Annotated in this window: 109 protein-coding genes (2 of these 109 cut by a window edge); 54 read left to right on the top strand and 55 right to left on the bottom strand. The window is 38.3% G+C overall.

Features of this window, described 5'->3' with window-relative positions:
- Positions 1-1,345: the 3' portion of a phytoene desaturase family protein gene (locus AC04QZ_RS13355; protein ID WP_478358145.1), read on the top strand. It extends 137 nt beyond the left edge of the window; 1,345 of the gene's 1,482 nt are visible here — the last part of the coding sequence; the start codon falls outside the window, past its left edge; it ends in the stop codon at positions 1,343-1,345.
- A gap of 471 nt (positions 1,346-1,816) precedes the next feature.
- Here AC04QZ_RS13355 and AC04QZ_RS13350 read toward each other — a convergent pair whose 3' ends face one another.
- The 5 genes from AC04QZ_RS13350 to AC04QZ_RS13330 all read right to left on the bottom strand — a co-directional run bounded on the left by AC04QZ_RS13350 (position 1,817) and on the right by AC04QZ_RS13330 (position 5,222).
- Positions 1,817-2,347 carry an RNA polymerase sigma factor gene (locus AC04QZ_RS13350; RefSeq protein WP_029279781.1) on the bottom strand — a complete coding sequence of 177 codons (531 nt, stop codon included), beginning with the start codon at positions 2,345-2,347 and terminating at the stop codon, positions 1,817-1,819.
- A gap of 129 nt (positions 2,348-2,476) precedes the next feature.
- A complete protein-coding gene (gene murB / locus AC04QZ_RS13345) occupies positions 2,477-3,493 on the bottom strand; it encodes a UDP-N-acetylmuramate dehydrogenase (RefSeq protein WP_478358144.1) in 1,017 nt (338 codons plus the stop codon).
- 41 nt (positions 3,494-3,534) lie between these two features.
- Positions 3,535-3,981 carry a hypothetical protein gene (locus AC04QZ_RS13340; RefSeq protein ID WP_086548992.1) on the bottom strand — a complete coding sequence of 149 codons (447 nt, stop codon included), beginning with the start codon at positions 3,979-3,981 and terminating at the stop codon, positions 3,535-3,537.
- Positions 3,982-4,051: 70 nt separating this feature from the next.
- Entirely contained in the window at positions 4,052-4,723 is a 672-nt protein-coding gene (locus AC04QZ_RS13335; protein ID WP_478358143.1) for a hypothetical protein, read from the bottom strand.
- Between the two features lie 55 nt (positions 4,724-4,778).
- Complete coding sequence (locus AC04QZ_RS13330; RefSeq protein ID WP_478358142.1) at positions 4,779-5,222, bottom strand: sterol desaturase family protein; 444 nt, start codon at positions 5,220-5,222, stop codon at positions 4,779-4,781.
- 167 nt (positions 5,223-5,389) lie between these two features.
- Here AC04QZ_RS13330 and AC04QZ_RS13325 point away from each other — a divergent pair, with 167 nt between their 5' ends.
- The 5 genes from AC04QZ_RS13325 to AC04QZ_RS13305 all read left to right on the top strand — a co-directional run bounded on the left by AC04QZ_RS13325 (position 5,390) and on the right by AC04QZ_RS13305 (position 13,404).
- Complete coding sequence (locus tag AC04QZ_RS13325; protein WP_086548988.1) at positions 5,390-6,001, top strand: TetR/AcrR family transcriptional regulator; 612 nt, start codon at positions 5,390-5,392, stop codon at positions 5,999-6,001.
- A 78-nt stretch (positions 6,002-6,079) separates the two neighbouring features.
- Entirely contained in the window at positions 6,080-7,420 is a 1,341-nt protein-coding gene (locus AC04QZ_RS13320; RefSeq protein WP_478358141.1) for a TolC family protein, read from the top strand.
- A gap of 2 nt (positions 7,421-7,422) precedes the next feature.
- The gene (locus tag AC04QZ_RS13315) at positions 7,423-8,490 is read left to right on the top strand and encodes an efflux RND transporter periplasmic adaptor subunit (protein WP_478358140.1); all 1,068 of its coding nucleotides are present in this window, start codon (positions 7,423-7,425) and stop codon (positions 8,488-8,490) included.
- A gap of 105 nt (positions 8,491-8,595) precedes the next feature.
- Entirely contained in the window at positions 8,596-11,790 is a 3,195-nt protein-coding gene (locus AC04QZ_RS13310) for an efflux RND transporter permease subunit (RefSeq protein WP_478358139.1), read from the top strand.
- An 810-nt stretch (positions 11,791-12,600) separates the two neighbouring features.
- Positions 12,601-13,404, top strand: a complete 804-nt coding sequence (locus AC04QZ_RS13305; RefSeq protein WP_086548984.1) for a hypothetical protein — start codon at positions 12,601-12,603, stop codon at positions 13,402-13,404.
- A gap of 493 nt (positions 13,405-13,897) precedes the next feature.
- Here the strand turns inward: AC04QZ_RS13305 and AC04QZ_RS13300 are convergent, their stop codons facing one another.
- The 6 genes from AC04QZ_RS13300 to AC04QZ_RS13275 all read right to left on the bottom strand — a co-directional run bounded on the left by AC04QZ_RS13300 (position 13,898) and on the right by AC04QZ_RS13275 (position 21,166).
- Positions 13,898-15,103, bottom strand: a complete 1,206-nt coding sequence (locus AC04QZ_RS13300; protein ID WP_086548983.1) for an MFS transporter — start codon at positions 15,101-15,103, stop codon at positions 13,898-13,900.
- Between the two features lie 110 nt (positions 15,104-15,213).
- On the bottom strand, positions 15,214-15,867 hold the full coding sequence (locus AC04QZ_RS13295) for a TenA family protein (protein ID WP_478358138.1): 654 nt from the start codon (positions 15,865-15,867) through the stop codon (positions 15,214-15,216).
- Complete coding sequence (gene thiD / locus AC04QZ_RS13290) at positions 15,864-16,697, bottom strand: bifunctional hydroxymethylpyrimidine kinase/phosphomethylpyrimidine kinase (protein ID WP_478358137.1); 834 nt, start codon at positions 16,695-16,697, stop codon at positions 15,864-15,866. The genes AC04QZ_RS13295 and thiD overlap by 4 nt, the downstream gene beginning before the upstream one ends.
- A gap of 391 nt (positions 16,698-17,088) precedes the next feature.
- A complete protein-coding gene (locus AC04QZ_RS13285) occupies positions 17,089-18,621 on the bottom strand; it encodes a choice-of-anchor I family protein (protein WP_478358136.1) in 1,533 nt (510 codons plus the stop codon).
- A gap of 399 nt (positions 18,622-19,020) precedes the next feature.
- On the bottom strand, positions 19,021-20,427 hold the full coding sequence (lpdA, locus tag AC04QZ_RS13280; protein ID WP_086548980.1) for a dihydrolipoyl dehydrogenase: 1,407 nt from the start codon (positions 20,425-20,427) through the stop codon (positions 19,021-19,023).
- A 340-nt stretch (positions 20,428-20,767) separates the two neighbouring features.
- Positions 20,768-21,166, bottom strand: coding sequence for a hypothetical protein (locus tag AC04QZ_RS13275; RefSeq protein ID WP_478358135.1), 399 nt, complete (start codon positions 21,164-21,166; stop codon positions 20,768-20,770).
- Positions 21,167-21,313: 147 nt separating this feature from the next.
- Here AC04QZ_RS13275 and AC04QZ_RS13270 point away from each other — a divergent pair, with 147 nt between their 5' ends.
- Both AC04QZ_RS13270 and AC04QZ_RS13265 read left to right on the top strand, forming a co-directional pair.
- Positions 21,314-23,329, top strand: coding sequence for an ATP-binding protein (locus AC04QZ_RS13270; protein WP_478358134.1), 2,016 nt, complete (start codon positions 21,314-21,316; stop codon positions 23,327-23,329).
- Positions 23,322-23,954, top strand: coding sequence for a response regulator (locus tag AC04QZ_RS13265; RefSeq protein ID WP_478358133.1), 633 nt, complete (start codon positions 23,322-23,324; stop codon positions 23,952-23,954). Before AC04QZ_RS13270 ends, AC04QZ_RS13265 begins: the two co-directional genes overlap by 8 nt.
- Before the next feature lie 93 nt (positions 23,955-24,047).
- Here the strand turns inward: AC04QZ_RS13265 and AC04QZ_RS13260 are convergent, their stop codons facing one another.
- The 6 genes from AC04QZ_RS13260 to AC04QZ_RS13235 all read right to left on the bottom strand — a co-directional run bounded on the left by AC04QZ_RS13260 (position 24,048) and on the right by AC04QZ_RS13235 (position 29,802).
- Positions 24,048-24,404: a bleomycin resistance protein gene (locus AC04QZ_RS13260; RefSeq protein ID WP_478358132.1), complete on the bottom strand. Its 357-nt coding sequence runs from the start codon at positions 24,402-24,404 to the stop codon at positions 24,048-24,050.
- Between the two features lie 27 nt (positions 24,405-24,431).
- A complete protein-coding gene (locus tag AC04QZ_RS13255) occupies positions 24,432-25,040 on the bottom strand; it encodes a DUF2306 domain-containing protein (protein WP_478358131.1) in 609 nt (202 codons plus the stop codon).
- A 145-nt stretch (positions 25,041-25,185) separates the two neighbouring features.
- A complete protein-coding gene (locus AC04QZ_RS13250; RefSeq protein WP_478358130.1) occupies positions 25,186-25,737 on the bottom strand; it encodes an outer membrane beta-barrel protein in 552 nt (183 codons plus the stop codon).
- 342 nt (positions 25,738-26,079) lie between these two features.
- On the bottom strand, positions 26,080-26,745 hold the full coding sequence (locus tag AC04QZ_RS13245) for an HAD family hydrolase (protein WP_478358129.1): 666 nt from the start codon (positions 26,743-26,745) through the stop codon (positions 26,080-26,082).
- A gap of 25 nt (positions 26,746-26,770) precedes the next feature.
- A complete protein-coding gene (locus tag AC04QZ_RS13240; protein ID WP_478358128.1) occupies positions 26,771-27,931 on the bottom strand; it encodes an esterase-like activity of phytase family protein in 1,161 nt (386 codons plus the stop codon).
- Positions 27,932-28,968: 1,037 nt separating this feature from the next.
- Positions 28,969-29,802 (bottom strand): DUF6515 family protein, encoded by an 834-nt coding sequence (locus AC04QZ_RS13235; protein WP_478358127.1) that lies wholly within the window; start codon positions 29,800-29,802, stop codon positions 28,969-28,971.
- A 241-nt stretch (positions 29,803-30,043) separates the two neighbouring features.
- Here AC04QZ_RS13235 and AC04QZ_RS13230 point away from each other — a divergent pair, with 241 nt between their 5' ends.
- From AC04QZ_RS13230 to AC04QZ_RS13205, 6 genes are all read left to right on the top strand, one after another.
- Positions 30,044-31,915: a CocE/NonD family hydrolase gene (locus tag AC04QZ_RS13230; protein ID WP_478358126.1), complete on the top strand. Its 1,872-nt coding sequence runs from the start codon at positions 30,044-30,046 to the stop codon at positions 31,913-31,915.
- Positions 31,916-32,097: 182 nt separating this feature from the next.
- Complete coding sequence (locus tag AC04QZ_RS13225) at positions 32,098-33,750, top strand: M1 family metallopeptidase (protein ID WP_478358125.1); 1,653 nt, start codon at positions 32,098-32,100, stop codon at positions 33,748-33,750.
- 164 nt (positions 33,751-33,914) lie between these two features.
- Positions 33,915-34,646 carry a head GIN domain-containing protein gene (locus tag AC04QZ_RS13220; protein WP_478358124.1) on the top strand — a complete coding sequence of 244 codons (732 nt, stop codon included), beginning with the start codon at positions 33,915-33,917 and terminating at the stop codon, positions 34,644-34,646.
- 185 nt (positions 34,647-34,831) lie between these two features.
- Positions 34,832-35,275, top strand: a complete 444-nt coding sequence (locus AC04QZ_RS13215) for a DUF1572 family protein (protein WP_478358123.1) — start codon at positions 34,832-34,834, stop codon at positions 35,273-35,275.
- A gap of 116 nt (positions 35,276-35,391) precedes the next feature.
- A complete protein-coding gene (locus AC04QZ_RS13210) occupies positions 35,392-35,661 on the top strand; it encodes a hypothetical protein (RefSeq protein WP_478358122.1) in 270 nt (89 codons plus the stop codon).
- A gap of 7 nt (positions 35,662-35,668) precedes the next feature.
- The gene (locus AC04QZ_RS13205; RefSeq protein WP_478358121.1) at positions 35,669-36,451 is read left to right on the top strand and encodes a hypothetical protein; all 783 of its coding nucleotides are present in this window, start codon (positions 35,669-35,671) and stop codon (positions 36,449-36,451) included.
- 201 nt (positions 36,452-36,652) lie between these two features.
- Here the strand turns inward: AC04QZ_RS13205 and AC04QZ_RS13200 are convergent, their stop codons facing one another.
- A complete protein-coding gene (locus AC04QZ_RS13200) occupies positions 36,653-37,543 on the bottom strand; it encodes a hypothetical protein (RefSeq protein WP_478358120.1) in 891 nt (296 codons plus the stop codon).
- 85 nt (positions 37,544-37,628) lie between these two features.
- Positions 37,629-38,336, bottom strand: coding sequence for a DUF2490 domain-containing protein (locus tag AC04QZ_RS13195; protein WP_478358119.1), 708 nt, complete (start codon positions 38,334-38,336; stop codon positions 37,629-37,631).
- 134 nt (positions 38,337-38,470) lie between these two features.
- On the opposite strand from AC04QZ_RS13195, the gene AC04QZ_RS13190 reads away from it, so the two are divergent.
- The 6 genes from AC04QZ_RS13190 (at position 38,471) to AC04QZ_RS13165 (ending at position 44,267) form a co-directional block, all read left to right on the top strand.
- The gene (locus tag AC04QZ_RS13190; protein ID WP_478358118.1) at positions 38,471-39,796 is read left to right on the top strand and encodes a hypothetical protein; all 1,326 of its coding nucleotides are present in this window, start codon (positions 38,471-38,473) and stop codon (positions 39,794-39,796) included.
- 146 nt (positions 39,797-39,942) lie between these two features.
- Positions 39,943-41,136 carry an enoyl-ACP reductase FabV gene (gene fabV / locus AC04QZ_RS13185; RefSeq protein WP_478358117.1) on the top strand — a complete coding sequence of 398 codons (1,194 nt, stop codon included), beginning with the start codon at positions 39,943-39,945 and terminating at the stop codon, positions 41,134-41,136.
- A gap of 100 nt (positions 41,137-41,236) precedes the next feature.
- Positions 41,237-41,776 carry a GNAT family N-acetyltransferase gene (locus AC04QZ_RS13180; protein ID WP_478358116.1) on the top strand — a complete coding sequence of 180 codons (540 nt, stop codon included), beginning with the start codon at positions 41,237-41,239 and terminating at the stop codon, positions 41,774-41,776.
- Positions 41,777-42,133: 357 nt separating this feature from the next.
- Positions 42,134-42,586, top strand: coding sequence for a cold-shock protein (locus AC04QZ_RS13175; protein ID WP_029277369.1), 453 nt, complete (start codon positions 42,134-42,136; stop codon positions 42,584-42,586).
- A 582-nt stretch (positions 42,587-43,168) separates the two neighbouring features.
- Positions 43,169-43,855: an SIMPL domain-containing protein gene (locus AC04QZ_RS13170; RefSeq protein ID WP_478358115.1), complete on the top strand. Its 687-nt coding sequence runs from the start codon at positions 43,169-43,171 to the stop codon at positions 43,853-43,855.
- A 97-nt stretch (positions 43,856-43,952) separates the two neighbouring features.
- The gene (locus tag AC04QZ_RS13165; protein WP_029277363.1) at positions 43,953-44,267 is read left to right on the top strand and encodes a seryl-tRNA synthetase; all 315 of its coding nucleotides are present in this window, start codon (positions 43,953-43,955) and stop codon (positions 44,265-44,267) included.
- A gap of 199 nt (positions 44,268-44,466) precedes the next feature.
- Here AC04QZ_RS13165 and serS read toward each other — a convergent pair whose 3' ends face one another.
- Positions 44,467-45,738, bottom strand: coding sequence for a serine--tRNA ligase (gene serS / locus AC04QZ_RS13160; protein WP_086548960.1), 1,272 nt, complete (start codon positions 45,736-45,738; stop codon positions 44,467-44,469).
- A 98-nt stretch (positions 45,739-45,836) separates the two neighbouring features.
- On the opposite strand from serS, the gene rsmI reads away from it, so the two are divergent.
- The 8 genes from rsmI (at position 45,837) to AC04QZ_RS13120 (ending at position 52,393) form a co-directional block, all read left to right on the top strand.
- The gene (gene rsmI, locus AC04QZ_RS13155) at positions 45,837-46,550 is read left to right on the top strand and encodes a 16S rRNA (cytidine(1402)-2'-O)-methyltransferase (RefSeq protein ID WP_029277358.1); all 714 of its coding nucleotides are present in this window, start codon (positions 45,837-45,839) and stop codon (positions 46,548-46,550) included.
- 38 nt (positions 46,551-46,588) lie between these two features.
- Complete coding sequence (locus tag AC04QZ_RS13150; RefSeq protein WP_086548959.1) at positions 46,589-47,242, top strand: PH domain-containing protein; 654 nt, start codon at positions 46,589-46,591, stop codon at positions 47,240-47,242.
- 104 nt (positions 47,243-47,346) lie between these two features.
- Positions 47,347-48,960 carry an apolipoprotein N-acyltransferase gene (lnt, locus tag AC04QZ_RS13145; protein WP_478358114.1) on the top strand — a complete coding sequence of 538 codons (1,614 nt, stop codon included), beginning with the start codon at positions 47,347-47,349 and terminating at the stop codon, positions 48,958-48,960.
- Positions 48,957-49,457 (top strand): hypothetical protein, encoded by a 501-nt coding sequence (locus AC04QZ_RS13140; RefSeq protein WP_478358113.1) that lies wholly within the window; start codon positions 48,957-48,959, stop codon positions 49,455-49,457. Before lnt ends, AC04QZ_RS13140 begins: the two co-directional genes overlap by 4 nt.
- Before the next feature lie 18 nt (positions 49,458-49,475).
- The gene (lspA, locus tag AC04QZ_RS13135; protein WP_478358112.1) at positions 49,476-49,982 is read left to right on the top strand and encodes a signal peptidase II; all 507 of its coding nucleotides are present in this window, start codon (positions 49,476-49,478) and stop codon (positions 49,980-49,982) included.
- 138 nt (positions 49,983-50,120) lie between these two features.
- Positions 50,121-50,870 carry a M57 family metalloprotease gene (locus AC04QZ_RS13130; protein WP_086548956.1) on the top strand — a complete coding sequence of 250 codons (750 nt, stop codon included), beginning with the start codon at positions 50,121-50,123 and terminating at the stop codon, positions 50,868-50,870.
- Between the two features lie 203 nt (positions 50,871-51,073).
- Positions 51,074-51,490: an OsmC family protein gene (locus AC04QZ_RS13125; protein ID WP_086548955.1), complete on the top strand. Its 417-nt coding sequence runs from the start codon at positions 51,074-51,076 to the stop codon at positions 51,488-51,490.
- A gap of 129 nt (positions 51,491-51,619) precedes the next feature.
- A complete protein-coding gene (locus AC04QZ_RS13120; protein ID WP_478358111.1) occupies positions 51,620-52,393 on the top strand; it encodes a hypothetical protein in 774 nt (257 codons plus the stop codon).
- Between the two features lie 216 nt (positions 52,394-52,609).
- Here the strand turns inward: AC04QZ_RS13120 and AC04QZ_RS13115 are convergent, their stop codons facing one another.
- Both AC04QZ_RS13115 and AC04QZ_RS13110 read right to left on the bottom strand, forming a co-directional pair.
- Positions 52,610-54,250 (bottom strand): NAD+ synthase, encoded by a 1,641-nt coding sequence (locus AC04QZ_RS13115; protein WP_478358110.1) that lies wholly within the window; start codon positions 54,248-54,250, stop codon positions 52,610-52,612.
- A gap of 48 nt (positions 54,251-54,298) precedes the next feature.
- On the bottom strand, positions 54,299-54,982 hold the full coding sequence (locus AC04QZ_RS13110) for a porin family protein (RefSeq protein WP_478358109.1): 684 nt from the start codon (positions 54,980-54,982) through the stop codon (positions 54,299-54,301).
- 30 nt (positions 54,983-55,012) lie between these two features.
- On the opposite strand from AC04QZ_RS13110, the gene gldB reads away from it, so the two are divergent.
- The 4 genes from gldB (at position 55,013) to AC04QZ_RS13090 (ending at position 58,987) form a co-directional block, all read left to right on the top strand.
- Entirely contained in the window at positions 55,013-56,047 is a 1,035-nt protein-coding gene (gene gldB / locus AC04QZ_RS13105; protein WP_478358108.1) for a gliding motility lipoprotein GldB, read from the top strand.
- Positions 56,048-56,113: 66 nt separating this feature from the next.
- Positions 56,114-56,884 (top strand): patatin-like phospholipase family protein, encoded by a 771-nt coding sequence (locus tag AC04QZ_RS13100; protein ID WP_108197491.1) that lies wholly within the window; start codon positions 56,114-56,116, stop codon positions 56,882-56,884.
- 316 nt (positions 56,885-57,200) lie between these two features.
- On the top strand, positions 57,201-57,995 hold the full coding sequence (locus AC04QZ_RS13095; protein WP_478358107.1) for a M12 family metallopeptidase: 795 nt from the start codon (positions 57,201-57,203) through the stop codon (positions 57,993-57,995).
- A gap of 152 nt (positions 57,996-58,147) precedes the next feature.
- Positions 58,148-58,987, top strand: coding sequence for a hypothetical protein (locus tag AC04QZ_RS13090; protein WP_478358106.1), 840 nt, complete (start codon positions 58,148-58,150; stop codon positions 58,985-58,987).
- 106 nt (positions 58,988-59,093) lie between these two features.
- Here AC04QZ_RS13090 and AC04QZ_RS13085 read toward each other — a convergent pair whose 3' ends face one another.
- The 4 genes from AC04QZ_RS13085 to AC04QZ_RS13070 form a co-directional block, all read right to left on the bottom strand.
- Positions 59,094-59,810 (bottom strand): 2-phosphosulfolactate phosphatase, encoded by a 717-nt coding sequence (locus AC04QZ_RS13085; RefSeq protein WP_478358105.1) that lies wholly within the window; start codon positions 59,808-59,810, stop codon positions 59,094-59,096.
- Between the two features lie 82 nt (positions 59,811-59,892).
- Positions 59,893-60,972 carry a glycine cleavage system aminomethyltransferase GcvT gene (gene gcvT / locus AC04QZ_RS13080; RefSeq protein WP_086548946.1) on the bottom strand — a complete coding sequence of 360 codons (1,080 nt, stop codon included), beginning with the start codon at positions 60,970-60,972 and terminating at the stop codon, positions 59,893-59,895.
- A 255-nt stretch (positions 60,973-61,227) separates the two neighbouring features.
- Entirely contained in the window at positions 61,228-62,430 is a 1,203-nt protein-coding gene (locus tag AC04QZ_RS13075) for a glycosyltransferase family 4 protein (protein ID WP_478358104.1), read from the bottom strand.
- A 22-nt stretch (positions 62,431-62,452) separates the two neighbouring features.
- Positions 62,453-63,061, bottom strand: a complete 609-nt coding sequence (locus AC04QZ_RS13070; protein ID WP_478358103.1) for a ribonuclease HII — start codon at positions 63,059-63,061, stop codon at positions 62,453-62,455.
- An 85-nt stretch (positions 63,062-63,146) separates the two neighbouring features.
- Here AC04QZ_RS13070 and AC04QZ_RS13065 point away from each other — a divergent pair, with 85 nt between their 5' ends.
- The 4 genes from AC04QZ_RS13065 to AC04QZ_RS13050 all read left to right on the top strand — a co-directional run bounded on the left by AC04QZ_RS13065 (position 63,147) and on the right by AC04QZ_RS13050 (position 65,433).
- Positions 63,147-63,746, top strand: a complete 600-nt coding sequence (locus tag AC04QZ_RS13065) for a hypothetical protein (RefSeq protein ID WP_478358101.1) — start codon at positions 63,147-63,149, stop codon at positions 63,744-63,746.
- Positions 63,743-64,084 carry a TfoX/Sxy family protein gene (locus AC04QZ_RS13060; RefSeq protein ID WP_478358100.1) on the top strand — a complete coding sequence of 114 codons (342 nt, stop codon included), beginning with the start codon at positions 63,743-63,745 and terminating at the stop codon, positions 64,082-64,084. Before AC04QZ_RS13065 ends, AC04QZ_RS13060 begins: the two co-directional genes overlap by 4 nt.
- Positions 64,085-64,364: 280 nt before the next feature.
- Positions 64,365-64,805 (top strand): hypothetical protein, encoded by a 441-nt coding sequence (locus tag AC04QZ_RS13055; RefSeq protein WP_478358099.1) that lies wholly within the window; start codon positions 64,365-64,367, stop codon positions 64,803-64,805.
- Positions 64,806-64,902: 97 nt separating this feature from the next.
- Positions 64,903-65,433 carry a DUF4251 domain-containing protein gene (locus AC04QZ_RS13050; RefSeq protein ID WP_086548941.1) on the top strand — a complete coding sequence of 177 codons (531 nt, stop codon included), beginning with the start codon at positions 64,903-64,905 and terminating at the stop codon, positions 65,431-65,433.
- Between the two features lie 146 nt (positions 65,434-65,579).
- Here the strand turns inward: AC04QZ_RS13050 and AC04QZ_RS13045 are convergent, their stop codons facing one another.
- The 13 genes from AC04QZ_RS13045 to AC04QZ_RS12985 all read right to left on the bottom strand — a co-directional run bounded on the left by AC04QZ_RS13045 (position 65,580) and on the right by AC04QZ_RS12985 (position 79,957).
- Positions 65,580-66,662 (bottom strand): glutaminyl-peptide cyclotransferase, encoded by a 1,083-nt coding sequence (locus tag AC04QZ_RS13045; RefSeq protein WP_478358098.1) that lies wholly within the window; start codon positions 66,660-66,662, stop codon positions 65,580-65,582.
- Positions 66,640-67,005, bottom strand: coding sequence for a YraN family protein (locus AC04QZ_RS13040; protein ID WP_478358097.1), 366 nt, complete (start codon positions 67,003-67,005; stop codon positions 66,640-66,642). The genes AC04QZ_RS13045 and AC04QZ_RS13040 overlap by 23 nt, the downstream gene beginning before the upstream one ends.
- Before the next feature lie 289 nt (positions 67,006-67,294).
- The gene (gene dnaG / locus AC04QZ_RS13035) at positions 67,295-69,274 is read right to left on the bottom strand and encodes a DNA primase (RefSeq protein WP_478358096.1); all 1,980 of its coding nucleotides are present in this window, start codon (positions 69,272-69,274) and stop codon (positions 67,295-67,297) included.
- A gap of 302 nt (positions 69,275-69,576) precedes the next feature.
- Positions 69,577-69,876, bottom strand: coding sequence for a GIY-YIG nuclease family protein (locus AC04QZ_RS13030; protein ID WP_478358095.1), 300 nt, complete (start codon positions 69,874-69,876; stop codon positions 69,577-69,579).
- Between the two features lie 83 nt (positions 69,877-69,959).
- Positions 69,960-70,619, bottom strand: a complete 660-nt coding sequence (locus AC04QZ_RS13025; RefSeq protein ID WP_086548937.1) for an SGNH/GDSL hydrolase family protein — start codon at positions 70,617-70,619, stop codon at positions 69,960-69,962.
- 17 nt (positions 70,620-70,636) lie between these two features.
- Positions 70,637-72,205 (bottom strand): serine hydrolase, encoded by a 1,569-nt coding sequence (locus AC04QZ_RS13020; RefSeq protein ID WP_478358094.1) that lies wholly within the window; start codon positions 72,203-72,205, stop codon positions 70,637-70,639.
- A gap of 253 nt (positions 72,206-72,458) precedes the next feature.
- Complete coding sequence (locus AC04QZ_RS13015) at positions 72,459-73,400, bottom strand: hypothetical protein (protein ID WP_478358093.1); 942 nt, start codon at positions 73,398-73,400, stop codon at positions 72,459-72,461.
- Positions 73,401-73,516: 116 nt separating this feature from the next.
- Positions 73,517-74,701, bottom strand: coding sequence for a M20 metallopeptidase family protein (locus AC04QZ_RS13010; RefSeq protein WP_478358092.1), 1,185 nt, complete (start codon positions 74,699-74,701; stop codon positions 73,517-73,519).
- A complete protein-coding gene (locus AC04QZ_RS13005) occupies positions 74,688-75,131 on the bottom strand; it encodes an SPOR domain-containing protein (protein ID WP_086548933.1) in 444 nt (147 codons plus the stop codon). The genes AC04QZ_RS13010 and AC04QZ_RS13005 overlap by 14 nt, the downstream gene beginning before the upstream one ends.
- A gap of 119 nt (positions 75,132-75,250) precedes the next feature.
- Complete coding sequence (locus tag AC04QZ_RS13000; RefSeq protein ID WP_478358091.1) at positions 75,251-75,559, bottom strand: type II toxin-antitoxin system RelE/ParE family toxin; 309 nt, start codon at positions 75,557-75,559, stop codon at positions 75,251-75,253.
- Positions 75,544-75,771, bottom strand: coding sequence for a hypothetical protein (locus AC04QZ_RS12995; protein WP_478358090.1), 228 nt, complete (start codon positions 75,769-75,771; stop codon positions 75,544-75,546). Before AC04QZ_RS12995 ends, AC04QZ_RS13000 begins: the two co-directional genes overlap by 16 nt.
- Positions 75,772-75,973: 202 nt before the next feature.
- Complete coding sequence (locus AC04QZ_RS12990; protein ID WP_086548930.1) at positions 75,974-79,450, bottom strand: preprotein translocase subunit SecA; 3,477 nt, start codon at positions 79,448-79,450, stop codon at positions 75,974-75,976.
- Between the two features lie 138 nt (positions 79,451-79,588).
- Positions 79,589-79,957 carry a hypothetical protein gene (locus AC04QZ_RS12985; protein WP_145954299.1) on the bottom strand — a complete coding sequence of 123 codons (369 nt, stop codon included), beginning with the start codon at positions 79,955-79,957 and terminating at the stop codon, positions 79,589-79,591.
- Positions 79,958-80,118: 161 nt separating this feature from the next.
- Here AC04QZ_RS12985 and AC04QZ_RS12980 point away from each other — a divergent pair, with 161 nt between their 5' ends.
- Positions 80,119-80,817, top strand: coding sequence for a pirin family protein (locus AC04QZ_RS12980; RefSeq protein WP_478358089.1), 699 nt, complete (start codon positions 80,119-80,121; stop codon positions 80,815-80,817).
- 138 nt (positions 80,818-80,955) lie between these two features.
- Here the strand turns inward: AC04QZ_RS12980 and AC04QZ_RS12975 are convergent, their stop codons facing one another.
- Positions 80,956-81,909 carry a Smr/MutS family protein gene (locus AC04QZ_RS12975; RefSeq protein WP_478358088.1) on the bottom strand — a complete coding sequence of 318 codons (954 nt, stop codon included), beginning with the start codon at positions 81,907-81,909 and terminating at the stop codon, positions 80,956-80,958.
- A gap of 101 nt (positions 81,910-82,010) precedes the next feature.
- Positions 82,011-82,931, bottom strand: coding sequence for a ribosome small subunit-dependent GTPase A (gene rsgA, locus AC04QZ_RS12970; RefSeq protein ID WP_478358087.1), 921 nt, complete (start codon positions 82,929-82,931; stop codon positions 82,011-82,013).
- A 198-nt stretch (positions 82,932-83,129) separates the two neighbouring features.
- Here rsgA and fumC point away from each other — a divergent pair, with 198 nt between their 5' ends.
- The 6 genes from fumC (at position 83,130) to AC04QZ_RS12940 (ending at position 87,840) form a co-directional block, all read left to right on the top strand.
- Positions 83,130-84,527 carry a class II fumarate hydratase gene (fumC, locus tag AC04QZ_RS12965; RefSeq protein WP_086548925.1) on the top strand — a complete coding sequence of 466 codons (1,398 nt, stop codon included), beginning with the start codon at positions 83,130-83,132 and terminating at the stop codon, positions 84,525-84,527.
- Between the two features lie 130 nt (positions 84,528-84,657).
- Positions 84,658-85,008, top strand: a complete 351-nt coding sequence (locus AC04QZ_RS12960) for a hypothetical protein (protein ID WP_478358086.1) — start codon at positions 84,658-84,660, stop codon at positions 85,006-85,008.
- 7 nt (positions 85,009-85,015) lie between these two features.
- On the top strand, positions 85,016-85,531 hold the full coding sequence (locus AC04QZ_RS12955) for a fumarate hydratase (protein WP_086548923.1): 516 nt from the start codon (positions 85,016-85,018) through the stop codon (positions 85,529-85,531).
- 1 nt (position 85,532) lies between these two features.
- Complete coding sequence (locus tag AC04QZ_RS12950) at positions 85,533-86,339, top strand: S1/P1 nuclease (RefSeq protein ID WP_478358085.1); 807 nt, start codon at positions 85,533-85,535, stop codon at positions 86,337-86,339.
- A 258-nt stretch (positions 86,340-86,597) separates the two neighbouring features.
- A complete protein-coding gene (locus AC04QZ_RS12945; protein WP_478358084.1) occupies positions 86,598-87,032 on the top strand; it encodes a low molecular weight protein-tyrosine-phosphatase in 435 nt (144 codons plus the stop codon).
- A gap of 40 nt (positions 87,033-87,072) precedes the next feature.
- Positions 87,073-87,840, top strand: coding sequence for a ThuA domain-containing protein (locus tag AC04QZ_RS12940; RefSeq protein ID WP_478358083.1), 768 nt, complete (start codon positions 87,073-87,075; stop codon positions 87,838-87,840).
- Positions 87,841-87,897: 57 nt separating this feature from the next.
- Here AC04QZ_RS12940 and AC04QZ_RS12935 read toward each other — a convergent pair whose 3' ends face one another.
- Both AC04QZ_RS12935 and AC04QZ_RS12930 read right to left on the bottom strand, forming a co-directional pair.
- Positions 87,898-88,305: a hypothetical protein gene (locus AC04QZ_RS12935; RefSeq protein ID WP_478358082.1), complete on the bottom strand. Its 408-nt coding sequence runs from the start codon at positions 88,303-88,305 to the stop codon at positions 87,898-87,900.
- A gap of 58 nt (positions 88,306-88,363) precedes the next feature.
- Positions 88,364-89,041, bottom strand: a complete 678-nt coding sequence (locus tag AC04QZ_RS12930; RefSeq protein ID WP_086548917.1) for a hypothetical protein — start codon at positions 89,039-89,041, stop codon at positions 88,364-88,366.
- Between the two features lie 165 nt (positions 89,042-89,206).
- Between AC04QZ_RS12930 and AC04QZ_RS12925 the strand changes: the two genes are divergently transcribed.
- Positions 89,207-90,658, top strand: coding sequence for an alpha-L-fucosidase (locus tag AC04QZ_RS12925; RefSeq protein ID WP_478358081.1), 1,452 nt, complete (start codon positions 89,207-89,209; stop codon positions 90,656-90,658).
- On the opposite strand, the gene AC04QZ_RS12920 is transcribed toward AC04QZ_RS12925, so the two are convergent.
- The 3 genes from AC04QZ_RS12920 to AC04QZ_RS12910 form a co-directional block, all read right to left on the bottom strand.
- On the bottom strand, positions 90,655-92,211 hold the full coding sequence (locus AC04QZ_RS12920) for a rhomboid family intramembrane serine protease (RefSeq protein ID WP_478358080.1): 1,557 nt from the start codon (positions 92,209-92,211) through the stop codon (positions 90,655-90,657). The two genes, AC04QZ_RS12925 and AC04QZ_RS12920, sit on opposite strands and share 4 nt — an antisense overlap.
- Positions 92,212-92,217: 6 nt before the next feature.
- The gene (locus tag AC04QZ_RS12915) at positions 92,218-92,967 is read right to left on the bottom strand and encodes a class I SAM-dependent methyltransferase (RefSeq protein ID WP_478358079.1); all 750 of its coding nucleotides are present in this window, start codon (positions 92,965-92,967) and stop codon (positions 92,218-92,220) included.
- A 210-nt stretch (positions 92,968-93,177) separates the two neighbouring features.
- Positions 93,178-96,375 (bottom strand): S41 family peptidase, encoded by a 3,198-nt coding sequence (locus AC04QZ_RS12910; protein ID WP_478358078.1) that lies wholly within the window; start codon positions 96,373-96,375, stop codon positions 93,178-93,180.
- A gap of 174 nt (positions 96,376-96,549) precedes the next feature.
- Between AC04QZ_RS12910 and AC04QZ_RS12905 the strand changes: the two genes are divergently transcribed.
- The 4 genes from AC04QZ_RS12905 (at position 96,550) to AC04QZ_RS12890 (ending at position 100,628) form a co-directional block, all read left to right on the top strand.
- The gene (locus tag AC04QZ_RS12905; protein WP_478358077.1) at positions 96,550-97,830 is read left to right on the top strand and encodes a glycosyltransferase family 4 protein; all 1,281 of its coding nucleotides are present in this window, start codon (positions 96,550-96,552) and stop codon (positions 97,828-97,830) included.
- A gap of 8 nt (positions 97,831-97,838) precedes the next feature.
- Positions 97,839-98,984: a PDDEXK nuclease domain-containing protein gene (locus AC04QZ_RS12900; protein ID WP_478358075.1), complete on the top strand. Its 1,146-nt coding sequence runs from the start codon at positions 97,839-97,841 to the stop codon at positions 98,982-98,984.
- A 135-nt stretch (positions 98,985-99,119) separates the two neighbouring features.
- Positions 99,120-99,866: a glycosyltransferase family 2 protein gene (locus AC04QZ_RS12895; protein WP_086548910.1), complete on the top strand. Its 747-nt coding sequence runs from the start codon at positions 99,120-99,122 to the stop codon at positions 99,864-99,866.
- Positions 99,867-100,067: 201 nt separating this feature from the next.
- Positions 100,068-100,628 (top strand): type 1 glutamine amidotransferase domain-containing protein, encoded by a 561-nt coding sequence (locus AC04QZ_RS12890; protein WP_478358074.1) that lies wholly within the window; start codon positions 100,068-100,070, stop codon positions 100,626-100,628.
- 104 nt (positions 100,629-100,732) lie between these two features.
- On the opposite strand, the gene AC04QZ_RS12885 is transcribed toward AC04QZ_RS12890, so the two are convergent.
- The 7 genes from AC04QZ_RS12885 to AC04QZ_RS12855 form a co-directional block, all read right to left on the bottom strand.
- Positions 100,733-101,776 carry a hypothetical protein gene (locus AC04QZ_RS12885; protein ID WP_086548908.1) on the bottom strand — a complete coding sequence of 348 codons (1,044 nt, stop codon included), beginning with the start codon at positions 101,774-101,776 and terminating at the stop codon, positions 100,733-100,735.
- A 115-nt stretch (positions 101,777-101,891) separates the two neighbouring features.
- A complete protein-coding gene (locus AC04QZ_RS12880; RefSeq protein ID WP_478358073.1) occupies positions 101,892-103,082 on the bottom strand; it encodes a serine hydrolase domain-containing protein in 1,191 nt (396 codons plus the stop codon).
- 40 nt (positions 103,083-103,122) lie between these two features.
- Positions 103,123-104,037 carry a lysophospholipid acyltransferase family protein gene (locus tag AC04QZ_RS12875; RefSeq protein ID WP_478358072.1) on the bottom strand — a complete coding sequence of 305 codons (915 nt, stop codon included), beginning with the start codon at positions 104,035-104,037 and terminating at the stop codon, positions 103,123-103,125.
- 91 nt (positions 104,038-104,128) lie between these two features.
- Positions 104,129-105,055 carry a lysophospholipid acyltransferase family protein gene (locus AC04QZ_RS12870; protein WP_478358071.1) on the bottom strand — a complete coding sequence of 309 codons (927 nt, stop codon included), beginning with the start codon at positions 105,053-105,055 and terminating at the stop codon, positions 104,129-104,131.
- Between the two features lie 561 nt (positions 105,056-105,616).
- Positions 105,617-107,422, bottom strand: a complete 1,806-nt coding sequence (gene typA / locus AC04QZ_RS12865) for a translational GTPase TypA (protein ID WP_086548904.1) — start codon at positions 107,420-107,422, stop codon at positions 105,617-105,619.
- A gap of 197 nt (positions 107,423-107,619) precedes the next feature.
- Positions 107,620-108,393 carry an alpha/beta hydrolase gene (locus AC04QZ_RS12860; protein WP_478358070.1) on the bottom strand — a complete coding sequence of 258 codons (774 nt, stop codon included), beginning with the start codon at positions 108,391-108,393 and terminating at the stop codon, positions 107,620-107,622.
- A gap of 76 nt (positions 108,394-108,469) precedes the next feature.
- Positions 108,470-109,057 carry a Crp/Fnr family transcriptional regulator gene (locus tag AC04QZ_RS12855; RefSeq protein WP_478358068.1) on the bottom strand — a complete coding sequence of 196 codons (588 nt, stop codon included), beginning with the start codon at positions 109,055-109,057 and terminating at the stop codon, positions 108,470-108,472.
- Between the two features lie 158 nt (positions 109,058-109,215).
- On the opposite strand from AC04QZ_RS12855, the gene AC04QZ_RS12850 reads away from it, so the two are divergent.
- Positions 109,216-109,575, top strand: a complete 360-nt coding sequence (locus AC04QZ_RS12850; RefSeq protein ID WP_086548901.1) for a DUF4180 domain-containing protein — start codon at positions 109,216-109,218, stop codon at positions 109,573-109,575.
- A 105-nt stretch (positions 109,576-109,680) separates the two neighbouring features.
- On the opposite strand, the gene AC04QZ_RS12845 is transcribed toward AC04QZ_RS12850, so the two are convergent.
- Entirely contained in the window at positions 109,681-110,133 is a 453-nt protein-coding gene (locus AC04QZ_RS12845; protein ID WP_478358067.1) for a VOC family protein, read from the bottom strand.
- Between the two features lie 136 nt (positions 110,134-110,269).
- Here AC04QZ_RS12845 and AC04QZ_RS12840 point away from each other — a divergent pair, with 136 nt between their 5' ends.
- From AC04QZ_RS12840 to AC04QZ_RS12830, 3 genes are all read left to right on the top strand, one after another.
- Positions 110,270-110,965 carry a TIGR02117 family protein gene (locus AC04QZ_RS12840; protein WP_478358066.1) on the top strand — a complete coding sequence of 232 codons (696 nt, stop codon included), beginning with the start codon at positions 110,270-110,272 and terminating at the stop codon, positions 110,963-110,965.
- Between the two features lie 114 nt (positions 110,966-111,079).
- Complete coding sequence (locus AC04QZ_RS12835) at positions 111,080-112,516, top strand: MBOAT family O-acyltransferase (RefSeq protein WP_478358065.1); 1,437 nt, start codon at positions 111,080-111,082, stop codon at positions 112,514-112,516.
- 2 nt (positions 112,517-112,518) lie between these two features.
- Entirely contained in the window at positions 112,519-113,427 is a 909-nt protein-coding gene (locus AC04QZ_RS12830) for a hypothetical protein (RefSeq protein WP_478358064.1), read from the top strand.
- Between the two features lie 3 nt (positions 113,428-113,430).
- Here the strand turns inward: AC04QZ_RS12830 and AC04QZ_RS12825 are convergent, their stop codons facing one another.
- Complete coding sequence (locus AC04QZ_RS12825) at positions 113,431-114,243, bottom strand: alpha/beta hydrolase (RefSeq protein ID WP_478358063.1); 813 nt, start codon at positions 114,241-114,243, stop codon at positions 113,431-113,433.
- A 182-nt stretch (positions 114,244-114,425) separates the two neighbouring features.
- On the opposite strand from AC04QZ_RS12825, the gene AC04QZ_RS12820 reads away from it, so the two are divergent.
- Both AC04QZ_RS12820 and AC04QZ_RS12815 read left to right on the top strand, forming a co-directional pair.
- Positions 114,426-115,133 (top strand): esterase family protein, encoded by a 708-nt coding sequence (locus tag AC04QZ_RS12820; protein ID WP_478358062.1) that lies wholly within the window; start codon positions 114,426-114,428, stop codon positions 115,131-115,133.
- 189 nt (positions 115,134-115,322) lie between these two features.
- Positions 115,323-115,343, top strand: partial view of an ATP-grasp domain-containing protein gene (locus AC04QZ_RS12815; protein ID WP_478358061.1) — the 5' portion only. 1,074 nt of this gene lie beyond the right edge of the window; 21 of the gene's 1,095 nt are visible here — the first part of the coding sequence; it begins with the start codon at positions 115,323-115,325; its stop codon lies beyond the right edge, outside the window.

Below are 115,343 nucleotides of genomic sequence, written 5' to 3'. Positions count from 1 at the left end.
GCAAAAAGATGGTTTTCTTTTCGATATGGGCCCAAGTTGGTACTGGATGCCCGATGTGTTTGAAAACTATTACAAGCTTTTCGGCAAAACAGCTTCTGATTTTTATACGCTAAAAAGGTTAAGTCCTTCTTACCGGATTTATTTTGGCAAAAAAGATACTATTGATGTTCCGGCAACATTAGCTGATTTATACGCTTTATTTGAAAAGCTGGAGCCAGGAAGCAGCAAAAACCTGACATATTTTCTCGATCAGGCCAAATATAAATACGATGTGGGCATGAACGAGTACGTTTTTAAACCCTCGCACAGCGTAATGGAATATTTCGACCCGAGATTAGCCATAAGCGGTATTAAACTCCAACTTTTGGGCAATATGCGGAAACATGTGCACCAATTGTTCAAAAATGATCGCTTGAGAAAATTGTTAGAATTCCCGGTTCTGTTTTTAGGTGCCACGCCACAAAATACACCGGCTTTATACAGTTTGATGAACTATGCCGATCTTGTATTAGGCACCTGGTACCCTATGGGTGGTATGCACAAAATTGTAGCCGCTATGCAACAAATAGCTGAAAGCGAAGGCGTAAAATTTATTTTCAATACCGAAGTAACCAAAATTGAAGTAACAAATAACCTGGCAGAGTACGTAATCACGAATAAGGGAAATTTTAAAAGCGACTTTGTGGTCGGCAATGCCGATTACCACCATATCGATCAGCATCTTTTTGATAAACCTTACCGCAATTACAGCGAAAAATATTGGGACGAGAGAACCATGGCGCCATCCTGCCTTTTGTTCTATGTGGGATTAAATAAAAAGCTAAACAACATATTACACCATAACTTATTTTTTGATGAAGATTTTGATCAGCATGCTGAAGAAATCTACACCCATCCGCAATGGCCATCAAAACCGCTATTTTATGTATGCTGTCCTTCGGTAACAGATAAAAGCGTAGCACCGGAAGGCTGCGAGAATCTTTTCTTTTTAATTCCGGTAGCACCTGATTTAAAAGATAGCGAAAGTAAAAGGGAAGCATACTTCAATTTGTTAACCGATCGCTTTAAAAATTTAACCGGGAATGACATTCGTGACCACATTTTGTTTAAGCGCAGTTATGCCATGAACGATTTTGTCGCCGATTACCATGCTTTTAAAGGAAATGCGTATGGATTAGCAAACACTTTGAAACAAACTGCTTTTTTAAAACCTAAAATGAAAAGTAAGGTAACGAATTTTTTATACACCGGACAATTAACCGTTCCGGGGCCTGGTGTGCCACCTGCAATCATCTCCGGACAAGTGGTAGCAAAAGAAATAAAAAAAAAGTTAAAAAAAGCTTGACAAATTTAAAATTTCCCTTATCTTTATAACCACAAAACAAAAACACTGCAAAAAAGCTTCAAAACACATAATCGTTCGGGGTTTGCATTTGTTTCGAAATAAGAGAGAAGGCGAATTGTTGAAAGAAAAAATAAGAATCAACTAACCAAATATATGATAAGCAAATAAGGCCTGAATTTTTCAGGCCTTTTGCTTTTAACAACATTTTGGTAATGTCCTTTTTAGAGTCCAAACGTCACACTTAGTTTCGGTTTATCATATACCATCAATACAAATAGCAGAAAGATTTAAAAGTATAAATATTTCCTATACCGTCATTTCGAGCGGAGTGCAACACAGTCGAAACTCACGTAGTGCTCAGCGAAGCTAAATTTATCAAGACGGATCTCTCGGGATGACGTGTCTCTTGTGGGAATGAAAACAAAAAAGGCCCAGATAAATCTGAGCCTCTAGTTTTTCGATGGATGTATCTTAAGCCACTTCTGATGTGGCAATTTCTTTAGAATATGTTTTTAGATATTTCTTAAGGATTCCTCGTGCTACGTGGATACGCGTTTTTACGGTTCCAATCGGAATAGCTAACATATCTGCAATTTCGTGATATTTGTACCCTTCAAAATAACGGATAAAAGGCACATAATACTCTTCTGGTAATTGTGAAAGTGCTTTATCAATATCGCCAAGCACAAATTTACTTTCAGCCTGATTTTTAGTTGCACTATATGAAAGGTTTGCAGAAGAAATATCCTCGCTCTGCGTAATTAAAGTATTGGTTTTCACCAGTCGGCGATAGTTGTTAATGAAAGTATTTTTCATGATGGTAAACAACCAACCTTTTAAATTCGTACCCTCTTTAAACTTATTGTAATAAGTGATCGCTTTCAGCATGGTATCCTGAACCAAATCATTTGCGTCTTCTGCGTCTTTAGTAAAATTTAAAGCATAAGATCTAAGCGATACCGAGTGATGATTAACCAGATGATTGAATTCAAATTTTGTCATGATATTTAGCTTTAGGTAGTTAAAAAAACAAATGAGTTATTGTCCATTCGCTTAAACCTAAACAAACTTAGTACCAAAATTTTCTGGCATGGGGCCAAAAGCGCGCAACTACCTGAGGACGAGCTTTCGTCACAGAATATTTACTTCTCTTTCTAAAGTGACTCCAAAAGTAGACTTTACACTGTCTATAATCTGTTCAGAAAAATTATACACTTCTGTGCCAGTTGCCTGTCCGTGGTTAACTAAAACCAAAGCCTGGTTTTTCCAGGTACCGGTTTGGCCCACTACTTTACCTTTCCAGCCACATTGTTCAATTAACCAGCCTGCTGCCAGTTTAATTTTATCATCAGCTGTAGCATAGTGTACCACATCGGGGTGTTTGGCCACAATATCGGCAAATTCGTATTTTTCGATTACCGGATTTTTAAAAAAACTGCCGGCATTACCAATAGTAGATGGATCGGGCAATTTGCTTACGCGGATGTGCGATACGGCGGCAGAAACATCGGCAATATTTGGCTTTTCGATCCCCCTGTTTAGCAGCTCGGTTTCAATTGCACCATAGGAAGTATTAATTTTTGCTTCTGCCGACAAACGGAAAGTAACTGCCGTAATAATATACTGACCTTTCAGCTCACCCTTAAAAATACTTTCGCGGTAACCGAAATGACAATCAGCATAACTAAAGGTTTTGATTTTTCCGGTTTTGATTTCAAATGCAGTACAGCTTTCGAAAACATCTTTAAGCTCTACCCCATAAGCACCAATATTCTGTATGGGTGATGCACCAACCGTACCAGGGATGAGGCTTAAGTTTTCTACACCTGCAAAATGATGGGCAACACAATAGTTCACAAAATCGTTCCATACTTCGCCGGCGCCGGCTGTTACCAAAACCTTATCGTCAATAACGTTAGACTGAATACCCTTAATGCTGATTTTAACAACTAACCCGTCATAATCCTGAGTAAACAATACATTACTTCCCCCGCCAATAATCAGAAGTTTTTGAGATTTTACGATCTCTTGCTTAAACAATTTAATTAAATCTGCTTCAACGCTTATTTCGGCGAAATAACTGGCCTTAACATCGATACCAAACGAATTATAGGGTTTTAACGAAATATTTTCCTGGATTTGAAGCATGTTGATTTTGTGTTATGCTGCAAAAGTAAAATAAAAAATAGTTAAGGAACGATTTTGGTAATCCCCTTATCAAAATTAAAACTTAAAACTTCTGGTTTCTCTCCTTCAACACCTACATTAGAAAGTGTCCAGCCGATAAAAGTGGGTTTGATTTTGGCCAGATCTAAAAGGCGGTATCTTTCTTTTGTGAGTTTCGCACTAATCAATCCTACACTATCCGATTCAACCTGACTCAAATGTTCGATTTGACTCTCCAAAGCAGCTAAGGTAATATCCAGTTCATTTCCTTTTTTTAGGCTATCGGCATAAGCCTGAGGAGAAATATTATAAAGGCTATCCAATTTAGAGCCATCAAAATTCAATTCCTGAGGACTATTTTCATATTTAGATTCGACAAGTGCAACCGCACGGTCTCTATCAGTCTTTTTTCCGCATGATGTGATGGCAAGCAGCGATAAAAGGGCAAAGGCATAGTAAATTTTTCTCATGGCATAGGTTTAACGAAAAAGAGCAAGCATCCTGCCAAAAAACGAAGAGCATATAACCTGATAGAAAGCTTTATTTTTTTTTCTTATCTATTTTCTCTTTAATCTCTAATCCCTCCTTACTTTGCTTCAAACGGGTAGAAAGCGCCCCATATAACTCTTCGGGGGTACCAAAATCAGGCCCTTTCAAAGAACTTGGAACATTGATATAACTCACAGCCCAGGCCACTTTGGTAAGTGCTACTGGCGAATCAGCATGTTGTTTAATGAAAGCTAACAATGTCCTATCTCTAAGTGCCTGCTGGGCATCCTTGGTTTGCTGAAGATAAACCCCTCCACTAATTATCTTCGCAGGTTCCAAATTGTAAGGGTTTTCAATATCCAACTTAACATTTTCCAGAAAAATACTTTTCAGATTAGCACTGCCCCCCACATACCAAACCTTTTGTTTTATTTTGGCCTTTACTTCAGCTAAAGTAATATCGCCACGTTCATCGATAAAGATAAACCCGTTTCTTAAAAGTTGTCCTTCTAAATCAGATGTAGCCGATAATTGAAAATGATTCCCCTCCATTGGCCTGACCAAAAATAAATCAGTTTTTCCGGCTACTGGTGCCATACTGACGAGGTAAGCGAATTTTGCGCTTTTAGGATTTTGGACCACCCCCTCTACTGTGAATTTGATGGTTTGTGCATGCAGCGAGCCCGCGAAAAGTAGTACCAGGCAAAAAATAAGGTTTTTCATCAGCTTTATAGTTATAACATAAATATAAAACTAATTATTTAGTTAAAAAAATATTTTAATCATTTTTTATTAATCCACTCCTTACAAACAGCAGCCCAAAAGCTTTTCCTTTTTCCTTACCTCTGTTTTTATGATGGATTTTATGTGCTTTCCGTACCGCCTGCAAATAGGTATTATTACTTTTAAAAGTTTTAAACCTTCGGTGTACAAACCAATCGTGTACGACGAAATAAATCAGGCCATATAAAGTAATGCCTAAACCAATAAAAAATCTATTACCGAAATGATCACGATCTATATACATTAAGAATAAGGACAGCGCTGCAAACAGAACAGCAAACAAATCGTTCCATTCGAAAAATGACTTTGCCTTCTGGTGATGGCTTTTATGCATAAACCACAGCGGCCCATGGAATAAATACTTGTGTATAAACCATGATAAACACTCCATGGAAACAATGGTTAGCAGCACAATAAAGATGTTGATTATTACAGACAAGATTTCTAAATGATTGGTTTGTAAAGATATATAAACAGACGAAGAAGCAAAATTATGTCATAAAATTGTAAGCTTAATGCGCTTTTCAACAAACCTTTCCTAACAAATCATTTTTTAGCACTATTTTTGACTAAAATATTAAAAAAGTCAGAAAGTAGAAAAGTAAAATGATTGTAGCCGATAAAAAGAGAGAGCAAATTATTGATGGTGCTATAAAACGCTTTATCCATTTTGGTATTGGTAAAACCACAATGAACGATATAGCAGAAGACCTTTCTGTTTCCAAACCATCGCTTTATTATTATTTCCCAGATAAGAAGCATTTAATTATTGGAGTGATAGAAAGGGTATTTAACGACTTCTTTGAGTTGATCAAAAAGAAATATAATCCAGATCAGCCTTTAGAAGATATCCTTTTCAGTACGATAGAAGTGAGAAACACTTTCTTTCAAAAGTATTACATGTTAAGGATTACGGAGGGCATACCTGATTTATTGAACGACGATGTGATTAAAGGCAAGTTACAAGCCCTAAAAAGCTCAGAAAAAGATTTCTTTGCTGAAATTTTTAGCCAGGCAAAAGGAAAGGGAGAAATTGAGCACGATGATACTGCACATGTTGCAGAACTTTATCTGGAAAGTTTGATGGGCCTATGCACCATGTGTATTATGGAAACCGGAAAAGACCTTTTCCCCGATAAAAAAGCACTAAATAAAATGACACTGAAGCAAAAAAACCTCACCACCATATTTGTGAGGGGTTTAAGATGTTCAGACTGAAATACGGCGACCGAAACAATGGTAAACGGGCCGCAAATTTTAAATAGATAAGAACCCAAAAACAAAAAACAATACATTATGCTTAGAGTAAAAATGGTAAAATTAATGCTCATACTCATTATCGGCTCGGCTTTACCGCAGCTGGTAGTTGCTCAGCAGCAAGTTACCTTAAAAGATGCGCTAACCTATGCGCTCCAAAACAATAACAAGGTTCGTAAGGCGAAACTGGATATTGAAGGCGGAAGATACAAGGTGGAGGAAGTAAGGGCACAAGCCTTGCCTCAAATTACAGGTACTGCCGGGTTAACCTATAATCCTATTATTGGGCAATTGGTTGCCAACTTTGGTGGTCAAACACAGGCAATTAAATTAGGCCAGAACTGGAATTCATCTGCTGGTGTTCAGCTATCGCAACAATTGTTTAACCAACAGGTTTTTACAGGCTTGCAGGCAGCCAGATCAAGTGAGGAATATTATAACCTTACTTCGCAATTAACAGAAGAACAGATTATCGAACTGGTTGCCAATAATTATTATCAGGTTTTGGTAAACAGACAGCAACTTAACGTAATCGATACCAACATCAAAAATGTTAAGATTGTAGAGAAAATTGTTTCGAACCAATATAAAAATGGTTTAGCAAGAAAAATCGATGTCGACAGGATTACGGTAAACCTAACCAACCTGAACACCCAGCGCGAGCAGGTGATCAATGCCATTACCCAATTGGAAAATCAATTGAAATTTTCGATGGGGATGTCGGTTGCTACTCAAATTAACCTGCCTGCTACTGAGTTAACTGAAGTAACTACTTTACCTGTATTTACCGATTCTATCGATCTGGCAAACCGAACAGAGGTTAAACTTTTAAACAATCAGGATAAACTGTTATCACTCCAAAGAAAAGCTTATGTAGCCGAGTATTATCCCTCACTGGCTTTAACCGGAAACTACACCTATTCGAGTCAGAGTGATAGCTTCGATTTCTTAAAATCGAATGCTGCTGCAATTGGCTATGGTGCATCAGCGGTTGGTTTAACTTTAAAGGTGCCTATTTTTAATGGCTTTTTAACCCGCTCAAAAATCCGCCAGGCAGATGTTGATATTAAAAAGGCAAAAGAAGATAGAAGAGAGTCTGTAAACGCTTTAAACCTGGCTTACGAAAATGCGAAGATCCAGCTAAGGAACAATTTAAACACCATTAAATCGCAGCGTAAAAATGCCGATTTAGCGCAGGAAATTTACAAAAGCACACAGAACAATTATAACAATGGCTTAGCTTCTTTAACCGATTTGCTGGATACAGAAAATGCACTTACATCGGCACAGAACAGCTATACACAGGCTTTATTGAATTACAAGATAGCCGAAATACAATTAATAAAATCAAACGGAAATATTAAATCGCTAGTACAATAGAAATGAAAAGAGTAATTACCATCATTATCGTAGTTGTTGTTGCCCTTGGTGCAATAGCTTATGTTTTAAGCAACAATAAAAAGAAGAACGAAGAAAAAACTGCTTTCATTGCTAAAGGTGGTGGCGCTGTTGCCGTTCGTGTTGCTCAAGTAGAGAGAAAAGCTGTGAATTTAGATTTCAGTGCAAATGGAAACTTTATTCCTAAACAAGAACTTAACTTCTTATCAGAAAATGCAGGTCGTGTTACGGCTATTTATGTTGATGAGGGTGACCGCGTAAGCAAAGGGCAGGTTTTAGCCCGTGTTGACGCCGAAATTATCAATACTGACAGAGAAACTGCTGAGGCTAACTACCAGAATGCAGTAAGAGATGAGGCCAGATACCAAAGCTCATTCTCCACTGGTGGTGTTACCCAACAACAGTTGGATCAGGCTAAACTGGCTACAAGAAATGCAAAACTTCGCTTACAGGCTTCGCAAAGAAGATTAAGTGATGCCAACATTAAATCACCTATTAACGGCATCGTAAACAAAAGATATATCGAAGTGGGTGCCTTTGTAAATACCCAGGGTACACAGTTATTCGAATTGGTTGATGTTTCTAAATTAAAACTGAAAGTAAACGTGAACGAATCGCAGGTGGCCAATCTTAAAATCGGCGATCAGATCGACATCAAATCTTCGGTTTTCCCAACGGATAATTTCTCCGGAAAAGTAACTTTCATCGCTGCCAAAGCCGATGCAACTTTAAACTTCCCGATCGAAATTGAAGTAGAGAACAGTCACAAAAACACTTTAAAAGCCGGTATGTACGGAACTGCCATATTTAAATTCCCTAAACAGGCGCCAAGCATCCTTATTCCGCGTACATCATTTGTAGGTAGTGTAAGCAGCAACCAGGTTTTTGTATTGGATAAAGCTAACAATACGTCTAAAACCCGCAATGTGGTAGCTGGCCGTATTTTAGGAGACAATGTTGAAATTCTTGATGGCTTAAAAGAAGGTGAAACTGTAATCACCAGCGGACAGATTAACTTAACTGAAGGTACTGCCGTTAGTATCGTAAAATAGTCCGGTTGGCTGTTTTCAGTTTACAGTTTGTCACCCTGAGCTTGTTTGCACTGAGCGAGTCGAAGTGAAGGGCCAATATTTACGCAAAACGCAATACTAATTAAAATGAAGATAACAGATATATCTATAAAAAGGCCTTCGCTGGTTATTGTGGTGTTTACCGCACTGACCCTGCTTGGGCTATTAAGTTACTTTTCGTTGGGTTATGAATTACTTCCAAAATTCTCTAACAACGTAGTATCTATTTCGACCATCTACCCTGGTGCTTCACCAAATGAGGTTGAAAATACCGTAACCAAAAAGATTGAAGATGCGGTATCATCGATGGAAAACATCAAGAAAATAAACTCTGTATCGTTTGAGAGTTTATCTACAGTTACCATCACCTTAACTGATGCAGCAAACATCGATATTTCCTTAAATGATGCACAAAGAAAGGTAAATGCCATTCTTTCTGATCTGCCTGAGGATGTAAAAACGCCATCACTGAGTAAATTCTCTCTGGATGATTTACCTGTAATTACCATGTCGGCATCGGCCAATATGGATGATATTACCTTTTACGATTTAATTGATAAACGTATTGCGCCGGTAATTTCGAGGGTAAGTGGTATTGCACAAGTGAATCTGGTTGGTGGTTCGGAACGCGAAATTCAGGTTTCGTTAAATGCTGATAAATTACAAGGTTATAACCTTTCTGTTCCACAGGTACAGCAATTAATTTTAAGCTCTAACTTAGATTTCCCTACAGGAAGTGTTAAAACCCAAAACCAGGATGTATTGATCCGTTTATCGGGTAAATACAGAAGTATGGAAGAGTTGAGAAATCTGGTTTTAACGACCACTAAAGATGGGGCACAGATCCGTTTAGGTGATGTGGCCGACGTTCAGGATTCGCAAAAAGAAACCGAAAAACTGGCACGTATCGATCGTAAAGCATCTATTGCCATCCAGATCATTAAACAAAGTGATGCGAATGCGGTAGAAGTAAGTAAAGGTGTACATGCCATTATTGCCAAATTAAAAACTGAATACGCAGCAAATAAATTAGACATCAGAATTGTTAACGATAGTTCAATCTTTACCTTAGAATCAGCTGATGCGGTAATCCACGATTTAATCCTGGCAGTTATCCTGGTGGCTTTCGTAATGCTTTTCTTCCTGCACAGTTTACGTAACGCGTTAATTGTAATGGTATCGATTCCGGTTTCATTAATCGCTACCTTTATCGGAATCAGCTTATTCGGTTTTACCTTAAACTTAATGTCGTTATTGGGACTATCACTCGTGGTAGGTATCCTGGTGGATGATGCGATTGTGGTACTGGAAAATATCCAGCGACACATGGAAATGGGTAAAAACAAGGTAAGGGCAGCATCTGATGCAACAAGAGAGATCGGTTTTACGGTGGTATCCATTACCTTCGTAATTGTGGTGGTGTTCTTCCCTATTGCGGTAAGTACAGGTTTGGTTTCGAACATTCTACGTCAGTTCTGTATTGTGGTAATTATAGCTACCCTACTTTCATTAGTGGCTTCATTTACCATTGTACCATTGATCTTCTCTCGTTTTGGTAAGTTAGAACGCATTGAAGGTAAAAACCTGTTCGGCCGTTTCATACTCTGGTTTGAAAAACAGTTAAAGAAATTTACCCTTTGGATTACCAGTATTTTAACATGGTCGTTAAACCACAAAGCCTTAACATTAATTATTGTTGTGGTGATGTTCTTTAGCTCATGCGGTTTATTGGTAGGCGGTTTTATCGGATCGGAGTTCTTCCCTAAATCAGATAAAGGGGAGTTCCTGGTGCAGTTAGAGTTACCAAAAGATGCTTCTTTAGAGCAAACCAACTTCTTAACGCAAAAAGCAGAAGCTTTCTTAGATAAACAACCAGAAATTACACAGTTAATTACTACTGTTGGACAATCGACCGGTGATTTCGGTGGTACACAGGCTACCGCTTATAAATCGGAGATCAACGTGAAGCTTGTTGAACGCGATCAGCGTGAAGGTGTTTCTTCTGATATTTTCGCTACAAAAATGAGCCGTGCTTTGGCTAAAGAATTAATTGGGGCAAAAGTAAAAACCGTTCCGATCAGTATTTTGGGCATTGCAGAAAACGCACCAATCCAGTTGGTGGTAATGGGTTCTGATTTAGATAGTGCCTTAAAATATGCTGAAGGTGCGCAAAAAGTACTTGCCGCTATCCCGGGTGCTACAGAGATTAAATTATCGGTAGAAAAAGGAACTCCTGAGATTAACGTTCAGGTAGACCGCGATAAGATGTCGGCTGTTGGCCTAACTTTACAAACCGTAGGTTCTACCATGCAAACGGCCTTTGCGGGTAATACCGATGGTAAATACCGTAAAGGTGAGTACGAGTACGATATCAATATTCAGTATCAAAACTTCAACCGCCAGAACATTGATGACGTTCGAAACCTGATTTTTGTAAACAGTGATGGTAAACAGATTAAGTTATCACAGTTTGCAACCATTACTGAAGGTTCAGGCCCGAGTCAGTTAGAGCGTTTAAATAAATCTACTTCGGTATCCGTTAAGGCCCAGTCAATTGGTAGACCAACAGGAACCGTGGTTGCTGAGTTCCAGGCGAAACTAGAAGAGCTGCAAAAAAATGGCAAACTTAAAGCCCCAATTGGCGTAAGTTATAGCTGGGCGGGTGACCAGGAGAACCAGAGCGAAGGTTTTGGTACTTTAGGTATCGCTTTACTGGCTTCGATCATTTTGGTTTATTTGATTATGGTTGCACTCTACGATAGTTTTATCTATCCGTTAGTGGTAATGTTCTCGCTGCCTTTAGCGGTAATCGGCGCATTGTTAGCCTTAGCTTTAACCAATAACTCAATCGGTATCTTCACCATTTTAGGTTTAATCATGTTAATGGGTCTGGTAGCGAAAAACGCGATTATCCTGGTCGATTTTACCAACCACTTAAAGGCTGAAGGTAAAGAAACCAAAGAAGCGCTTGTTTTGGCTAACCACGCACGTTTACGACCAATCTTAATGACCACCATCGCCATGGTATTCGGTATGCTTCCAATTGCATTGGCAAGCGGTGCAGGCGCCGAATGGAAAAATGGTTTGGCCTGGGTTATTGTAGGTGGATTAACCAGTTCATTATTCTTAACCTTAATTGTGGTACCGGTAGTGTACTTAATGTTCGATAGAATGTTCGAGCGCCTTGGTTTCAACAAAAAAGGAAAAACCATCGATGAGTTAATGGTGGAACCATATGATCACAAAGATGTTAACGAATACGATTTAGATCACGGACATTAATAAACATCCAGATTAACAATCAATTTAGCCCCGACCCCAAATCGGGGCTTTTTTATGGAGTTTCAACGAGTAGATTGTATTTTAAACTTTGATTCCATTAAAATTTGTCACGTTGAGCTTGTCGAAACGCTTTGTGTATCATTAAAAGTTCCTTCGACTACCTGTACCGATTTATCCTGTTATATGAACACATTATTCTTTGACTGGATTTTTTAGTTCCTTATCTAAGGCGATCGTCCTGCTGAACTTGTTTCAGCATCTTTTTTGCTATTAAAAACATTCTGGCCCAAAAAGAACTACCGTTTACGCACAAGTATTAATTTTTTCCGCTCTCTGCCGCGGGGCATGATACTTTGGAGCGCCAAAGTACCCAAAGCGCTTTGTCAATCCGGCAAGGTGGCTTCTCACTGTCCCAGGCTCATCAAAAAAACAGCGGCACTTCGTTTTGTGTTCAATTCTCCTAAATTCTTAGAATCAGCACTAGGAACACAAAACCACTGCGTTTAAGGTTTGGTTGTGCTATTTGTTCTATTCTGCAACTGTTTTTTTGATTTTTCTGCCACTTGGGATTGACGACGTTCTTCGGCAAAGCCTGAACTTTATTAATGTTGGTTAGCAAAATTTATAAAAACCTTAAATCAAAAGATGTGTCCACACGATAGGATTTATCGGGAGGCTCAAATGACAATTATATATTTATTGTATAAATCCTCCTTTCACATATTACTATGCCAATACCCTTTCATGCCCAGATAATTATACAATGTTGTCTTCAAACAAATTATGCAGCAACATTGTATATTAGGCATTATGTTTAAATTCATTTTTAGCCTGTTCCTCATCTGTTCCACCCTTCTGGTTAAAGCACAACACCCGCCAGTTTTCCCTGCAATGACTTCCGATTCGGTATTCGTTAAGGTGGCAAATCTGAATATTACACTGGTAAAGTACAGTTACAAACCCAATGGCATTAAGTTTTTAGTTGTTCACGACAATGAAGATACTGGTGTGAAAGCAGGTTTTGATTACATCCGCTGGAGCGGTGGCGAGCTCATCGACAGTCAGTATGGTAGCGTTAGAGACTATTATTTCACCTATATGGATGATCAATATCGTATAGACCCCAACGCCATTTACACTGAAGTAGGCGTAAAAACAAGGTTAAAAAAAGATCTTTTCAGCTCAAACGAAGTTGAAAAAGCAATCCTTAATGCGGGCAAACAGATCGTTGATTTTTACAATCCAAAAGCGACTGGTTATTTTTTAACACTACATAACAATGCCGATGGTGGTTTTGGTATTTCCTCTTATTTGCCCGGTTACGATTTAGCCAGCACGGCCGACTCTGTTTATATCAACTTCCAGATGGATGGTGATGATCTTGTGTACGTCACCGAGCCAAGGTTATTCAGCAGTTTAAAAAAGGCGAATGTAAATGTAATTCTTCAATCTAAATTTGTTTCCAATGATGGTTCACTTTCGGTTTATGCCATGCAAAATAACATTCCTTATATTAATGTAGAGGTACAGCATGGGCATCAGGACGAAAACTTAAGGTTAATCGAGCTGGCTATTGCAGCCCTGAAAGAACATGGATTGGTGAAGAAAGAGTAGAACACAAGTAATAAGCGAACTCCATAGCAATGAGTGCGTTTCAAATGACAGCAGTGTTTTAAAATTAGGAAATGATTGGCCAGTGGTTCTTGGAGGCTGGAAGTCCCGCTTTATGCTTTACTCCGTTGCACTTCGTGTCCGCTCCAATCGGGTTTACGAACAAAGGTTTGTGCTCCATTTTACCCTACAAATGAAATGCTGCCCTGGCCACCTAGCCCCGGTTGAAACGTTACCCTGCAGCAACGAGGAACGAGGCAGCGAAGCGTAAAAGTGTAAAACGGGAAGAAACTTTTTATGATGTACAGGTATTGCGCTCCAAACGAAAAGTAGGTTTTGAAATTAGGAAATGATTAGCCTGTGGTTCTTGAAGGCTGAAAGTTCCGCTTTATGCTTTACTCCGTTGCACTTCGTGTTCGCGCCAATTGAATTTACGAACAAGGGTTTGTGCACCAAATGAAAGAATATTTCACTTATTGCTTATCCTCATTAACACCTAATTTATCGCTTTTATTTTCGTGATCAGGAAAGTAATCAGCAAACCAAAAACAGAAATAATCCCAAAAGAATAACGCAGGCTTGATAGTTGCGATACATAGCCTATTAATGGCGGGCCAAATAAAAATGCAAAATAACCGATGCTCGAAACCATGGTGATGGCTTTACCAGCGGGCACTTTTTTATTATTACCCGCTATGCTGTATACCATTGGCACGATACTCGAAACACCCAGACCAATAAGCATAAAGCCAAAAATGGCGACGATGATATTTGGAAATATGACGGCAAGCGCCATCCCTATTGATATAATGGCACCACTAATTTGCAGGAGATTTTTCCGCCCGAATTTACCGATTAAAAACACCCCTAAAAACCTGCCGCTGGCCATCATAAACATAAAAGATGCATAACCAATAATGGCCTTATTATGCGGTAATTTCACCACATCTTCGAAATAAATAGCGCTCCAATCGAACATGGTGCCTTCGGTGGCCATGCTACAAAAGGCAATAACACCCAGCAACACTAAAATACCCTGCGGCATGGTAAAAAACTTGGTCTTCTCTACCACGGCATCTGGTTTTTTATAGTTCAGTAACTTTTTCCGGTTAAAGGCAACATTGCTTAAGGATAACAGTGCAATAATCCAAAAATGGCTATACATACCTAATTTTAGATTAACCAGTCCGAGCGCAATTAAAGCCCCGGTTAAGTTACCAATACTCCAGGCCCCATGGAAAGAACTCATAATCGGTTTGCCATAATAATTCTCACCTGCAACACCCTGCGTATTTAAAGCGATGTTACAAAGGTTACCAGTTATACCAAACAGCACTAAAAAAGCAGCTAACTGCCAACCGGTTGTGGCAAGTGCTAAAAAAGTTAATGCAATTGCATAAAGCGGTGCAGTTGCCACGAGCATTTTCTTACTACCAAAATGAGTGGTTAGTTTTGCCGAAAAAAACATTGTAATAATCTGTCCTGCGGGCAATGCAAAAAGAATAGAACCTAATTCTGCATCGTTCAGGCCCATCGAAGCCTTAAAAGTTGGTATCCTGCTGGCCCAGCTGGCAAAACAGACCCCTTGCATAAAATAAAAGGCAGATATGGCGAAACGTACTTGTTTTGGAGAGCTTTGCGCTAATACAGGTTTATCTTCTTGTTTACTTAAAATGCCCTGTTCTTGCCTGCTTTCTTCCAAAGTGATGTTTTAAATTATAAAATGAACTACAAAGTTCTTTAAATCTATTGGAAATACCGACAGGTTTTTAACATTTTATCAAAATATTTACAGCTCGCCTGGTTAAAATCTTAGATTTTCCATTTTTCCAGTCCATAAGCGCTATCCCAAAACATCCATTCTAAACGGGTTGCCATATCGAAAGCCTCCAGCATTTTCTGCTGAGTGGCTGCATTAGCCTGCGCTGCCAGTTGATCGGCAATATCAATCGCTTTTTCTACTGCAGCAGCAAATTCGACACCTGCATACATATCGATCCACCTTTTGTAAGGATTCTGATCGCCATTTTGCTGTGCAAAAATATGGTCGCCCACTGCTTTATAAATCCAGAAACAAGGCAAAACAGCCGCTACTGCAATTTCTACATTGGCATAGGCAGCCTGACTAAGGATATAACTGGTGTACAACAGTGTAGATGGAGTGGGTTGCACTTGGTTAGCTAAACCAAATTCTACAAAATAACTTTCGTGCAAACTACGCTCGGCAAAAATTGCACCTGTAGAAAATCCGGCAAAGGCCATCACCAAATCTGCATCCTGCATACGGCTACTAATGGTGCTTAAGGTTCGGCCAAACTCCAAAAGGTAGTAGGCATCCTGCGCCAGATAAAAGATAAACTTTTCTGTAGGCAAGCTGCCATTGCTTAATTCGGTATTAAAAGGCATTGCTAAAATCCTGGCATAAACGGGGTTTACGCGTTCCCATGCCTGTTCGCTCCATTTCATTGGATAATTAGTTTTAAAGGTTCGAAAAAGTGATTTAATGGCCCGTTGCCCCTACCCGTTTTTACTTCGCTACCTGTTTGTAAGGCTTGGCTGATATAACCTTTTGCATTTTTAATCGCGGCTAATAAACTGCTGCCCTTAGCCATTTCTGCAGCGATGGCCGAAGAAAGTGTACAACCTGTTCCATGTAGATTTTTAGAAGCAATAAAGGCACTTTCTAATATCACAGGCGCCTCGTTTCCGGCAATAAAAACATCATAAATGATTGGCCCGATTAAATGTCCTCCTTTTATTAAAACGGCTTTTGCCCCGTTTTCAATAATTTTTCTGCCCGCAGCAATCATGTCCTCGAGGTTATGGATTTCTTGCCCGGAAAGGATAATGGCCTCATCGATATTTGGGGTAACCAGCGTGACCAGCGGGAATAATTTTTTAACCAATTGGGTAACCGTATCAGCTTCGATCAACCGATCGCCACTGGTGGCTACCATAACCGGATCTAAAATAACGGGAGCAGATTGATTATAGGTTTTTAATTCCTTTTCGATAACCTGAACCACTTCGGCACGATTAATCATTCCGATTTTAATGGCCACAGGCACTATATCCTCTAAAACGGCCTGTAACTGATCTTTAATGATTCCTGCCGGAATGCCATGCACCGACCGCACGCCCATTGTGTTTTGTGCGGTTACGGCCGTAATTACTGAGGTACCGAAGCAACCCAAGGCAGAAAAGGTTTTTAAATCGGCCTGAATACCTGCACCACCTCCACTATCGGAGCCTGCTATGGTTAATACGTTGATATAATTCATTGCGAAAGACTTCATTTTGTTGTATAACTTCAGGAGTCTTCAAATGCAGTATGCATTTTTACGCAATTTTTTGCAGACAAACTAATTTCCTACGCCGGCATTATCCGGATCAGGTTCATTTGAGGTTGATGGCTGGAGGGCTTAAAGGCTGAAGGGATTACCCTCTACCTTTTTACCTTCTACCTTTAACCTCAAAATGGGTATATTCTCAGCCGACTTATTTGAAGGCACCCCTAAAGTTTTATTTTGTACCGCAATATAGGGCTTAATTTTTATTCTTCGTTCATTATATAAGAAGAGTTGTTAACTTAATAGCAAGAAGTCCATTAAAGTTTACAACTCAAAAAACAAAAAACCCCGGTATAAAACCGGGGCTAAACATAATAATTAATAAAGGATAGTGCGACTATATTTTATCGGGCTGATAGAAACGAACGGTACCATCTGCCTCATTTGACACAATTAACAAACTTCTTCCATTCGGACTATCTTTTGGTTTAACAAACAGTAAACCTTCAGGCGCATCACCTGTTGAGAAAAGCTGAACAAATTTTGGTGCCGCTGGGGTAGATACATCATAAACCGCAATCATATCTACACGTTCCATCCCAATAAAGGCTAAGGTTTGTCCGTTAACCTGCGCAACAGTAACGCCCTCTACTTCTACACCTTTATTGTCAGAACGATCGTCGTCGTATTTACCTGCATCAATTACCCTTTGCTCTAAATCTTTACCAATATTGGCCACCAGCGCACCTGTGTTGGCATTGATGATGCTTAAACTTCTTCCGCCGGTTGCATATAAGTCATCGTAATCGCCGTCGCCGTCTATATCGCCAAAGGCTTTGCTTACGGTTAACCTTCCCAGGTTTTCGTCTAATTTAAGGGTAGCTGCATTTGGAAATTTAGCAGCATCAAGCGTTAAGCTTTTTACACGAACTTCCTCATCATAACCTTTCCAGGCTCGGGTATCTCCCTCATTAGCCAGGGCTAAATAAGCATTACCACCTGTGCTGAAATATGAAATGGCATCTGGCAGATAGAAAGCCTTGATGGGCCAGGTACCTAAAACTTTTTTATTGTCTTTATCGCTTACATCAAAAGCATTGTCGGCCAAACTGATGTCTCTCGTACCCAAGGGATTGATTTTGGTAATGCTTCCTGCAACGATGTCAACTTCCGCAACACCATTATTTTCCTGCAGGGTTACATATGCTTTTTTAGAATCAGCACTTACCGCAATGTATTCGGGTTCGATATCCTGTGTAAAACTTGCATTTAAGCCATAAATTCTGAAACCACCTGCAAGCAGTGTTGCTTTTTGTGATTCGAAAGCCGAAAAATCCAATGTTTTAACCGAATAGTTGTCTTTGATATTAATGATTGAAATGGTTCCTTTTGGATCAACAGTATAAGCATCATTCGGTTCGCCCTCATTAGCCGATAAAATATAGTTTCCATCAGGGCTAAAAGTGACCATATCGGGCATCGCACCTACGGTGATTTTTTTTACTTCTGCTAAAGTAGATGTATTTAATACCACTACATCGCCATTTCCCTGTGGATCTGCACCATTTAAGGCAATTGCCAGTAAACCATTACTAACTGCAACGCTGTTAATGCCTGCATTACCGGCAAAGGTTAAAGTTTGCAATTTCGTAAGGGTTGGGTACTTGCTCATATCAACTACATCAACTTTAGTACCCCCATCATTGCTTACTACAAATAGTCTTTTTGTTAAGGGATCGTAAGCAGAAATTTCTGAAGCAAATTCTCCACCTAAATCAATTGAAGCGGTTTCTTTAAAGCTGTCGATTTTTTCAGGAACGATGGCTTCCACAGGAGGATCTACAATCGGATCATCAGTTGGATCTTTTTTGCAGGCAGTAAATGCCAATGAAGCAATCAGGATTGCGCCAAATAGTTTTTTACAGTTCATGGTTTTTTAATATCTGAACCGCAAAAATAGCCGCATACAACGCTATTTTTTAGGCGCTAATTGTTATCATTTTATTAAGAAAATATAAAGAGATAAAATAAAGTCTTGTGGGCAAACAATGCAGATCTTCACTCAATTGGAGGGTTCAAGAAAAGAAATGTAGTTGTTAAAGAGTTGTCAACTTTAATAACCAGTTTGCTGGAAAGTTGACAACTCTAAAATTAAAAAAGCCGACAATTTCTTATCGGCTTTAGATTTTTGCATGAGGGATAGCAGTGTAAATCCTTTTGTGGTTAGCTGAAAGCACAACAAAAGATTGAAACGTATAGCCCGACCCTTGCGCAGCTTGGGGCATGCCCAAATATTTAACTTTAATTAATCGACAGTAACATCGATCAATTAAATATGTATCGCTCTGTTATCAGTTGCAGCAAGTGCCGCTTCTTTTAAGGCTTCAGTATAAGTTGGGTGTGCATGGCAGGTACGTGCAATATCTTCTGCAGATGCACGGAATTCCATAGCAATAACGGCTTCGGCAATCATATCTGCAGCGCGTGGGCCAATCATATGTACACCTAAAACTTCATCAGTAGCGGCATCGGCCAAAACTTTAATGAAACCATCTGTATCCATACTTGCTTTTGCACGTCCGCTGGCTTTGAAAGGGAATGAACCTGCCTTATATTTAACTCCTTTTTCTTTTAACTGCTCTTCGGTTAAACCAACAGAAGCAACCTCTGGCCAGGTGTAAACCACACCAGGGATTAAATTATAATTGATATGTGGTTTCTGACCAGCAATTGTTTCGGCAACATAAGTACCTTCATCTTCTGCTTTGTGTGCCAGCATCGCACCGGTAATTACATCACCAATGGCGTAAACACCTTTAACCGAAGTTTCTAAATGTTCGTTAACCGGGATTTTTTTGCCTCTTTCTTCAACAGTAATACCGATTTTATCTAAACCTAAACCTTCGCTATAAGCCGTACGACCAACAGCAACGATACAATAATCAGCTTCTAAAGAAATGGATTCGCCTTTAGGGGTATCAGCTGTAACGGTTACGGTTTTACCTTTAGTAGTAGCACCGGTAACTTTGTGGCCCATGTAAAACTCCATGCCTAAAGTTTTCTTTAACACACGTTGAAGTTCTTTACCTAAACCAGCATCCATCGTACCGATAATAGATGGCAAAAATTCTACAACAGATACTTTTGTACCTAAACGGGCGTATACCGAACCTAACTCTAAACCAATTACACCACCACCAATAACGACCATTGTTTTTGGCACTTCTTTAATATTTAAAGCCTCAGTTGAGGTAATAATGCGTTTTTTATCGATTGGTAAAAATGGTAAAGCTGTTGGTTTAGAACCTGTAGCAATGATTACATTTTTAGCAGATAAGGTTTCTGTAGAACCATCGGCTTTAGTAACCAGGATGGTATTTTTATCTACAAAAGAGCCAACACCTTCGAAAGAATCGATTTTGTTTTTCTTGAATAAATAAGTGATACCGGCTGTATTTTGAGCAACAACATCGTCTTTACGGGCGATCATTTGTTTCATATCAACCTTTAAATCTTTTAAGTTGATACCGTGGGTAGTGAATGTGTGAGCAGCGTTGTGAAAATGCTCTGAAGAATCTAATAAAGCCTTAGATGGGATACAACCTACATTTAAGCAAGTACCTCCAAAAGTTTTATATTTTTCGACAACTGCAGTTTTTAAACCTAACTGAGCACAACGGATTGCGCCTACATAACCGCCCGGCCCTGAACCGATAACAACGACATCGTATTGCATAATTTTTTGAGAATTTTGATTAGCCAAATGTAGGGAAAAAAGGCGGAAAGCTGAAAGTCGATTAGGGAATAGAAATCAGTTTCTTAGTCATTGGTTTATCAGTTGTTGCGCTCGCCAATAGCTGATCGTTCAATAGATCAAATATTGAAGGTGAATAGGCTAATGCTGTAAAAGTTCAAAAGTCCATAGGTTGAGGAGCGTATGAAAACATTTTACTTTAATGATAAAATGTTTTTACCTAACCCAAACAAACCCAATGGACTAATGAACGAGACTCAGAGAAGAGTTTTCAGTTAGCAGTTGGCAATTTTCAACTAGGAATGACCAACTAATGAACCAACTACAAACCTAACGATGCTGATGCGCTTAAGATTGCTCCGCTAGAAGTACCTTCTCTTTTTAATTCGCCATCTACATAAATCTGTGCTTTTAAAGTAGAATTTGCATTGGCACCCATGGCATTTGCAGCAATGTTTATAGAAATGGTTCCGGCTGGTACGGTAATTTCCTGGCTTGTCCAGGTAGTTCCGCTAAGGCTCGTTGCTGTAGTAATCTGGCTATCGTAGCCGTAAACTACAGTACTAATGTTGCTACCTGCCGAAGCTTCGAGTTTAAAAACAACCTTGTGGGAAGATTTTGAAGGCAACTCTCCCTCATCTTTTTTACACGACATTAAACCCGTAATTAATACTAAGGCAAAAAAAGAAAGTACAAATGTTTTAATTTTGATGTTTTTCATAATTAGATTTAAAAAAATAGAACTACAAATAAACAAATGAGCATTTTGCTTTACAATAACCATATAATACCATTTTTTTCTACCTGATTTCAGGTATATTCTGTGTTTAATTTCTGGTTGAGAAATAAAGCGTGCATTTTTAGTTTAATGAGAAATTATATCATCTTTCTGGCATTGCTGATTTTCTATTCACTGAATAGCCGGGCCCAGCTGCAACCAGCCGACAAACAATATAGCGATAGTCTGAGTCGCATTTTAAATGGAAGCTTCCGCGACAGCCTTAAAGCCGAAGCTGGTTTTAAATTAACCGATTTCTGGGTAGATCATGATAGTACCAAAGCAGTATTATATTTGAACAAGGCAAGAACCTGGAGTAAAAAGTATCCATTACTCTTTGCCAGATCTTATTGGTACGAATCTTTAATTTACCAGGACCGGAATTACGCAAAAGCAGAAAAGTTACTCTCCCATGCAGATTCGTTATTAAGCAAGTTTAATACAAAAGGTATTTATCGGTTGCGATCGATGATTTGGCACAACTATGGTTTAATACAACAGCACAAAGACGACCTTAAAACAACACTCGATATCCTGATTAACCGCGTTTTACCACTTTCTAAAAAGGCTGGCGACAAAGACTTTTTAGGCACAGAATACATTTCTATCGGAACGATATTTACAAACCTTGGCCAATACGAAAAAGCAACACCTTACCTGCAAGAGGGTTTAAATGCCTTAAAAGCGACTTCTCCGGATAAATATTACCTGCTGATTAATGCTTACCTAACCACCGCCGGAAACTATTATCACCTCAAAAACTATCATCTCACCAAAAAATACCTCGATCTGGCTAAAACCATACTGGATAAATCAGACCATGTGGCTACAGGCTACCCGATGGCAATATTCTGGCTCGACTACTACAAAAGCACCACTCGTTATTTAATTAACACCAAACAATACAGCCTTGCTTTATCAGATGCAGATAAAGCCATTAAACTGGCCGAAAAGCTAAGCGACAATTATTCTTTACAGGAAGTGATATTTGAGAAATACAGAATCCTTTTTAAGCAGAAAAACTTTGTGCTGGCAAAAAAAACCTTGCTGCAAATTGTCGATCAGCCTGAAATAAATACACTTTCGTCGAATAAACTCAAATTAGCAGAGGCGCTTGCGGAAGTAAACTATGCGAATGGTGATATTAAAGAGGCTTATAACTGGATAAAAAAGAGTAAAGTATTAAACGACAGCCTGAATGACAGTAAACTAAAAGCGGATATTAATGCATTAGAAATTAAATATAAAAATGCGGAGAACCAGAAAAAAATAGCGAGTTTAAATGCAGAAAAGAAACAAAATGCATTAATTATTAAGAACAATAAAACAACAACATTCCTGTTAATCGCAGCATCTTTCTTTCTGCTGATCATCGCTATCCTTTTGTACTTTTACTTTAGGGGCTATAAAAAGCTTGCAGCGCAAAGAGCCATAAATTATAAACAAAGAGTGGCCGAATTACAACAAAAACAACAATTAGAAATTAGCAAGGCCATGCTCAATGCCGAAGAAAAAGAAAGAAACCGGGTAGCACAGGATTTACATGACGGATTAGGCGGAATGTTATCGGGTTTAAAAATTAACTTATCCAATTGGGCAAAACACAGGGAAATGCAGTTGCATGATGTAGAGTTACAAAGAATTGTTAATCAGCTGGATAGTTCTGTTACCGAATTAAGGCACATTGCCCGGAATATGATGCCCCAAACCTTACTAAAATTCGGATTAGAAACGGCCTTAAAAGACCTGGCAGAATCGGCGATGAGCAACCATATGCACATCGATTTTCAAGCACTCAATATCTCTAAACAGATTGCACTGGAAGAACAGATCATCATTTACAGGATTGTACAGGAAATGCTCACCAACACCCTAAAACATGCGCAGGCATCTGAAGTAGTTTTACAGGTCAGCGAAAATAAAAACCGCTTTTATATCACGCTGGAAGATAATGGAATTGGCTTTGATACCTCAACCCATAAAAAGGGATTAGGAATTGAAAACATTAAAAACAGGATCGCCTATCTTAAGGGTACTTTCGAAATCGATTCGCACCCTGGCAATGGCACAACCATAAATATCGAAATCCCCATCAGTTATGAGTAATATAATTAAACTGGCTGTTGTTGACGACCATCCGATTGTTATACAAGGAATCGTTTCTTTAATCAACAACCTCGAAAACATGCATGTAGCAGGCAGTTTTCAGTCGGGCAGCGCATTAATTTCCTTTTTAAATAACCACGAAACAGATATTGTATTACTCGATATTATGTTACCCGATGTTAATGGCATTGAACTGTGTGCGCAGGTTAAAAAGTTGTCGCCGAAAACAGTGGTTATTGCCATTAGCAACCATACCGAAAGAAGCATCATCATGCAGATGCTGCAAAACGGTGCAAGTGGGTACATTTTAAAAAATGCTTCGGTAGAAGAGCTAAAAAACGGCATTGAAACTGCACTTAGCGGAGACCTGGCCTTTAGCAAAGAAGTTATAGAAATTATTGCCAAACCTTCAATAAATGACTTAAAAGGACGACCAAAATTCACCAAGCGCGAAAAACAGATCCTCCAGTTAATTGCACAGGGAAAAACAACCGCCAGCATAGCAGAAGAGCTTTTTCTAAGTCCACTCACCGTCGAAACCCACCGACGTAATATGATGCAGAAATTAGCTGTTAAAAATTCTATCGAATTGATCAATGTCGCTACTGAACAGTTGCTAATTTAGTTTGGAGCCAGGGGTTTGGCGTAGCTACTCTATTAAACGATCAACGCTTAGCAATGAGCCATAAACGATGAACCATTGACCAATGAACACCTCTTAAATCTCTTGCCCAAAAGTGAGTAAATTACTGTCTGGATCGAGCATTGAAAATTCTTTTTGCCCCCATGGCTTTGTTTGCAAACTTCCATTCGGATGAATGCTTTGTTTAGTTTCAAGCATCGATTTGTACAGTCCATCAATATCGTTGGTACGGATATACACCTGCCCGTAGTTTTCTTTCGGATCAAGCGTTTCGAATAAAAAAAAGTGAATCTCAACATGGTCTTTTTTTACCATCAGATATTCCTTAAAATCGGCGCTCCCCAAATCTTTAAAGCCTAATTTATTGACATAAAAATCTCTCGTAATTGCTTTATCACGCATGGGCAGTTTGGGGTTAATGGCTGTTAGCATATTTTTTTATTTCAAAAATCGGTTTTTTTATTGAACAATGGTTCTTCGGTTTAATATATAGGCAACAATCAGATTTGGAATCCAGCATAACCAGGCCACCAGCAGGTAAGCCTTTACAAAATCGCCATAAATCATGGTCAATAGCGGAAGCCATAACCGCAAAGTAACCGCAGCAAAACAAGCGGCATAACTATAAACCATCATTTTTTGATGTGGTTCAATTTCACCGTTTTTAATGTATAAATAAGCTTTTAAGGTAGTGTAAAACCAAATTATCCCTAAACATATAAACCCTGCTGAAGAAATTAACCCACCTGTTGCAAAAAAGCCTATGTAAATACCTGCTAATGCGCTAAGCAGAACGGCAATCACGTAAACTTTACCTAGCTGTCGGTGTAATTTGATGCTCCATTTTCTCATTTTGGGACCAAATTGCGTCCAGCCAATAAATAAAGCGACTCCTCCAAGGATGATATGGGTATAAAAACCGATGTTCCAAAAAGTATCTGTTAACAACTCAACTGACTTTGAATTTAGCAATCCAAATTTTCTATCGAACAAAAAGTAAATTACCGGATACAGTCCAATCAGCATTGCTAAGGTGGCCAATAAAATCCATAATCCTTTTTTTACCATAGCAGATTCGATTGCTTTCCACTAATTTAGTTAATTTTCAAGAAGTATTTGGCTAAAAAAATGGCTGGTATTGCTACCAGCCACCATATTAACTCAACTAACAAACTCAATTTCTAATTCCAGCTTTATTTCTGCCGCGCCTAGCTTAAAATTTAAAAGCGATCCCGATGTTTAAAAGCGAAAGGCTTTGGTATCCTAATTCGGCATATATAGCTGTACTTGGTTTTAGGTAATACTTACTACCCGCATAAAGGCCAAAGCCAAGCCCGCTCGCAGCACCTTCGAAAGATCCCTGGTTATCACTTATACTCACCGTAACATAACCCAAACTTGCTCCACCATAAAGGTCGAATTTAGGGTTCAGGTCAAGTAGCTGATTAAAATGATATGAGCCCCTTGCACCAACATAAATGGCACTTTCCTTAAAGCTATAAGTATTATTAAAACCTTCGTATTTTGAACTCGCATACGATAGCTGGCCACCTACACTAATTGCATCTGTTACCCCTCTTTCATAACTGATTGATGGATTAACAGGTAGCGATGAGGTATAACCCGAACCAAAAAACGGACTACCGATACCCACTCCAATGTTAAAAAGGTTATCGCCTTTATTAAACGAGCCAGATTTAGATTGGGCCATTCCGGTTAGCGCTATAAGAATAAATAATGCGGTAAGGTGTAAGTGTTTTTTCATTTTTTTTTAAATTGTTATATATAGATTGATGATAAAAATTAGCAAATAGCCCTCCCATGACGGCAAAAAATGCACATCTCAAATAATTTACACGCAAAGCGACCATGGTTTTGGCTTGCCGGAGCGTAAATAAATTTAAAATCTAATTTACAGTCAATAAAAATGTTAATATATAGCTGGAAATAGCCTTTTTGCACATAGCTGGAAACAGCTATATCATAATAATTAACCTTTACAAGATGACTTACTTATAAGATCTAAGCTTTATATACAAACTGATAACGCTTTGGGTAGCGTTTATTAGAAAGAGGTTAACCAGGTTTATTTTAAGACAAGAAGCGACTAAATTAATCCTTTTTGGATCATAAATTCTTTGGCATTTGCAAAGCTGAGGAATATTTCATCGGCTATTTTAAGTTTTTGATGCGCCCGTACATTGCTTTGAATGGCATAACAGGTAATACCCGCAGCCAGAGCAGATTTAACACCATTTATTGTATCTTCAAAAACAAGGCACTCCTCTTTTTCAAGACCTAACCGCGCGACACAAAGATTGTAGCTTTCAGGGTCGGGTTTAGATTTACTTACATCTGTTCTGGTAATAAATAAACTGAAATACTTTGCCAATCCGTTGCGCTCAAAAACGGCTTCAACATCCATTTTAGGACTAGCCGTAACCACGGCTAGCATGAGCCCTTTTTCAAAAGCAAACTGGATAAATTCTAATGCGAAGGGCATCAACTGTATATCCGTTGTTCTAAAACCATCAAAAGTTATCTTTTCTCTTCTATCGATAAAACCTTCCAGCTCTTCTTCTATTTTATATCGGTCTACGATAGTCTTGGCATTCTTAGGCAGAGGGATTCCGGCGTAATTGCTTAACCAATCCTTAAAATCCAGCGTCACGCCGTAAGCGCACAAAAACTTATTCCAGCAATCGAAATGAAATTTTTCCGAATCAATTAATGTACCATCTAAATCAAACAGTATTGCTTTTATTTTATTCATTATAAATTTTTAACAGGAATGATCCTTATGGAAGGATCTCAAATAAGAAAAATTGTTGCACCTGAGCTTTCCCGAAATTGTTATCTACACAAAAAATTAATGAAAGGTGCCCATTCGGCAACTGTGGCCCAAAGGTTACGCCTTCAAAATTATCGATATGCCGGTTTAAGGAATCAAAGTCGAAAAGCAATTTTTTGGTTAACGGCTTTGGCGGATGCTGCACAAAAGAGCTGTTATCGATTTCATTTTCGGCACCACGCAAATCAACCAGGTAAAGTTTTAAAAAGGTATGATCATCGTGTCCTTTTGCCCAGGCCCTTTCCATTACCAAAAGGTTATGATTATTAATGGCTAATATTTCAGAAATTCCATTTACATTCCAATCGTTTTCAACCGTAGGTTTAACAGGCATTGCGTCAAGCTGGTACGCATATTGGGCAGTATTCTTTTTAGTCCTTACATCGAATTTTAAAATCCGCGTTAAGGCTTTATCATATTCAAAAGCAGCTTGAGGGCCATCCTGGTAAAGCGGCTCTTCCAAACTTGCATACAATGTTTTGTACTGATCGGCATAAGTTAAACCTTCAAATAAAGCATTTTTACGTGAACCACTTTCCGTTTTAGTAAAATGAAAACCTTTAGGCATTGGGATGGTATCCAGAAACTTTCCTGCTGTAGAAATAAAGGTTAAACCAGGCTGAACTATCGTAGTATCGCCATTCTTAAATAACCTTTCTCCCTCACTACTCCAAAGTAATTGCTGGGTTAAGGGATTAAAACGAACCGATTCGCCATCAGGTTTTACACTTTTATCAGTACCATATTGAGGATATGGTTTCCCGTTTTCTTGCAGCATATAAGTCACACCGGTTATCCGGACAGTATCGATCTTATTTTCTTTGAGATCAATCTGTGCAGTATAAATTCTTGCAGGACTCCGCTGCGATGGATCATCACTGATCATGTAATATTGGTTCTGCTTTACATCGTAATCAATCCCAGATAAACCACCAACAACCGTATTCTGAAAAATTGGATTTAAGGGCATAACATATTCATCCAGAAACTTTACAGCGGAAATACTAGTCTCATTTTGTTTAACTGCTGCATACTTTGTTGCTGCACAGGAGGAGAGGACAATAGCAAGAACCGAATAAACAAAGAAGAGCTGCGATACAGGTTTCAAATCGAAATGTTTAGGCCGTAAAAATATGGAATTTTTGCTGCAAAAAGTCTATCATCAAGAGATGGAGAACATTAATAAAGCTACTTTTTCCGGTGGTGTCGGATGGTAACACCCAACTGCACAGCTAATACTTAATGATCTTAACTCCTTAATGATAAAAAAACCAGTAGCCATACCATTAAGAAATTGAGCACATTAAGAAGATAGGCTCTTTCTTATAGATATTAAACAATACAGTAGGATGGTAATATCCAACTGCACTGCTAAAACTTAATGATCTTAACTCCTTAATGATAAAAAAACCAGGAGTCATACCATTAAGAAATTGAGCACATTAAGAAGATAGGCTCTTTCTTATAGATATTAAAAAACACAGTCGGATGGTAACATCCAACTGCACAGCTAAACTTAATGATCTTAACTCCTTAATGATAAAAAACCAGTAGTCATACCATTAAGAAATTGAGAACATTAAGAAGATAGCCTCTTTCTTGTAGATATTAAACAATACAGTCGGAAGGTAATACCCAACGGCACCGCTAATACTTAATGATCTTAACTCCTTAATGATAAAAAAACCAGTAGTCATGCCATTACGAAATTGAGCACATTAAGAAGATAGGCTCTTTCTTATAGGTATTAAACAATACAGTCGGATGGTAATACCCAACTGCACAGTAAAACTTAATGATCTTAACTCCTTAATGATAAAAAAACCAGTAGTCATACCATTAAGAAAATGTAGGCTTTTCTGTATTATCAGATAAATAACAACCAGATGCTAATGTCCGACTCTAAATTATTGGAAAATAGATCCTGAAACAAGTTCAGGATGACGAATCTATTAAAATGATAAGTGGAGGTATTATAAATATTGAATTGTCACGTTGAGCCTCCCGATAAATCGGGACAGGTAGACGAAGGACCTGTTTAAATACCCACAACGCGTTTCGACAAGCTCAATGTTACAATTCAAATGGAATCAAAAATATATAAGTGGTGTCAGATGTTACCATCTGACACTGATAAAATTAAGATTAAAACAACTTACCAATTACGCGATAAGTGATATTGGTTCCATCTACTATTTCCTCATAATAAACATCATCAGGCGAAACAAAATATTTTTCGTTTTTAATGGTTACTTCCCTGCATCCTTCTGGCAGCTGATTAATAATATCGCCTATATTATGCGTATCAACCGGTCCATCCGTTGTATTTAAAATACCATCTTTTCCGGCAACCACATATACGGTTTTACCATCAGCATTTTCTTTTTGGGTGTAATAAACGCCTTTGTATTCGTAATAATCAACTCCGTTAATGGTAACCAGATTAGCATCTGATGGTAAATTCGGAACCTCAGCACCAACTGGCGGTGTGACCACTTCGTATTGACTGTTGTTTTGCTGATAGAACAATCCACCAGAATAATAAAACTGGTTAGCACCATAATAAAACGGATAATATCCATAAGGCAATACACCAATCCTGAAGCCTAAAAACGGTCTGTAAAAATTATAATAGCTGTAATATGGCCTGTAATAAGGTCTTCCGTATCCGGGGCGATAACCATAACCCGGCCTTACATAACCAGGGCGATAACCTGGTCTGTTATAGCTGTAATTCGGTCTGGGTGGGCGGCCACCATTGCCTGGCGAATAACTACCTCTGCTTGGTGCGTGCATAGATGGTTGTCTGGAAATACCACCACCACCTCTGGATGGGCTGCCTATCGAACCAGATCTGCCACCGCTCGAAGAACCTCCACTCCTACTTGGCCGCTGTGCCGAAACAGTCTCAATACTCAAAGTTGCTATCATCGCTGCTGCAGCGAAAACAACCAATCCTTTATTTAATAACCTATTCATTATTTTGTGTTTATTTCGATTATCTATATGACGATGAAAATTCCTAAAAGATTATGCCTTAACATTATTTAACTAAATTTTGATAAAGTAATGACGAACGAAAGGTTATAGTGGCATAGTACATCACACCTCTTCCATTTTGCATCATTACAGCTTAAACTAACAAACCTTTTACGGGCTATTTTTTCTAATCAATCCTTAATCACCTATATTTAAATTTTATTCCTAAAAACTAGCTTAAATGAACCTTACAAGAATTTTCAGTCTGTTATTATGTCTGTTTATTTCTAATGAATTAATGGCCCGGCAAACCGATTCGGCATATGTTAGAGAAAACTACACCAAAATAGAACGCCAGATTCCCATGCGCGATGGGGTTAAACTCTTCACTTCCATTTATATACCCAAAAATCAAACCAAAAAATATCCTTTTTTAATTAACCGCACCCCCTATACCGTTGCACCATATGGTGAAGATAAATATAAGCTGAGCCTGGGTAATTTTCCGGCGATGATGCGTGAGGGATTTATTTTTGTATATCAGGATGTTCGGGGCCGTTGGATGAGCGAGGGCACTTTTGCCGATATCCGTCCGCAGGTTGTTGGCAAAAAAAGTAAAACCGCTATCGATGAAAGTACTGATACTTACGATACCATCGATTGGCTGCTTAAAAACGTAAAAGGTAATAATGGCAATGCCGGTATTTATGGCATTTCGTACCCTGGTTTTTATTCTACCACTTCATTACCAAATGCACATCCCGCTTTAAAAGCCGTTTCGCCTCAGGCGCCAGTTACCGATTGGTTTATGGGTGATGATTTTCACCACCGTGGTACTTTGTTCCTCATGGATGCTTTTAGTTTTATGGGCAGCTTTGGTGTGCCAAGACCAAAACCGATTACGCCAGATAAAGGGCCTAAAGGTTTTCAGTTCCCTATTCAGGACAATTATCGTTTTTATTTAGAAGCCGGATCGGTTAAGAACTTAAAAGACCGGTATTTTGCCGACAGTATTAAATTCTGGAATGATTTATTTAAACATCCAAATTTAGATACCTTCTGGAAAGCACGTTTAATTACGCCACATTTAACCAATGTAAAACCTGCTGTGATGGTGGTGGGGGGATTTTTCGATGCGGAAGATGCCTATGGAACTTTTGATACTTACAAAGCGATTGAGAAACAGAATCCTGGTGCCAATAATATCTTGGTTGCAGGTCCCTGGTTTCATGGGGGCTGGGTACGTAGTGATGGTTCTTATTTCGGCGACATCCCTTTCGGCAAAACCACCAGTATCGATTACCAGCAACAATACGAACTGCCTTTCTTTAAACATTATTTAAAAGGCGACGGAGATTTTAATGCTGCAGAAGCCAATATTTTTGTAACGGGAAGCAACGAATGGAAAAAATTTAATACCTGGCCACCAAAAGATACCGAAACCAGAAACCTTTACTTACAACCCAATGGAAAACTCAGTTTCGAAAAAGTGGGCAGAACCGATAGCTGGGATGAATATGTAAGCGATCCGAATAATCCGGTACCTTACCAGGATGGTATCCAGGCCAAACGTACCCGCGAGTACATGATCGACGATCAGCGTTTTGCGGCCCGCCGTCCGGATGTAAAAACTTACCAAACCGATGCTTTAACTGAAGATATTACTTTAACCGGCCCTGTTCTGGCCAACTTAGTGGTTTCGACGACGGGAACAGATGCCGATTATGTAGTTAAACTGATTGATGTTTACCCTGAAGATGCACCAAATCCAGAACCTAATCCTAAAAACCTGATTATGGGTGGTTACGAAATGCTGGTACGTGGAGAAATTATGCGTGGAAAATACCGCAACAGTTTTGAAAAACCAGAGCCTTTTGTTCCTGGCGCCATTACCAAAGTCAATTATCCGCTGCCCGATGTAGCGCATACCTTCAAAAAAGGGCATAAAATTATGATTCAGATTCAAAACTCATGGTTCCCGTTAGCCGATCGTAATCCGCAGAAATTTATGGACATCTATCAGGCAGAAGCGCAGGATTTCCAGAAAGCTACACACAAAATTTATCATGATGTACACAACAGCTCATTTATTACAGTTTCAGTGTTGAAGTAAATGCAAAATCCATCATGTTGAGTGACCGAGCAATCTTGTAACTTTCGGTGTGTAGCGATTGTATTAGGATTGCCTGCCTGCAACAGGGAGGCTTCGTGCGCCGCAATGACAAAAAAGTTACGCTCGTTTCTAAGTGCATATAAATAAGCGATCGTTTTTAACGATTAACAAAAATATAATAAATGAAAAAGTTACTATTCATCCTTGTCATCATCTTCAGTATTTCAGCGGTACAGGCACAGATGCTCGGGAAAAACCAGGTAAACTCCAGGGCCGACAGCCTCCGTGGCACACTGACTCCTTTGCGCACCTGTTACGATATTAATTATTACCACCTGGATGTTAAAATAGATATCGACCAAAAATCTGTTAGCGGCAGCAATGAATTTGCTTTTACCGCTACGCAGGATTTTACCAAACTCCAGTTCGATCTTTTTGATAACTTAAAAGTAGACAAGGTGGTTTACAAAGGTGCCGATTTACCTTTTACCCGGGAATATAATGCGGTGTTTGTAACCTTCCCTAAAGCGGTTAAAAAAGGCAGTAAAGATAAATTCACCGTTTTCTATTCAGGCAATCCTACGGTAGCAAAAACACCACCCTGGGACGGTGGTTTTATCTTCAAAAAAGATGAAGCAGGCAATCCATTTGTTTCGGTGGCCTGCCAGGGTTTAGGTGCAAGTGTATGGTGGCCAAATAAAGATCACCAAAGCGATGAAGTAGATAGTATGTTAATCAGCATTACTGTTCCTAAAACTTTGCAGGAAATCTCTAACGGAAGACTGAGAAATACCGTTGACAAACCTGATGGCTATAAACAATACAATTGGTTTGTAGGTAATCCCATTAACAATTACGACGTAACCTTTTACATTGGGAAATATGCGCACTGGCAAGACAGTTATGATGGTGAAAACGGAAAGCTCAGTATCGACTACTGGGCGCTACAAACCGATAGCGCCAAAGCCCGCCCACATTGGGATGCCGATGTTAAACCCATGCTAAAATGTTTCGAATATTGGTTTGGCCCTTACCCCTGGTACAAAGACGGCTACAAACTGGTTCAGGCGCCACATTTAGGTATGGAACACCAGAGTGCAGTAGCTTATGGCAATCAGTTTAAACCAGGTTATTTAGGTAAAGATTTAAGCGGTACCGGTCATGGCTTAAAATGGGATTTTATTACCATCCACGAGAGCGGCCATGAATGGTTCGGAAATAACATCACCTCAAAAGATATCGCCGATATGTGGGTTCACGAAGGTTTCACCAATTATTCAGAGGTATTGTTTACCGAATGTACTGAGAGCAAAGCAGCTGCCGAGGAATATGTAATCGGATTACAGAAAATCATCCGTAATGATGTGCCGGTAATTGGCCCTTATGGCGTAAACAAGGAAGGCTCGGGCGATATGTATCCCAAAGGTGCAAATTTGGTGAGTATCATTCGCCAATTGATCAATAACGATGAAAAATTCAGACAGGTTTTGCGCGGATTGGGTAAAACATTCTACCACAAAACCGTAACCACTGCAGAGATTGAAAATTACATAGCCAAACAAAGCGGACTTAAATTAGATAAAGTTTTCGATCAGTACCTGCGTTATACGAAGATTCCTGTTTTAAGCTATAAAATCAATAAAGGCATACTTTCTTACCGATGGGTAACAGATGTAAAAGGTTTTGATATGCCTGTGCGCGTAACACTAAAAGCAGGTGTTTATACTTTGATCAAACCTACAAACGATTGGAAAACCATTAAAATTGATGGCAGTATTAATGCCGATAACTTTAAACACGATCCGTTGTTTTACATCAACATCAAAAAAGGATAATTTAATCCCAGAGAAGTCAAGTTTTAAAAACTTGACTTCTCTTTTGAGCATTGCCAAGACCATTAATAAAAGAGAATTAAATTCCGTCTTGTGCAACTTTTCGGCAAAACCATCGTCTTATAAGAAAAGCTCATTATTCATCTAAAAAAATAAAATCTATCATCATGAAAAAAGTATTTGCAATATTATTGGCAACACTAACATTAACCTCGGGTATTAATGTAATTGCAAAAGACCAAACCCACATTAAATCATCAAAATACAATAGCGATGAAAGAGATGTGGCTAACTTTACTTCAGTTGCGGGTGCAGGCCCAATCAATATCGTAATCACGATAGGTTCAAAAGCAAGCTGCCGTTTAGAAGGCGATGCCGATGCCATTGCGACCATTGTAACAGAAGTAAAAGGAAATGCACTCATTATCCGTCCGGAAACCAGCATTACTAGCTGGTCTAGAAAATACGAAAACAAAAAAATAACTGCTTACGTTACTGCACCTTCGCTAAAAAGTTTAACCATGAACGGATCTGGAGCAATGACCGTGAATGGCAAAGTTAGTGCTGGAGATTTTGCAACTGTTTTAAGCGGATCAGGCAGTATAAAAGTAAATGCCGATGTTGACAATTTTAGCGGCGTAATTAGCGGTTCAGGATCAATCAACATTAATGGCAATGCCGATCATGCTAAAGTAGTTATCAGCAGCTCGGGTACCTTTGGTGGCAAATCTTTTGCAGTAAAAACATTATCAACAACGATCAGCGGATCAGGAACAGTTAATATTGCCGTAGATGAAAGCATCAAAGCACTAATCAGCGGATCAGGAAGCGTAAATTATTCAGGCAATCCAAGTGTCGACAAAACTGTTGTTGGCTCAGGTGGGGTAAGAAAAGTATAAATTAAAGCCTTTTGATAGCGAAACACCTGCAATTTCTTGCAGGTGTTTTTTTATGGGCAAAGGACCAATGATTAGCGCTGTTTCCCAACACGATCATCATGCCGAACTTGTTCAAGCATCTTTCTCACAAAATGAATACTTATATTCGCTTAGCAACTTTTCAAATCATTCCTTAAAATCTGTATATGCTTGCCGAAACCTTAAAAACACTTTTCAACCGGGATCTTAACAAATTAAAATCGGAAATTGAATTATATAAAAACGAAGCTACGCTTTGGGTTGTAGATAAAAGCATTGCAAACTCAGCCGGGAACCTTTGCCTGCATTTAATCGGAAACCTCAATACCTATATTGGTGCAACTCTAGGCGGCAGCAATTACATCCGCAACCGCGAACTGGAGTTTTCATTAAAAGATATCCCAAGGCTGGAATTGGTTAAAATGATCGAAGCAACCTTAGTTGTGGTTAGTGAAACACTTGATAAAATAACCCCTGAACAAATCAATACTGAATACCCGATGCTGGTATTTCAGGAGAAAACATCAACCGAATTTTTCCTGGTTCACCTGTCCACACATTTATCTTACCATTTGGGGCAAATTAACTACCATAGAAGGTTGTTAGATTAGGGACAGTAGTCAGGCGTTAGACGTAAAGCGATCTATACTAGATCGTCATTGCGAACAGAAGAATAGGGCTGTGCGCAAGAGTGAAGCAATCTATTTTGAAAAATAGATAAATATAGATGAAAACCATAAAAGCAATCTTATACCTAACCATCTTATTATTGATCATTTCTACTTTAGCAACACTAAAGCTGGAGGCTGCATCTGATGGTTTTGATCAGTACGGCTTCCCTTTTACTTTCTACGATAGCTTTTCTGGAAAGTGCGACAATTGTTACCAGGATTTTGGATTTAAGCCGTTTTATCTACTTTTAGATCTTTTATTCGCCTTTATTTCTGCTTTTGTAATTATTATACTTAAAGGTAAATTTGGTAAAAAAAGGACTTAAATTAACCATGATTCAACAACGTTTTGCCCAACACGCCACCGAAATATTAAAAATCGATGAATCGGTTATCGGCTTAGCCGTTGGCGGCTCCTGGCTCAGCAATGAGATCGACGAATTTTCAGATCTCGACCTTATTCTAGTTACCAAAGAAAAAGTATCAGCTAACAAATCAAAAATGCTTCAATATGCAAATCGCCTTGGCGAAATGATTTCTGCTTTTACGGGCGAACATATTGGAGAATCCCGTGTACTGATCTGCCTTTATAACAACCCACTATTACATGTTGACATTAAGTTTTTAACCTTGGATGAATTTGCATCAAGAGTAGAAAACCCAACGCTATTAATAGACCATAATCACCAACTACAGCGTATCCTCAACCAAACTGAAGCCAAATTCCCTCATCCAGACTACCAATGGATTGAGGATCGCTTTTGGACCTGGATGCATTATGCCCTGCTAAAAATCGGCAGAGGTGAATATCTGGAAGCCCTAGATTTCTTTGGCTTTTTAAGAATGGTAGTGTTCGGCCCACTGCTTCACATTAAGAATAACAACCTGCCACGTGGTGTGCGTAAAGTAGAATCGCAGCTCCCTACCAAAGATTTTAACTCACTTAAGGGCACCATTGCCGAATACAATAAAGCATCGCTAATTATTTCATTAGAAAATGCCATTGAGCTTTATAAAAACCTGAGAATTGATTTGTTTGATAAAACCATTCAGAACAACCAGAAAGCAGAAGGTGTTGTAATGCAGTATTTAATCGTGATAAAAGATAAATTGTAATTTCTAGCAACTGAAATTAAAGGATTAAAGCTCCCAAAAGAAAGTCCAGAATATTTAGGGTCTTCTTTGCTTTCATGGCTATTTATAATCACCAAAAATAATCAGCGTTTATCTCTTTAATCAGCGGGCAAACTGTAGTGCACCGATTCCCACCACCTGCACCTAAAACAAAAAAGAGGCTTGAGCCTCCTTTTATATCTTTTAAAACTGAACCCCGATCAGCGATATATTTTCAATGTAGTTGATTTTCTGACTGGCTTTATCCAGCTCATCCCAACCGGTTGTATGCACATTGGTTAAATTGGTGGCGCCAAACTTAGTGGTATTCTGTAAATAAACGTTTTTCCAAACATAAAACTTAAGACCAATTTTCGCTGAAACACCATAACCCGAAATGCTGAAATGGTTATTCCTACCCTGGCCAAAAAGACGTACATCAGAACGTGGCACCATTAAACCGCCACCCAAACCGGTTTCTAAAGTTAAAGAAGTATTGCCACCCGGCGCAACCCAGATATCATCATAACGCTCAATCTCGATATTGGCATAGTTAAATCCATCCGTATGCTCATAAGTAAGCATACTTTCCTTCACGTTAATGCTTTGGCCATTATAATCGCCAGCTAAAGCGCCTGTAGGTGCATTATCATGTGAAATATTTGTACCGATATGTCCGTTGATAGCAACAGTTTGCGGAATATCCATCACATATTTCATGTGGTCCCAACCGATAGAGATACTGTAATTATCTTTGATAAAGTATCCGGCACGGATGTTATACTGTGGTACAGTGATTAAACCCGGATTTAAATAAGCCCAGCTTAATTTCGATTGTCTATCATGAGCCACCACATCCTTTAAAGTAAAATCGTAATTCGGTCCTTGAAACCTGATATCACTTTTACCATACCAGGAGCTATTATACCCCCAGTGAAAATAAAAATCACCTTTACGGGAAAATTTCCTTTTATGCTCAGGGTTAAATAAACTTTTTGAAGTTGGCGTATTACTGGTTGAAGAGGTTTTAATCTCTTGTGCCTGCATTCGCTTGCCAAACAAGAGTGCTAAAAATAGAATGGTAAATCTTTTCACGCGGCAAATTGAGCAAAAAGACCAATCAATTACAACAGCTTTAACATTTTGTAAGAGTTGTTGTACAAAAAATGACTTTAAAACATTAAAACCTCGTGTAAACAGCCAGCTGAATAATGTGATTAACCGTATTGTTCGAAACGCCATTTGTAATTTGGTTCATATACCCAGCTTCCAGATCAAATTGTTTCGAAAAACGATAACCCGCAGCAAGGTATAACCTGTTTTGATCGAAAACACTATTGTTAATTTTCTCCTTATTCTGCAAATTTAAAAACACCTCGTTCTGCATAGCTACAAATGGCCCTTTTGTAAATGTTGGCTGAGTTTTTTGCAATGGCTGAATGAGCCTGAAGAAATAACGTAAACGTTGTGAAAACACATCTTCGTCCGGGCGGCCGATAAAACGTTGTTCAAGCCTTAGCCTGTGGCTGGCAAAAACCGATTTTAGCCTGTGGCTGTAAATATATTGCTCAAAAATACGATGCTCGTGTGAAAATGAATTACCGGCTACTACCGATTGCGATTGTGTGGTTTGCCATAAATAGCCCAGGGCTACATTGTGTTTATTATTGATGAAATATTGTAAGGCTGGCCGCACTAAGGTATTTCTCAAATAACCCCAATCATCAGCTGAGCGCATTTGAACATCGAACTGTAGCCCCCATTTTTCATTAAACTTGGTGTTATTTAAAAACATAAACCAACCCGAATTTTGATGCTGGGTTTGTGCATAAAGCTTTCCAGAAACCATGATGAGCAACACCATAGCAGAGAATACTATTTTTTTCATAAGATGATAAACCGGTTTTATCTGTGTGCCGCTAAATTAATAGAAAATGAACAAAGCAAATCATTTAACTTTAAATTAATCCTTAAAAAAGAGCTTAGACGCTTATCTTTAAGATTTAATTCATTGAAAATCACATGCGTTTTCTTTTAGGAGTTTTGTTAATCATGATTTTAACCGGAGCAAAGGCTCAGGATTTTACGGGTACCTGGAATTTTAAGTATCGTCCTTATCCCACCGCTTTACCGATTAATGTGCAAATGAATATTGGCAAAGCGACTGAAAAGATGCTTTATCCTGCGAACTTAAAAATTACAAATGGCGATTTTATATTTAGTTATGAGCTCTTACTTGTTCAGAAAAACAGTACCCAACTGGGCATTGGTCGAAATAAATACCCGATAATAGAAACCCCTTTCAAAATTAAACAGTGGATGCCCTACCTAAATGGTGTACTTACACTGAGCAAATCCAAAACCGGACAAGCACAATTGAGTTTGCAACGGATGTGGATCGATAACTTCGGGCTTTTTATGCGCGGTTTAGATGAGGGCGATGAAATTTACGAAAGCTCAAAAGTAAATATGAGGGATCTGTTATACCGCGAAAAGATTACCTTAACCAAAGCAAATTCAACGCCCTGGACAGATCCTCGTATTCCCAGGATAGTGGCCCCTACCGGGAAGGATAATATTTATTATGGCATTTACGATCCAATTACCACAAAAGATAGCGTTGTTACCCTGGCCATACAGGATGAAGAGCTGATCGATGCAGACACCATAACATTGGTTCAAAATGGCAGGATGATTTTAAACAAACATGCCATTGATGAGAAAAAATTTAGCCATGCGCTACATTTAGATACAGGAATGAATACCATTGCACTTTTTGCAGACAATTATGGTCGCAAGCCGCCAAATACCGGGAATTTGATTGTTAAAACCAGCGAAAACATGTACAGTTTTGATTTTTCAAACCGCTCAAACGCTTTTGCCACTTTTTTGGTGGCTAAGTTTTATCGCGCATATTCAAAACCTAAGTTAGCGGATAACCAATCCATAAGCAATAAGCCCATAGAAATATCAAAGCAAAAAAATACTCCAGAAAAACCCATAAACAGAAACTCAGATGTTATTGCAAATATGCAAGTTGAAAACAAGCAAATAGAACTTGAAATTTGGGACGGCCAGGTAGAGGATGGAGACAGTGTATCGTTAAAACTTAATGACGTATGGGTTCATCAAAAAATTGCAGTTAAAAAGACCTCTAAGCGGTTTTACCTAACATTGCAACCGGGCAAAAATACTTTATTGTTTAGGGCAGATAATTTAGGAAGTACCCCACCAAATACAGCTGTGCTTTGCGTTTATTATGGCGATAAAACACGGATAGTTTATCTGGATACCGATATGAAAAGAGATAATATTCTAAATATAGAATTTAGATCTAAAACGAATTAAACAAGTGTAAAAGCTTATTATTTAAAATTCATTTAACGTTAAACAATTAAAAATTTATCTTCGTTAAAGATTTGGGCATTATGGCATTTTCAATTTGCTTAAAACTGCACTTATTTTAACATTACAAAACGTAAAATAGAACAAAAATGATTATCGAACCTAGAATGAGGGGCTTTATCTGTTTAACTGCACACCCTGATGGTTGCGCGCAAAACGTAAAGAATCAAATTGAATATGTAAAATCTAAAGGAGCTATAGATGGTCCTAAAAAAGTATTGGTAATAGGCGCTTCAACCGGATTTGGTTTGGCTTCGCGCATTACTGCTGCTTATGGATCTGGCGCTTCTACAATTGGCGTATTTTTCGAAAAAGCACCTTCTGAAGGCAAAACTGCATCACCAGGCTGGTACAATACTGCAGCCTTCGAAAAAGAAGCCCATGCCGCTGGTTTATATGCAAAAAGTATTAACGGCGACGCATTCTCTAAAGAAATTAAAGAAAAAACAATTGAATTGATCAAAGCTGATTTAGGTCAGGTTGATTTAGTCATTTATAGCCTGGCATCTCCGGTTAGGAAACACCCTGATACCGAAGTGCTTCACCGCTCTACCTTAAAACCTATCGGTGGAACTTACACCAATAAAACAGTCGATTTCCACACCGGTAATGTGACCGAAATTTCTATCGAACCTGCTACCGAAGAGGATATTGCCAATACCGTTGCAGTAATGGGCGGCGAAGACTGGGCAATGTGGATTGACGCCTTAAAAGCAGAAAATCTGCTTGCCGAAGGTGCCACAACAGTAGCTTATTCGTACATCGGCCCTGCTTTAACTGAACCGGTATACCGTAAAGGAACCATTGGAAGAGCTAAAGATGATTTGGAAGCAACTGCTTTTAAAATCAGCGATAAATTAAAAGATATAGATGGCAAAGCTTATGTATCAGTGAACAAAGCACTGGTAACACAGGCAAGTTCTGCTATTCCGGTAATTCCGTTATACATTTCATTGTTGTACAAGGTAATGAAAGCAGAAGGCATCCACGAAGGTACAATTGAGCAGATCCAGCGTTTATATGCCGATCGTTTATATACCGGCAGCCCTGTTCCTGTTGATGAAAAAGGAAGAATCAGAATCGACGATTGGGAAATGCGTGAAGATGTCCAGGCTAAAGTGGCTGAACTTTGGAAAGAAGCCACAACCGAAACTTTACCGGCAATAGGTGATTTACCAGGTTACAGATCTGATTTCTTAAGCTTATTTGGTTTCGAAATTGATCAAGTTGATTATCAGAAAGAGGCCCAGGAAGTGGTAGAAATTGAAGGTTTGGTCGATTAATAAGCGCGTCATTTCGACTGGAGCAAAGCGGAATGGAGAAATCTAATAATTAATAACAAACGGCTGGCCGCAAAGCCGGCTGTTTTTATATTCAAGCCATATGAATTTCGATTTACAGCCTACATTGGCAAACGATTTAATTACGATAGTCCCTTTAAAGGAAGAAGATTTTGAAGCTCTTTTCGCCGTAGCTTCCGATCCGCTAATCTGGGAGCAGCATCCCAACAAAGACCGCTATAAAAGAGGGGTTTTCGAAAATTTCTTTAAGGGTGCAATAGAATCGAAGGGTGCTTTTATTGTTTATGAAAAAGAAACCAATAAAGTTGTGGGCAGTTCCAGATACTACGAATTAGATGAAACAGACCACTCCGTTGCCGTTGGTTATACTTTTATTGCACGTGAGTTTTGGGGAAAGGGGCACAACAAGGCTTTAAAAGCTTTAATGCTCGATTATGCTTTTCAATTTGTGGATAAAGTAATCTTACATATTGGTGCGACTAATTTCCGTTCACAAAAAGCAACAGAAAAATTAGGAGCCTTTAAAATTGCTGAATTGGAAGTAGCCTATTATGGTGAGCCACTAAAATGGAATTTCGTTTATCAGATCGATAAAGATAAATGGATAAATAAAGCCTCTTAAATTTTTAAGCACTCATTTTTACAATGAAATTTTGCCACGGAAACACTGAAATCACGGAAAAGGTATAAACCATAACTCACCAATCGTCCTCGTTTGTAACGAGGATGACTGAGATCCGCATTTGTAATGCATTAAACTATCCATTAGCGGTAAAATGGCCGTATCCTTCCATCTTAGTTGCAAATCAGGACTATGAAAGGGAAAAGACTTAATTCCGTGTAAATCTGTGCCTTTATACTATACAAACCCAAATGACAAGAGCATAACCGAATAAAATCGTGTTTATGCTTTAGTATTGTTATCTTTGTATAATTCTCCTTTCCACTCACCTTTCAAAACAAAACAATTAAATAAAATATGGCTAAATCTCAGGCAACATACAGTAAAAAAGAGAACGAAAAAAAACGATTAAAAAAACAAAAAGACAAACAAGAGAAAAAAGAAGAGCGTCAGGCTAATGCAAAAAAAGGTTTAGCGCTTGAAGATATGATGGCTTATGTTGATGAAAACGGAAACATCTCTTCAACTCCACCAGATCCGAAGAAAAAGAAAGTAATCAACACCGAAGATATTCAGATCGGTATTTCAAGACAAGAAGACATCATCGATGAAAATCCTGTTAAAAAAGGAACAGTTACATTCTTTAATGACAGTAAAGGTTACGGTTTTATTAAAAACACTGAAACACAAGACAGTATTTTCGTTCACGCAAATGGTTTAATCACTCAGATTAAAGAGGGTGATAAAGTTACGTTCGAAGTAGAAATGGGTCAAAAAGGACCAACTGCTGTTAAAGTATCAAAGGTTTAACAACCACAATTCAATTCTTTTTGCAATTCCTAATTGCAAAACATGATTAAAATTCTGCAGAAAACTCTGCTGCGCTAGGTTTTATAACCATATATAATTCCGTCTATTTAAGCATAAAACCTTGCGCAAAATTTTATTCTTTCTATTTATTTTAGAAAATCAGGTTTTAGTGTGCATAGGCCAATCCGGTCCCGCCATCGCTATTTTCCTCATTTCGCTGCGCTTCCATTCCGGGCTATCCGCTCTGTCGGGTTTAGGTAGCTAAAACAATGGTTCTTTCAAAGAAGGAAATACATGAAAAATATTTACACTATAAAAAGAATAATATTTTTCAGGTTAAAACTTATTGTTGCAGCAATTGTTTTATTCTGATTGTCTTTTTGCCAGTTGCATAAACCTTTGTTAATAAACCCGATAGCAACGGAAGCCCCCGATTTTTCTTCGGGGCTAAAGTGTATAGCGGGACAGGTTTTGCCATCAACTACTGCTGTCCATTTTCAAAAAAAATAAAAATTTTTCTAATCTCGGTGTGGAATTTGTGCACGGTTTACATCATTAACGTACACACAAAGAAAATACATTATGAAAAAGTTAATAGCACTTGCACTGGTTGCATTTTTAGGATTATCAACAGCGATGGCTCAACAAGTAGATTTACGCAGAAAAATTAATGTTAGCGGAACTGCAGAAACAGAAGTAACTCCCGATATTATTTACATCGGCATTTCACTTAAAGAATACTTAAACGGCAAGAAAAAAGTAGACATTACAGAACTGGAAAAACAATTGTATGCCGCTGTACAAAAAGCGGGCATTGCAAAAGAAAATTTAACCATTAGCAATTTAAGCAGCTGGAACTACGCTACAGAAAAAAAGAAAAATCCCGATTTCTTAGCGAGCAAACAATATCGTTTAAAAGTTAGCGATCTGAATAAATTCAACGCCATACTAGAGTCGATTGATGCCAAAGGAATTGCCAATACGAATATTGAAAGCTACGATTATTCTAAAATTGAAAGCTTAAAAAAAGAGCTTAAAATTAAAGCTTTATTGGCTGCAAAAGAAAAAGCAGCTTACATGGTCGAAGCATTAGGCGATAAATTAGGTGGTGTAATTGAGATACAAGATGGTGGAGACAATGTAATACAACCTGTTTATAGAAATTATGCAATGAAAGCTGAAATGGCTGATGCGGCTGGCGCCCCTGAAATTGATTTCAAAAAAATTAAGCTGAATTTCACGGTAAATGCCATTTTTGAAATCAAATAAGAATTTTAATTGTTAAATCAGGGCTTTTTAAAACCTACCAGAACATTTTGGTAGGTTTTTTGTTACGTAGAGGTCGAACACTAAAAAATTAGATATTATGAAAAAATTCATCTACACGCTAGCCTTGGTTTTCTCTTTAGGCATTAGTTTTAATTCAGCTCAGGCAGCTGATAAACCTGCGAAAAACCCAACAGAATTAACTGCTGAACAAGCCGTGAAACTGGAAAGAATTAAAACCCGTGTTGAAGAAATCAGAGACATGGACAAATCGAACTTAACAAGAGCAGAACGTAAAGCATTACGTAGCGAGTTAAGAGAATTAAAAGGGCAAGCCCGTGCAGTTTCTGGAGGTGTTTACCTTTCAGTTGGCGCAATCATCATCATCATTTTATTGTTGATCCTGATTTTATAATCAATACGCATCACATCTATCTATATAAAAAACAAAAAGCTTTGCAGCAATGCAAAGCTTTTTTTTATGAGAAATATCGTCATTGCGAGAAGGAACGACGAAGCAATCTCACCCTTTTATAAATTCTTAATTTGATGCTTCATCATTGTGCTAGCGCATTAAGATTGCTTCGTACCTCGCAATGACGATTTATCTAAGACTAATCAATAATATCAAATCCGGTATACTTCACTAAAGCTTCCGGAATTTTAATACCGTTCTCAGTTTGGTAGTTTTCTAAAATCGAAGCCACAATACGTGGTAACGCCAATGCACTTCCATTTAAGGAGTGAGCCAGTTGCGCCTTACCTTCTTTTCCTTTAAAACGCAATTTCAAACGGTTACTCTGATAAGTTTCGAAATTTGATACAGAAGAAACTTCTAACCAGCGCTCTTGAGCAGCACTCCAAACCTCCATATCGTAAGTCATGGCCGAAGTAAAGCCCATATCGCCACCGCACAAACGCAACACACGGTAATGTAAGCCCAGTTCCTGTAAAAGAGACTGAACATATAGGCTCATATCTTCTAAAGTTTCGTAAGATTGATCAGGATGTGTAATCTGCACAACTTCAACCTTATCAAACTGGTGTAAACGGTTTAAACCACGTACATGCGCGCCATAAGAACCTGCTTCTCTACGGAAACAAGGTGTATAGGCGGTATTTTTAATCGGAAGATCTTCTTCCTTAACAATTACATCACGGTATAAATTGGTTACCGGAACTTCGGCAGTTGGAATTAAATATAAATCATCAACTGTTGAATGATACATCTGCCCTTCTTTATCGGGTAACTGCCCGGTACCAAAACCTGAAGCAGCATTAACCAGGTGAGGTACCTGCATTTCTTTATAACCTGCTGCAGTAGCATGATCTAAAAAGAAATTGATAAGTGCCCGTTGTAACCTGGCACCTTTTCCTTTATATACAGGAAAACCAGCACCAGTAATTTTTACACCCAGTTCGAAATCGATAATATCATATTTCGCCGCAAGCTCCCAATGCGGTAAAGCTTTGCTTGGTAACTGAGCAGGTTCACCATGTGTTAAAACAATCTCGTTATCATCTGCAGTTGATCCCTGTTTGACTAAATGATATGGTAAATTCGGCAACTGCACAATTAAATTATGCTGAGCCGTTTCCAGCTCGTTTAATTTATCGCTCAGGTTTTTGATATTTTCTTTATGAGAAGCAGTTTGCGCTTTAATCGCTTCAGCTTCTTCTTTTTTACCCGTACGCATTAAATCGCCAATCTGTTTGGCAGCTGCATTAGCCTCAGCGGAAATATTATCCAGGGAAGTTTGTGTAGAACGGCGATCTTCATCTATTTTGATGATTTCGTCTACCAGTTCTGGCTGTTTAAAATTACGGATACTTAAACGTTCTAAAACTTTCTCTCTATTTTCGCGGATATAGTTAACTTGCAGCATTATTTAATTTTTTAAGCAAAGATAGCAAGAGTTTGGAGTTTGGGGTAAGGAGTTTGGAAAAAACTGCAAACCGTTAACTGTAAACTGCAAACTGAAATATGGATGGCAAACTATTTCTCGTACCAACGCCCATAGGCAATTTGGAGGATATGACCTTTAGGGCAATCCGTATATTAAAAGAATGCGATTTAATCCTCGCTGAAGATACCCGTACCAGCGCCCCGATGCTCAAACATTTTGGCATCGATAAAAGAGTTTTCTCGCACCACCAGCACAACGAACATAAGGCCACTTCTGAGATTATTAAGTTTCTAAATGAAGGGCAAAAAATTGCGCTGATATCCGACGCCGGAACACCTGCCATTTCCGACCCGGGTTTCTTCCTGGTACGCGAAGCCATTAAAAATGATATTGCCGTAGAGTGTTTACCCGGTGCAACAGCTTTTGTACCTGCCCTGGTTAACTCGGGCTTACCTGCAGATGCCTTTTGTTTCGAAGGATTTTTGCCGGTTAAAAAAGGCAGACAAACTAAGTTCAAAAAATTGGCCGAAGAAGACCGCACCATTATACTTTATGAAAGTCCGCACCGTTTATTAAAAACTTTAGAGGAATTTGCACAGTATTTGGGCGCCGATAGGCAGGCATCGGTAAGTAGAGAACTGACCAAAATGTTCGAAGAAACCGTACGCGGAACTTTAGTAGAAATAAAATCACATTTTGAAAACAATACTTTAAAAGGAGAATTTGTAATTTGCATAGCGGGGAAACCCAACATTAAAAGCAAAAACAAATATGAAGATGCTGAAGAGTAGCATCAGAAAATAAGCAACACACCAATTTTAAAAACATTATGATTAGCATAGATAGATTTCTGAGTGACGAGCAAGACCCAAAAGCGGTTGAAAAAGTTATTGGAAAATTAAACGACCTTTTAACAACAGGCGAAGAACTTTTATATTTAGCGGTACAGAAAAAACCGGCAGTAAACTTGTTACCAGATAGCATCGCGATTTCGAACAAGCGTATTTTTTATTGCGAGCCAGGTAATTTAGGCTTAACCATGAATTTCAAGGATATTTCGTGGAAAAGCATAAAAGAGGTGTCGTTTAAAGAAGAATTTTTTGGTTCTAAATTTATCTGTGTACCCCAGCATGGCGAAAATATTGTAACCGAATTTATTCCGAAAGTACAGGCGCGTAAATTACATCAGGCTGCGAATCAGCAATTAGAAGAATATAAGGAAATGCTTCGTCAGCAAAAACTGGAAGAAAACCGTGCAACAGCATCTCCGATTAGCTTGAACGCTCAACCCCTTGCCGAAATTCCGGCTTACGAACCAACTCCAGAACCCGTTCAACCTGTGATCCAGATTGCTGAGGTAGTTGAAGAACCGGAAGACGAAACCACCTTAAAATTACGCAAGCTTAAAACTTTGTACGATAAACACCTCATTACGCAGGAAGAATACGAAGCTAAAAAAGCAAATATTTTAGATAGTTTGTAAAACTAATCCCCTCGAGTTGTCACGTTGAGCTTGTCGAAACGCCAGATTATAATTAATTAGTCCTTCGACAAGCTCAGGATGACAATATTGCGCCAGCACTTAAAATGAACAAGAAACAAACCTACCTCCTCGCCCTCTTAAGTGCACTTTTACTTTGGCTAGCCTGGCCACCAATGCCCTTTACCACCCCATTATTACTGATTGGCTTGGTTCCTTTGTTTATCGCCCTGGAAGCCATTGGCCATGCGAACATCAAAAAACAGGGTAAAAGGATTTTCTTAACCGCAGGCCTAACTTTTTTAGTTTGGAATACCGCATCAATTTACTGGGTGTATAACGCCATAAGTGCCTACAATGGCGCGGCAGTAGCCCTACCTGTTTCTTTAATTCCTTACGGATTAGGGGCACTTTTAATGACTTTTGCCTTTTGGTTATATTATCGTTTGGGCAAATACGTCAACAGAAAAATCGCCTACCTTGGGTTAATTGCTTTTTATATCGCTTTAGAATATTTACAGCAAACCTGGGATTTAGCTTTCCCCTGGATGACTTTAGGAAATGGTTTGGCAGGCATGCACCAGTTGGCACAATGGTACGATTACACTGGCGTTTACGGAGGTTCATTATGGATTTTGGTGAGCAATATTTTAGCATTTGAGGCCTACAAAAAATTCAAATCCCAAACCGGTTATTTAAGGTTAAGAACCGCAGGAATCTGGGCTTTAGTGGTACTTATTCCCATCAGTATTTCATTAACCAAATATTTCACTGCCGGGCAGAAAGGTACCCCAAGTAACGTGGTCGTGGTTCAACCAAATATCGATCCTTATCAAAAGCTGGAAAATATTCCCACTGCTGAGCAGATTAAAATATTAACACACTTATCAGATTCTATCGGGCAAACCAATACCGAATATTTTATCTGGCCTGAAACGGCCATTCCAAATTACGCAGATGAGGATAGAATCCGGAGTAATCCTGATTTCATTAGTTTACAAAATTTCTTAAATAAATATAAAAACGGAACACTGATTACTGGAATTGAAAGCATTCGGTGGTACAATGATAAAAAAACCGTATCGGCAAAGAAATATCCTGACGGGATGTTTTTAGATAATTTCAATTCGGCCATGCAGGTAGAAAATTCGGCTAATGTTCAGTTTTACCATAAATCGAAACTCGTTCCGGGAGCCGAAAAAATGCCTTTTCCTAAAGTATTTTCTTTTATGGATGGTGTGTTTTCACAATTAGGCGGAAGTGTAAGCGGCTGGGGATGGCAGGAAAAACCAAGCGTATTGTATGCACAAAGTGGCATTGGTGCCGCCCCTGTTGTTTGTTACGAAAGTTTATGGGGCGACTGGATTGGTATGCAGATTAAAGATGGTGCTCAGTTTATTGCCATTATTACCAACGATGGCTGGTGGGGAAATACCTCGGGTAAAGACCAGCATATGATGTACGCTAAACTGAGGGCAATTGAAACCCACCGTGATGTGGCCCGCTCGGCTAATACGGGTATTTCCTGTTTTATCAATCAACGTGGCGATGTTACACAATGCACCAAATGGTGGACAAGAACAGCCATTAAAGCAAACATTAATTTAAATGACGAGATTACTTTTTACGTAAAAAGCGGCGATATCATTGCACAAATATTGAGTGTTTTAGCGGTCATCCTATCCTTGATTATTCCTTATAGAAAATGGGTAAAAAAATGAAAATACTAGTTTGTTTTCTGTTCTTATTTGGTGGATTTAAAGTTAAAGCCCAATTTTATTTAGATAGTCTGGATAAACAATCAAATGCGATGTTAGTCGCATATAAAAATAATGATTACCAATCTTTACTTAAATATACCCACCCAAAAATTATTGTACTTATGGGTGGAATTGACTCTGCACAAGCAGTCCTTAGAAAGGCCATGAATTTCGTTGCAGATAAAGGTATATCCTATATCAATATTAAAGTCGGAACTCCTCAACAAATACTAAAATCTGTACAGATAATTCAATGTATACTGCCGCAGATTTCTGAAATGAAAATTAAAGAGAAAAAAGCTAAGGCTATAAATTATCTGCTCTGCATATCTTACAACTCTGGTAAAAACTGGTATTTCGTAAACGCCGATAAGGAAAAAGAATCATATCTTAAAAAACTAATACCGGAGATAAGTAAGGAATTAATGATTCCAGAGATGGAATTAACATATCATTAAACTTTTAATTATAAAAACATGCAACAGTTTAAAAACCTTAGGTGGTCTGTTTTATTATTATTACTCACCTTAAATTTTGGCTGCGATCAGATTTCTAAAAAAATTGTGCGTACCGAGATTAGCGATTACGAGCATATCAGCATCATAAAAGACCGTTTTACCTTAACCAAAGTAGAAAATAGCGGTGCGTTTTTAAGTCTTGGCGATAATATGCCTTATATTTTCAGGCTCATTATTTTAACTGGCTTGCCATTACTATTTTTGGGCTATGGCTTATATTTCCTCTTTGCCAAACGTAATTTACCAATCAGTATGCAAATTGCTTTGTGTTTTCTGATCGGTGGAGGCATCGGCAACCTATACGATCGGATTGTACATGGGTCGGTTACCGATTTTATGCATATGGATTTTTATATCTTCCAGACAGGTGTTTTCAATTTTGCTGATATTTCGATCATGATTGGGGTAGGCATATTGCTTTTTCAATCGATTAGAAACACTACGCTAAAACAACCAGTAGATTAGGGCAAAAGACAAGATCAAGCTATACTAATTAAAAATACAAAAAATATGTATTAAAAATACAGACTTGTATTATTTATGTTATATTTATGCTGTAATCTCAATTACAGCATATTACGATCTAAACCAAAAACCTAAACTATGAAAAATCTATTCAAAAAAACTGCGCTGATTGCATTGCTATCAGTAGTCGTGATCTCATGTTCGAAAAAAAATGAGGTACCAGCCGATCTGGAAAACGAAACCACTCAAAATCAAAAAGTTCTTGCCTACATCAAAAATCTTGGATTTTCAGATGCACAGATTGTAGAAAGCGGAGATAATTATGTTGTTGATGGCGATATCGTATTTAGCAAAAACATGGAAGTTCCCGCTGATAACGGAAAACCGATAACAGAACAGTATTACAATGGAAATATTGTAACCAATAGCAGTAATATCCGCGTTAAAATCGATCCTTCGATAAACAGCATGATCAGCGAAATCAATTCTGCAATCAACCAATGGAATACCGTACCGAACTCTAAAATCAAATTTGTAATTACAACAGGTACTGTTTACGATATTCTAATTAAAGTAGATAATACCATCGGCAGTTCTACATGTGGACAGGCTTATTTATCGACATCTAACGGTAAGGCGGGCAATACGGTTTGGATTAATAAAAACCTGATTCAAAACAACTCTTTTGCACAGCGACAAAGAACCATCACACATGAATTCGGACATACCATTTCATTTAAACACACCAACCAATCTACCACCATTAATGTACCAGGCGTTGGAGGAACCGATGCATTATCATTAATGAACGGCGGACAATGTGGAAGTGGCGCAACTGTTTTATCAGCAAAGGATAAACAGGCAACTGCCGTATTGTACCCTTTATAATTTAAAAATCAGATAAAAAACCTAAAAAGATCGTAATGAAAGGGAAGCTGTTTCTTTTGAAGCAGCTTCTTTTTTTTGGAAAGCTTATTCAAATAGGATTTAAAATGATTTTAACAAGATGATTTCTTAACAAAGAATTACCGCCATTAAACAAACATATTTTTATCTTTAGGTGTTAAACAATCTAAAAATAAAATCCAATCATGAAAAGAAATGCAACAGCCGTATGGCAAGGCTCTATTAAAGAAGGCAATGGTAACATCACTACACAAAGTACGACTTTAAATAATACTCAATATTCTTTTAATTCGCGTTTTGCAGAAGGCGTTGGCACAAATCCAGAGGAATTAATTGCTGCTGCACATGCAGGCTGTTTTACCATGAAATTATCAGCTAACTTAACCGAAGCAGGATTTACAGCCGATAAACTGGAAACCAAATGCGAAATCAACCTCGATCCATCTAAAGGTGAAATTGTAGAATCACATTTAACCCTAACGGCTTCTGTTCCGAATTTAACACAGGAAAAATTTGATGAACTGGTAGCTGATGCAGAAAAAAACTGCCCGATCTCTAAATTATTAAACACCACAATTACTGTTGATGCTACTTTAGCATAAATAAAATAAATCTTCTCTGTCATGCTGAGTTACGAAGCATCTGCACCTAACCTCAGCATGACAACTTGTTCACCATTGCAGCTAAAAACATAAAATTTTTCATAACTTAGTTTTATAAGCTAAGTTAACATGAAAAGATCTCTCTTATTTTTAGGCACTGTTTTATGCTTAAGCAGTTGTATCACTTTAAGTAGTAAAAACGAAAATTCCTTTAGTACAGCTGCTAATATTGAAGATGCTAAAACTAATACTATAGGCATTGACACTACTTCTGAGCAGGGTTTATTTCATGTGGCCAGTTTTGATGAAGATGTGGCGACAAGGAAGCTTGCCGTTAGTAAAATAAACAATCAGGCAAATTTATTTCATATCGCCAGTTTTAATGATGATGCAGAAGTACGGAAAATTGCGGTTGCAAAAATGGATAATCAAGCCAATTTATTTCACATTGCAAGCTTTGATGACGATGGTGCGGTAAGGAAAATTGCGGTTGCGAAAATGGATAATCAAGCCAACTTATTTCACATTGCAAGCTTTGATGGCGATGGTGCGGTGCGGAAAATTGTGGTTGGAAAAATGGATAATCAAGCAAATTTATTTCACATCGCGAATTTTGATGACGATGTTGCAGTAAGGAAAATTGCGATTGGAAAAATGGATAATCAAGCAAATTTACTTCACATTGCAAACTTTGATAAAGATGTTGCGGTGAGGAAAATTGCGGTTGGAAAAATGGATAATCAAGCAAACCTATTTCATATTGCCTGTTTTGACGGTAATGCAGAAGTGCGAAAAATTGCAGTTGGTAAAATGAACAATCAGGCAAGTCTAAACCACATTATCGCTTTTGAAAAAGAAAGTGAGGTTAGGCAACTTGCGTTAAGTCAACTCAATCGCAATTAATCAATTGGCAGTTTTCAGTTGGCAGTTCACAGTTTGTTGTTATCACTACCTAAAAACAATTTAGCAATTAACCAATTGGCAGTTTTCAGTTGGCAATTTTCAGTTGGCAGTTCACAGTTTGTAGTAACCAGTAGTTAAAACGGTTAGACCATATAACCATTTAGCAATCCCAACAATTAAACAATTAGCTAGTTCAACATTCTAACCTTTCAACCGCTACGCCATATATTTCCCTACAATCGGCATTCTTCTGCCCATACCAAAAGCTTTCGGCGATACCCTTAAAATAGGTGGTGTTTGATAGCGTTTAAATTCTGCAATATTAACCATTTTCAAAATCCGCAGTACCAGTGCTTCATCAAAACCCTGAGCAATAATGGCTTTCGAGCCCTGTTTCTTTTCGATGTGCTGATATAATATTTTATCGAGAATTTCATATTCAGGCAAGGAATCAGAATCTTTTTGATCAGGCCTTAACTCTGCTGATGGTGGTTTAACAATGGTATTGATCGGGATAATTTCCCTTTCTTTATTAATGTACCTCGCCAGCTCAAAAACCTGCATTTTGTACACATCGCCAATTACACCAATGGCACCACACATATCGCCGTACAAGGTACCATAACCCACTGCGCACTCACTTTTATTCGAGGTATTTAATAAAATATAACCAAATTTATTACTCATGGCCATATTAATAATGCCACGGATACGGGCCTGGATATTCTCTTCGGCAAGGTTAAAAGGCAGCCCTTTAAAAGCTGGTGCCAATATATGATCAAAAGCTTCGGCAACTTCTTTAATGGGCACAATTTCGTGCATGCAACCAATGTTATTAACCAAATCTAAAGCATCCTGAACCGAATGGTCAGAAGAAAACTTAGAAGGCATTAAAACGGCCATTACATTCTCCGGGCCTAAAGCGCGACAAGCCAGGGCGCAAACCACAGCTGAATCAATTCCACCAGACAGTCCTAAAACGGCTTTACTGAAACCAGATTTCCTGAAATAATCTTTTATACCTAAAATTAACGCATCGTGAATCTGTTCGATATCGGTTAATCTTTCAGATTGGGGATATTTATTACGCACATTTTCAACCTCTTCCAGATCAAAAACCTGAAGGTCTTCTTCAAAATACTTCATTTCTGCTTTCACAGCTCCATCAGCATCGAAAACCAAAGAGCCACCGTCAAAAATAATCTCGGTCTGTGCACCAACCTGGTTTACATAAAATACCGGCAAATTATATTTCTTTGCATTATCGCCCAACACCTTAATCCGTTCATCATCATGGGTATAAGAGAAAGGAGATGCCGCAATGTTAATCATCACATCCGGCTGTTCCTTAATCAACTCATCCATCGGGTTAGATACATACAGTGGATTATCGTTGATATTCCACAGGTCTTCGCAAATGGTCAGTGCAATTTTTTTACCCTTAAAATCGATACAATTAAACTGTGTGGCGGGTTCGAAATAGCGGTATTCATCAAATACATCGTAGGTTGGCAACAGAGCTTTTTTAACCACGGCTTTAACTTTTCCCCCTTCGATAAAATAGGCTGCATTAAACAAATCTTTTCCTTGTAATACCTCGTTTTTAATTGGGAGACCAACAATACAAGCAATATCTGTACAGTGTCTGGCAATTTCCTGTACAGCGCTTTCGCACAATACAATAAACTCATCAAACTCCAAAAAATCTCTTGGCGGATAACCACAGATAGCCAGTTCGGCAAAAACAACCAAATCAGCACCTTTATCTTTCGCCAATTGAATATTTTCGGTTATTTTTTTAGTGTTGGTTTCGAAGTTTCCGATATGGTAATTGAGTTGTGCTAGCGCTATTTTCATGGTTAATGTATCAAGTAGTTAGTAAAGGTATCAGGACAAATATCCAGATTAAAAGAATACGCCGAAATTAAGCGCCAAATAATGATTTCTAACATCTCTGGCTTTATCGGTTACAATATTAGTGAAACCGTTATTAAAAGTTAAACCGGCCACAATGCTGGTATTGTTCGAAATATCAAATTCGCCACCACCACCGATAATTAATCCGGCACGGTAAAATTTCGTATAATCGTTAATCTTCTCATTGCTTAGTTTAACGCCAGCTCCAACAGCATCCTGCTTTGCGCCCAAAAGAAACGAATTGGACAAACCAAACTGGCCATACCAGCGTTTACCATCTTCTTTTATCGTTTTTAATTTGACCGTTAAAGGCAGCTCCAGGTATTGAAGTTTATATTTCAAATCGTAAGCTACCGGAACCACAGTACCACCCGCATTAGGCGTAGGCCGCATAATGTTTGAAGGATCTACCTCTGTACTCTTGCCGTTTATAGTGGTAACCGTTAAGGCAGTAGAAAAACTATAATTCGGGGCAAAATTAAAATCGCCCATTAATCCGTAAGAAAAGCCCAAAGCTATTCCATCTGTTTTTCCCTGCTCAGGTTTAATCCAGCCAAAAGTTGGGGTAGCGGTTAAACCTAACCTAAAACCATAACTGGTTAACGGTGAGTTTTGCGCCCATGCGCCAAAACTTAAAACAGACAAAATTAAAATGGTTGATATTCTTTTCATGCTATAGGTGTTTATATATATTTGTTGTACATGATGTATAACGTAAAACACTGGCAAATTTATCTAATTTTTCTTTTTGCCATCACATTTATTTCCTGCAGGCAAAACAACAGGCCCGATGTAAGTAATATACAGCTAAACATCAAAATCGAAAGATTTGATAACGAGCTGTTTGCAGGGAAAAACAAAAATGTAATTGAGGTAGATAAACAGCTTGCTTCAAAGTATGGGATATTTTATGACGATTTTATCCACCGGATTCTGGACAGTAAATATTCCAATACCGAATCGTTGACCAATTTATACCGCGATCAGGCCTATACCGATTTGAGCAAAGAGGTAGATAGTGTTTTTCCAAACTTAAAGTCACAGGAAAAGGGATTGACCGAAACTTTCAAATACATTAAGTACTATTACCCGAAAGCGAAGGTTCCAAAGTTTATTTCATTTGCTTCAGGTTTCGCTTACCAAATGCCAGTGGGCGATAACTACTTAGGTATTGGCCTGGACATGTTTCTGGGTAAAGACAGCAAATTTTATAGGGCTATTGTGCAAAGTGTACCCTTATACCTTTCGAGGAGGTTTGCACCTGAATATATTGTGCCACGCGTAGCCGAAACCTACGCCCACGAGGAACTTTTTGCAGAGCCTGACGACAATAGAACCCTGTTATCTAAAATGATCTTCCAGGGAAAGGTTTTATACTTTCTTGATCAGGTTTTACCCGAAAACTTAAGCGATTCTACCAAAATCGGATATACTCAACAGCAATTAGAATGGGCACAAAATTTCGAAGGAGATATTTGGGCATATTTTTTGGAGAACAATTACCTGTATGAAACTGATTACCAAAAAATCCAGGTGTTTTTATCTGAAGGACCTTTTACCCCGGGTTTAGGTGAAAACAGAGATTCGGCACCAAAATTGGGTGTATGGATGGGTTGGCAAATTGTTAAAAAATATATGAAATCGCATCCTGATGTTACTTTGCAACAGTTAATGGCAGATAACGATGCGCAGAAAATTTTAAATCAATCGAAGTATAAACCGAAACAACAGAAATAGTTTTCGGTTGGCAGTTATCAGTTTACAGTTAAAGGATTAACCAGTTCAAACCATTAACCCAAAAGAATGAAAGTTGGCATTGTATTATCAGGCGGAGGCATTAGGGGAATAGCACATTTAGGCGTTTTAAAGGCCTTTAGCAATTTGGGTATTACCTTTAGTCACATTAGTGGAACAAGTGCAGGAGCAATAGCCGGAGCCTTTTTTGCTGCTGGCATAGATCCCGAAGAAGGATTAAATATTTTCCTTAAAACAAAACTCTGGCGCTTTGTACGCCCGGCAGTAGGTTCTTTAGGCTTAATTAATATTGAGAATACCGCTTTAATTTTAAAGGAATATTTTCCTGAAGATTCGATTGAGAAGCTTAAAATACCTTTAACCATTGCTGCCGTAAACTTTAGCGAAGGCCGGTTGGTTTATTTTACAAAAGGACCGCTTATCAGGGCTATTCATGCCTCTAGCTGTATTCCCGGTATTTTTAAACCCATTATGATTGATGGCCAGATGTATGTGGATGGCGGTATTTTAAATAATTTCCCGGTTGAACCTTTGATGGATGAATGCGATTTCATTATCGGCTCTTCTTGTAACCACCTTAAGCCGGTTGATAAAATTACAGGTATTACCAATTTAATGGGTCGAGCAGGTATAATGTCGATAAACCACGATATGGAAAGAAAAGCAAAATTCTGTAATGTGTTAATCGAACCAAAAGGATTAGGCGCCATTAGTACGTTCGATATGAAACGTGCTGAAGATATTTATTGGCTGGCACACGAAGAAGCCCTGATTACCATTAAAAATAGTCCGACAATTTCTGAATTAATTACAAAATAATAAGCTATTCCAAATTATAAGGCTTTAAAAATGTAATTCTACAACTACACATAAATAGAAAATATTCATCAAAAATATAGTGTAAAACATACACTTATGCAATAAAAATATTACAATTCTCTTGGTGTTAACATATTAATATTTTACTTTAGGATTATACTTCGCAAATACGAAGGAATAAAACCTAAATGTCTATCTATGTTTTTCAACCTAATTATTCTTTTCCAAAGAAGAAGAATTCCTGTTTTTACCATTTTCTAACTTGATTTTCAGTAAAAACAGATCATTAATTTTTTTACCTAAAAAAACCTAAAACATGAAATTCTTAAAATCAAATAAAACCTTATTAACAGCCCTTGCGCTAACCACAGTATTATTCGCCTGTAAAAAAGAAAGACCAACAGAAACGGCAGATTTAGAAAAACCAGAAACAACTGCTGTTAATCCGCTTGGTAATATCCAGATCTGTACCGAAAGATCTTTAGATGGTACTACTCCTAGAGGCGCCGTTCTAAAGTCAACAAAATGGACTCCGGGAACCACAATCAAAGTGAGTTTAAATGGAAGCACGGCAGCCATCAGGGCCAAAGTTATCCAATATGCGAAAGCATGGGAACAATATGCAAACATCAAATTCAACTTCGTAACAAACGACAATACAGCTAAAATCAGGGTAAGTTTTGTGAGTGGAGATGGATCTTGGTCATATATTGGAAAATCAACACCTAGTACTGGTGCAACCATGAACTACGGTTGGTTAACCTCAAGTACAGCAGATTCGGAATATAGCCGCGTGGTAATCCACGAATTCGGTCATGCTTTAGGATTAATCCATGAGCACCAACACCCATTAGTGGCCATTCCTTGGGATAAACCTGCTGTTTACGCTTATTATGCTGCAGCGCCAAATTATTGGACCCAGGCAGATGTAGACAATAATTTATTTGCAAAATATAGCACTACACAAACCAATTATAGTGCTTATGACAAATATTCGATCATGCACTATTCGGTTCCGAATGAATTAACCATCGGCGATTTCGAAGTGGGATGGAATACCGTATTATCACCTACTGATAAATCATTTATTGCTTCAGTATATCCATTTTAGAAAATAAAATAATTACACATAGTGGTAATATTAGCCACTATGTGTATTTTTCTGCTATAAAATAAAAAATAGATATGCTGATTGCTTTACGGATTTCATTTGTCAAACCATTTTTAACCTGTTTAACCCTCCTTCTATTTTACATAAGTGCATTGGCACAAAACCCATCTCCTCGATGGGAGGTAAAACCTTATTTTGGTATTCAGCAATCTAAATTTGATTGGTCTATTGCCGGTAATGCCGCCGGAACCAGTCCGAATGTATTATCAGAACTGATCTGGAAAAACATTAAAGGACCAAGTTATGGATTAGACATCAAATACCATATCACCGACCGGCTCAGTATTAAGGCCGCCAACCAATACAGCAACATAGTTAAGGGTGAAGCAGAAGATACCGATTATGCAGATGATAACCGGCAAAGTGCATTTTATTTTGACCTGCTCAACGCAAATAAAGGTTACTTATACAATGCCGATTTACAGCTCAGTTACCAACTGTTAAAGTTTGGGCAATTTAACATTAATCCAATTGCCGGGCTCTCCTACCAGCAGCAAAAATTTCATCTGTTAGAAAGTGCAAATAACCCTGACAGCAAAGGCTTAAACTCTACTTATGAAGCACGATATAAAGGTTTCGATTTCGGAGCAGAATTTGTTTTTAAAACGCAGAAATTTAGTGTGGGCGCCACAGTTTTAGGTGGTTTTTATACTTATTCGGCAAAAGCCAACTGGAATTTAATCCCCGATTTTGCAAAACCTGTAAGCTTTACGCATAAGGCAAATTCCTTTGCATTAAGTGGCGATATCAATCTGGCTGTACCATTAAACAAAAGTTTACAGTTAGAACTTAACTACAAGATCAATAACATCAACACGTACTCTGGCGTAGATAAAGCCTATTTTAATAGCCGGCCAACTGAAGAAACTCAATTTAATGGGGCAAATTTTAGAAAAAACGCCATATTACTAGGCTTAAATTTTAGCTTTTAAGGCCGCGATATATTGTCCTCGTTTGTAACGAGGATGGATGAGAAACGCGATTTTATCGTCAATAAAACAAAGCCTCACGATAACAGAGACTATATCACTTTATTTTTTATCTTTTTAAGGCCACCAAACGTTCGCCTTCCAATACCGGAATGGTTTTGCAAAGATTGAGCTGCAAACAGAAAACAACATCTTCTTCTATATTCAACTGCGCCAGGCGATGGCTATGTGATGATTTGTGAAGGTATTTCCTTAAATCTGCTTTAGCCAGGGCATACAAATCTTCAGCAGCCACACTGGAATCATCAAAATGTTCGAAATTTTGACGCAGGTTATTCACCACTGCACCAGCAAAAAGAGTATCTTCTAAATTAAACTGATCTTTCCATCCCGCGCAAAGCAAAAGCACGTTTTTATCCTGGCTTTTCAAATATTCGCAAAGAAAATCTAAATTCAGGAAAGATCCAATTACAACCTGATAGGCTCTTTTTTGTGCCAAATGTAAGGCTTTGGTGCCATTGGTCGTAGTTAAAACAACCGTTTTTCCGTTTACTTTCTCGTGGGTATAAGAGAATGGCGAATTGCCGAAATCGTATCCTGCTACTACTTCTCCATTTCGTTCTGCTGCCAATAAAAATCCGCTATCGCGATAAGCTAAACAATCTTCCACATTAGCTACAGGAATAATCGCTTCAGCGCCATTATCTATCCCGTAAGTAATAGATGAAGTAGCTCTTAAAATGTCGATCACGACCACAATACTCTGTTCTATATCGTACAAGTCGATTAAGGCCGGAGTTAAACAAACTTCTATTTTTTTTGACATGTAAAGAGAGGTGAAAGGTGAAGGGCGAAAGGTTTAAGGTTATGAGGATCTGTCCTACGCCTTAAACCTTAAACCCCAAGCCTTATTTATAAAAAGGAAACTTAACCACTTTAGCCTTAATTGGCGTATTGCGGATTAAAATAAAAACTTCAGTTCCTTCTTTAGTGAAATCTTTTGCGATGTAGCCCATACCAATTGCTTTTTGCAAAGAAGGTGCCTGGGTACCAGAAGTTACTTTACCAATAATATTTCCTTCGGCATCAGCAATTTCATAATCATGACGCGGAATACCACGATCGATCATTTCGAAACCAACCAGTTTCTTTTGAATACCAGCTTCCTTTTGAGCCAATAATGCTTCTGAATTGGTAAAAGATTTAGAAAATTTTGTAATCCAGCCCAAACCAGCTTCTATAGGTGAAGTGCTATCATCAATATCATTTCCATATAAACAGAAACCCATTTCTAAACGTAAAGTATCGCGGGCACCTAAGCCAATTGGCTGAATGTTGTATGGCGCACCTGCTTTAAAAATGGCATCCCAAATCTGATCAGCATATTGGTTTTCGAAATAAATCTCGAAACCACCAGCTCCGGTATAACCTGTTGCAGAAATCACTACGTTATCAACACCAGCGAAGGTACCTTTAACGAAAGTATAATACTCCATTGATGCCAAATCAACATCAGTTAATGTTTGTAAAGCATCTGCTGCTTTTGGTCCCTGAATGGCTAAAAGCGAAGTTTGATCAGAAATATTGTGCATTTCAACATCTTTCGAATTGAATTGTTGAATCCAGTTCCAGTCTTTTTCAATGTTAGAAGCGTTTACCACTAACATATAGGTTTTATCGTCTATTTTGTAAACCAAAAGATCGTCTACAATACCACCATCTTTGTTTGGCAAACAAGAGTACTGAACTTTTCCATCATATAATTTAGCAGCATCATTACTGGTTACACGCTGAATAAGATCTAATGCATTTTCACCTTTAAGAATAAATTCGCCCATGTGGCTTACATCAAAAACACCTACACCGTTACGAACAGTTGCATGTTCGGCGTTAATACCTTCGTAAGTAACAGGCATATTGTAACCTGCAAATGGAACCATTTTAGCGCCTAAAGCGATGTGTTTTTCTGTTAATGCGGTGTTTTTCATCCGTAAATTTTATATTTTATGATAATGAAGCGATTGTAATTTATTAATTCTCAATATGATGATTTCATCTTTATTCTTCGTGGGGCAAAACTACTAAGAAAAAGACAAAATTTTGAGGTTAATTTTAAGGAGTTTTTTAGAAGACTGCTTATCGTAATCGTCATGCTGAACTTGTTTCAGCATCTATTTAAGAGATTTCCAGCGTTGACAATTTTTCTTTCCAAGTCCATAGAAAATTTGTCAACTCTTATATACTTACGCGCGCACCAATTCTTCGTAAATCTTCAGCATTTTGCTGGAAATTAAATGTACGCCGTGGTCGGTTTCGACCGTTTTACGGGCATTCTCTCCGATCTCTACCCAACGTTTAGGGTTGATGATGCATTGTAAAATGGAGCGATAGAATTCATCTGCAGAATCAGCAATTAAAATATCATGTCCATGCCGGCAATTGATGCCCTCAGCAGCTGTAGTTGTAGCAATAATGCATTTTTTCATGGCCATGCCTTCAATAATTTTCACCCGCATGCCGGTACCCGAAATTAAAGGAACAATCATAATCGCCTTCGAATTCATAAATTCTACGGCATCGAAAACCTCTCCTTCTACAATCAGGTTTTCAGAATCGTATTCGAAGAAATGTTTCTGCATGTTTTTCCCCGCAATATAAAAACGCAGGTCTTTATTCAGTTTTTCAATATCGGGCCAGATATCATCCAAAAACCATTCTAATCCTTCCTGATTTGGCCGCCAATCCATCGCACCCAGATGAAAAAGTGTAGGGAAACTGGTTTTGGTTTTATCTACCTTATATTTTTCCAGATCGATGGCAACTGGAAAAACCGACATTGGAATTTCGCAGCCAAACCTCAATATACTTTGCCGGTCGGGCTCGGAAATGGCAAAAATCTGGTGAAAACGGTTAATCTGATCCGTTTCATACGCTTTAAGCCGTTGCGCTAAAAAAGCTAGGTATTTGCGCCGAATAAGAAACTTTTCTGAATGAGAAAGACGTTCCCACAAAGTAAACTCTATGTTATGCGCCCGGTAAATCAGCTTTGCATTGCTATTTGCCTTAACCACATCCAGGTAAGGCACGACAAAGAGTCCTTCAAACTGGATGATATCAAACACATTTTCGCGCAGGAGATTTTCTAACTGCCGCGCAGCATCTTCGCTATAGTACCTGGAAACATTATAGGATTCGTTGGTGAAAATATTAAAAAATGCCGACCACACATTTACATCGGTATCTAAATCGTAGGTGTGGTATTTAATCTGTTCAAAAATAGGATCGTATATATCTTCGATATCAATCCGTCCTTTTGTGGGGTTGAGGCTAAACAAAGTAATATCTGCACCAAGTTGCAGCAAACCTTTTATGGTATTATAAACCACAATGGGATAACCACTATTTGGCGGAAAGGGAACCCGCTTAGTAATCAACAGAATTTTCACGATGTTGTGAAAATACGAAATTTTAGGCGTTTTTTGAAAACAGTTCTAACTGAGGATCGCTTACATTAAAAGTTTTGCGGTGAAAAGGCGATAGGCCCATTTCGATTACAGCCTTACGGTGTGCAATGGTTGGGTATCCTTTATTCTGTTGCCAGTTATAATGCGGAAAATCGAGATGCAGGTTGGTCATGTATTCATCCCGGTGCGTTTTTGCCAATATAGAGGCTGCAGCGATATTTAAATATTTACCATCGCCCTTAATAATGCAGCTATGTGGAATTTGTGGATAGGTTTTGAAGCGGTTGCCATCAATGATCAGGTATTGTGGCTGGGTATGCAATCTTTCGATCGCCCGATGCATGGCCAGAAACGAAGCATTTAAAATGTTGATCCGATCTATCTCTTCATGATCGCAAGAAGCAACCGCCCAGGCTAAAGCCTCCTGCTCTATAATGGGTCTCAGTAAAGCTCTTTGCTCGTGAGATAGCTGTTTCGAATCGTTTAGTCCTTCCAGTACAAAACCTTTTGGTAAAATAACCGCCGCAGCAAAAACAGGACCAGCGAGGCAACCTCTTCCAGCTTCATCACATCCGGCCTCTAATAATTCTTCCTGATAGCAGTTTAACAACATGTTGCAAATTTAAAGAATAACGTCAGATTATTGAAAATTGGTTGATAAAGATGTAATTTAGTTTTGAACACCACAAGCATCAAGCATGTTAAAAATCTTAAATACCTTTTGTTTCTTTTTAATGTGTAGTTCGTTGTTTGCACAAAATAAAGAATTAGAAAATTTATCAATTGAAGAGCAGTATTCATTAATGGAGAAGAACTCCCAATGCATGCATAGAGATAAATTTAGTGCTGCAAAAAGGAAACTATTTTATCCTTTTAATCGAACAGAATTTGTATCCATAATATCTTTTCAAGATACGATATCAGAATTTTCAAGTCATTTACCAGTGAAAAAAGGCATTTTGAATAGTGGGTTGGTTAAAGAAGAAATTAGGCTTACTAAAGCAGATATTGATATGCTGACCGATCTATTTTTTAATTATGGTTATATATCCGAAAAATATGGCGTAATTATAGAGAGAACGGCTTGTTATGATCCACACAATGCTATATTATTCTTTAACAATGAGAGAAAAGTAATTGCTTATATAGAAATCTGTTTCGATTGCCTGGGCATGAAGTTTAGTTCAAAAAAAATAAAAGTTGGAGAAAATTGCACTGAAAAATTTAGTCTGCTCAAAAATTTCTTCATATCAAAAGGAATCAAATTTGTTTCAACAGACCATACAACTGAATTATGAGAGCATACAACGAAACCTTAGCCCTTCGCGTGGCCGAACGGTTGATGCATATAGCCGATGTAGAAGAAAAACTAATGTTCAGCGGACTTGTTTTTATGGTTAATGGTAAAATGTGCCTTGGTGTTTCTAAGAATAGCTTGATGGTACGGCTCGATCCAAATAGTTTAGAAAGCATCTCACATAAAGATGGCTGGCAGCAGATGATTATGGGCGACAGACCAATGAATGGTTATATTGCTGTATCAGAAGATGTTTTGAGCCGGAATGATGAACTCGATTTCTGGGTTAAGCTTGCCCTGGCCTTCAACCCCTTTGCCAAGGCATCTAAAAAGAAATGATCACACAAAAAAGTTATTGCCTCATCCCTCTTCAAAAACTAGCAAGAGCCATATTTTTTGATTAATTTTATCTTACTAATCAAATATTATGAAAAAACGGGCTTTTATAGCAGTATGTCTGCTATGCATTTCATTTACCATTCAAGCTCAGGTTAAAAGAACCAGTACATCAACAGAAACTAAGGAAACAAATACGCAACCATTAAGGGTTCAGGCACCGGAAGGGCATTATTGTGATTACTGTAAATTAAATTACCCTGAATCGCATTTCCCTTGCCTTATGAAGTCTATTAAAGGCAAACTAGATGTTGCCACGGGTGAAGTCAGTTTTGTGGCGGGGCAACCAATAGGCGGTATTGTAGTGAAAGGCGGCAAAAACCCTGGAGACCATACCATTACACTAGTGACGAATCAGAATGGGGAAATCGAATTTAACAACGCCAGCGCAGGGAATTATAAATTTATCATTTCAGTACCTGCTACTAATCCCAAATCGCGGGTAGCGGGATCACCAATTGGTGGGATAATTGTGAAAGGTGGCAAAAATCCTGGCGGAAGTTTAATTACGCTAATCACGAACGAAAATGGTGAGATAGAACTTAATAACCTTGCTGTGGGTACGTATAAATTCACCGCTTTAGGTGCTTCTGCAACAGAAAAAAGTAATCCTTTATACAAATCGAGTTATTCAGAAAAGGTAAACCCTTTATATAAAAACTAAAAACGTTAAATTTACGCTACCTTCCATTTTCTGGCACTATTATGGAATCTTTCAAGTCTGTGCATCTTTAAATTGTTACACATTTAAAACACACATTATGAAACGTTTAAATTTAATATTGAGTCTAGCACTTCTCTCGCTTGGATTTCAATCTTTTGCCCAAACCAATAAGGAAACTACAGTAAAAATTGTAGCAGATAAAAATTATACTTTTGTTGCTAACACTGCCCTGCCGATGTCGAACAACGACATTAGCAGAGTATTGGCCATGATGCCAGGTAGTCAGGGTGGTTCTTCTATCAACTTATCGGGTTCGCAATACGATGTTAGGGTTACCAAAGACAGTATTGTTGCTTATCTGCCTTATTATGGCAGATCTTTCTCTGCCCCGATGGATCCTACACAGGGTGGTATTAAATTTACTTCAAAAGATTTTACCTATACGGAATCGAAGAATAAAAAAGGATCGTACACAATCCAGATTAATACAAAGGATGTGAAAAGAGAAAATTATCGGTTTACGATAAACATTTCAACCAATGGTTATGCTTCGTTAACAGCAAGCAGCATGAATAAACAACCCATTATTTTTAATGGTTATTTAGATGAGCCGAAGAAACAGGATTAGAAGGGGGGACTCCGGCTCGATAAACCGTCATTTCGAGCGGAGTGCAACGCAGCCGAGAAATCTATCACAGCAGATCTCTCCATTTCGCTACGCTTCAGTCGAGATGACGATTACTCTTTCACAATCTGTTATAAGTATGATCCTAGCTATTTCTTAATCAACTCAATCTGAAAAATATGCGGCCATTTTTTACCGGCAACAAAAAGTCTTTTGGTTGCTTTATCGTAAGCAATACCATTTAATACATTGTTGGCCTTTGCATCGTCAGTTTTAAAATAATCTGCAGGCAACAATCCCGATAAATCAATCTTGCTTTCCACAGCACCAGTTTCGGGGTTAATAATCAGGATATCATTGGTGGTATAAACATTTGCATAAATTTTCCCATCAATAATTTCCAGTTCATTCAGATTTTGAATTGGCCCTTTATGATCAAAAACATCAATTGATCCAATTTTCTGATAGGTATCTTTATTCAGGAAAAAGATGGTGTTCGAGCCATCGGTATTCAATACTTTTTCACCATCAAAAGCCAGACCCCAACCTTCTCTGCCAGTGGTGTATGAAAATTCGGATAGTTTTTTAAAGCTTGCTTTATCATATACAAAGCCAACTTTCTCGCGGTAAGTTAATTGAATAATCTTGTTGCCGATTACCGTTATGCCTTCTCCAAAATACTGTTTATCCAAATCTGTTTTCTGAAGGATTTTACCGGTTGACGGCTCTACTTTACGCAAGCTGGAGTGCCCATAATCACCGGCACTTTCATAGAAAAACCCATCATGATATTCTAAACCTTCTACATACGAAGAGGTATCGTGAGGTAAGGTTTTAATCACCTTGTAAGTATATTCAACAGGCGCCTGGGCAGCTAATACATTAATATTCGAGGTTAAATCTTCCGACTTTCCGGCGCCAAATATTTTGGCCGTTAACAGGTGATTACCCAATTTTAAACCTGCCGTTTTAAGTTTGATGGCAGAAGTATCTGCTTTTGAAGCCACTTTAAGCGTATCGATCAGGTAAACGACAGAGTCTACTTTTTGTTCAGCTCCAAACTGTACTTTCACATCAAATTCGCTTCCTGAGGGCACATTGAGTCCAATCATTGGAGAAAGAAAGCTACGGTAAGTTGTGGTAGAACTGTCTTTACAGGAACTTACCAATGCAAGTGCAATTCCGATAAACAGGAAATTTTTAATGGGGTTAATCTTCAGGCCAAAACGCATCTTCTATATGGTTTAAATTATAATTTTTATTCTTTGTAAATGTAATGGCAATAATATCAAAACGGATATCATTTTGATGGTTCATTATTTCAATATAAGCATTAGCGGCTAATTCCATCTGAATTTGCTTGGCTTTGTGCACAAATTCTTCAGGTTCGCCAAAAGCAACCGAGCTACGTGATTTAACTTCTACGAAAACCATGATACCATTTTTATAAACAATCAAATCCACCTCCGCTTTACCATAGGTCCAGTTTTCATCTAAGATTTCATAAGCTTTATCCTCCAGATACTGCTTCGCAATATTTTCTCCTTTTTTACCTAAATCATTATGAAATGCCATGAGTGATTAAATATTGGAGTTTGATTAATATTTTACTACAATGATTGCTTTTAGCTTCTTATTTAAGTTGACCGTCATGCTGAATTTATTTTATTAGCCATTTCTATTGTTTTTTAATAGTCTAATAGCTACTTCTTGGTCAGCATCTTTCATACTATTAAGACCCTGAAATAAATTTACTTCGTAGCTTTCCACTGCGTTACAGGTCAGGGTGACGATACTATTATAACGTATGAAGTAAAATTACTTAAAGATAAGCGATCATTACTGGCAACTAATTATTCAGTCATTACTTAACAATAACAGAACCCAGAAACTTAGAAATTTCCCTTTCCACACCTTTAATTACGCCATAACGCTGCATTAAAATCATTTGGTTATCCTCGTTCTTTTCGTCCTTTATCTCTTTCAACAGGTTCATCAATATCTTTTCGACTTTACGTTTTTTAAGGTGAAAAATACCGCCTAAAATAGTGGCTTTTAAATTCATCGATTCATCCTTCACATAAATAAGGTGTTTATTTAACCAGTTTTCACTTAAAGCATACTCTGAGGTTGAAAGTGTAATGGCCAGATCGGCAATATCCCTATCCTCATGTTTAACAAAATGGTTCGATGTAGGTAATCTGCCGTTGTCGATTTCTGATTTATAATAATCGATAATTCTTTTACAAAGTGGATCATCAAATTCTACATCACTCAGGTTCTGCATGATGAATGAACCGATGTACATATCATCAATTTTATCCCAGTTTACAAATTCGTGCCCGAAAGCCAGTAACAAACGTACAATTTCCTTTTCCTGATGTTCATTTTCTTCTACAGGTGCCTCGTGACCCATCGGGCCTGCGCTATCATCCCATAAATCGTCGGGTGGACCAAGCGGCTCCGGCGGACCAGAAGAATAGGGTTTCGGACTTGCTGATGGATTTGCCCGCTGATTATTATCAAAACTTTTCTTAAGCTTAGCCGAACGCATTTTATTGAGTTCGCTCAGTAAAATATGCTCATCGATTTCAAGTAAGCTGCTACACTCACGGATAAAAACAGAAGCCTTAATGGGATCAGGAATTTTGGCAATACTTTCTACAATATCACGGATAATACCTGCTCTTTTAATCGGATCATTACCCGCATCTTTAAGCAGCACATTCGCCTTATACAGAATAAAATCTTTTCTGTTCTGTTCGAGATAAGTTTTAAAAGCGCCTGCCCCAACATGGTGCATATAAGAATCGGGATCGTGGCCATCGGGAAAGGAAACGATTTTCACATTCAGGCCTTCTTCCAAAATCATATCCAAACCACGAAGTGAGGCTTTAATCCCCGCAGCATCGCCATCAAATAAAATGGTAATGTTCTGGGTAAAACGCCCGATCAGTTTAATTTGCTCTACCGTTAGCGAAGTACCCGAAGAGGCCACCACGTTTTCTATTCCGGCCTGATGTACCGAAAGCACATCAGCATAGCCTTCTGCCAGGTAACAGTTATCCAAATCGCGGATGGCTTTTTTAGCATGAAATAAGCCATAAAGTACATTCGACTTATGATAAATTTCACTCTCAGGCGAGTTTACATATTTCGGAACGTTTTTATCTGTTTTTAGTGTTCTACCACCAAAACCGATAATCCTGCCCGTAAAGTTATGGATCGGAAACATTACCCGACCACGAAAGCGATCATAAATTTTTCCGTTATCGTTTTTGATCGATAATCCGGTAGCTTCTAAAAACTCTAATTTATGGCCGGCGTTAGTTGCGCTCTGGGTCATGGCATCCCACACATCGGGAGAATAACCTACCTCGAATTTCTTCAGGATATCTTCTCTAAAACCACGTTCTTTAAAATAGCTCAGGCCTATTCCCCTGCCTTCGTCGGTTTCCCACAGCTGTTTTACAAAAAATGCAGCGGCATACTGCGAAACCACATAAAGGCTTTCTTTGGCGCTCTGTGCTTCGGCATCCTGAGGGCTTAGTTCGGCTTCCTCAACTTCTATATTGTATTTATTGGCTAAAAATTTAAGTGCTTCCGGATATGAATATTTTTCATGATCCATTATAAAGCGCACTGAATCGCCTCCTTTACCACAACCAAAACACTTGTAAATGCCTTTAGTTACGGATACGTGAAAGGAAGGGGTTTTTTCGCCATGAAAAGGGCAATTACCAATTAAACTGGTTCCGCGTTTTTTTAAGTGCACAAAATCCCCCACTACCTCCTCAATACGGGCGGTATCCATTATCTTATCTATCGTTTCGCGGTTGATCATATATTGTTATTGTCGTCATTGCGAGAGCTGGCTCCGATTTCTCGGAGAAGCATGACGAAGCAATCTTTTATACTATTTTTATTTTCAATTTGTTATCACCAAGCAGGAAAGATTGCTTCACTCCACCACACAATCCCCTTCTTCAGTTCGCAATGACGTGCCAGAGATCGTCATTGCGAGGAGGTACGACGAAGCAATCTTTCATACTATACTGTACTCAATTCTATCACGCCAAAACAAGAAAGATTGCTTCACTCCACCACACAATCCCCTTCTTCAGTTCGCAATGACGTAACCGACATTTACCATTCTTTCACTATCTCCCATAAATCCTTCCACTCGGGATTCATAGATTCTATTAATTTTATCTTCTTTATTCGGCTTCCACCCTTAATTCTCTTTTCTTCAGCAATTGCTTCCTCTATCGAATCATAAGAACAAAAATAAACAAGTTTGTCCATGTTATATTTAGCCGAAAAAGATTTTGGATATTCCTTGTCTCTATGCTCTTTTATCCTAAACATTAAATCTGAAGTAACTCCAACATATAATGTAGTATGGGTAAAATTAGTTATAATGTAAACGGTCCCTCCTCTTTCCATTATTATTTTGATCTGTTAAACTGGAAAGATTGCTTCACTCCATTGCACAATCCCCTTCTTCGGTTCGCAATGACGAATGTGTTCTACTTCACCAAAGGTAATAACTGATCAGCAACCAATTTATTACCCGTTTCGTTTAAGTGTACTCGATCAACGGTTAAAATGCCTTTTTCTTTATCTTCGGGATTATTTTTCGCTTCATATTCTGCAAAAATTTTCCTCAAATCGCATACAGGAAGATTATTTTTTGCGGCTAATGTTCTTATCCCTTCTGCATATTTATTTAAATCGGCATCTAACTCATTGGTACCATCTTTTTTCTCCCCAACAACCGATGGGGTAACCAATACCACCTTACTGCCCACACCCTGAATTTTATTGATTAAAGCCTGGTAAAACTTTAAATATTTATCATAATCGGTTCCGGTATGGGATGATTGTTTATGCCAGACATCATTAATACCGACGTAAATAACCACTAAATCAGGCTTCTTATTTAATACATCATCTTCTAAACGCAGGTATAAATCGTAAACTTTGTTTCCGCCTATCCCAGCCCCGATTACATCGTATTTGGTAGAATCAAGCGATTTTTTGATCAGGGTTACATACCCATTTTTAGAAAGGCCCTGTTGGGTAATCGAATCGCCAAAGAAGATAATCCGTTTTGGTTTAAATGTCATTGATGTTAATGCAAGTAAGCAAAAGCTTAGTAAAATACTCGTTTTAAATAATGTTTTCATTGTATAATTGATTAGTATTATTTTTTATCGGTTCTTTTAAAATCCAGGTCCTGAAAATCGAAACTAAAATCGGTTAATGGCGAAATGGCTTCTATTTTAAACCCATCTGCCAAAGCATTGTTATCTAAACTAAAATTAACAAAAGCATCGGCATCTAAACTTCTATCATACCATTTTACAATAAAGGTGTTGCCCTTGTAGTAAGTCATATCACCTTTTAATTTGGGAGCATTTTTTGCCTGAAAATGCATCTTGCCATTCACCTCACTAATGCTTACATCGCCAAACCAGGCATCATGAAAAGTGCCATAATAATTTTTAGCATCTGGCTTTGCGACCGACAGTTTTTGCTGTGCTGCAATATCACTCCAAACTTTGCTCACCATTTCGTCAGCCTGTTTTTCGTTTTTAAGCCTGTTATCGTTATAGGTTTTAATCCGATCCTGTCCTTTAATACCCAGGTAGCCGTCTTTAATCGAATTCGTAATCGAATTAAATGCCGCACCCGATTGTTGATTGGTTAATACAATAATGCCCAATTTCATTTCAGGAAGAATGGTTACCTGTGTTACAATTCCAGATAACCCACCAGTATGCGTCGCCTGGAAATTTCCATTCACATTACTTAAAAACCAGCCTAAACCATAACTACTGAAAGCTGCCGGATTACCTCCTGCGATAATGGTTTGCGGAGTCCAAAGTTCTCTTGCTACAGCAGGACTGAATAATTTCTTATCCAATGTTTCGCCGTATTTCCCACCATTGATCATGGCCATCACCCACTTGCTCATATCGGTAACGTTCGAGTAAATCCCGCCAGCGGCATTTGCGATTTCTCCAAAACTTAAACCTACAGGCAACAGTTTGCCCTGATATGGTGCATGGCCATCAATCACATTCGATTTGTCTTTTAAACGGTACCAGGAAGCTGCCGTCTTGGTCATGCCTAACGGTTTAATAATCCTGCTCTCAATAAAATCTTCATAAGTAATCCCTGAAACTCTTGCTACCACATCTCCAGCAACAATGTACATCAGGTTATCGTAATCGTATTTGGTGCGGAAAGAAGAAACTGGTTTTAAATAACGGAGGTTATGGATCAGCTGTTTTTTATCTACAGTTGACGAATCTGGCCAGATCATTAAATCGCCAGCGCCCAAACCCAGGCCACTGCGATGTGTAAGCAGATCGCGGATGGTAAATTCGCTGGTTACGTAGGCATCGTACATTTTAAACTCCGGAATTACATCGGTAACTTTTGTGTCCCAGGTAATTTTCTTTTCATCAACCAGCATCCCCAAAGCAGCAGCGGTGAAAGCCTTCGTGTTTGATGCCACACCAAAAAGGGTATGCTCATCAACTTTTTTATTGGTTTTAATGGAGCTTACTCCATAACCTTTTAAGTGGATAATTTTACCATCTTTAATTACAGAAACTGCAATCCCCGGAACGTTAAAGGTACTCAGCGTTTTCTCTACCACACTATCGATTTGCTTCGACGACAATACCTGTGCGTGCACATAAATGCCCGTAAACAATACTAAAGCAAATGATATTTTAAATTTCAAGGAAGAAAAGAGTTGCATATTGATCGGTTTAAATAATCGTTTAAAGATAATAACCTGAATTCGATTAATATTTATTCTCAATGATTAATTTTCATCCCCTCATCTCAACGCGATCATGCTGAATTCATTTTACAAGTAGAATAGTGTTTTCAATTGCCTTGTAGCTACTACGTGGTCAGCATCTTCATGCAAAATAGAACCTGAAAGAAATATACTGCGTAGCTTTCCAATGCGCTACAGGTCAGGATGACGACGGCTTTGCCTCAAATCCTTATTTGCCCTTTTCGAGTTTATAATCTTTATGTACGATTAAAAAACTTGCCCTTTCTTCTTTTTTGAAAGGATAATCCCAGTTACCCTGGTAAGTAATTTTGGTTGGTAATTTATCCTCTCCGAAATAGCCCATTTCTATATTCATTTGTACATCAAAATCGAACAGCATATTGCTGTATTTCATGTCGACATAACGACCCAAAATGTTAAAATTCCGTTTATCAAAAATGGTAACCAGCTCTTTGATCATGATGCCATCTTTTGTCCAGCTACTTAAATCAGGTTTTACAGAAACCTTGAATCGATACACGGGAATAGAATCGAGATAAGTACCACTGGTGAAACCATAATCGTAATACTGGCGCATATTAGCCGAAAATATTTCGGTTTTGCTGCCAATAAAAGGAACTTTTACCGGACGACCGGGATTGAAGATTAATGTTTTCAGTTTGTCTTTATAACTTTCGTTTGTTCCACCCTTTCCGTCAGGTTTTGGCGCATTCGGTACAAAATCAGTATTGTAAGCATTCATAAAAATGTAATCGAACATTTCTACGGTATACAACTGGTATTTACCGTTTTTCTTGTAAATCTTACCGGTATCCTGCTTTACCAGGTATTCCATTTTATAAGGTCCGCTGTTATTATGACGGATTTTGCGGTAAATTTTTCCATCCACCTTATTCTTTTTGTCATAACTATAAATCCTGTTTTCAGCGATAAAAGTATAACGTTTCATATCCCTAAACGACTGATAAAAAGAAGTATCGTACATAACCTTTCTGATGAAAGTTTCGACATTCAACTTTTCGGCCTTAATATTTACTGCCGAATCGAGTGTAATGGTTTTAATGGTATCAGGATTAAAACGGTTGATTTCCTGAGTAAAACCTTTATTAAAGAGCGATATTAACAGTAAAAGAAAAAGTACTTTTTTCATGGAAAATGGAATAGGTAAAATGAAAATGGACGATGGATCATGGAAAATGTGTTATGTAAGATGTCTTATGGTTGATTAAACGCCGTTGTCCATCTTACATCCTTCACCTTACATCATTAATTCCCTAGTTGTTTTAAAGCAATATAAGCCATTAATCCTGTGGATATTTTCAAAGCATCTTCATCAATATCAAATCTTGGGGTATGTACCGAATATTGCGTATCTTTTGCTGCATTCCCAGTACCTAAACGATAAAAACAGGCATCTGTTACCTGCGAGTAGAAAGAAAAGTCTTCGGCAGCCATCCAGATATCTAAATCAACCACATTTTCTTTGCCTAAAAAATCTTCGGCGAAAGCCCTCGCGTTTGCGGTTAGTTTTTCTTCATTGATTAAAAACGGATAACCTCTGTGGATATCAAAATCGCAACTTCCACCCATGCTTTCGGCCATTCCTTCGGCCATTTTTTTCATGCGTTTGTGTGCTTCATCTCTCCAGTTTTCATCCAGGGTTCTAAATGTACCTTCGATTTTTACCTCGCTTGGAATTACATTGGTCGCTCCGTTGGCAATTACTTTACCGAAAGAAAGAACGGATGGTAAACGTGGATCGGCATTACGGCTAACAATTTGCTGCAGGGCAACAATAATATGTGATGCGATTAAAACCGGATCGATATTTTGATGAGGTTGTGCACCATGACCGCCTTTTCCGGTAACGGTAACATATAACTCATCGGTTGAGGCCATGTAAATACCTGAACGGAAACCTACTTTACCGGCATCAATTAATGGCATTACATGCTGACCAACGATAGCATTAGGCTTTGGATTCTCCAATACACCTTCTTTAATCATGATACTTGCTCCACCCGGCAGTAATTCTTCGGCTGGCTGGAAGATCAGTTTAATTGTTCCTCCAAATTCATCTTTTAGCTGGTTTAAAATATGTGCTGTTCCTAAAAGCGAAGAGGTATGCACATCATGTCCGCAGGCATGCATTACGCCATGGTTTTTAGAACGATAAGGTTTATCATTGGTTTCATGGATCGGTAAAGCATCCATATCCGCACGTAAGGCAATTACCTGATCGGAGGGCAGGTTACCTTTAATTAAACCTACCACACCAGTATTGGCACAGTCGGTATATTCAATGCCCCATTTTGTTAATTTATCCTTGATGAACAATGAAGTTTCGAACTCTTTGAAAGATAATTCGGGATTGGCATGGATATGTTGACGATAGCCTACTACATCATTAAAAATGTTGCTGGCCAGTTCTTGGATTTTATTTTTGATCATTACTTGTGGTGGTATCTAAACTTGGTGCATTAATTTTCTCCCTAAAAATAAACAATGTCGGGAAATTTGGTCTGAGCTCGTTTATGAGGCGTTGTGCTTCCAGCCGCGTTCTAAAATCGCCCACGCGCACATAATAGTTGGGTTCTTTATAAACGAGATAGGTATTTAATTTAGGATAAAGACCTTTAAACCTGGCTTGTTCACTAAAAACTTCTCGCCGGTCTGAGCCATAAAAAATTTGTACGCGGTAACCATAAGCCGAAACAATCGGTTTTCCGGGTTTTACCTCGCCAGAAGTTTTATAAACTTCCAAACGTTTAGCAATTAAACTATCGATTAAAGGATCTTTTATAACCGTTACCTCTCCTTTTTGTGCAAAAGCAGTAGTAAAAAGGAACAAACAGCTTATAAAAGTTAATATTATTTTCATGTGTAAAAACCCCGGCATTTAGTGAGCAGATGAATAAAATATCATCTCCTTTCTTCTTAACAACAAGAATGCCGAAATCGTTGCAAAAATCGGCATTCTTTATGGGTTAAGCAAATAGTTTAGCGTGCGGGTATTTCAACAATTAATTTATCTGGGTTTTGATGTGTTTGCCAAATGGTGTGAATAATGATTTGAGTATCACTAGTCTCATAAAATATAATAAAATCGAAAATAATCAAACCCCTAATATTTGGATCTGAAAACTGAATCCCTAAGTTCGGATTCTTAATTACGAGTTTGATTTCTTTATTAAACCTTTTATAAAGTTTAGCAGAATATTTTTTATTCCCATTTCTATTGGCATAAAATTCAAGTATGAAATAAAGTTTAATTTTTGCCTTATGAGACCAGATTATTTCTTTAGCCATTTATTTATTTCATCATCCAGATCTGATTGTGTTACAAACAGACCATTATCAATTTGTTGTTGGGATGAAATAATTTCTTGTTGTTGTTCGGGAGACAATTCTAAGTGTTTATCTTTTGCCGAAGTTTCAAGAATAGTAACACCAAAATCTTTTAGCATTTGTTTAACAACTGAGTTGTTTTGATCAGGAATTTTTATTGTTATTGTTTCCATAAATCAAAAATACCGAAAATATATCTTGATATCAAGTCGTTAAGATGTCAACGTAAAAAGCCGGATTCCTCTCGGAATGAAATTGCCTACCAATTTCGAACTGACCGTTACTAAATATAGGTGTTAATTTGAGAATTAAAAATTTAGTTATAAAAAAAGCCCCAACATTTGTTGGGGCTCGATAAGCAATTATATTTTTAGCTTATAAATTAGCGCCGTGGCAGTTTTTATATTTTTTACCGCTACCGCATGGGCATGGTTCATTTCTGCCAACTGTTGCTTCCTTACGGATTGGTTGTTGTGGAACAGCCTCGCGTGTATCACCAAACTCGATACCTGGCTCTTCTCTGCCAAACTCTTGTTTGGTTGTTTGCAACTTCGGTTGTTTTACCGGAGCTGGTGCTTCTCTAACTTGATCTGGTTCTTGCTGAACCGGGATACCACCTTTATATAAGAAACTAACGACCTCTTTATTTACGGCATTAAGCATGTTTTTAAACAAATTGAAAGCTTCCATTTTATAAATTACCAATGGATCTTTTTGTTCGTAAACTGCGTTTTGTACCGATTGTTTCAAATCGTCCATTTCGCGTAAATGCTCTTTCCAGCTATCATCGATTAAAGCTAAAACAATGGTTTTTTCGAATGAACGAACTACTTCTTTTCCTTTGTTATCGATGGCTTTCTTCAAATCAACTGCTACCTGAATACCACGGATACCATCGGTAAACGGAACCACAATCTGTTCGATGTGCTCGCCACGTTCCTGGTAAACCTGTGTTAAAACCGGTAATGATTGCTGGATAATCGCTTCAGATTTACGTGCATAAAAAGCTTCTGCTTCTTCAAATAACCTTTCAGTTAACTGAGGAATACTGGTTGAAGTAAATTCTTTTTCGGTAATGGCTGTATCTAAAGAAAAGTTTTTGATTACTTCGAGTTTGAAACCGTCGAAATTACCTTCCTGTTTATATTCGCTTACAATATCTTCAGCAACATCGAAAACCATATTGTTCATATCCACATCTAAACGTTCGCCAAATAAAGCGTTTTTACGTTTAGCGTAAATTACGGTACGTTGTGAGTTCATTACATCATCGTACTCTAACAAACGTTTACGGATACCAAAGTTATTTTCTTCTACTTTTTTCTGTGCACGTTCAATAGATTTGGTGATCATCGAGTGCTGGATTACTTCACCATCTTCGATACCCATACGCACCATGATACCAGAAATACGCTCTGAACCAAATAAACGCATTAAGTTATCTTCTAATGAAACGAAGAACTGAGATGAACCCGGATCGCCCTGACGACCAGCACGACCACGTAACTGTCTGTCTACACGACGAGACTCGTGACGTTCAGTACCCACAATTGCTAAACCACCAGCTTCTTTAACACCCGCACCCAATTTAATATCGGTACCACGACCAGCCATGTTGGTTGCAATGGTTACGGTTCCGGCCTGACCAGCTTCGGCAACGATATCGGCCTCTTTCTGGTGCATTTTCGCATTTAATACATTGTGTTTAATTCCGCGAAGCTTAAGCATACGGCTTAACAACTCAGAAATCTCTACAGATGTTGTACCCACCAATACCGGGCGACCAGCTTGCGGCTCTAATTGACCGGTTTGAGGATTAACCGCAGGGATCAACGCACCTTTAGCATCAAGCTTAGGCACAGCCCTACCTGTTGGATCGTATTTAATTACCGGTTTGCCATCTTTTAGTTTAGGATTTCCTTCTTTATCCAGTTCGTATTCTGTTTCGTAATGAGAATACGGGAAAACAAGGAACTGAATTTCAGAAGCAACTGCGTTATATTTTTCACGAACGGTACGGTAAACGTAATCCTGCTCATCTTTTCTGGAAATATTTCTGTTGGTTGGAATTTCAACCACATCTAATTTATAGATCGACCAAAACTCGCCAGCTTCTGTTGTTGCTGTACCCGTCATACCGCAAAGTTTGTGGTACATACGGAAATAATTTTGCAAGGTTACGGTTGCATAGGTTTGGGTAGCATCCTCAACCTTTACATTTTCTTTAGCCTCAATGGCCTGGTGTAAACCGTCAGAGTAACGACGGCCATCCATAATACGGCCAGTTTGCTCATCAACAATTTTAATTTTTCCTTCATCGATGATGTACTCTACATCAATTTCGAATAAAGTATAAGCTTTTAACAACTGGTTAACCGAGTGGATCCGTTCTGCTTTAACAGAATAATCGCGCATTAAAGCATCTTTCTGAACAACCTTTTCTTCTAAAGGCAGATCAGACTTCTCTAAGTCTGCAACTTCAGTACCTACATCAGGTAATACGAAGAAATGTGGATCTTCACCTGATTGTGTAATCAGTTCGATACCTTTTTCAGTTAATTCAACCTGGTTATTTTTCTCATCGATATAGAAATACAATTCAGAATCTACCTTAGGCATATTCTTAGATTGATCTGCCATGTAGTGGTTTTCGGTTTTCAACAATAAACCTCGAACACCGCTTTCACTTAAAAATTTAATTAAAGCTTTGTTTTTTGGCAAACCACGGTATGCACGCAATAAGGCTAAACCACCTTCACCTTCTTCGGTTCCGCTGTTCCCTGCGTTGATTAATTTTTTCGCTTCGTTTAATGCTTGCGTTACATAAGCTTTTTGTGCATTTACTAAACGTTCGATACGCGGTTTTAATTCATAAAACTCATGTTCATCGCCACGTGGAATCGGACCAGAAATAATTAAAGGTGTACGGGCATCATCAATTAAAACTGAATCGACCTCATCCACCATTGCAAAATGCTGCTTGCGCTGTACCAATTGATCAGGTGTCTGCGACATATTGTCACGCAGGTAATCAAAACCGAACTCATTATTGGTTCCGTAAGTAATATCTGCGGCATAAGCTTTTCTTCTTTCTTCAGAGTTTGGCTCATGTTTATCAATACAATCAACAGTTAAGCCATGAAACTCGAATAATGGACCATTCCACTCACTATCACGACGGGCCAGGTAATCATTCACGGTAACGATGTGTACACCTTGTCCGGCCAATGCATTTAAATAAGCCGGTAGTGTACTTACCAGGGTTTTACCCTCACCGGTAGCCATCTCGGCAATTTTACCGCTGTGTAATACAATACCACCAATTAACTGTACATCGTAGTGTACCATGTTCCAGGCTACTTCAGTTCCTGCAGCATCCCATTTGTTAGCCCATTGCGCTTTATCGCCAACAATTTTAACATTGTTTTTTCTTGCTGCGTAATCTCTATCAAACTGCGTTGCAGTAACCTCTAAATAATCATTTTCGCTTAAACGACGTGAAGTTTCTTTCACTACAGCAAATGCTTCCGGAAGGATTTCCAAAAGTACTTTTTCTAATTCTGTATCGCGGTCTTTACCTAAAGCATCAACCTGATCATAAATAGCTGTTTTTTGGTGAAGATCTAAATCTTCGCTCTCTGCTTCAGCTTTTAGTGCTGAAATTTTCTCATCAATATCGGTTAAAAAAGCCGAAATCTTGTCTTTAAATTCGGTGGTTTTACCACGTAACTCGTCGTTGCTAAGCGCAGACAGTTTACTGTAGTGTTCGTTAATTTTAACAACCAATGGCTGAATAGCCTTTATATCTCTTTCTGATTTACTTCCGAAAACCTTCGCTAAAAATCCTAACATTATAATATTTTAAATCGTATTTATTATTAAAAAATGGTGTGTTACAACAACCAAGCCATTTGTCTTTCTTAAGTCAGTTTGGCAGTTGCTGGTATCAATGGGGCTTAAAATCTTCTAAAAAGACCTTTCAGAAAAAAATTAGGGGCTGTTATTTTTCGGTTTTTTCCTGATTGTTAAATCAGCTATTACCTGATTTACACTCACATATTTTGTAACTTTTAACTGGGATTGGGTTCCGATTAAAGCTAATGTGGTGTATGATAATAAATAAGGGTTACGGTCTTCATTCAGTTGAACCGAGGCTTTGCCACTTGCATTAACGCTGATATTATGCTCATTACAATACTCGTTTAATATCCTTAGCCCTTCAACGCGTTCGGCTTTTGCCAAATGTGTTAAGCTAAAAAATACAAGCGATATGGTAACCAGGTGTTTCATTAATTGCGGCAAAGCTAGTTTTAATCTTTTATAAAAAGAAATTACATCATCGCAAAAAGCGTACCTCAATTTCCCGGATTTTTCGCTTTTGCTTTTTAACAGGATTCAATCTTATATTTAAATTGAATGTAAAAGCTCAGTACGCTCCTAATAATTGTTTTATTTCAAAAAGACGTTCGGATTTCTTAGGGTCTTTTTTAATTTTATGCCCTATAGAAAAACGCTGATTAATGATGGACACCTCTGAAAGATATTTTTTAGCCAATGAGCGGGGCTTGACTGAAACTTCGGCATTAAGAAGGTACAGCACCTTTAACTTCGAAAAGTATTACCGTGCGCATAAAGAAGCTTTTGGCCCCTTATTTTTATGCAATGATGAATCGATAGTTGGCGGAAAGGTTACCTTTTTTCTTTGTAAAGAAGATTCTCTTCAAATATTTATGCCCATTACAGGCGGAATTGATATTATTGCCAATGGAAAAGAATTTGCAATAAAAACCGGGCAAGTACAGGTGTTGAACATGGGTAAAGGTGAAGTATTGGAGATCAGCAATCCCTATCAAAACGACGTGATTAATTACATGCAGTTTGGGATTAAAACCGATATGTTTTTAATGCGGGCAAGCGAAATGCTTTTCGCTTTCGATTTTGAAAAAAACCTGAACCAGTTGCTCGAAATTATCTCGAACCCAAAATTACCTTTTAAATTAAGTGCAGGGATCTTCGCTTGCAAGAAAGAGGCGATTTATAACATGCAAAGCCCAAACCATCAGTTTTATGCTTTTATCATCGACGGTACTTTCGAAATTGAAGGCCGCTTGATGCACACAAGAGACGGCTTAGCGCTCTGGGATGTTAAGCAGGTAAAGCTGGAAGCGTTGAGCGATAATGCCATTGTGGTGGTTTTGGAGTTGATCGCAACTTCTTAAAGGAGCTTAGATTTCCCCCGCAGATTTTTAGAAGATTACCACTGAGTCCTTCGACAGGCTCGGGATGACAATTCATCTGTGACGGACCGCATGAGAAATGCTCCGTTCCATCATCCATCTCACATCTTCCCTCCTGTATTACTTAAACACCACTTCTGTTGCCCCGTAACCAAATTTTTCTTTCCGCGCATCCATGTATGTTTTTACATGTGGATTTTTACTGATCAGTTTATGGATTTTATCTCTCAAGGTACCGTTACCTGAACCATGAATAAAAACAATCTTATCGAAATGATGCACAACAGCGGCATCCATCGCCGTTTGAAAATGATTAATCTGTATATGCAACATTTCATCAGCTTCTAAAAAATGATGATCATCTCTTAGCTTTTCGATGTGCAGATCGATTTCTTTTTGTGGCGCTGCTACCGTTTTTTTCTCCTCAGTTGATTTGAAAAAACTTTCCTTTAGTTTCTGTGGATCGATGCTTACCGGAACCAGATCGTCCAGGCGGATCAGCCAACCTTTGTTTCTCAACTGAGGCAACTCCTTTTGTTCGGTACTAAAATCTTTTGCCCTAAACTTCTTGCGGATCACCAATGGATCGATAGGTTTAACATCGGCTTTGCTAAACACTAAAACCTGAAAATTAAATTCAGGCCAAAGATCAAGATCAGCCAGGGAAGCAGAGTAAACTAAAGCCGAGGCATGCGATTCGATTATGCCATGATAAGCACCTGCATATTTTTCTTTCCGCTCGGTGGTTAAACTTACCAGTAAAACATTTGGCGAGTGGTTTTGCAGGTGGAAATGCACCACATTACCGGCCTTGTCATCGGTAGCGACTGCAACATAAATGCCGTTTTCGATTTTGCTAATGCTGGGGATATTTACCTGAATGGGTTTTGGCGCATCCAACTCTTCTGCTACTACACCATGACCATGTACGGAAGTTAAATTACTCACCGCAACTGGTATTTCGAAACCATCTTCATCGGTAACGCCCAAAGTTTGGAAGTCAATAATCTTGGTTACATAACCTTCACGTTTTTCATCAACAAAACGCACAAAATCTCCCAGTTTAAACTTCATCTCTTATTTTTTTGTAAAGGTTTTTAATCTAATTCGTTCAATTAAGAGGTATCCAGTCACCATCATACCTTCGGACTCCGGACTTCCGACTTCTGACTCAATTAATGTCTTGTATCGTTTCCGTGATAAATGCTCAGGTAACTTTCATACCTCGAAACTGCAATTTCGCCCTCGTTTACTGCAGCTAAAACAGCGCAGCCAGGTTCGTTAATGTGCCTGCAGTTATTAAAGCGGCAATTGTGTGAGGTTTTAAATATTTCTCTAAAAAAATGCCCAAGTTCTTCCTTTTCGATATCGATTACACCCAGTTCTCTAATCCCAGGCGAATCGACAATAAAACCGCCTTGTGGCAACTCGAACATCTCTGCAAAAGTAGTGGTATGTTGCCCTTTATCGCTCCAGTCTGACACCTCACCTGTTCTCAAATCGCGATCGGGCAATAATGCGTTAATCAAACTCGATTTCCCTACACCCGAGTGACCCGATATGAGGGTAATTTTATCCGTAATCAATTCCTGAATCACCGGAATATTAATGCCTTTTAAAGCCGAAACTTCGTAGCAGGCATAACCAATATTTTCGTAGATATCTTTAAACTCCTGAAGAATCTCCAGACCTTCTTTACTAAACAGATCGAGTTTATTAAACACCAATACTGCAGGCACGTCGTAAGCTTCGGCAGTAACCAAAAAACGATCGATAAAGCCCAAAGATGTACGAGGCGAGGCCAAAGTAACCACCAGCATGGCCATATCTAAATTAGCAGCCAGTATTTGCGCCTGCTTACTCAGATTAATGGATTTGCGGATGATGTAGTTTTTGCGGGGCAGCATTTCGTTGATCAAACCCTGGTTGCTATCGCGTTCCAGATCAAATTTTACCCTGTCGCCAACCGCAATCGGGTTGGTGGTTTTAAGTCCTTTAATCCTGAATTTGCCTACAATCCGGCAATCGTAGCGTTCGCCATTATCGGCCAAAACACTATACCAGCTTCCTGTAGATTTAATAACTAATCCCTGCATATTTGCGGTAAAGGTATGAATATGATTTCATTGGTAGAAGCGGCCAGCCAGGATAAAAGTTTGAACATTAAGGATGAATAATAAAAAGAATGCGGGCATTTCTGCCATATATTTTGTTATCCATTAAATATCTTACATAAATCCAACGCTTTAAAAGGCAAAAAACCTAAATTTGCGACAACAAAAATCAAAAATATAATGAGTTTCAGAATAGAACACGATACCATGGGCGAGGTGCAGGTGCCAGCCGACAAATACTGGGGTGCACAAACCGAACGCTCACGCAATAACTTCAAAATCGGCCCTGAAGGTTCGATGCCAAAAGAAATTATCCACGCTTTTGGATACCTGAAAAAAGCTGCGGCCCTTGCCAATACCGAACTGGGTGTATTATCGGCAGAAAAAGCCGGTTTAATTGCTAAAGCTTGTGATGAAATTATAGCAGGACAGTTAGATGATCAATTTCCGTTGGTAATCTGGCAAACCGGTTCGGGTACACAAAGCAACATGAACGGTAACGAAGTGATCGCAAACCGTGCCCATGTTATAAATGGTGGTTCATTAGCTGACGATAAAAAAGTACTTCACCCTAATGATGATGTGAATAAATCACAATCATCAAACGATACTTACCCAACTGCAATGCACATTGCAGCCTATAAACTTACGGTAGAAAATACCATTCCGGGTTTAGAAAAATTAAGAAATACTTTAGCCCAAAAAGTGGAAGAATTCAGTACGATTGTTAAAACCGGACGTACACACTTTATGGATGCAACCCCACTTACTTTAGGTCAGGAATTTTCAGGTTATGTACAACAGATTGATAACAGCATCAGGGCAATCAAAAATGCGTTGGTTATGGTTGCCGAACTGGCTTTAGGTGGTACTGCCGTTGGTACAGGCTTAAATACACCAAAAGGATACGATGTTTTAGTGGCTAAAAAAATTGCCGATTTAACAGGATTACCATTTGTTACGGCTCCAAATAAATTTGAGGCTTTAGCTGCACACGATGCAATGGTAGAACTTTCTGGTGCTTTAAAACGTACTGCTGTTGCCCTAATGAAAGTGGCCAACGATGTAAGGATGTTAAGTTCTGGTCCTCGTTGTGGTATTGGCGAAATTGTTATCCCTGACAACGAACCAGGATCTTCTATTATGCCGGGAAAAGTTAACCCTACACAACCAGAAGCTTTAACCATGGTTTGTGCACAGGTTATTGGTAACGATGTTGCGGTTTCAGTAGGTGGTATGTCGGGTCATTTTGAGCTTAACGTATTTAAACCACTTATTGCGGCAAATGTATTGCAGTCAGCCCGTTTAATTGGCGATGCCTGCGTTTCTTTCACCGATAAATGTGCTGAAGGAATTACAGCGAACTTACCGGAAATTGAGAAACATTTACAAAATTCTTTAATGCTGGTTACGGCTTTAAATCCACATGTGGGTTACGAAAACGCTGCTAAAATTGCAAAGAAAGCACATAAAGAAAATAAAACTTTAAAAGCTGCAGCTGTCGAATTGGGATTATTAACCAATGAACAGTTTGATGAATGGGTTCGCCCGGAAGACATGGTTGGCAGTTTGAAATAAGTTAGAAAGAGCGTCATTCCCAATTCAATTGCGAATCTTAAAGCATATTGCATTAAGATTCCCGCCTGCGCGGGAATGACGTTATTTATAAAAGAATAAGTCTACATCAGTTAATTAAAACATAGGTAAAATGAATTCAATACTCTCTACACTGATCAACTTGATATCTATCATTTCACCAGTTATTATATTCGGAACCTGTTGTTATTTTTTAACAAAAAAAACTACTGTTGAAGCTATTTTAATGGCTATTGGCTCAGGAGTTGGTTTACTTACCACATTATTTTACAGCGTATTGATGCCTTTTTTATTAAATGACCGGCATTTCGCTTACACCGAAGTTGCTAAATACTATACTTTAATAGGTATCATTAGTTTTATAGGCAGTCTTTGTTTTGCAGCTGGCCTTTTAATTCTGGTTTACAATACCGTTAAGAAGAATACTGTAACCCATAATCAATTTCCTAATAGTATCGATTAACAATACGATGAACAAACTGCATCCGGGTTTAAGGATTTTCTACATTATCCTCTTTACATTATCCATCTTACATGTAGCTTGTAGTCCCAGGCCCAATATACAGGGCAAGGGTGAAGATTTTATGCAAGGCGTTTGGAATGAAGATGCTGTTGCTTTTAGCAATAAACTGAGCAACTACACCCAGCACCATTTCAAATTTTCCTGCGACTCTGTTTACATTGATATGGTTACCCATAGCAAAGTAAATTTTTACGAAGATTCCTGCTACAACAACGGCATTTGGAAAGAATATGCCAAAGGTGTTTATGTAGTAAAAGGCGATACCCTATTTGTTGGTGCTACTTTTACACATGCCAACTATAAACAAAAAATATCGGGATGTTATCGCATTGGCCGGTACGATAAGAACTTTCTGATCAAAAAGAAATCTGCAGATACATTATGGTTAGAGAGCTTCAGCGATCAGCGCGAAATTAAACTAACACTTAAAGAAAAAGTTACCTGCGTACAAAAAGAATTATAAAATGATTTTAACATCAATTAAAAAGAAATTAGCCACTGCGCTGGCTGTTGGTTTTTTAGCATATTTACCCATTCAGGCAGATGCATGGGGTACCATTGGCCATCGTGTAGTTGGCGAAATTGCCGATAGCTATTTAAAGGCCAAAACACGCAAGGCTATTCAAAGTATTTTAGGTTACGAAACTTTGGCCATGTCGGCCAATTGGGGTGATTTTATTAAATCGGATTCTACTTATAACTATATGTACAACTGGCATTTTGTTAATCTTCCGTCAGGATTAGACAAAAATGGTGTATATCATTTTCTGGACACTGAAAAAACGCCAAATCTTTACAATAAAATCCCTGATTTAATTGCCATTTTAAAGAAAACAAGCAGTACTGCAGCCGAAAAAAAATTAGCCCTGCGCATGTTGGTTCACCTGGCGGGCGATTTATGTCAGCCGATGCATGTTGCCCGTAAAGATGATTTGGGCGGTAACCGCATTTCGGTGTTATGGTTTAATGAAAAATCGAATATCCACAGGGTTTGGGATGAGCAACTGATCGAGTATCAGCAGTTAAGTTATACCGAATATGCAAAAGCAATCAACCATCCTTCGGCCATTCAGCTATATAACTGGCAAAATACAAGTCTTAGAGACTGCATCTACGAATCGTATGGCATCTGCAACAAAATTTACGACACTACCAGGCCAGATGCTAAATTAAGTTACCGTTACAATTTCGACTGGGTTGATACCCTTAACGATCAATTATTAAAAGGTGGTGTGCGCCTGGCGAAAATGTTAAACGACATCTACGGATAAAAAAAGGAATAAGGTTTGTTATAAATATTGATCGTCATCCTGAGAGGTCAGTTTTAGAAAAAAACAAGGGAGTTTGGTGACGAATTAAGATAAATCGTCATCTCGACCGCAGTGGAGAGATCTTTTAATATAGTCCAGATCTCTCCACTCCGCGTTGCTCCGGTCGAGATGACGACCGATTTTCTAAATCTGTCATCCGATAGCTATCGTATGGTAGCCTGTCGAAGGACTATTGTTTACTTTTAAAGCACAATAATATTGAAAATTTTAATGGTTTGTCTTGGCAATATTTGCCGTTCGCCGTTGGCTGAAGGCATGATGCGCCACCTGGCAGATGAGCAGCACTTAAACTGGGAAATTGCTTCGGCAGGAACGGGCAACTGGCATATTGGCAAAGCTCCCGATCACAGGAGTATTGCTGCAGCGAAAGCCCTGGGTTATGATATCAGCAAACAGCGGGCACAGCAATTTAACCACGCGATGTTTGCCAGATATGATCTGATTTTAGTTATGGACCGGAATAATTTAGCTGATGTTATAAACCTGGCTAAAAGTGAGGAGGAACGAAAAAAGGTTAAACTTTTCCTTGATAACGACGAAGTTACAGACCCATACTGGGATAATAAACTGTTTAGCCCTGTTTGCAAGCAGGTTGAAGAAAGATGTAGGGAAATTATCAAACAACTTTCTTAAATTTAAGGCCTATTATCCACCACTAACCAAGTCAACAAAAATGAAAAAGTACCTGTCTCTATGTTTATTAATCGCATCTGTTTTTTTATTCCAGAGCTATACCACTGTTAAAAAATCGGCAAAAGTTTTAGTGTTCTCCAAAACCAAAGGCTTTAGGCACAACTCTATTGAAACCGGAAAAGAAGTGATCCAAAAATTGGGTACCGAGCATCATTTTGAAGTGGATACCACCGAAAATGCCGATCTGTTTACAGAAGATAACCTTAAAAAATATGCTGTTGTTATTTTTCTCAATACAACAGGCGATGTTTTAGACAATAAACAACAAGTAGCTTTCGAAAGATATATCCAGGCAGGTGGAGGTTATGTAGGCATCCACGCCGCAACCGATACTGAATACGACTGGCCTTGGTATGGCAAATTGGCCGGCGCTTATTTTACAAGCCATCCAGCCGTTCAGGAAGCTAAATTTATTATTAAAGATAAAAAACACCCATCAACTAAATTCCTAACCGATTCCATATGGATGAGAAAGGATGAGCTGTATAACTTTAAGGATATCAACCCAGATATTAAAGTGCTAATTACCTTAGACGAGAAATCATATACTGGTGGTAAAAACGGAGATTTCCATCCTTTTAGCTGGTATCATAACTTTGATGGTGGAAGAGCCTTTTACACCTGCATGGGCCATACTAAAGAAGGCTGGGCTGATGACAAATTTCAGCACCATTTATGGGGCGGTATCGAATATGCTATTGGTAACCAAAAGAAATTAGATTACAGTAAAGCACATTCAAAATTATAAGATCAGGGTTGAGCTTGCTGCAATAATTAACCAGCAAGCTCAGCCCATCAGTAATACCTAAAAGAACAACTGAGAAAGCACATTGCTTGCGCTTGGTGCAGCAGGTTTTAAGGAAGTAAACTTTGCCAGTTGTGCAACCGTTAAAGCTGTTCCCAGTTTCGATTTCAATCCAGAAAACAATTTACCAAATTTGCTTTGATAAGCTGCAGGATCTGTTTTTTGAGTAGCCATAATGGTAGCTTTCTGCACCAGAAAATCTTTTATAATTGTGGTTACTGTTGGTTTTTGAGCCGGTGTTAAACTTAAGGCTGGAGTTAGTTTTCCAATAATGCCCGAGGTTAAACTTGCCACATCAAAACCCGTGCTTGCTGCCGCAGCAGATCCAACTTTACTTAAAAGACTTTGTGCATTAGACGCAAAGTTTAAGCCCAATACCAGGGCACATAAAATCAATATTTTTTTCATTTCAATAGTTATATATTGAACTAAGATAAATAATTTACACCTTTCAGGAATGAATATTTTATGAAGATCTGGCTTTTTTCAGGTTAACTAGATAAATATATTTCAGCATACAGAAAGAAGCCACAGCACCAAAGGTATGCCATAAAAAGTGCGTACCAATTGTAAACACATCCCACTTATCGGCAATACGAAAAGTGAGCGCGAAAATGAAAGCAATCAGGGCAAAACCCACCCACTTGCCATTTTTCCACTCTGTTTTGATCAAATAGCCAAATACAGGAAATAAAACGAGTGCGGCCATAAAAGCATAATTGATATTGATGAAGATCTGAAAATCACCGTTGCTAAAAAGGCGCCTCACATAAAACTGAAAAAAAGCATATACCGCTACAATTAAAACAGCAAAATACCATTTCGTTAATTTGGAAAGAAAGTAAACCCCTGCCGAAAGGCACAAAAGCATAATCGGCATCCAATCCATCATGATAAAGATCGGCCACCGCCTTAGCCCATGATAGGTGGTTCCGCCTATTCCTCCGATATAAAGTAAAATTAATGCAATGGTTAGAAAGCTATGCTGTTTAAAATTCCCCCAGATTTTTATCGTCCAGTACACGGCAATAGCCAGGAAAAAACAGCTCGTTATGGTATTAAAGGGCTCAGGGAAAAGCTGGCTAAGATTGGTTTCTGTATATATTGTACCTCCATCGGGAGGATGCTGGATCAAGGTGCTCATGCTTAACTAACGTAAAACTGAAATTAAATGTTTGGTGAATGCGTGTAACGATCAAGATGTAAAAATAATTTTGCATTTACATTTTCAAGCGGTTAAATATTGATTAACGTTTACCTTACCAATGCTAATTATTTGTACTTTAGTTTTACCTAAGCCATAATGATAATGAAACCTTTATTGATTCTTTTTCTACTGCTCTCTACAACTGTATATGCACAAACGCCACCTAAACCTTATGGTGCATTGCCATCAACCAGGCAGCTGGCCTGGCATGATATCGAAGTTTATGGTTTAATCCATTTTACACCAACTACTTTCGAGAATAAAGAGTGGGGCTTTGGTGATGCTGATCCCAAAACATTTAATCCCACCGATTTTAATGCCGAACAGATTATAAAGGCAGCCAAAGCGGGCGGTCTAAAAGGTATTATTCTGGTAGCAAAACACCATGATGGTTTTGCCTTATGGCCAACTAAAACAACCGATTATAACATCAGCAAAAGTCCGTTTAGAGCAGGAAAAGGAAATTTAGTTAAAGAGATAGAACAGGCTGTACGTAAAAACGGTTTAAAGTTTGGTGTGTATTGCTCTCCATGGGACAGGAACAATCCGCTTTATGGAACAGACAAATATCTGGCTATTTATCAGGCACAGCTAAAAGAGCTTTACAGCAATTTCGGCGAACTTTTTATGAGCTGGCATGATGGCGCTAATGGCGGTGATGGTTATTATGGTGGGGCAAAAGAAAAACGTTCGATAGATAACACCACTTATTACGACTGGAACAATACCTGGGCAATTACACGCAAAATGCAACCAATGGCCAATATTTTTAGTGATATTGGTTTAGATATCCGCTGGGTAGGCAATGAAGATGGACATGCTGCACCAACCTCCTGGGCAACCTTTACCCCAATGGCACCCGATGGAAAAAGCGTAGCAGTGCCTGGCCAGGCGAATTACCCGCAAAGCCCTGAAGGGATTAGAAATGGCAAATTCTGGATGCCGGCCGAATGCGATGTGCCTTTAAGAAAAGGATGGTTCTATCATGCCAACGAAAAGCCTAAAAGCCCTGAAACTTTATTCGATCTATATTTAAAAAGTGTTGGCCGTGGTGCAGGTCTGGATCTTGGTTTAGCTCCCGATACCCGTGGACAACTGCACGACGATGATGTTGCTGCACTGAAAACTTTTGGCAATATGGTTAAACATACTTTCGAGAATAACCTGGCCAAAAGCGCGTCGATTAAAGCGAGCAATAACCGGGGCAAAAAGTATGATGTCGCTACCCTGCTTGATGGCAAGAGGGAGAGTTACTGGGCAACACAAGACAATATCCATCAGGCAAGTTTAGAAGTAGATTTAAAAACAGCGAAAACATTTGATATCATTAGCCTGCAGGAGTACATTCCTTTGGGTCAGCGAATAGAAGCTTACACCATTGAGGTATTTGAAAACAATGCCTGGAAAAAAGTTTACGATGGCACCAGCATTGGCGCGAAACGTTTAATTAAACTGGATACCCCTGTTACAAGCAATAAAGTAAAAATAAACATTACCAAATCTCCGGTTTGTATTACGCTGAGTGAAATTGGGGTATATAAAACCGCAAACTAATTTTGATTTGCCCTGCTCAGACTATCGCTAAGTTTGAAAGTAAGTTCAACAACATTCGATATTTCTTTGGATGTTTGCTTGCTGTACTTCGTTATGCTATCGGCTTGAATATCCCTTAACATCAGCGCAGCTGCAAGCGCCATTTTTTTGGCAATTTCTGCTTTCTTCGATCGATCGTAGGCCTCTAAATCTTTAAGTTTAAGCGGCTTCATCTGTTTGATAATTTGCAGGTTATTCTGGCTGGGGATAATACCATAATCGTTAACCTCTTTAAGTTTTTCCTCTTTTAATAATGATGCTTTCAAATATAAAAGTTGGTTGAAGGAAATTAGGTTATCGCTAAAACTATCCCTTAACTTCTTGTATTGTTGCGTTTGATAATTCGGTGTAAAAAAGGCTACTCCGAACGAAAATGCAATAAATAACACAAAAACGCCAGCATAACGCAATTGCGTATTCGGAGATGGTTCACTTTTAAATTTAAAGCTGAAAAGATAGCAGATGATAAAACCAGCTATCATGCCGGCAATATGTGTTGCATTATCAGTTGATTTAGATAATGATCCGTTTAAAATAATTATGGCAGTCACAAAAACGGTGCTGATCAGTAATGCCCGGCTTGCATTTTTTTCAAAATAGTTATTGAGCAAAAGCGCTATAAGCGCCCCCATTACGCCCATCACCGCACCCGATGCACCAAAAATATATCCCGATTCGTGAAAAAGTAAACTGATCAATCCGCCACAAATACCACTTAAAAAATAAATGCTTAAGAATTTTTTCCAACCTAACTTATTCTCGGCCATTAACCCCAAATAGATTAATGCATACATGTTAAAAAACAAGTGAGAAAACGATCCATGGATAAATAAGCTTGAAATTAATCTCCAATATTGTCCATCAAGTACCAGAAATTTATTACTTACACCAAAGTAGACTGATAAAGTCTGTATTTTCTCCACAAAACTTTCTTTAGAGCCCGTTTGGTAAGCTTGTGTTAGCAGGTATTGCCTGTAAACAAAAGTTACAAGACTGATTAGAACCCAATAAAGAATATTCAGGGCGACTAGGATTGGGGTAACGATATAGCCTTTCTGAGGCAAAAACAGGAAGAAAACATTTTTGATCTTATTTTTAATGGCTAACGGTGCCTTTTCAAAATAAGTATCATCCGAAGTGGCAACCCATTCATGAAATTTGGCCCTAATTTCATCCCATGAATCTTTTAGGTGATACTCTACGTATTCAAATTCGTGAAAGAACTTTTCGAGGTTAGCATCATTCTTGCCATAATCATTTAAAAGCATTTGAATACCTACACATTCGCTTTTTACTACGGCAAAATTACGGATAATGCGGATCGAGATCTCCTCACTATAAGATTGAAATGATAATGGTGTATAGGCAATAATTCCGGTTTCTGATAAGTGACTTAACTTCCATCCCAGGTTTTCAATGGCCTGCCTGGCAATAATTAAATATTTATCTGCCGGAAAATCGGCCAAAGGAATATATTTTTCAATTTTAGGCGAGTAACCCCAACTGATTGACATAGCGCGTTATATTTTTTTCGCTACTAAGATAATATAAGGTGATAGATTTTTACTTTCGAATGGGATAATCTTTGTAAATACTTTTCCGGTTAACCAAACGGCTTTCTTAAACAGGCGAACACCCACCGATTTCTGACTTTCATTTTCCAACCACACACTAAAACGGCCAAAATAGCCTGATTTTACTTCTTTAAGTCCGGCCTGCTCGCAGATGGATTTCAATAAAGCGGGATCCATGCTATCGATATTGTGTTTATCATAATTTTCCCTGTCGAAATTCTTTTGAAACCAGCCGTTAACCGCCTTGAAGTTAGGCAGCGTGATAAACAAAGTACCTCCTGGTTTTACGAAAGCAATATGACGGTTAATAATATCAGCAGTATCGTTAAAATGTTCGATTAAACCGCAGCTTAGTACCAGATCATACTGCTTTTCGGGCGTGTAATTGAAGAGATCAGTTTCTATGATGTGAATATCCTTTTCGGTTAAGCTGTTCATTTCTAAAAGCTCATTTACAACCGGTGGATGGACAAAATAATCTAAAAGGGTAACATCAAGTTTGAAATATTTTTTCAGGAACACGGCATAATAACCAGGGAAACCGCCCAATTCGATAGCAGTTTTAACATTATTTTGCTGAATAACATCTGCCAGTTGCTGATGAAATAAATAGTTTGAAGGTAACTGAACCGCAAGTCCTTTTTTACTTTCCCAATAATTTACCCAAAAAGCCCTGTCGGTTAATAAATTTGCCATGTTTTAAATAATTCCAAGCCCAAAGAAACGGAAAGTATATTAAAGTTGAAAGGTTTACATTGCTGGATTGCCAAATTGTTGTTATTGTTTGATTAGTGGGTAAAAACAAAAATTGTTTTATTGCCAGAACTGTTACAATATAACAATCCAACAATAAAACAATCTTTTACTTATAGTAATTAACCGCTTTAAACAGGTAAGCAATTAACCTTATTTCAAATCCTTCAAGATCTCTGCTACGGCTTTTTCGAGTTGAGGATCTTGATCTGCCAGGCGGTCTTCAAAAGTATTTTTAACGAAGATATCAGGCTTAACGCCTTCTTTTTCGATGTTTTTACCATCCATGGTATAACAACCCCAGGATGGCAAACGGTAAGAAGAACCATCAACCAAACCTTTTGCCGAAGTAAAAATAATCCAGCGGTAAGTTTCGGTACCGATAATCTTACCCAGTTTTAATTGTTTGAAACCTGCAGCCGTCATTTCAGCATCACTTAAAGATTGTTCATTAATCAACAATACAATCGGCTTCGCTGCCGGACCAAAATTACTTTGTGGAGCCATTTTACCACCGCGGTATTTCCATTGTAAATAAGGGCGCTGAGAGAGGAATTTTAGCACATCATCATGCACATTCCCTCCGGTATTATAACGCAGATCGAGGATAATGGCTTCCTTATTTTCTTCCTGCGCAACCATATCTAACAAGAAAGTTTCCAGTTCGCTGCCACCCATGTTTTTCATGTAAGAATAAGCAATCCGGTTGTTGCTCCATTTATCTACATTTTTATGGTTTTGGCTAATCCATTCATCGTAAAGGTTTCCACGCAAAGTACCTGAGCTTTCCGGATGTACGTTTACGAAAACATCTTTCCCATTACGTTTAAAGGTCAGCGTCATTTCTCTATCCAACGATGGTTTACTAAAATAATAATCGCGGTCTATTTTTTCATCTACTTTAACACCGTTTACTTCTGTTAAAATATCACCGGCTAAAATATTGGTTCCGGTACGGGCAGCGTTACTTTTAGCGGCTATGCGTTCAACTTTTAAAGGGCTTTCATTATCGAAGATTATTCCCGTTTCGTTGGTGATGTAAGTAAGGTTTTTGCGTTCCTCTGCCCCTGCACTGTTAAAGCCCATATGCGAAGAATTCAGTTCGCCCAACATATCGTTCAACAAAATCCTCAGGTCACTACGGTTGTTCACATAAGGTAAATAAGCAGCGTAACGTGTCCTCATTTTATCCCAATCTACACCATGAAATTTTTCATCATAGAAATTTTCATCCAAACCTACCCAGGTTTCGTAAAACATCTGATTAAATTCTGCATTGAGGTTTCTGGTAAATTTATAACCATGATCTACCCGATCAAGCTTATTACTTTCCAAGCTGTATTTGTTAATTACCCCTCTAGATAAAACGAAAAATTTATCCCCTGCCGAGATAATGGAGTAATCACCTCCATCGGCAACTTTTTCTGTTTTATTGGCTTCAAAAGGCTCAATGGTCGTGCGATAAAGCCCGGGTGCACCACCTTCGTGGTTTGAGGCATAAAAAACATAAGTTTTATCGCCTTTGGCAAAAGCATCTGTTCCGAATTGACCTCCAAATGCAGGGCCAACCAGCTCTATGCGATCTAAAATATCCTGTGTATTAATGGTAATTACATTTGCCGGTTTTGGCGTAGGTTTTACTTCAGTTTTCTTTTTGGTTGTATCTGTTTTTGCTTTTTTATCGTTTTTCTTCTCAGGTACAGCAGGTTTAACTTCTGTTGGCGTGGGCTTGGTTTCTTTAAACAGATCGTCGAACTTATCAGAGCGGTAAGGCTCATCATAATTGTTCAATGCCATGCGGTAAATGTGCGCATTGGCCATTCCGGTTGGATAAGAGGGCTTGGTACGGGCACTGGTAAAGAAAATATACTTGCCATCTGGCGACCATGCCGGGCCGGTTTCAGTAACACCTGTATTGGTTAAGTTAATGGTTTTATTGCCTTTAATGTTGTGCACCATAATATCCTGCTCGAAATTTCGGTAAACGGTAAAGAGCACATATTCGTCATTTGGCGAAAAACTTGGTGCAGCATTTTGTAAAGCCCAAAATTCGTCGGTTACCAATGTCTTTGCATCGAAAGTTTTAAGATCCATCAGTTTGAGCTCGTTTCTTCCACTCAGGTATACCGCCATGGTTTTGGTTTTGTTTAACGTGATATCGCGCACATTTGCCTTGTCTTTGGTAAGCTGTTTTACCGAACCTTTACCATCGCCGGTAATGGTAAACCAGTTTTGATAGCCATTTGCAGTTTGGCTGAACAGAATCGTTTTGTTGTCGGCCAGCCATTTACATTCTAAAGCACGTTCGCCACTGTTGGTAATCTTGCGTACAAATTTCCCCTCTGCATCACTTACAAACACCTCTCCACGCGAAATAAAAGCCATCTTTTTACCATCAGTAGAAACATCGAATGCTGAAATGTTCCCACGGACATCATATTCCTGCTCTTTACTCAATACCTGATTACGTGAGGTATTGATGTTGATTTTCTCTGTTTTCTTCGAAGTCACATCGTAAGTATATAACTGATAATCCTTTTCAAACACTACTGTGGTTCCATTGGCCGAAACAAAAGGCCGCTTAATGGAAGTATCGAAATTGGTCAGGCTTGTTTTCTTTCCACTAATAAAAGTGTACAGATTGTATTCTTCATTGCCTTCATCTGATACAAAAAAGACATTCCCTTTTTGATCAACACTAGTCCAGAAATCTTTTCCGATATAATCGGTATAACGTTTATAATTTTTCGATTTTGGGTTGTACGATTGGATATCGGGATTATAGGCACCTTTGTAATGTTTGCGGTTCGCAAAACGGTAGCTCTCCCAGGTATCGCTGAAAAACAGTTCACCCGTTGGCGATTCGGCAATGTGATGCGTCGTATTGAAGTAATTATCGAATAAACGGACGGCCGTACCACCGTTTACACTTACTTTATAGCTTGAAAAAGAGTTATATCGTCCGGAGGTGAAATAAATTGTTTTCGAATCCCAGCCCCAGTTGTCTACTTCATCAGCAGCATCGTTAAAAGTTAATTGTTTAATATCACCACCTGCCAAAGGCATAATATACACATCATAATTACCAAACTGATTGGATGAAAAGGCCATCCACTTTCCGTCAGGAGATATTTTAGGATTAATTTCTTCTCCCTGCATGGCGGTAATCCTCGAAGCTACGCCTCCTTTTACCGGTACTTTCCAGATATCACCATCATAGCTGAATACTATTGTTTGTGCATCGGGCGTTAAAGCAGGGTATGCCGCAAAGTAGGTTTGGCCGTAGGCTAAGGAATGAATGGGCAACAAAAATGCGAATGTTGCAAGCGATTTCAACAGGGATTTGATCATGATTTATTTTGTTTGGCTTTGGATGCCTTAACCTAGCTTGTTTAAAATAACCATCAAACTTAGGGACGATTATTTTAGACATTAAAGGATACATCCTACAATAAAAAAGCGGTAAAAAATATTAAGATGAAATTACGCAACAGATTTTATATTCGTAAACAATAAAATGTATTTTTGATTGATTTGAAAGTAGTACACCTAAATACCTACGATGGAAATGGCGGAGCAGGACGTGCCTGTTTGCGCTTAAGTGATGCTTTAAAGGCTAGTGGAATCGATTCAAAAGTATTGGTTTACTATAAATTTGGTCAAAATCCGAAAATAGATACCTTTAGCAAATCGCCTTTTCAAAAAGCCAGGGCCGTTTATAACATCCTATCTGAAAGATATTTTGCCAAATGGCTCAGCAAATCGATAAAAACCCCTTTCAGTTTGCAGTGGTTTGGCCGTTCGGTAATTAACCATCCAGATGTTAAAAATGCTGATATTATCCATTTACATTGGGTAAACCACGGCTTTTTAAATCCTAAGTTTTTAGCGCAGCTTGATGAACTGGAAAAGCCAATTGTTTGGACTTTTCATGATAGCAATGCTTTTACAGGGGGCTGTCATGTGCGTTATGGATGCGAAAACTTTCATCAACAATGCGGTAATTGCCCGATTTTGAAAATCAATGGTAAAAATGATATTTCGCACAAAACCTGGTTGCGCAAACAGAAAGCATACGGTGAATTAAATTTCCATATCGTGGCGCCGAGCAAGTGGATGGCAGCTTCGGTAAAGTTCAGCAGTTTATTGGGTACCAGAAAAGCTACGGTAATCCCCAATACCATAGAAACTAAAATTTTCAAACCTTACGTTAAATCAGAAGCTAAAAAAATCCTGAAGATCAATCCAGATAAATTTGTGTTGATGAGCGGGTTTATGCCCTCAAAAAACGACAAACATAAAGGAACCCCCTATTTAATTGAAGCGTTAGAAATTTTATCGCGCAGGGCTGGCATACAAAAAGAAAATATCGAACTCGTTATTTTCGGAAATAAGGAAAATGCAGAAATGCCTGAGTTCCCTTTCAAAACCACTTTTTTAGGCACGATAAACAAAGATGATCATTTAGCGAAATGTTATTCGGCAGCAGATGCATTTATTACACCCTCGCTGGAGGATAACCTGCCCAATACCGTGATGGAAAGTTTATCCTGTGCTACCCCTGTTGTTGCTTTTACTACAGGGGGAATTCCGGATATGGTTAAACACATGCAGAATGGCTACCTGGCCGAATATCAGAATGCTGAAGATTTGGCAAATGGTATTGAGTGGCTTTACCATCGCCCAAATAAAGAAGAAATCCAAAAAGCAGCCAGATTAAGTATTTTAACAGATTTCTCAGAAGAAGTAATTGCTGCAGAGCATATCCATCTATACGAAACGTTGATTGATTTACAGCCGAAATAAAACTTACCATGGAACCAGGCAAAAGTTATCTCGACAATATTAAGACCCTGAAGTCGGCCATTTTACAAAGCCGCTATCGTGCTGCAACTTTAGTAAACAAAGAACTTTTAACGCTGTATTTTGCCGTTGGGAAGTTTATTTCAGTTAAAATTAAAGAAGAAAAATGGGGTGCTAAAGTTATCGAGAACCTTTCCGCTGATTTGCAGACCGAATTACCTGGCTTAAGAGGATTTTCAGCAACAGGGATTAAAAGAATGCGATTGTTTTTTGAACTCTGGGAAGAATATTTCATAATCAAGCCATCAGAAATAGGCCAATCATCAATCATTGAAATCGAGCAGCTTGAATTTAGACCAACACTGTTGGACCAAATTCAAAACACTGATAATGAGATTGTTAAAATTAGCCCAACACTGTTGGCCCAAATTGAAAATCATTTCTTTAAACTAAGTTTTTCACATCATGTAGAGTTAATCCAATCTACAAAGACTTTGGAAGAAAAGATATATTACATCCAAAAAACAGCAACCGAATTTTGGAGTTTAGCTACGTTAAAACACCACCTCAAAATCAAATCATTTAGTAATTCTGGTAGTTTACCAAACAACTTTTCGAAAACAATTTCTAATGATGACATAAGGCAAAAAGCACTGCAGACTTTCAAAGATGAATATTTGCTGGACTTCATCAACATTGAAGATACTGACATAAATGATGAGCGGGTTTTAGAAAGTGAAATCGTACATAATGTTAAAAAATTCCTAATGTCATTAGGTTCTGATTTTGCTTTTATTGGCAATCAGTACCGGTTGATTGTAGAAGAAGAAGAGTATTTTTTAGACCTTTTATTTTTTAACCGACGTTTACAGTGTCTGGTGGCTTTTGAGTTAAAAACTGGCAAATTTAAGCCAGAATACATGGGCAAAATGAATTTCTACCTTTCAGCTCTGGATGAATATATAAAGCAACCTCACGAACAACCCTCAATAGGCATCATTTTATGCAAAGAAAAAAACAACAAAGTGGTGGAGTTCTCCTTCAGGGATTTTAACAAAGCAATGGGTGTTTCTACCTACAAAACCAGTAAGGTACTGCCATCTGCTTATAAAGGCTTATTACCGGATGTAGAAACCCTCAAAAAGTTGATGGATTAATTGTTTAACACCACGATAAATTTAGCTTAATTCCTTGGTTCGCAGGTCAAATGTTTACCCAATTTCATTTTCACATTGAGGCAGAAAAATTTGCACAATCTTTATTAAATTTACTCCAAACCAAAAAGCCATCCCTTGCCAAAGCTAACTGTCATCACCATTGTTTACAATAATGTTCGAGATATCGAACGTACCATTCAGTCTGTCCTCAATCAGAGCTATAAAAAAATTGAATATATTGTAATAGATGGAGCCTCTACAGATGGTACTTTGCAAGTTGTGCAGCGTTACGAAGATCGGATTACAAAAATTGTATCCGAACCCGATAAAGGCATTTATGATGCCATGAACAAAGGTTTGGCACTAGCTACTGGCGATTATGTTTTATTCATGAATTCAGGCGATGAGATTTACGATAAACATACGGTAGAAGATGTTTTTGCTACAGCCCCTGGCGCCGACATTTATTACGGCGAAACCGAAATGTACAATGATAATTGGGAAAATCTAGGTCGCAGAAGGCATGAAGCGCCTGAAGAATTCGACTGGACGAGTTTTAAGTATGGCATGAACATCAGCCACCAAGCCATTTATATCCGACGAAGCATTATTACCCCTTACGATTTAACTTATCGATATAGTGCCGATATTGACTGGATTATCAAAGCGGCAAAAAAGGCTTCGAATATTGTAAACGTTCACCGCTATGTGGCCAAGTATCTGGTTGGTGGAATGAGCAAGAAAAAACACCGCGAAAGTTTAAAAGAACGCTTTAAAATCTTTACCAAATATTATGGTTTAGTACCCAATATTTTTAATCATATCATTATTGCAGGCAATTTGGCCTTGTATTTTGTAAAACATCGCAGAACCAACGATTAGCTAATCTCCTGCAGGTCGTCATTCTGAACTTGTTTCAGAATCTATCCTAACTAGACAGTACTATTACCCAAATGATGCAGATTCCGAAGATTTGGGATAGCATGATGATCGGGTTTAATTTATACCGCAATCTCAAATTTCTAAAAACAATAATTTTTCTTAACTGTCTTTAATATATCACCTATTAAAAATTTAAAGATTATGGGACAATTAAGTAACCGCACTATTGCTGTACTTTCAGAAAGCGGATTTGAAGAAGTAGAATTAACCGAACCAGTTAAAAGGTTAAAAGAAGAGGGCGCAACCGTTCACATTATCTCCTCAAAAAGCGGAAAAATAAAAGCCTGGGACCACGATCATTGGTCGATAGAGGTTGATGTTGATAAGACCATTTCGGAAGCAAATGCCGATGATTACAACGGTTTACTTTTACCGGGTGGCGTAATTAATCCTGATCAGTTACGCGTTAACGAAGATGCCCTGGCTTTTGTAAAGTCTTTTTTTGCTGATGGAAAGCCTGTTGCCGCGATTTGCCACGGCCCACAGACTTTAATCAACGCAGATGTTGTTCAAGGAAGAAAACTGACTTCAGTAAAGAATATTTCACAGGATTTAATTAACGCAGGCGCACTTTGGTCGGATGAGGAAGTAGTGGTAGACCAGCGTTTGGTTACGAGCCGTACACCAAAAGATTTACCTGCTTTTAACGATAAAATTGTAGAGGAATTTGCCGAGGGTGTTCATGAGGGGCAGCATGCCTAAAAACTTTGGACGCTCTTTCTAGATTCACTCAAAAACGGTTGGCAGCTTGCTGGCCGTTTTTATTTTTGTCTTCTCTGCGTGCTGTCAGGTGTTACCACGGAGCTTTACAATTTAACCTGCCTGATGATATTTTTGATATTCAATTCAATAATATCCGTCATGGTTTTACAGCGCAAATAATTTGTATCCTTAAAATAATCGCTCATACTCTGTTTTAAGAGCGCGATATTTTCGGGTGTGGTTAATTCTTCTTTATTCGAAACGTCGCGGAGATCGGTTAGGCGATGCCGTTCGCTCCTTACCCGATGCACAATAGACGAGCGTTCTTCCTGCTGGTATTGCAGTACCGTTTTATCTGTCAATTGCTCCATGCTCATTTTTACATAAGGTAGATTTTCTTTAAAAAACTGTGGCAGATAAACCTTCAAATTTCCTTCGTAAAACTGTTGGTCAAAGTCTATTGCACGGATACGGAACTGGATATCATCGAAATCGGGTGTAATCTGTACCACAAAGTTATAAGCCCGCATATCACCCAAAAGCATAATCAAACAGCGCTCATTAAACTTTACAAATTCTTTTGCTATTCTGGTGGGGTTAAACTCTGGCGTATACAACTGTCCTTTTGTAAAAACATCACCTGGAATCCCGGCAATATGCTCTTCTACTAAGGTATTGCCGTCAACAAGATAATTTACCTGGTTAGGTGAAAGGATTTCTTCCATTTCTAAACCATAAATACGCGAGGCATCGGCTTTTTTAATATAGAAATAATCGTAAACATCATTTAAGCGGTTTACAATGCGGATACGAAAAGGATGGGTATTGCCGAAGGTGCAGTATTCTATTTTATCGATGTACTTATGCTCAACGATGCGCAAATTGCCGGATGCTTTTAAGTTTGCATAAATTTCTTTTAAACCATCGTGTAAGGTTTCAATTAAATCCTGTGCATATATCGGTCCTTCCCAAAGCGAATCTTTACCAAACTTATCCATTAAAGGAAAAGCTTCATTAAACTGCATTAAATCGTGATAACCAATGGGTAATTTCGCTTCACGCTGGTAAGTACGCAAATATTTCTGCAAAGCAGGTGTTACCGGAAAAATCGGCTTCTTTTTTGAAATTCTTACATCGTTGTTTTCCATGCAGCGGCAATGTACTATTTTAAAAAATTAACCGCAAAGGCCGCTAAGTTTTACGCGAAGAAAGAAAAAATCCGTAGCGTTATTTGCGCTCCTGATTACTTTGCGAACTTTGCGGTTAAGACTTCGGATAGCTAAACGGCAGACCACTTAAATACCTGCTGATTTTGCGGTAAGGATAATGACCGGCACCACGATCAGCAAACTGCACAATAATGGTGTTTGTTCTTGGATCCATATATAACCTTTGGCCAAGCATTCCCTCTGCAGCGTAATCTCCTTTATCCCCTTCCTGCGGAATCCACCAGAGGTAATGATGTGCCGATTTTTGCCAGCCCTTTGCAGAAGCAGGTTGTTCTGAACCAATATTGACCGATTGATCCACCCAACGCTCAGGCACGACCTGTTTACCATTGTATTTTCCTTTGTTTAAATATAACCGGCCAATTTTAGCGAAATCAATAGCTGTAACCTGAAAACGGCTCGCGGTATTTGTCAAACCGTTCACCTGGTCTAATCCCCAGCTTGCATTATACGCTGCCCCGATTTTTTTCCATACATTGGCTTCAAAATATTGCGCTATAGATTTCCCTGTTGCTTTTTGTAAAACCCAGCCCAATACAATCGGATCGATACTTTTGTATTTCCAAACTGTGCCTGGTTGATTTACCAGCTTAACTTTCATCAGCTGTGCTTTCATATCATTGGTATAATAATATTTAGCCTCATCAGAAAAAAATGCCTTTACTATTCCGCCCAACGCATCCTGAAATTCAAGGCCCGATTTCATATCCAGCAGATTTTTCAGGGTAATTTGTTCAAAGGCAGGGTTCGATTTTAATTCGGGAATGTACCGGGTTACTTTATCATTCAGGCTATTAATACTATGATTATTTAAGGCCTGACCGAGCATAATAGAAATCATGCTTTTAGCGCCAGAAAATATACTCGTCAAAGTACTGTCGCTATAACCCGAGTTATATCGCTCATATAAAACACTATCATTCCTGATCACGATAAAAACATTGATCTGTCCATTTTTTAAATACTCCTTCAATGGAATAGATTGGTTATTCCCATCTAAAACATGCAGTGTATCTAAATCGTTCCGCTGCTGAGCCGGTCTGATAAAATGAAAGGCAGAATCGCTTTTATGTGAAATTTCCTGTGGGAAAATTTTGTAGGTTTCGGCGTTGGGCGTTCTATGTTTTAATACATTCAACAAATATGGTTTCCATAGGAATAATGCCAGTAATGATAAGAAAAACGAATAAATCAGGATTAACAGTATTTTTTTAAAGGTTTTCATCGGCAGGCATTATCACAACAAATATAAAATATTTAGGAAATTATGCCTGCTTTAGTATTTCATTTGAAGCAAAAAGCAGCTGGTGTTTAGGCTTATATTTCCACCTTCGATGGCTCCACAACCAATACGCTGGCTTTGCCCTGATTATTTCTTCCAAAAAACGGGTATGCATTTCGGTAATTTCGAACTCAGCGGTTTCAGCCGGATTTAAGCATAACGGCACACAATCAACTTCATAAAAACCGCGTTTCAGCACATTGATTTTGAAATAAAATATAGGTTGATTGGTGCGTTTTGCAATTTTTTCAATCCCAAGCTGAACAGAACTGGGCTGATGCATAAAACTTGTCCAGTAATGCGATTCGTCTTTCGAGGGCGCCTGGTCGTTCCCAAAACTAAACATGCTTGGTTTATCTTTACTCGCCTGCAAAGCCCGCATGGTTTGCCGCATGGCAATTAATTGATTGCCAAATTTGCTTCGTACTTTTTTAAACCAATTATCAAACGTAGGGTTTGTTAAGGGTTTATAAATTGGATAATGATCTGCAGAAAAGTTAAGCCCGATGCCCAAAGTACCCCACTCCCAGTTACCATAATGTGCTGAACAGATCAATACACTCTGGCCACGATCTAAATATGCCTGGACCTGTTCTTTGTTTTTAAACACAAAACGCCTTTCGATCTCTTGTTTGGAGATGCTATTCATTTTAACAATTTCGAAAACCAGAGAGGCCAGATAACGGTAAAACCGTTTTTCGATCGTAATAATCTCTTGTAATGTTTTATCAGGAAATGCGTTTAACAGGTTTTTCCTGACCACTTTGCGCCGATAACCAAAAACAAAGTATAACAGTAGATAAGTTCCATCGGCCAGTATGTATAAAACAGATAATGGGAACAAAGATAATACGCCTAAAAAAAATATTCCCAGATGGGAAATCCCCTTTTTAATCATACCAGAAATTTTAAAAATGCTAATTTAAAAAGCACCTTAAAAAATTATGCCACGAAAATGTTAGTTTTCATATTTAGACAAATGGATTAGCCTAAGCCATGGCATCCATTCTATTCTGATCATTTGACATCACTTTTGAAACCTTTGGTTCAGGTTTATATTTCCATCTGCGATGGCTCCATAACCAATAAGCAGGGGCTTCTTTAATCATATCCTCTAAAAAGCGGGTATGCATTTCGGTAATTTCAAACTCGGCAGTTTCGGCGGGATTTAAACAGATTGGCACACAATCTACTTCGTAATATCCTCTTTTCAAATAATTGATTTTCAGATAAAAAACCGGACGGTTCGTTTTTTTCGCGATTTTCTCAATCCCCAGTTGTATAGAAGATTCCTGATTTAAAAAGCTTGTCCAGTAGTTCGATTCGTCTTTTGAAGGTGCCTGATCGCTGCCAAAGGTAAACATGGTTGGTTTATTCTTATTGGATTGGATTGCCCTTAAAGTTTGGCGCATGGATACCATTTGGTTGCCAAATTTGCTTCTCATGGTCAGAAACCAGTTATCGAAAGCTTCGCTACTTAACGGTTTATAAATCGGGAAATGTTCGCCCGAAAAGTTTAAACCAATTGCCATACACACCCATTCGTAATTGCCATAATGTGATGAACAGAAAAGTACACTTTCGTTATTTTTGAGGTAAGCTTCTACCAGATCGGTATTTTTAAATTTTACCCTTTTGTTTAATTCTTTTTTAGAAATGCTTTTCATTTTGATCACTTCAATAAAAAGTGAAGACAAAAATTTATAAAAACGCTTTTCTATCGCATTGATTTCGATCGTATTTTTCTCAGGAAACGCATTAACCAGATTTTCCCTAACCACTTTCCTGCGGTAGCCAAAAACATAAAATATTAACACGTAAAAAGCATCCGCCAATCTGTATAAAATAAATAGCGGCAACAGCGAGAGCATATTTAATAAAAATATACCCGTTTTGGATAACCCTTTATTAATCATGATGGTGGATCATTAGTTTGCTGGCAAAAACACAAAATTAAAACTGAACGCAAAATTAATTGCCATCTAATTGTTAGTTTTTTTATTCCTACAGGTTTTATGAAAAATCGCTGACAAAAATTGCACATTGATTAACGATTTAACTGACCAGCAACACCTTACCCTAAGTTGTTCTCCCCTGCCATTGAAGTCGGCAACGCTCAAATTAGGTGAATAATCAACCCAATCTATAATCACAGCCCTAACCGTTCTAAACCTTATTGCAGCGGTATCCCCCGATTCTTCATCGGGGATTTAGCGGAAAGAAGGACTAACCTTAAAAAATGCACTAAAACTGCTTTCCTTATTATTTCTATTACCGTTTAAGATTTAACACAAGAATTGACAACTTCAGCTCCTATTGACTATTAAAGTTGTCAACTCTAATTAGAAACATAAATGATGTGCCCAGCTCAGATGTTCTTAGGTAGCTCAGGTGGTAAACCCATTAGCAACCTTTAACGTTAAAACGCAAAAAGCCCCGATTTACATCGGGGCTTTAATATGTATATGTTTAAGGAATTAAGCGAATTGCTTTCCTTTAACTTTACGTTCTTGTTCTGTTAAGAAGATTTTACGTAAACGCATGCTTTGCGGTGTAACCTCGATATATTCATCAGCCTGGATGTATTCCATTGCTTCTTCTAAAGAGAATTTAATTGCTGGTGCGATACGCGTGTTATCATCAGTACCAGAAGCACGCATGTTGGTTAATGCTTTACCTTTTACCACGTTTACCACTAAATCGTTATCACGGATGTGCTCACCCATAATCTGACCTTCGTAAACATCAGTTCCAGGATCGATGAAGAAACGACCTCTATCTTGTAACTTATCAATTGAATAAGCTGTAGTTTGTCCTTTTTCCATTGAAACCAATACACCATTTAAACGACCTGGGATTGTACCTTTCCAAGGCTCGTAAGCTTTGAAACGGTGTGCCATAATCGCCTCTCCTGCTGTAGCAGTTAAAACGTTATTACGTAAACCAATGATACCACGTGCCGGAATTTCGAATTCTAAGTGTTGTAAATCGCCTTTTGGCTCCATAATTAACAACTCACCTTTACGTTGAGTTACCAATTCGATTACTTTACCAGAAACTTCTCCCGGAACATCAACGATTAAAGTTTCAATCGGCTCATGTTTTTTACCATCAATTTCTTTAATGATAACCTGAGGCTGACCTACCTGAATCTCATAACCTTCACGACGCATCGTTTCGATTAATACAGATAAATGGAGAATACCACGACCATAAACTAACCAGGCATCTGGAGAAGCTGTTTCAACAACTTTTAAAGCTAAGTTTTTCTCCATCTCTTTGTATAAACGTTCTTTAATACGCTGAGAGGTTACTAATTTACCTTCTTTACCAAAAAACGGAGAGTTGTTAATGGTGAACAACATGTTCATGGTTGGCTCATCAATGCTGATCACCGGTAATTGTTCTGGTGCTTCGAAATCAGCAATAGTATCGCCAATATCAAATCCATCAATACCTACAACCGCACAAATATCACCTGAACTTACTTCTGAAGTACGGATTTTTCCTAAACCTTCGAAAGTATAAAGTTCTTTTACTCTTGATTTTACAATTTTACCATCGCGTTTAATTAAAGTAACCGGTTGGTTTTCTTTAATTGTACCACGGTGTACACGACCAATTGCGATACGACCAACGAAAGATGAATAATCTAACGAAGTGATCTGCATTTGCAAAGTACCGTCGTTAATTGGTGCAGGTGGAATGTTAGCCACAACTGCATCTAATAAAGCGAAGATATCAGTAGTTGGTACTTTCCAGTCTGTACTCATCCATCCTTGCTTAGATGAACCGTAAATTACCGGGAAATCCAATTGATCTTCAGTGGCTTCAAGGTTAAAGAACAATTCGAAAATTTGCTCGTAAACCTCTTCCGGGCGACAGTTTTCTTTATCCACTTTGTTTACTACCACAATTGGTTTTAAACCAAGGGCCAAAGCTTTTTGCGTTACGAAACGCGTTTGAGGCATTGCACCTTCAAAAGCATCGCAAAGTAAAAGTACACCATCTGCCATTTTCAAAACACGCTCTACCTCACCGCCGAAATCCGCGTGACCAGGAGTGTCAATAATGTTAATTTTTACGTCTTTGTATTGAACCGATACGTTTTTAGATACAATCGTGATACCACGCTCGCGCTCTAAATCGTTGTTATCCAATATCAAATCTCCTGTTTGTTCGTTGTCACGAAAAATAGAACAAGAATGTAAAATCTTATCAACCAAAGTAGTTTTGCCGTGGTCAACGTGTGCTATAATAGCTATATTTCTAATCTTTTGCATAAAATGCGCCTCAAATTTGGCGCAAAGATAGTGTTTTGAAATGGATTTTCTACTATATCTCTCACTATTTAATATGATGATAATGTTGTAATTATCTCATTTTTAAACAGAAAAGCGAGCGCAATGTTTTTCCTTTCTTACACACCCGCCTTTCCGGTTAGAATTAATTTAAAACCTTAAGTAAACCTGTCAGGAATTTAGTTTTTGATCCAGTTGTAGATATAAGTTGCTACTTCTTCCCAGTTTTTCTCACCACAAATGAAGTGGCCTCTTCCTTCAAACATTTTAAAATCGGTTATACTATCTGGATTTTTGTAGGCTTTAAAATTTCTTTTGTTCAAACTCGCTGGCATGATATGGTCTTTTTCGCCAGCGATAAACAATAAAGGTTGGTGGGCTTTTTTAAAATCTACCTTGGCATAACTTTTTAAGGTTCCCCAGGCAATCGCTCTGCTTTCTGGCACCACAAACTCATCAAATACCTGATCAGATGCTGCTCTTGGTAAAGTATTCCCGAAGGTATAATGGAACCACGATTTAGTAGGCATAAAAACAGAATTACCTTTAAATGGATTAACCACGGTAAAATTAGATTTCCAGAAACTCCATTCATATGGAATCACACCCATTGGAGGGGCACCATCAATCATTACCCCAGCTTCGCCTTTACCCAGGTCCATTAATTTTTGAACGGTTAAACCGCCCAATGAGTGTCCGATCAGGATGGGTTTCTCTGGCAGGGCGTCGATAAATTTCACAAGGTTATTCACCACATCAACGAAATTTACCTTAGTTAGATTTGGATCAATGTTGGTTCTTAAAGTAGTTGGATCACCTTCATGCGATGGATTTGCAGGTGTATAAACGGTGTAACCTTTAGCTTCGAAGAAAGTTTTCCAATTTTCCCAGCTTTTATTGTTTACAAATAGACCATGTACAAATACGATTGTTTTTGATTTTAAAGTTTTCATGTTGTTTTTAGTTTTAATTTGATACCTCAAATCTCCAGCTTAAAAACAGCAATAATTTTAACCTAAGTTAAAATCGTTATTTACCTGTAAGTCTTTTTCTTATCCTGCTTAATGATGGCCCTTGAATGCCCAAATAAGAGGAAATATGATAGAGCGGAATATTATTAAAAATTTGCGGGTGGTATTTAATCAGATCGAGGTAACGCTGCTCGGGTGTTTTAAAAACAAAACTCTCGGCCCTATCCATAGCAATGTTAAATGCCTCCTGCGCCAAAAGCCGTCCAAAAGTTTCCCATTGATGAGATTGCTGGTACAATTGCAATAAATCATCAATATGGATATAAACCACAGTCGCATCAGTCATGGCTTGTGTATGGTAATCGCAAGGTTGTTGGTTAATAAAACTTTTAAAGGTTACTACAAACTGGTTGCCTGAATATAGGAATACATTTTTCTCTTCGCCGCTTTTCTCATCAACCACATAAGAGCGAAATACCCCATCGATGATAAATCCTAAAAATTTGCAAACCGTTCTATGCTGGTTATAGAAATCGCCTTTTTTATATTGTTTTATTTTCCAGTGTGGTTTTGAGGATTCGAACGCTTCGGCGTCCATTTTAGCAAACTGAGAAAAGGCATAAGCAACAATATCGATTTCTTGCATGGTTGTGGGAGGATAATTAGCTTTAAAGGCTAATATCGCTATAAAATTCTAAAATAGAATAAACAGATTTTTACCAGATGTTCTGTTTAAAAGCAAAATTTATATTAGCAGCAAGGAAATGAATATCATTACCTTTATCCGCCTATTTAAAATTACCGATGAAAATTGAATCACACACCATAAACAATACCAATATTGCCGAGCTCATTTCGGAAGAAATCATCATTAATCATGCAGAAGATGGATTAGATTTATTGGGGAACCTATATTACCAGGGTTTTGATAAAATTATTATCCACGAACGCAATATCACGCCCGATTTCTTTGACCTTAAAAACGGGATAGCCGGAGAAATTCTCCAAAAGTTTTCAAATTACCGGGTAAGCCTGGCCATTATTGGCGATTTTAGTCCATATCAAAGCAAAAGCATCAAAGATTTTATTTACGAAAGTAACAAAGGCAAACACATTAATTTTTTGGGCTCAACAGCTGAAGCCCTGCGGAAATTTTCCGGTTAAACTATTTGTTATGAACATTGTCACATTGAACTTGTCGAAATGCTTTAAGCAATATTCATAGATCCTTCGACAAGCTCAGGATGACAATTCTATAATAAGATTACATTAAATATTTCTATTTAACCAATCCTGGTAAGAAGTCACGCCCAACTCTGGCCTGGCCTCTCCTTCTAAAATGGCAATAAATTCCAATACATGCCCGTCAGGATCATTAAAATAAATGGCCAGGGCTGGCATCCAGGCGAAAACCATAGGTTCGTGGCTTCCATTTTTAAGAAAGTTATAGGGCTTTATGTTTTTAGATTCGAGAAAACTAATCGATTTGTGCAGTACGTCTTCCAGGTCGCAACGAAAGGCAAAATGCCTGACATCAACCTCAACTTTTGGTTTTTCCCAGATCCCCAGCATCGCTTCTTTTGGTTTCCCTATCCAGAAAAATGCAATTCTGCGTTCTTCTTCGTAATGGCATTGTGTTAAGCCCAGGGTATTGCTGTAAAAATCGATCGATCTTGCCAAATCTTCAACATAAATATGGGTTTCAAACAGTCCTTTTATCATGCTGTGAATGTAGGTATTAGTTGAAGTCGCAAAAAATCATGTTTTTCGATGCCGCCATCAATAAAATCGATATCCCGCAGCAAATGGGTTACCAAAAACTTAAATGCTGTATTAAGGATAAAATAATCCGATCGAAATGAACAAAAGGTTTTTAAAATATGCTGGCAGATGCTGCATTGCTTTGATCATGCTGATTGGATTTTATTTTTTAACGGCTTTTGCTTGTTCGCGTATCACTATAAATGCCAATCCAACAAACGCTAAGGAAGTTAACATATATATTATGACTAACGGCGTACATACTGATATTATCGTTCCGGCGGTAAGCGCAGAAATGAACTGGACAAAAGAAATCAGTTACCAAAATACGCTGGAGGCCGATAGCACTTATCAATACCTGGCGATGGGTTGGGGCGACAAGAAATTCTACCTGGAAACACCAGAATTTTCAGACCTTAAACTCAGCAATGGGCTCAGGGCCATTTCAGGCTTAAGCACATCTGCCATGCACACCACTTACTACAAAAACATTCGGGAAGATGCGGACTGTAAGAAAATTAGCATCAGCAAAACGCAATATCGACAGTTGATCGATTACATCTTAAATAGCTTCAAAAAAGATGAAGCCGGACATTTGATCAATGTAAAATCGAATATCCATTACGATATTGGCGATGCCTTTTATGAGGCAAAGGGGAGTTACAGCATTTTCAAAACCTGTAATACCTGGGCTAATGCAGCACTAAAAGCATGCGGACAAAGAAGCTGTTTGTGGACCATTTTCGATACTGGTATTTTCCTAAAATACAGCGATAGAAATACCGTGAAGTAGCTATACAGGTATTTTACAATTTTAAGCAATTCTGCGTACAAATTTACCCCCCGTATTAATCGGACGGCACAAAGCGTTAATTTTATTCCTAAACGAAGTATTAACCTCAACGCTATGCTGTTTAACTCTTTTAGCTTTGCTGCTTTTCTGCCCATAGTTTTTATACTGTACTGGGTTTTGGGAAAAGAACGTTTAAGATCTCAAAATATATTATTGCTGGGGGCAAGCTATTTCTTTTATGCCTGCTGGGATTGGCGTTTTATGTTCCTGCTCATTTTTTCCACCTTACTGGATTATTTCACCGGCTTAAAAATGACGGAAAGTAAAAACAGCAAGTCTAAAAAATTCTGGTTCTGGCTGAGCATTTCCATCAATCTGGGTTTTTTAGGGATATTTAAATACTACAATTTTTTCGCCGACTCTTTTGCCGATGCCATTGCAAATTTTGGCCTTCAGGTAAACCCATGGACGTTAAAAGTTATTTTACCTGTGGGCATATCGTTTTATACTTTTCATGGTTTGTCGTATGTAATCGATATTTATAAAAACCGTATACCGGCAGAAAAGAACTTTATTGATTATTCTTTATTTGTGAGTTTTTTCCCGCTGCTGGTTGCCGGACCCATAGAACGGGCCACGCATTTGCTTCCTCAGATTAAAAAAGAAAGATCTTTTGATTACAGCAGGGCGATTGATGGTTTACGACAGATTTTATGGGGCTTGTTTAAAAAAATCGTCATTGCCGATCAGTGTGCCAATTACGCCAATATGATTTTTAATCATTCCGGAGAATATTCGGGCAGCACTTTATTGCTGGGCGCCATCCTTTTTGCCTTTCAGATTTATGGGGATTTCTCTGGCTATTCAGACATTGCCTTGGGTACAGCACGGTTATTTGGGATTGAGCTATTAAGAAACTTTGCCTATCCCTATTTCTCCAGAGATATTGCCGAATTCTGGCGGAGATGGCATATCTCGTTATCCACCTGGTTCAGGGATTATTTGTATATCCCACTGGGTGGAAGCAAAGGCGGCGCCTGGATAAAAGTAAGGAATACGTTTATCATCTTCTTGGTGAGCGGTTTTTGGCACGGCGCCAACTGGACATTCATCATCTGGGGATTATTAAACGCACTGTACATTATGCCCTCGATTGTTTTCAATACTAACCGATCGAACCTGGATACCGTTGCTCAAGGAAGCGTATTCCCAAGCTTAAAAGAATTTGCAGCGATTGTATTAACCTTCGGTTTAACTGTTTTCGCCTGGATCTTTTTCAGAGCAAATTCGGTACAGCATGCTTTCAACATCATATCAGCCATTGGTTCTGAGTCGTTTTTCAGTATTCCCCAAATATTGCCGGTTAAACTATTTCTCTTATTGGCCTTTTTTATTTTAATAGAATGGAATGGCAGAATGGAACAATATGCCATTGCCAGATTTGCATTATCGTGGCCTAGACCAATTAGATGGGGTATTTATTACGGCCTTGTGCTGGTTATATTTTTTTTCGCAGGCGCCGAACAACAATTCATTTACTTTCAATTTTAGCTATGAAAAAATTCACTAGATCTATCGCCATCTTTCTGCTTCCCATTCTCTTTCTGGCTGTTTTTTGCGAAGTTTTGATTCGAAGGATTCCAAACGATTACGAGTACAAAAAAAGTTACCTCGACCATCACGCCAAAGAGGTAAGTATTTTGTTTCTGGGCAGCTCTCATGTCTATTATGGCATCGATCCGAAATACATCAAATCGAGCTTTAACGCGAGTTACATTTCGCAATCCTTTGATTATGATCTGGAAATTTTAAAAAAATACAGCCAACAATGGGATCATTTAAAATACATTGTCATCCCTGTTGATTATTTTTCCTTTTATGGCCGTTTAGAAAATAGTCCTGAAGCCTGGCGGGCAAAAAATTACCGCATTTATTACGACATCAATACTGATCATAAAATTTTTAACAGTACGGAAATACTGAGCAATAAACTCGACATCAATTTAAGCCGGCTTTTAAACCATTATGTTAGAGGGGAAAATGACATTAGCTGCAGCAGCCTGGGTTGGGGTTCGAGCTACAAAGCGATTCATCACAAAGACTTAATCAAAAGTGGCGTAACAGCCGCAGCACGACACACTGCGAAAGATAATCTACAATATTCAACTAACCTGCATTTACTGGATGAAATTATCGCCTTTGCCGAGCACAAGCATATAAAGGTGGTCTTGTTTACCAGTCCGGCTTATAAATCTTATGTATCACATTTAAGCAAAAACCAGTTGAAAACTACGCTTTCTACCATTAAAAAACTGAATACTTTTCACTCCACAGTCAGGTACTTCAATCTTTTGCAGGATAGTTCATTCCATGCGCAGGATTTTTACGATGGCGATCACCTTAACGAAATCGGGGCTAAGAAACTCAGTTTAAAAATGAGTGCGCTTTTGGCGAAGATATAACCGTTAAACTTCAAATGCCCAATCTAAAAAGGCCGGCATTACACTTTCCCAGGTGGGAACATCGTGTTTACCGCCTACTTTTTCGTAGTAAAAAACATTGTCAGGCCTTTTATAGCCTTTGTTTAAGAGTATTTTAACCACATCAATCGTATCGTCTATCGAATCGATGATCATATTTTTATTCCGATCGGCCTTCTCGTCTTCCGTTCCAGTCATTAACCAGAATTTCATATCCGGACTGGTAGAAGTACTTTCCAGCTGCGCATGCATAATACGGTCGGCATCGGTATAACCCTCGGCCAAATCTTTTTTTCTCCACCAAAATGCACCAGAAAAAACACCAACGGCATCAAAAGCAGAAGGATTGTTCCAGGCAATATCAAAAGCAGATAAACCGCCCAAAGAAAATCCGGCAAAACCTACTTTACCGGTTATTGGCATCGCAATTTTCTTTTTAACGAAAGGTAAAAGTTCTTTGATCACGAAATCGCTGTACAAGTGAGCTTTTGCCCCGCGGCCCTTAAAATCAGGAACGCCTGCAACACCATATTCCATTAATCGGTCGGCTGATGCCCTAATGGCCACAACAATTAACCTGTGGTTTCTTTTGCCATGGTGGGCTTCTTCTAAAATGCGGCTAAACTCCATTTTGGCCACATCCTGCCCATCATTTAATAAAAGAAGCTCTATTTTTTCATTCCCTAAAATACCTTCAGGTGTATAAATATCTATTTCTACCTCATGCTTTAAATAAGCTGAGGGTATTTTAAAGTGGCTGGTGTTAACTTTTACCGATAAAATTGTGGTGTACATCATAATCAAAATCCCTATCACATGGCTATCGCCTCAGAATTAGGGTGCAAAGGTACAAATCTCCGTAAACTATTAATTATCATAGGTTATTTTTTACAATTGCCTTTCGATTTGTATCATTTTTACGGCTTAAGCTATTCTTTTTGTAGATTTTAATTTATACCTTAAGTCATTCAATTTTTATTATGGTTAAAGAAGAACATAAGAAATGGTACAGCCCGAATTTAAGTGGCGAAATCGACATGCTCATCTTTGGTCACGGTGGTATCCCTATCCTACTGTTCCCGACAAGCATGGGTCGATATTTTGAAAATAAAGACTTTAAGTTGATCGATTCTGTTGAGGGTTTTATCAACGAAGGAAAAATTAAGATCTATTGCCCAGATGGTGTTGACAAATTAAGCTGGTACAACAAAAGTATTCATCCTGCAGACAGGGTTAAAAACCACATCTGGTACGACAAGTATTTACTGGAAGAAGTAGCACCTTTGGCCAGACATGAAACCGGACACAGCAAAATTATTACTGCCGGCTGTAGTTTTGGCGGTTACCATGCTGCTAATTTCGCTTTCAGGCATCCCTGGCTGGTTAGCCATATGTTTAGCATGAGTGGCGCTTTCGATATTTCTGGACAGCTGGATGGTTTTTACAATGATGATGTTTATTTCAACAACCCTGTTGACAACCTGCTGAACAACAGTAATCCTGAATTACACTACATGAAAATTGTGCTGGGTACAACCGATCGGGATATGTGCAGGGGCGACAATGAACGTTTATCAGAAATTTTAAGTAAAAAAGGCATCGACCATTGGCTTGATATCAGGCAAAATGCGGATCACGATTGGCCCATCTGGAGAGAAATGTTTCCGGATTATATCGCACAATTATAATTATTTAGGCTAAAGACCAACATCCCGGGTCTATTACTTAGCAAGAACTACAGTTTTAAAACAATTAACCGATTAACCAGTTAAACAATTAAACTAAAATTTACCAATGAAACCATCATGAGCAAACAAGTACAGCCAGCAACACTGCTCATGATCGCTTAATCACCATTGAAAAACAAATTTAAAACGATGAAAAAAATAGGGATTTTA

This window comes from Pedobacter folensis (assembly GCF_056490665.1).
This window is presented reverse-complemented; position numbering and strand designations above follow the sequence as displayed.

Coding starts and splice junctions, on each gene's coding strand:
- AC04QZ_RS13350 (WP_029279781.1), bottom strand. CDS start 2,347: ATGACAAAATTTGAATTCAATCATCTGGTTAATCATCACTCGGTATCG.
- murB (WP_478358144.1), bottom strand. CDS start 3,493: ATGCTTCAAATCCAGGAAAATATTTCGTTAAAACCCTATAATTCGTTT.
- AC04QZ_RS13340 (WP_086548992.1), bottom strand. CDS start 3,981: ATGAGAAAAATTTACTATGCCTTTGCCCTTTTATCGCTGCTTGCCATC.
- AC04QZ_RS13335 (WP_478358143.1), bottom strand. CDS start 4,723: ATGAAAAACCTTATTTTTTGCCTGGTACTACTTTTCGCGGGCTCGCTG.
- AC04QZ_RS13325 (WP_086548988.1), top strand. CDS start 5,390: ATGATTGTAGCCGATAAAAAGAGAGAGCAAATTATTGATGGTGCTATA.
- AC04QZ_RS13320 (WP_478358141.1), top strand. CDS start 6,080: ATGCTTAGAGTAAAAATGGTAAAATTAATGCTCATACTCATTATCGGC.
- AC04QZ_RS13315 (WP_478358140.1), top strand. CDS start 7,423: ATGAAAAGAGTAATTACCATCATTATCGTAGTTGTTGTTGCCCTTGGT.
- AC04QZ_RS13310 (WP_478358139.1), top strand. CDS start 8,596: ATGAAGATAACAGATATATCTATAAAAAGGCCTTCGCTGGTTATTGTG.
- AC04QZ_RS13305 (WP_086548984.1), top strand. CDS start 12,601: ATGTTTAAATTCATTTTTAGCCTGTTCCTCATCTGTTCCACCCTTCTG.
- AC04QZ_RS13295 (WP_478358138.1), bottom strand. CDS start 15,867: ATGAAATGGAGCGAACAGGCATGGGAACGCGTAAACCCCGTTTATGCC.
- thiD (WP_478358137.1), bottom strand. CDS start 16,697: ATGAAGTCTTTCGCAATGAATTATATCAACGTATTAACCATAGCAGGC.
- AC04QZ_RS13285 (WP_478358136.1), bottom strand. CDS start 18,621: ATGAACTGTAAAAAACTATTTGGCGCAATCCTGATTGCTTCATTGGCA.
- lpdA (WP_086548980.1), bottom strand. CDS start 20,427: ATGCAATACGATGTCGTTGTTATCGGTTCAGGGCCGGGCGGTTATGTA.
- AC04QZ_RS13275 (WP_478358135.1), bottom strand. CDS start 21,166: ATGAAAAACATCAAAATTAAAACATTTGTACTTTCTTTTTTTGCCTTA.
- AC04QZ_RS13270 (WP_478358134.1), top strand. CDS start 21,314: ATGAGAAATTATATCATCTTTCTGGCATTGCTGATTTTCTATTCACTG.
- AC04QZ_RS13265 (WP_478358133.1), top strand. CDS start 23,322: ATGAGTAATATAATTAAACTGGCTGTTGTTGACGACCATCCGATTGTT.
- AC04QZ_RS13260 (WP_478358132.1), bottom strand. CDS start 24,404: ATGCTAACAGCCATTAACCCCAAACTGCCCATGCGTGATAAAGCAATT.
- AC04QZ_RS13255 (WP_478358131.1), bottom strand. CDS start 25,040: ATGGTAAAAAAAGGATTATGGATTTTATTGGCCACCTTAGCAATGCTG.
- AC04QZ_RS13250 (WP_478358130.1), bottom strand. CDS start 25,737: ATGAAAAAACACTTACACCTTACCGCATTATTTATTCTTATAGCGCTA.
- AC04QZ_RS13245 (WP_478358129.1), bottom strand. CDS start 26,745: ATGAATAAAATAAAAGCAATACTGTTTGATTTAGATGGTACATTAATT.
- AC04QZ_RS13235 (WP_478358127.1), bottom strand. CDS start 29,802: ATGAATAGGTTATTAAATAAAGGATTGGTTGTTTTCGCTGCAGCAGCG.
- AC04QZ_RS13230 (WP_478358126.1), top strand. CDS start 30,044: ATGAACCTTACAAGAATTTTCAGTCTGTTATTATGTCTGTTTATTTCT.
- AC04QZ_RS13225 (WP_478358125.1), top strand. CDS start 32,098: ATGAAAAAGTTACTATTCATCCTTGTCATCATCTTCAGTATTTCAGCG.
- AC04QZ_RS13220 (WP_478358124.1), top strand. CDS start 33,915: ATGAAAAAAGTATTTGCAATATTATTGGCAACACTAACATTAACCTCG.
- AC04QZ_RS13215 (WP_478358123.1), top strand. CDS start 34,832: ATGCTTGCCGAAACCTTAAAAACACTTTTCAACCGGGATCTTAACAAA.
- AC04QZ_RS13210 (WP_478358122.1), top strand. CDS start 35,392: ATGAAAACCATAAAAGCAATCTTATACCTAACCATCTTATTATTGATC.
- AC04QZ_RS13205 (WP_478358121.1), top strand. CDS start 35,669: ATGATTCAACAACGTTTTGCCCAACACGCCACCGAAATATTAAAAATC.
- AC04QZ_RS13195 (WP_478358119.1), bottom strand. CDS start 38,336: ATGAAAAAAATAGTATTCTCTGCTATGGTGTTGCTCATCATGGTTTCT.
- AC04QZ_RS13190 (WP_478358118.1), top strand. CDS start 38,471: ATGCGTTTTCTTTTAGGAGTTTTGTTAATCATGATTTTAACCGGAGCA.
- fabV (WP_478358117.1), top strand. CDS start 39,943: ATGATTATCGAACCTAGAATGAGGGGCTTTATCTGTTTAACTGCACAC.
- AC04QZ_RS13180 (WP_478358116.1), top strand. CDS start 41,237: ATGAATTTCGATTTACAGCCTACATTGGCAAACGATTTAATTACGATA.
- AC04QZ_RS13175 (WP_029277369.1), top strand. CDS start 42,134: ATGGCTAAATCTCAGGCAACATACAGTAAAAAAGAGAACGAAAAAAAA.
- AC04QZ_RS13170 (WP_478358115.1), top strand. CDS start 43,169: ATGAAAAAGTTAATAGCACTTGCACTGGTTGCATTTTTAGGATTATCA.
- AC04QZ_RS13165 (WP_029277363.1), top strand. CDS start 43,953: ATGAAAAAATTCATCTACACGCTAGCCTTGGTTTTCTCTTTAGGCATT.
- serS (WP_086548960.1), bottom strand. CDS start 45,738: ATGCTGCAAGTTAACTATATCCGCGAAAATAGAGAGAAAGTTTTAGAA.
- rsmI (WP_029277358.1), top strand. CDS start 45,837: ATGGATGGCAAACTATTTCTCGTACCAACGCCCATAGGCAATTTGGAG.
- AC04QZ_RS13150 (WP_086548959.1), top strand. CDS start 46,589: ATGATTAGCATAGATAGATTTCTGAGTGACGAGCAAGACCCAAAAGCG.
- lnt (WP_478358114.1), top strand. CDS start 47,347: ATGAACAAGAAACAAACCTACCTCCTCGCCCTCTTAAGTGCACTTTTA.
- AC04QZ_RS13140 (WP_478358113.1), top strand. CDS start 48,957: ATGAAAATACTAGTTTGTTTTCTGTTCTTATTTGGTGGATTTAAAGTT.
- lspA (WP_478358112.1), top strand. CDS start 49,476: ATGCAACAGTTTAAAAACCTTAGGTGGTCTGTTTTATTATTATTACTC.
- AC04QZ_RS13130 (WP_086548956.1), top strand. CDS start 50,121: ATGAAAAATCTATTCAAAAAAACTGCGCTGATTGCATTGCTATCAGTA.
- AC04QZ_RS13125 (WP_086548955.1), top strand. CDS start 51,074: ATGAAAAGAAATGCAACAGCCGTATGGCAAGGCTCTATTAAAGAAGGC.
- AC04QZ_RS13120 (WP_478358111.1), top strand. CDS start 51,620: ATGAAAAGATCTCTCTTATTTTTAGGCACTGTTTTATGCTTAAGCAGT.
- AC04QZ_RS13115 (WP_478358110.1), bottom strand. CDS start 54,250: ATGAAAATAGCGCTAGCACAACTCAATTACCATATCGGAAACTTCGAA.
- AC04QZ_RS13110 (WP_478358109.1), bottom strand. CDS start 54,982: ATGAAAAGAATATCAACCATTTTAATTTTGTCTGTTTTAAGTTTTGGC.
- gldB (WP_478358108.1), top strand. CDS start 55,013: ATGATGTATAACGTAAAACACTGGCAAATTTATCTAATTTTTCTTTTT.
- AC04QZ_RS13100 (WP_108197491.1), top strand. CDS start 56,114: ATGAAAGTTGGCATTGTATTATCAGGCGGAGGCATTAGGGGAATAGCA.
- AC04QZ_RS13095 (WP_478358107.1), top strand. CDS start 57,201: ATGAAATTCTTAAAATCAAATAAAACCTTATTAACAGCCCTTGCGCTA.
- AC04QZ_RS13085 (WP_478358105.1), bottom strand. CDS start 59,810: ATGTCAAAAAAAATAGAAGTTTGTTTAACTCCGGCCTTAATCGACTTG.
- gcvT (WP_086548946.1), bottom strand. CDS start 60,972: ATGAAAAACACCGCATTAACAGAAAAACACATCGCTTTAGGCGCTAAA.
- AC04QZ_RS13070 (WP_478358103.1), bottom strand. CDS start 63,061: ATGTTGTTAAACTGCTATCAGGAAGAATTATTAGAGGCCGGATGTGAT.
- AC04QZ_RS13065 (WP_478358101.1), top strand. CDS start 63,147: ATGTTAAAAATCTTAAATACCTTTTGTTTCTTTTTAATGTGTAGTTCG.
- AC04QZ_RS13060 (WP_478358100.1), top strand. CDS start 63,743: ATGAGAGCATACAACGAAACCTTAGCCCTTCGCGTGGCCGAACGGTTG.
- AC04QZ_RS13055 (WP_478358099.1), top strand. CDS start 64,365: ATGAAGTCTATTAAAGGCAAACTAGATGTTGCCACGGGTGAAGTCAGT.
- AC04QZ_RS13050 (WP_086548941.1), top strand. CDS start 64,903: ATGAAACGTTTAAATTTAATATTGAGTCTAGCACTTCTCTCGCTTGGA.
- AC04QZ_RS13045 (WP_478358098.1), bottom strand. CDS start 66,662: ATGCGTTTTGGCCTGAAGATTAACCCCATTAAAAATTTCCTGTTTATC.
- AC04QZ_RS13040 (WP_478358097.1), bottom strand. CDS start 67,005: ATGGCATTTCATAATGATTTAGGTAAAAAAGGAGAAAATATTGCGAAG.
- dnaG (WP_478358096.1), bottom strand. CDS start 69,274: ATGATCAACCGCGAAACGATAGATAAGATAATGGATACCGCCCGTATT.
- AC04QZ_RS13030 (WP_478358095.1), bottom strand. CDS start 69,876: ATGGAAAGAGGAGGGACCGTTTACATTATAACTAATTTTACCCATACT.
- AC04QZ_RS13025 (WP_086548937.1), bottom strand. CDS start 70,619: ATGAAAACATTATTTAAAACGAGTATTTTACTAAGCTTTTGCTTACTT.
- AC04QZ_RS13020 (WP_478358094.1), bottom strand. CDS start 72,205: ATGCAACTCTTTTCTTCCTTGAAATTTAAAATATCATTTGCTTTAGTA.
- AC04QZ_RS13015 (WP_478358093.1), bottom strand. CDS start 73,400: ATGAAAAAAGTACTTTTTCTTTTACTGTTAATATCGCTCTTTAATAAA.
- AC04QZ_RS13010 (WP_478358092.1), bottom strand. CDS start 74,701: ATGATCAAAAATAAAATCCAAGAACTGGCCAGCAACATTTTTAATGAT.
- AC04QZ_RS13005 (WP_086548933.1), bottom strand. CDS start 75,131: ATGAAAATAATATTAACTTTTATAAGCTGTTTGTTCCTTTTTACTACT.
- AC04QZ_RS13000 (WP_478358091.1), bottom strand. CDS start 75,559: ATGGCTAAAGAAATAATCTGGTCTCATAAGGCAAAAATTAAACTTTAT.
- AC04QZ_RS12995 (WP_478358090.1), bottom strand. CDS start 75,771: ATGGAAACAATAACAATAAAAATTCCTGATCAAAACAACTCAGTTGTT.
- AC04QZ_RS12990 (WP_086548930.1), bottom strand. CDS start 79,450: ATGTTAGGATTTTTAGCGAAGGTTTTCGGAAGTAAATCAGAAAGAGAT.
- AC04QZ_RS12980 (WP_478358089.1), top strand. CDS start 80,119: ATGATGGACACCTCTGAAAGATATTTTTTAGCCAATGAGCGGGGCTTG.
- AC04QZ_RS12975 (WP_478358088.1), bottom strand. CDS start 81,909: ATGAAGTTTAAACTGGGAGATTTTGTGCGTTTTGTTGATGAAAAACGT.
- rsgA (WP_478358087.1), bottom strand. CDS start 82,931: ATGCAGGGATTAGTTATTAAATCTACAGGAAGCTGGTATAGTGTTTTG.
- fumC (WP_086548925.1), top strand. CDS start 83,130: ATGAGTTTCAGAATAGAACACGATACCATGGGCGAGGTGCAGGTGCCA.
- AC04QZ_RS12960 (WP_478358086.1), top strand. CDS start 84,658: ATGAATTCAATACTCTCTACACTGATCAACTTGATATCTATCATTTCA.
- AC04QZ_RS12955 (WP_086548923.1), top strand. CDS start 85,016: ATGAACAAACTGCATCCGGGTTTAAGGATTTTCTACATTATCCTCTTT.
- AC04QZ_RS12950 (WP_478358085.1), top strand. CDS start 85,533: ATGATTTTAACATCAATTAAAAAGAAATTAGCCACTGCGCTGGCTGTT.
- AC04QZ_RS12940 (WP_478358083.1), top strand. CDS start 87,073: ATGAAAAAGTACCTGTCTCTATGTTTATTAATCGCATCTGTTTTTTTA.
- AC04QZ_RS12935 (WP_478358082.1), bottom strand. CDS start 88,305: ATGAAAAAAATATTGATTTTATGTGCCCTGGTATTGGGCTTAAACTTT.
- AC04QZ_RS12930 (WP_086548917.1), bottom strand. CDS start 89,041: ATGAGCACCTTGATCCAGCATCCTCCCGATGGAGGTACAATATATACA.
- AC04QZ_RS12925 (WP_478358081.1), top strand. CDS start 89,207: ATGAAACCTTTATTGATTCTTTTTCTACTGCTCTCTACAACTGTATAT.
- AC04QZ_RS12920 (WP_478358080.1), bottom strand. CDS start 92,211: ATGTCAATCAGTTGGGGTTACTCGCCTAAAATTGAAAAATATATTCCT.
- AC04QZ_RS12915 (WP_478358079.1), bottom strand. CDS start 92,967: ATGGCAAATTTATTAACCGACAGGGCTTTTTGGGTAAATTATTGGGAA.
- AC04QZ_RS12910 (WP_478358078.1), bottom strand. CDS start 96,375: ATGATCAAATCCCTGTTGAAATCGCTTGCAACATTCGCATTTTTGTTG.
- AC04QZ_RS12900 (WP_478358075.1), top strand. CDS start 97,839: ATGGAACCAGGCAAAAGTTATCTCGACAATATTAAGACCCTGAAGTCG.
- AC04QZ_RS12890 (WP_478358074.1), top strand. CDS start 100,068: ATGGGACAATTAAGTAACCGCACTATTGCTGTACTTTCAGAAAGCGGA.
- AC04QZ_RS12885 (WP_086548908.1), bottom strand. CDS start 101,776: ATGGAAAACAACGATGTAAGAATTTCAAAAAAGAAGCCGATTTTTCCG.
- AC04QZ_RS12880 (WP_478358073.1), bottom strand. CDS start 103,082: ATGAAAACCTTTAAAAAAATACTGTTAATCCTGATTTATTCGTTTTTC.
- AC04QZ_RS12875 (WP_478358072.1), bottom strand. CDS start 104,037: ATGATTAAAAAGGGGATTTCCCATCTGGGAATATTTTTTTTAGGCGTA.
- AC04QZ_RS12870 (WP_478358071.1), bottom strand. CDS start 105,055: ATGATTAATAAAGGGTTATCCAAAACGGGTATATTTTTATTAAATATG.
- typA (WP_086548904.1), bottom strand. CDS start 107,422: ATGCAAAAGATTAGAAATATAGCTATTATAGCACACGTTGACCACGGC.
- AC04QZ_RS12860 (WP_478358070.1), bottom strand. CDS start 108,393: ATGAAAACTTTAAAATCAAAAACAATCGTATTTGTACATGGTCTATTT.
- AC04QZ_RS12855 (WP_478358068.1), bottom strand. CDS start 109,057: ATGCAAGAAATCGATATTGTTGCTTATGCCTTTTCTCAGTTTGCTAAA.
- AC04QZ_RS12850 (WP_086548901.1), top strand. CDS start 109,216: ATGAAAATTGAATCACACACCATAAACAATACCAATATTGCCGAGCTC.
- AC04QZ_RS12845 (WP_478358067.1), bottom strand. CDS start 110,133: ATGATAAAAGGACTGTTTGAAACCCATATTTATGTTGAAGATTTGGCA.
- AC04QZ_RS12840 (WP_478358066.1), top strand. CDS start 110,270: ATGAACAAAAGGTTTTTAAAATATGCTGGCAGATGCTGCATTGCTTTG.
- AC04QZ_RS12835 (WP_478358065.1), top strand. CDS start 111,080: ATGCTGTTTAACTCTTTTAGCTTTGCTGCTTTTCTGCCCATAGTTTTT.
- AC04QZ_RS12830 (WP_478358064.1), top strand. CDS start 112,519: ATGAAAAAATTCACTAGATCTATCGCCATCTTTCTGCTTCCCATTCTC.
- AC04QZ_RS12825 (WP_478358063.1), bottom strand. CDS start 114,243: ATGATGTACACCACAATTTTATCGGTAAAAGTTAACACCAGCCACTTT.
- AC04QZ_RS12820 (WP_478358062.1), top strand. CDS start 114,426: ATGGTTAAAGAAGAACATAAGAAATGGTACAGCCCGAATTTAAGTGGC.